Origin of the sequence: Mycolicibacterium wolinskyi str. Jessa 2025 (genome assembly GCF_049241375.1) — a bacterium.
Taxonomy (GTDB): Bacteria; Actinomycetota; Actinomycetes; order Mycobacteriales; family Mycobacteriaceae; genus Mycobacterium; species Mycobacterium wolinskyi.
Genome location: NZ_CP185960.1, coordinates 6,565,082 through 6,680,424, shown reverse-complemented (window position 1 = coordinate 6,680,424; position 115,343 = coordinate 6,565,082). Strand labels below are relative to the sequence as shown.

The following is a 115,343-nucleotide window of genomic DNA, read 5'->3' as shown; positions in this document are numbered from 1 at the left end:
TCGTGAGCAGTACCTCACCGCCTTCGAGGAAAGGCGCGGGATCGGGGAGTTCGCTCGTGGCCACCCACCGGATGTCGGCATCGGTGCGGCAGACGTGGACGCCGCGCAATCCGAGCGCCTTCGCGGCCAGGATGTTGCCGACGGTCACCATGGTGACAGTTTTGCACATTTTATATCTACGCGATTGTGCGTATGTGCACTGCAGTGACGGCGCCGAACTCCTTAACGTGAGCGGCAACACAGCACATCAGTAGGAGGACAGGTGACCACCACCGAACTTGCCGGTCAGGCGCTCACGCAGGAACGCCGGCTGGTGACAGCGATTCCGGGGCCGCTCTCACAGGAGCTGCAGGCCCGCAAGGAGTCCGCTGTCGCTCGCGGCGTGGGCACCACACTGCCGGTCTACGTGGTCGCCGCAGGCGGCGGCGTGCTGGCCGATGTCGACGGCAACCAGCTCATCGACTTCGGTTCCGGTATCGCGGTGACGACCGTCGGCAACAGCGCACCCGCCGTCGTCGACGCGGTCACGCAGCAGGTTGCGGCGTTCACCCACACCTGTTTCATGGTGACGCCCTACGAGGGGTACCTGCGGGTGGCCGAGCAGCTCAATCGCCTGACGCCGGGTGACCATGACAAGCGCACGGTGCTGTTCAACTCCGGTGCCGAGGCCGTCGAGAACGCGGTCAAGATCGCCCGCGCCCACACCCGCAGGCAGGCCGTCGTGGTGTTCGACCACGCCTACCACGGACGCACCAACCTCACCATGGCGATGACGGCCAAGAACCAGCCCTACAAGCACGGGTTCGGCCCGTTCGCGGGCGAGGTGTACCGGGTTCCGGCGTCCTACCCGCTGCGTGACGGCGATGTCGACGGCGCCGCCGCGGCAGCCCGGGCCATCGACCTCATCGACAAGCAGGTCGGCGCCGACAACGTCGCCGCGGTGGTGATCGAACCGATCCACGGCGAGGGCGGGTTCATCGTTCCCGCACCGGGATTCCTTCGGGCCCTGCAGAACTGGTGCACCGAGAGCGGCGCGGTGTTCGTCGCCGACGAGGTGCAGACCGGATTCGCCCGTACCGGAGCGATGTTCGCGTGCGAGCACGACGGTGTCGTACCCGATCTCATCGTCACCGCCAAGGGCATCGCGGGCGGCCTGCCGCTGTCGGCCGTCACCGGCCGCACCGAGATCATGGACGCCCCACATGCCGGCGGGCTCGGCGGCACCTACGGCGGCAACCCGCTGGCGTGCGCGGCCGCACTTGCCGTCATCGACACCATCGAACGCGACGGCCTGGTGGCCCGCGCCGCCCAGATCGGCGACACCATGTTGGGCCGGCTCAACACACTGGCCGCCGCCGACCCACGGATCGGCGACGTCCGGGGCCGCGGCGCCATGATCGCCGTCGAGTTGGTCAAGCCGGGCACCACCGAACCCGACGCCGATCTGACCAAGCGCATCGCGGCCGCCGCGCACGCGCAGGGACTGGTCGTGCTCACCTGCGGTACGTACGGCAACGTGCTGCGGTTCCTGCCGCCGCTGAGCATGCCCGATCACCTGCTCGCCGAAGGCCTCGACATTCTCGACGCCGTCTTCCGGGAGATCGCATGACCCTCGCCGTGGAATCCGCGGTCGAGCTCAGCCCGCTCGACGATGCGCGGGCGCAGTTGCGTGAGGCGACGACGATCCTCGGCTACGACGAGGGCGTGTATGAAGTCCTGTCGACCCCGCGTCGTGAGGTGACCGTCAGCGTCCCGCTGCGACGGGACAACGGCGATATCGAGCTCCTCATCGGACATCGGGTGCAGCACAACGTCTCCCGAGGTCCGGCCAAGGGCGGTCTGCGCTACTCGCCGGACGTCACGCTCGACGAGGTGCGGGCACTCGCGATGTGGATGACGTGGAAGTGCGCACTGCTCGACGTGCCGTACGGCGGGGCGAAGGGCGGCGTGCGCATCGACCCGCGGCAGTACAGCACCGCCGAGCTGGAACGGGTGACCCGCCGCTATACCAGTGAGATCAGCCCGTTGATCGGGCCGGCCCATGACATCCCGGCTCCCGATGTCGGTACCGACGAGAACACCATGGCCTGGCTCATGGACACCTACTCGGTGCAGAAGGGGCACACCGTTCTCGGAGTCACCACGGGCAAGCCCGTGAGCCTCGGCGGCTCGCTCGGCCGTGCGACTGCGACATCGCGTGGCGTGGTGCATGTGGCGCTGGCCGCGCTGCGCTCGCGCGGGATCACCGTCGACGGTGCGACCGCCGCGGTCCAGGGCTTCGGCAAGGTCGGCCGGCATGCCGCCCGCTTCCTGCAGGACGAGGGCGTGCGGGTGGTCGCGGTGTCCGATCAGTACGGCGCGGTGGCCGAGGCATCCGGTTTGGACGTCGTCGCGCTCGAGAAGCACGTCGACGCGACCGGCTCGGTGGTCGGATTCGCCGGGGGCGTCGCGGTGTCGAATGCCGACCTGCTGGAAAGCGACGTCGATCTGCTGGTGCCCGCCGCCGTCGAAGGCGTCATCAACGCAGGCAACGCGCATCGCATCCGGGCGCGGATCGTGGTCGAGGGTGCGAACGGCCCGACGACACCCGAGGCCGACCGGGTGCTCAACGACGCCGGAAAGCTGGTGGTGCCCGACATCCTGGCCAACGCCGGCGGGGTGATCGTGTCGTATTTCGAATGGGTGCAAGCGAATCAGGCCTACTGGTGGCGCGCCGACGAGGTCGAGTCGCGGCTGGCCGAGCGCATGCTCACCGCGTGGGACGAAGTCTCGGCACACGCGGCGAAGCTCAAGCTGCCGCTGCGCACCGCGGCCACCTGCCTTGCCGTCGGACGTGTCGCCCAGGCCGCGCAGCGTCGTGGCCTCTACCCCTAGGAACGATGTGAACACTCAGAACGCGATTGCCGAACTCGACACGAAGCACGGCATACTCATCGACGGCAGCGCGCATGGCGCGTCGCGAACCTTCGAGGTCCACGACCCCGCGACCGGGCTCGTGATCGCCGAGGTGGCCGACGGGACCGTGGCCGACGCGGAGTCTGCCGTCGACGCGGCGCACCGCGCCTTCGGTGCCTGGGCCGCCAGCAGCCCGCGCCAACGCAGCGAAATCCTGCGTCGCGTCTACGAACTGATGCTCGCCGACACCGACCGGCTGGTCGCGCTCATCTGCGCCGAGAACGGCAAATCGCAGGCCGACGCGCGGGCCGAGGTCGGTTACGCCGCCGAGTTCTTCCGCTGGTTCAGCGAGGAGGCCGTGCGGACCGACGGTGTGTACGGCATCAGTCCGGCCGGTGGTACCCGGACGTTGGTGACGCACAAGCCCGTCGGTGTCGCGGCGCTTGTGACGCCGTGGAACTTCCCGGCAGCCATGGCCACCCGCAAGATCGCGCCCGCGCTGGCCGCGGGTTGCACGGTGGTGCTCAAGCCGGCCGCCGAGACCCCGTTGACGGCGTTGGCGATCGCCGCGATCCTGTCCGCGGCCGGCGTGCCCGACGGTGTGGTCAACGTGGTGCCGACCACCGACGCCGCTGCCGTCGTGTCGGCCTGGCTCGCCGACGACCGCGTCCGCAAGGTGTCGTTCACCGGTTCCACCGGCGTCGGACGGGTGCTGCTCAAACAGGCCGCCGATCGAATCGTCAACGCCAGCATGGAACTCGGCGGTAATGCGCCGTTCGTGGTGACCGCCGACGCCGATGTCGCCGCCGCCGTGCAAGGCGCGATGGTGGCCAAGTACCGCGGTGGCGGCCAGGCCTGTACCGCGGCCAACCGCTTCTACGTCCACGCCGCGGTCGTCGACGAATTCGTCGCGAGATTCTCGGCCGAGGTCTCGGCCCTGCGCGTGGGCCCGGCCGCCGACCCGGCCTCTCAGATCGGACCGTTGGTCAGTGCCCGTGCCGCAGAGCGGGTCGCCGCCGCGATCGAATCGGCAGTGGCCGATGGAGCGGTGATCGCGGCCGCGGCCGAAACTCCGGACGACGGTTGGTTCGTCGCACCGACGGTGTTGACCGGTGTGGCCCCCGACGCGGCGATCGTCGCCGATGAGATCTTCGGACCGGTCGCACCGGTGGTGGTGTGGGAGAACGAGGACGATCTGCTGCGCTGGGTCAACGACACCGAATATGGTTTGGCCGCATACATTTATGCCGGTCGGCTGCAGGACGCGCTGCGGCTCGCGGAATCGTTCGACGCCGGCATGGTCGGCATCAACCGCGGGATCGTGTCGGATCCGTCGGCCCCGTTCGGCGGGATGAAGCAGAGCGGGCTCGGCCGCGAAGGGGCCCGGGACGGACTGCACGAGTTCCAGGAGACGCAGTACTTCAGCGTGGAGTTCTGACACCGGCCGACTGCGTGTTCAGAACGGTGCGTCGTGCAGCATCAGGCTGAACAACAGCACAGCCATGCACAGCAGCGAACCGAGCGCCAAGAAAAACACACCTGTGACGATGATCCACTGGGTGTAATGCCGCTTGGCATGTGCTCTGCGCGCCAGCCGCTTGTCGTGCGCGAGCTCGCACGCGACGCCGGCGAATTCGACGTCCGTAAGCTCGCCGTCGGCCGCAGGCGCGCCCGCGGCGATCTGACGGAGGCGCGCCGCGGAAATGGTCACGCCGACGCCGGCAAAGCGTCGACTCATTCTCCGCGCCTGTCGCCGGCTGAGCCGGTGATCGCGGAGATACGTGGCGTGCGGCCGATGTCCCCATCCGCCGCGATGCGCGTTCGACGGGGTCGTCATAACCTGTTCAGTTTAGCTCGCCCCGGCGTCGATGACGAGCTAAAGGGCAAGTGCCACTGGAAGTTTCGACGAGTATTGTAGGCGCACACAACAACAGGGCGACGCCGCGGCAGCCGCCACGGAGTTTCGCGGAGTGTCGGTCAGCGGATGACCCGGTGCACGTCGGCTTCGATGTCTCCGCCTTCCTGAGCGATCCACGGCCCGTCGATCGACGGGTCGATGATGCCGTCCTCCAGCCACGTGTACTGACCGGCGAGCACTCCCCGGGTCAGGGCCCGGTCGGAGTCGTCGCTGTTGTCCCAGAGCTGAGTGAACAACCGGTCGGCCCGCACCCGGGCCTGGCGGCAGAACGCGTCGGCGAGATCCGTTGCGGTGTCGGGCTCCCCGTCACGCCGGGCGCGGACACACGCCGCCGTCATCGCGAAGAGCTCGGCACCGATATCGACGATCCGGCCCAGGAACCGCTGCTTGTGCTCAAGCCTGCCCTGCCACCGTGACATCGCGTAGAACGTACTGCGCGCCAGCTTGCGGCTGGCCCGTTCGACGTAGCGCAGGTGTTCGGCCAGTGGCCCGAACTCGGTGAACGATGTCGGCAGCTGGCCTTTCCCGGTCACCAGGGTCGGCAGCCAGCGCGCGTAGAACTTGCCGGCCTTACCGGCGGCCTTCGCCTTGTGCCGCAGGTCGGCCTCGGGGTCGATGATGTCGCCGGCGACCGACAGGTGCGCGTCGACCGCCTCGCGGGCGAGCATGAGATGCATGATCTCCGTTGAGCCTTCGAAGATCCGGTTGATGCGCATATCGCGCAGGATCTGCTCGGCCGGCACCCCGCGTTCACCACGCGCAGCCAGGGACTCGGCGGTCTCGAAGCCACGCCCGCCGCGGATCTGCACAAGCTCGTCGGCGATCAGCCACGTCATCTCCGAGCCGTACAGCTTGGCGAGCGCGGCCTCGATCCGAATGTCGGTGCGACGAGCGTCGGCCAGCTCACTGGCGAGCTCGACCATCGCCTCGATCCCGTATGCGGTGGCCGCGATGAACGCCACCTTGCCTGCCACGGCGTCGTGCTCACCGACCGGCCGTCCCCACTGCACCCGTTCCTTCGACCATTCCCGCGCGATCTTCACACACCACTTCGCGGTACCGGTACACACGGCGGGCAGCGACAGCCGTCCCACGTTGAGGGTGGACAGCGCGATCTTGAGTCCTTCGCCTTCACAGCCGATCCGGTTGGCGGCGGGCACCCGCACATCGGTCAGTTTGGTGAGACCGTTCTCGATGCCGCGCAATCCCATGAACGTGTTGCGGTTCGCCACGACGATGCCGGGGGCGTCGGCTTCGACCACGAACGCGGTGATGCCGCCGCGGCGCCCATCGCTCTTGGGTACTTGAGCCATCACCACCAACAGGTCGGCGATGACACCGTTGGTCGTCCACAGCTTGACGCCGTTGAGCACGTAGTCGTCACCATCCGGGGTCGCGGTGGCGTGCAATCGAGCCGGATCGCTTCCGACATCCGGCTCGGTGAGCAGGAACGCGCTGATCTCGCGGGTACACCGGGGGAGCCACGTGCGTTTCTGTTCGTCGGTGCCGAACATCGACACCGGCTGCGGCACGCCGATCGACTGATGCGCGGACAGCAACGCGCCCAGCGCGGGATGCACCGAGCCGACCAATGCGAGCGCCTTGTTGTAGTAGACCTGCGACAGTCCGAGCCCGTCGTACTCGGTGCCGATCTTCATGCCGAACGCGCCCAGTTCCTTCAAGCCCTGGATCACCGCGTCCGGTATCTGCGCGTCGCGTTCGATCACCGCGGCGTCGATCTGCGACTCGCAGAACTTCCGCAGCCGGGCGAGGAATGCCTCACCACGTTCGGTGGCCTCAGTCGGCCCGCGAGGATGCGGATGGACCAGATCCAACCGCAGTCTGCCGAGGAACAACTCCTTGCCGAAGCTCGGCTGGCGCCACTGTGCCTCACGTGCCTGCTCGGCAACCTGCCTGGCCTGGCGCTCGTTGACTTCTCCGGTGACGGTCATCGCCGACCTCCAACCCAACGGTCCTACTCGACGGTAACCCCGTCGGGTGGTGGCATACCCGCAAACGGGCGAACCACGCGAGATCGGATCGAGCGACTCGCCACTACGTCGGCGTGGCGAGCGTTCGGCGGATCACGTAGGGCAGCGTGCCACCGTGCCGGAGGTAGTCGATCTCGTTGCCGGTGTCCAACCGCAGCCGCAGTGTCATGCAGTCCGAACGGCCGTCGGTCCGGATGATCTCCAGCCGCACCGGCACGGTTCCCGTCGTCAACACGTCCAACCCGCGAAGGCGGAGTGTCTCGGTCCCGTCGAGTGCCGGCGCGCGCTCGCCGGGGGCGAACTGTAACGGGAATATGCCCATGCCGATCAGATTCGACCGGTGGATCCGCTCGAAGCTCTCGGCGATGATCGCCCGAACACCCAGCAGGGCAGGGGCTTTGGCGGCCCAGTCGCGGCTCGAGCCGGCCCCGTAGTTCGCGCCCGCGACGATGACCAGCGGCGCGTCACCGTAGGTGGCCGCGGCTTCGTAGACCGGTAGGACCGCGCTTCGGTCCCTCGTATACGCCCACGCACCCTCGCCGCCGACGTCGTCGGGCAGCAGGCGGTTGTGTACGGAACGGTTGGTGAATGCCCCGCGCAGCATGACCTCGTAATTGCTTCGGCGCGTCGAGTACTGATTGAAATCCCGCGGAGCCACGCCGGCATCGCGCAGATACGTCGCAGCCGCACTGTCGCGGGGAATAGCACCGGCAGGGGAGATGTGGTCGGTCGTCACATTGTCGCCGAGCAGCAGCAGGACGCGGGCGTCCAAGACGGCGGGAGTCGGCGCCGGTGCAGGTGCGATGTGATCGAGGTAGCTGGGCCTGCGGATGTACGTGCTGGCCGCGTCCCAGCCGAACCGAATATCGGATTGTCCTTGGAGCTCACGCCAGGCTGCGGTCCCGGTCCTGATGGCGGCGGTGTTGCGTTCGAACATGTCGGGCCGTACGGCGTGCGCGACAGTGGCGGCGACGTCGGTGTCGGCGGGCCAGATGTCGCGCAGGAAGACCGGGCTGCCGTCGGGGCGGGTCCCCAGCGGCTGGGCCTCGAAGTCGTGCAGGACGCTACCGGCCAGTGCGTAGGCGACGACCAGCGGCGGCGAGGCCAGGTAGCCGAACTGCAGGCGCGGATGCACGCGGCCGGGAAAGTTGCGGTTACCCGACAACACCGCCGCCGGGACAACGCCATCCGCGACGAGTTCTTCCATGCGCGGATGCAGTGGACCCGAGTTTCCGATGCACGTCATGCAGCCGTAGCCGACGGTGGTGAAACCCAACCGGCCCAGGTCGGCGAGCAGACCCGCCTCCGTGAGGTACTCGGTGACCACGCGAGAGCCGGGGGACAGCGTTGTCTTCACCCAGGGTTTGACGGCGAGCCCGGCGCGAACGGCGTTGCGGGCCAACAGGCCCGCGTGCACCATGAGCGCGGGATTGGCGGTGTTGGTGCAACTGGTGATGGCGGCAACGGCGACCGGCCCGGCCGGCACCGGCTCGCCGAACACCGCGTCGGGTTCGACCGAGGTTCGCGCCGGCTCCGGCAGCGCTTGACGGAACGACGCGGGCACGTCGGACAGCGCAACCCGTTCGTGCGGCAGGCGCGGGCCGGCCAGCGTCGTCTGCACGGACTCCAATGCGAGCGTGAGTGTTTCGTCATAGACCGGCGTGGCGGCTTCGTCGGTACACAGGAGATGGTTGGCGCTCAGGTACGCGCGGACCAGCCGGCAGTGTTCTTCTGCCCTGCCCGTCAAGGCCAGGAACCGCAAGGTTTCCTCGTCGGACGGGAACAGCGCCACGGTGGCGCCGTACTCGGGGGCCATGTTGGAGACCGCGGCGCGGTCGGCCCACGCGAGATTCCGCGCGCCGTCGCCGTGGAACTCGACGAACTTGTCGACGACACCGTGGGCGCGCAGCATTGCCGTGACGGTCAGCGCCAGATCGGTTCCGGTGACGCCGGGGCGCAACCGCCCGGTCAGGTGCACGCCGACCACCTTGGGGTACGCGATCGCGACGGGTTCGCCGAGCATCGCCGCCTGCCCCTGCAGCCCACCCACGCCCCAGCCGAGTACGCCGATCGCGTTGACCATCGGCGTGTGACTGTCGGTGGCCACCAACGTATCCGGATGCACCGTCGCCGGCTCAGTGGCGACGTCTACCCATACGCACGTGGCCAGAGACTCCATGTTGACCTGATGGATGATGCCGGTGCCGGGCGGGACGACGCCGAAGTGGTCGAGCGTGTTCTGTGCCCATTTGATGAAGCGATAGCGCTCGTCGTTGCGGCGGAAGTCGATGGCCAGGTTGGCCTCTACCGCGTCGGCCCTGCCGTAGTGTTCGGCGATCACCGAGTGGTCGACCGTGAGATCGACCGGGATGGCCGGCTGCAAGGCTGACGGGTCGCCGCCGAGTTCGGCCACACAGTCGCGCATCCCGGCGAAGTCGGCGAGTGCGGGCAGACATGTCGTGTCGTGCAACATGATCCGATTCGGATGCAGCGGCACTTCGCAGCCAGTCGCCTTGCCACGCAGGCGGTCCAGCACGGCGGGCAGTGCTTCGGGAGCCCGGCGGGCAACGTTTTCGATGAGAATGCGGACCGCGTACGGCGTCGCTGCGATCTCGGCAGGGGTCAGGATGTCGGACAGCGCCACATACCGGTAGGCCCGTCCGTCGATGACGAGGTGGGCCACGTCGGTCGTGGGCGCGGTACTCATGCGACAAGTTTGTACTAATCGGCGAAAAAGTACAACAAACCGCGTTGTCTAGTGAGACTTGATCCCCGTCTTGAGTTCTCGCACCACGTCGAGGTGGGTGTACATGAACTCGGCGGCTTTCTCGTTGTCGCCGCCCTCCAGGAGGTCGAGCAGGTGCAGATGCTCGCGGGCCTGCGTGACGAGACGGCTGCGGTCGGCTTGGTGGTTGTACTCGATCATTCGGCGCATCCGGTTGACCCGGCGGACCGCATCGGCGAGATAGGCATTGCCCGAACATTCGGCGAGCATCTCGTGGAAAGTCGAGTTGTAGCGGAAAAGCTCACTGCGCGAAAGCAATACGATGTTGCCGTGTAGCAGCGATTCCTGCTGGCGGCGATGTAGTGCAAACGCCTCGGGGTCAATGGCGAACCCGGGTTCGCGCAGGCCCGCGGGTTCGATGATCAGGCGGAAACGGTAGCTCTGGTCGTGCGCCTCCTTCGTGGACAGGGCGCGGACGAACTCCCAACCCCGCCCGGCGCGGCGCCGGATCAGATCCTCGGACTCCATCCGGGCGAGCACCAGGTTGGCCTGACGGGTGGTGAGGCCGTAGCGCTGGCACAGCTCGGTGGTGGTGAAGTCGTCGGTGAAGCGACCGCCCAGATGATCGTCGATGATCCGGAAGTAGAGCTGCTCGTCTTCGTCGCCGTCGGCGCTCATCGCGACCCGGCCCAGTTCGGAGGCGGGCATGGTGAGGTGGAAGCCCTTGCGTGGCGTGCGCTCGACGAGGCCGATGTCGGCCAGATAGGTCAGCGCGCGGCGCGCCGGCGTGCGCGAGATGTCGAGCGCGTCGGCCACCCACTGCTCCGTCAGGTGGGCACCCGCCTCCAGCTCGTGGTGGCGGATCAGGTCGATGACGCGCATCGCCATCGAGTTGGGCGACACCCGCGTGGACAGCAGCCCGCCCGCTCCGCCGCTGCCGGCGGCAAGGCCATTACCGACGATCACGCTGCGCCCCTTTGACCTCGATGTTCTATCTGTCGCGATCGTACAAGCCGGCCGACGCCAGGTGCCGTTTCGTGCTCGGTGTCCAAGAAGGACTCTTGACCGCAGGCTGTGACCTGAGCCATATTGTACTAATCGAAAAATCAGTACATATCTCGTGAAGGACTCCGCTCATTGGTCAACCGGTTGACAGGGCGACCAATTTTGGAGCACACTTCACCGCATGCGTGACCCGCACCACAGTGCGGCGCTGAGCGAGGAGGCTCACCGGACCGTGTCCACTCAACAGACGACGTCCCTTCACCACACCAAACGCAGATCGCCAATGCGGCGTGCGGCCGTGCTGTTCGCAGCACTTGCGACGGCCGCCGGGTTGTCGTCCTGCGGTGTCGCGCAGGATTACTCGGCGACCCAGCCGGAACTGCCGGACTACTACCCGGCTGATTACCCGGCGTTGATCGAGGCGTCGAAGCGCGAGGGCGGAACGCTGACGATCTACTCCAATACCGATCAGCAGAGCTGGGCGCCGATCATCGATGCGTTCCAGGACAAGTTCCCCTGGGTCGGGAGCGTCAACGCCACCAACTTGGACTCCGATGAGGTGTTCCAGCGCGTGTTGTCCGAACAGGCCATCGGCCAGGACTCGGCCGACATCGTGGTAAGCAATGCCGCCGATGCTTGGGCGGATTTCGCTGAACGTCCGGGCACCCTCGTGGAATACACGTCTCCCGAGCTGGAACATCTGCCGGACTTCGCGCAGCCGATGCCCAACGTCTACACGCTGTCGGTGGATCCGATCTCACTGGTGTACAACACCGCGCTGCTACCGGATGACGAGAAACCGACGAGCATCGCCGACCTCGCCGCGAAGGTCACCGAAGACCCGGAGGAGTTCAACGGCCGCATAGCCGTCCGAAACCCCAAGGGTGCGTTCGGATTCACCGTCACGCGCGCGTTCGTCGACAACAATCCCGATGCGGCGTGGGCAGAGCTCGCGAAGATCCTGCCGTTCTCGCAGAACGAAACCTCCACGGGCGGCATGGTGGAGAAGGTCACGTCCGGTGAGTACACGGTCGGATTCTTCATGGGCTCACCGGCTCTCACCGCAGAACAGCGCACCGGCGGTCTGATCAAGGCGGTGTTCCCGACGGACGGCACCCCACTGTTGCGGCGGGGCATCGGAATCGCCAACGGCGCACCGCACGAGGCGACCGCAAAACTGTTTCTCGACTTCGTGATGTCGGAGACCGGTCAGAGCGCGGTCTCCGAAGGCGGCCTGACCGCCTACCGCGACGGCGTCGAACGCGCCGAGGACGGTGTCGCGACATACCGCGAGGTAGTCGAGTCCGTCGGTGCCGACAACCTGATCTTCGTTCCCTACATCAAGGCCAGTGACGAGGAGATCGACGCGTTCTCCGAACGTTGGCAGTCCCTGCAAGCCGGCTGAGCCGAGATAGTGACGAGACATCATGACCCTCACCACGCCTGAAACCACTCCGTTCGTCCGGCCCACACCGGGAGAATTCGGCAGCCCGCGCTACCGCAGGTTCCGAAACATGGGACGCGACACCCTGATCCAGTACGCCGTGTTGGCGATACTCGCGGTGTTCGTTCTGGCGCCCGTGCTGCCGACGATCTACCAGTCGGTGATGGACCGCCCGCTGTACGAGGTCGGCGGCCTGTTCACCCTCGGCAATTACGCGAGGCTGTTCACCGAGGCCGGCTTCGGTGACGTCATCGTCAACACCGTCCTGTTCGCCGGGCTGACCGTCATCCTGGCTCAGCTGTTCGCGGTACCGATGGCCATCGTCATCACCAGGACGAAGCTGCCGCTCGGCCGGTTGGTCGGCGGGTCGATGCGGTGGCCCTTCTACATCTCGTCGTTGCTGTTGGGGTTCGGCTGGATCATCCTTTACGGGCCAGGCGGATTCGTCAGTGTGCAGGCCCGTGAATTTCTCGGGTTCGTGCCGTGGAACCTCTACTCGATCCCGGGCATGGCATTGACCGAGGCCGTCGCGCTGGCGCCCATCGCCTTCACGTTCTGCGTCGGCGCACTCAACCAGTCCGACAACTCGCTGGAGTCCGCCGCCCAGGTGTGCGGCGCAGGCCCGGTGCGCATCCTCTGGTCGGTCGTGGTGCCGATGCTGCGCCCGCCGATCGTCTACAGCTCGGTCCTGATCATCTCGATGTCGATCGAAACCCTTTCCGTGCCACTGCTGTACGGCATGCCCGCGGACATCTCCGTGTTCTCGACCTTCCTCTACACCAACGGCCTGCAGTCCATCGACCCCGATTACGGCGTGCTCGGTGCGGCGTCGGTGCTGATACTTCTGGTGACCGTCGGGCTGGTCGCCATGCAGGCGAAGCTGCTGAAGAACTCGCAGCGGTTCGTCTCCGTGCGGGGCAAGGCCACCCGTCCCCGGGTCTTCGACCTCGGCTGGATCAAGTGGATCTCGGTGGTCTTCATCGGCATCTACCTGATCGTCGGCGCGCTGCTCCCGTTGGCGGCGTTGGTCTTCCGCTCCTTCACGCTCGTGCTGACACCACTGAAGTCGCCGTTCTCGACGCTGACCTTCGAGAACTACCGGCCCATCTTCAGCTACACGTCGTATTACATGTCGATCGTCAACAGCATCGTCATCGCGTTCGTCGGTGCCGTGGTGATCAGCGTGCTGGCCATCCTCGCCGTACTCGTGGCGCGGCGGTCGACGATGCGGTTCAACAAGGTGGTCGAGTACCTGGCGCTCGCGCCACAGGCGATGCCCGGCCTGATCGTCGGGATCGGCTTCTTCTGGGCCCTGGCGTACTCACCGGGCTGGATCTCGGGTCTGCTGTCGGGGACGATCTGGATCCTCGTCATCGCCTTCGGTCTGCGGGCGCTGCCCACCGCGTACGGGAACATCTCTCCGCTGCTCATGCAGATCGGCGAAGAACTCGACAATGCTGCCCGCGTCACGGGCGCGGACTGGTTCCGCACCTTCACACGTGTGCTGGGCAAGCTGATCCTGCCCGCGTTCACCGGCGCCTTCATCCTCGTGTTCGTCACGATGATCAAGGAGTACTCACCGGCGGTGTTCCTCGCCAACTCGCAGACGAACGTCATCGGGACTACCGCACTGCAGCTCTGGGCGGAGGGCAATGCCGGATCGGTCGCCGCGTTGGCCACCGTTCAGATCCTCATCACCATCGTCTTCGTCTCGATCGCCACTCGCCTCCTGAAAGGTCACACCTCCAATGCCTGATCTGCGCGTCCGCAACGTCAACAAGACGTTCAACGGCTCACAAGTCCTGCACGACATCAACTTCGAGGTCCGCGACGGCGAGTTCTTCACGCTGCTCGGCCCGAGCGGTTGCGGCAAGTCCACCACCCTGGCCTGCATCGCCGGCCTGGAGTCCCCCGACGAAGGCACGATCGAACTCGACGACTCGGTCTTCTTCAGCAGCGCCACCGGCACGTTCGTCGCACCTGAAAGCCGCAACCTCGGCATGGTGTTTCAGTCCTACGCACTCTGGCCGCACATGACCATCGCCGACAACCTGGCGCTGCCGCTCAAACTGCGCAAGGTCGCCAAGGCGCGGCGCAACGAGCTCATCGACGATGCGCTCGCGAAAGTCGATCTGCTGCATCTGCGTAACCGCTACCCGCACGAGATGTCCGGCGGCCAGCAACAGCGCGTCGCGCTGGCCCGCGCGCTGGTGTACTCGCCCCGGCTGCTGCTGCTCGACGAACCGCTGTCCAACCTCGACGCCAAGCTCCGCGAGCAGGCTAGGGCCTGGCTCAAGGCGCTGCAGTCAGAGGTCGGTATCACCACGATCTACGTGACGCACGACCAGGAGGAAGCCCTGGCGATGAGTGACCGCATCGCGGTGATGAGCAAGGGCAACATGATTCAGGTCGCCACGCCTACCGAGATCTACGAGCAGCCTGCCGCGCGCGAGGTCGCCGGGTTCGTCGGGAACTGCAATTTCCTCGACGGCAAGGTGGTCGAAGCCACCGGCAGCGAGGCCAAGGTGCAGTTGGAGGCCACCGGCCAACTCGTCCACGCGACCGGGCGGATGGACGTGCATTCCGGCGATGCGGTGACCGTAGCGGTACGGCCCGAACGCGTCACGATCACCGGTGCCGGGTATGCCGCCGCAGAAGGGCAGAACGTCGTGCGGGCCAGCGTCAGCAGTGTGCAGTACGTCGGCTCGAAGTACGAATACCTGTTGTCCGTCGGCAATTCCACGATCGCCGCCGACTGCCTCAAGGCCGGCCATCACGGCGAGGTCGACTTGCTGATCGACGCCGAGAACATCTTCCTGTACCCGCAGAAGCAGGTGGTGCCGGCGTGAGCCAGCCAATTGTCACGGTCAACCCGGCGACCGGAGCCGAACTGGCGACGTATTCCGCGATGACCGACAGCGAGATCGGCGCGGCGCTCGACACCGCAGCCACCGCGCAGGTCGCGTGGGCTGCCGAAGACATCAAGGTCCGCGGCGAGATCGTGCGCACGGCCGCCGGGGTCTTGCGTGAGCGTGCCGACGAACTCGCGCTGCTCATCACCCGAGAAATGGGCAAACCGCTCGCCGAATCCCGTGCCGAGGTGCACAAGTGCGCCACCGGCCTGGAGTACTACGCCGACAACGCGGCCACCTACCTCGCCGACGAGGTCTACGACACGTCCGCCGACCGCGCGTGGGTGTCATACGAACCCGTCGGTGTGGTGCTGGCCGTGATGCCGTGGAATTTCCCGCTCTGGCAGGTGTTCAGGTTTGCCGCGCCTGCGTTGATGGCGGGAAATGCGGCCCTGCTCAAGCACTCTCCGAACACCACCGGGTCGGCGCTGGCCTGCCAGGAGATCCTGACCGCTGCGGGGTTGCCCGCTGGATTGTTCACCACGCTGCTCATCGCCGAACCGGACGTACCTGCCGTGACCGAGCGGTTGATCGCGGACCCACGAGTCGGTGCGGTCACCATCACCGGCAGTGAGCGGGCGGGCAGTGCCGTCGGCTCGATCGCCGGCCGCGAGATCAAGAAGTCGGTGCTCGAGCTCGGCGGTTCGGACCCGTTCATCGTGCTCGCCGACGCCGACCTGCCGCGCGTCGCGACCCTCGCGGTACGGGGCCGTTTCCTCAACGCCGGCCAGAGCTGCATCTCACCGAAGCGTTTCATCGTCGAGGAGACTGTCGCGGCGGAGTTCACCCGATTGGTGGTCGAGCAGACCCGGGCCTTGACCGTCGGTGATCCGGAAGCGGCCGACACCGAGGTGGGGCCGATGGCGCGGCGTGACCTGCGCGATGGCGTCGCCGCCCAGGTCGACGCCGCAGTCGAGGCCGGAGCGACGTTGCTGTGTGGGGGAGCGGCCATCGACTCCGACGGGTTCTTCTATGCACCAACGGTTCTCGGGGATGTCGCCCCAGGTATGTCGGTCTACGCCGAGGAGGTGTTCGGACCCGTCGCGAGCATCATCACCGTGGCCGACGCCGACGAAGCTGTCAAGGTGGCCAACGACACCCCGTTCGGCTTGGGTGCCAGCGTATGGAGCGCCGACGTCGGCACCGCCGTCGCGGTCGGGCGCCGGATCACCTCCGGGGCCTGCTTCATCAACGCGATCGTCGCGTCCGATGCCAGGATGCCGTTCGGCGGCACCAAACGCAGCGGGTACGGCCGGGAGCTGGCCGCTCCTGGTATCCGCGAATTCGTCAATGTCCGGACCTGGTGGGCGATGAACGAACCCCCTTCCGTCGCACCTGTTTCCGAGTAACGAGGAGTTTCATCGATGAGCAACACCACCACTCAGGTGCGGGACGGCCGCGCCGCGGCGATCCTGCGGCCGTCGGAGATCACCCCGCGGCAACGCGGGGGCGGAGCCCGCACGATTCCCATGGTCAGTCAGCAGGTGGGCGCCAAGGACTTCCTCAACGGCATCACCATGTTCGGCCCCGGCGCCGCGATTCCCGAGCACTTCCACAACTGTGACGAGTCGGTGTTGATCCTGCGGGGCTCAGCGGTCGCCCACATCGACGGGCAGACCTACCCCGTGGCGATGGGCGACACGTCCTTCATCCCGGCCGGAATCCCGCACTTCTTCCAGAACGCCTCAGACACCGAGGAACTGCACATCTTCTGGACATACGCGTCCGTCGACGCCAACCGCACCATCGTGGCCACCGGCGTCACCACCCGCATCGACGAGGAACACGGCACCAGCGTCAGCTGACCGTCACAGACAAGGAGACAAGACATCATGAGCAACACACTGCGGCTCGGCCTGTTGGAAGGCGACGGGATCGGACCCGAAATCGTCCCGGCTTCGGTTGCGGCGGTGGACGCCGCACTGGCCGCGGCAGGCGCGCCGGAAGCCGACTGGGTCACGCTGCCGCTGGGCCGCACCGCCATCGACACCCACGGCAGCCACACGCCGCCCGAGACGCTCGAAGCGCTCGCCGAAATGGACGCCTGGCTGCTGGGACCTCATGACAGCGCCGCCTATCCGGAGCCGTTCAAATCGCAACTCAACCCGAGCGGCACCATCCGCAAGCACTTCGGGCTGTTCGCGAACATCCGGCCCGCCAAGTCATTCGAGGGTGCGAAAGCCGTGGTGCCCGGCACCGATCTGGTGATCGTGCGCGAGAACACTCAGGGCTTCTACGCCGACCGCAACACGTACGCCGGCACCGGCGAGTACATGCCCGACGAGAACACCGCCATCGCAATGGGCATCATCACGCGCGCGGCCGTCGAGCGCATCGCCAAGGTCGCCGTCGACCTCGCCCGGGCGCGCCGCGGCAAGCTGACGATCGTGCACAAGGCCAACGTGCTGCGCCTGACCACCGGCCTGTTCCGGGATGTGTGCCGCGAGGTCGCCGCCGACTATCCGGAGGTCGAGGTCGACGACTACCACATCGACGCCATGACAGTGCATCTCGTGCGCAACGCCGACAAGTTCGACGTCATCGTCACCGAGAACATGTTCGGCGACATCTTGTCCGACCTGGCGGGCGAACTCGCAGGCTCTTTGGGCATCGCACCGTCGATCAACGCGTCGCTGGACCGCGCGATGGCCCAGGCTGCCCACGGCTCGGCACCCGACATCGCCGGACGCAACATCGCGAACCCGATCGCGATGATCCTGTCGGCAGGGATGCTGCTGCAGTGGCTGGGCGCCCGCCGCGATGACGCGACATTGACGAAGGCCGCGGAACTGGTCGAAGCCGGGGTCCAGGCCACGGTGAAGGCCGGAACCGTCACGCCCGACATGGGCGGCGCGTCCGGCACCAAGGAATTCGGCGCCGCTGTCGCAGCGACCATCAAGGGACTCGCGTGAGTCCACTGATCGCGGTCGTGCACTCCACGCCGGCTTCGATCACGCCCATCGCCGCAGCGTTCGAGGCGGAGTTTCCCGATGCGCGGCTGTGGAACCTGATCGACGACCGGTTGGGGCCCGACGCTGACGCGGCGGGCACCCTGACCCCCGGCTTGCGGGATCGGATGTTGAATCTGATCCGCCACGGCATCTCCGGCGGCGCCGATGCCGTGGTGATGGCGTGCTCGATGTACGGAGAGGTCCGGGACCTCGCCGAAAAACTGCTCGTCACACCGGTCTTCAGTTCGGACGCGGACATGATGGACGAGATCGCCAGGATGGCGCCGCGACGGGTCGCGGTGTTGGCGTCTTTGCCCACCGCGACAGCCGACACCTCGGCGAGGCTGGGTGATCGGTTACAGCGGTCGGGAGTTGATACCGAGGTCGTCGGCGTGTACTGCGAAGGTGCCGCCGCGGCCGCCGCTGCCGGCGATTTGACGCGACTGGTCGATACGCTGACCGCCGCCGCGGATACCGGCACATTCGACCTGTTGTGTCTGGCCCAGTACTCCCTGAGCCCGGCGTCCGCCGATCTGGCCGCCAAAACCGGTGTGCCGGTGGTCAGCCCGACGCATCTGGCGGCGCGTGCGGTAGCGACGCGGCTCGCACGATCATGACCGGCCCCGTGCTCGGTTGCATCGCCGACGACTACACGGGCGGCACCGACGTCGCCGCAGCGCTGCGCCGGCGCGGGCTGCGCGTGGTCTTGCTGTTCGGCCCGCCCAGCGATGACGTCGACATCCGTGATTGCGACGCCGTCGTGGTAGCGCTGAAGTCGCGCGCCCTCGATGCCGAAGCGGCAGTCAAGATGTCGTTGGCCGCCCAGCAGTGGCTTGTGGACGACGCGCACGTCAAAACCGTTTATTTCAAGTACTGTTCGACATTCGACTCGACCCCGGCCGGCAACATCGGACCCGTCGCCGACGCTCTGCTCGACGCCATGGGGTGCGATGTGACGGTCATCTGCCCGGCGAGCCCCGAGCACGGCCGCACCGTTTACCAGGGGCACCTGTTCGTCGGTGACCGCCTGCTGTCCGAGTCGTCGATGCGCCATCATCCGCTGACCCCCATGACTGACTCCGACGTGGTGCGTCTGATGGCAGCACAGACCACGCATACCGTCGATGGCCTTTCCTGGCAGCGTGTCCGGCGCGGCCCGCAGGTGATCGCCGGGGCGCTGAGCAACACGTGTGCGCGGTATGTGGTCGTCGACGCCCTGCATGACGGTGACCTCGACGCGATCGCGCACGCGGTCGACGGCATGCGGGTTGTCACCGGTGGGGCAGGGTTGGCCGGCGCGCTCGGTGGTGTGGTCCGTGAGCACGACAACCGTTCCCCGGACGTCACGACGGTGCGGGCACCGGCGGGGCCGGCGGTGGTGTTCGCGGGCAGCTGCTCACGAGCCACGCTCGAGCAAGTCGGCTACGCGCGAGAGCATTTCGTGTCATACCGGCTCGATCCCCGCACGGTCGGCACCCCGGCCGAGCTACTGGCACCCGCGCGCGCATGGCTGGCCGACCATCTCGGCAGCCAACCGGTGATGATCTACTCGTCGGCGCCGGCCGGCGAGCGTGGCCCAGCAGATCCCGCTGTTGCCGACCAACTTGAGGCGACGATCGGTGCGCTGGCCAAAGACGCGGTGGACGCCGGGGCGCAACGCATCGTCGTGGCGGGCGGGGAGACCTCGGGCGCGGTGGTCGATGCGCTCGGTATCCGTTCGGTGGTGGTCGACGCCGAAGCCGACCGCGGTGTGCCCTGGTGCAGCACCGCCGACCACGGTGTGTCACTTCTGTTGAAATCCGGCAACTTCGGTGCGGCCGATCTGCTGGTACGCGCCGCGACGGCGGAGGTGCTGGCATGAGCGTTTCCGAGGACATCGTCGAGCTCGGTGCGTCGTTCTTCCGGCGCGGGCTGACGTTCGGCCGGACCGGCAACATCAGTGCCGTCGACACCGACGGCACTGTGCTGTGCACTCCGACGGGTGTCAGCCTGGACTCTCTGCGGCCGGAGACGTTGTCACGCATCACGGTGAACGGCACGCATCTGGACGGTCCACAGCCGACGAAGGAAGCGTTTCTGCACGTGGCCCTCTATCGGGCACGCCGGGACGCGCGAGCGGTCGTGCACACCCACAGCACGCATTCGGTGGCGGTGTCGTGCTTGCGTGATGTCGACCGCCGCAATGCATTACCGCTGCTGACCGCGTATTACGCGATGCGGGTCGGCGCACTTCCGCTGCTGCCGTACCACGCACCGGGCGATGAGCGGCTCGGTTCGGTCGCCGAGCTGGCCGCCGCGAAGCATCACGCGTTGCTGCTGTCCAACCACGGCCCGATCGTGGCGGGCGCGGACCTCGCCGGTGCGGCCGACGCGCTGGAGGAGATCGAGGAGACCGCCAAGTTGTACCTGCTGCTCCGTGGCCACGCGGTGAACCCGGTGACCCGCGACGAGGCCCGCCGACTAGAGGAGATGTACCGGTGACCACCGTCAATCTGGAGGCTGACGCCGTAACTGGTTGTGGGACCGAGGTTCTGAAGGCGCACGGTGTGCCGGACGCGGACGCGCGCCTGGTCGCCGAGTCACTCGTGACCGCCGACCTGTGGGGCCATCCGTCACACGGTATGTTGCGTCTGCCCTGGTATGTCGCACGCCTGCGGTCCGGTGTCATGAATCCGGTCAGCGAACCGGAAGTGGTGAGCTCGTTCGGCGCGGTCACGGTGCTCGACGGCCGCGACGGCGTCGGACAGATCGTGACGGCCCGTGCCGTGGACGCCGCTGCCGCCGGTGCCGCCCAGCACGGCGTCGCGGTGGTCGCGGTGCGCAACAGCAACCACTTCGGCACGGCGGCGTACTGGACCAGGGTGCTGGCCGAGCGCGGCTGTGTCGGCATTCTGACCACGAACGGCAGCCCGGCCATGGCGCCGTGGGGCGGGTTGCGCAAGATGGTCGGCGCCAACCCATGGTCGATCGCGGTGCCCAGCGGGTCCCACGGAGCGGTTGTGCTCGACATCGCCAATACCGGCGTCGCACGCGGAAAGATCTACGCCGCAAAGGAACGCGGACAACAGATCCCGCAAGGCTGGGCCATCGACGCGGCCGGCTTGCCGACCACAGACCCGCAAACGGCCCTCGATGGCCTGATCCTGCCGATGGCCGGCCACAAAGGCTATGCGATCTCGTTCATGATGGACGTGCTGTCCGGCGTCCTGACCGGAAGCTCCTACGGCACCGATGTTGTCGGGCCCTATGTGCCCGACCAACGCAGCGGTTGCGGACATCTCGTGCTGGCGATCGACATCGGCGCGATCCTTCCGCCTGACGAGTTCGGCCGGCGCATGGACCACTACATCGACACCATCAAGTCCTGCCCGGCCGCGGGCGACAGCGACGTCCTGGTACCCGGCGAGCTCGAGAACCGGGCCATCGAGCGGGCCGCAGGCACGGTCACGCTGCCCGCGGCCACTCTCGCCGAAGTCAACGCCCTCGCCGACGCTGCCGGCGTCGCGCCTCTCGCATCGGAGTAGCCATGTACACGTTGTTCGTCACCCTCGACATCAGGCCGGACCGGATCGACGAGTTCATCGAAGCGATCACCGTCAACGCCACGGCATCCCTGCGCGACGAGCCGGGATGCCTGGCCTTCGACGTGCACCGCGACGAGAACAACCCCACGCGGTTCTATCTCTACGAGATCTACGTCGACGAGGACGCCTTCCGCACCGCGCACCGGGGTGCCCCGCACTACGCCCGTTGGCAGCAAGCGGCGAAACGGTGTGTGGTCGACGGTGGCCACACGAACACCTTCGCGCGCCCCGTCCATCTGGGCAGCATCGTCGCCACTGGGTGACCGACAGCTACAGTGGTTGGGTGGGCGACCAATTTGCGCGGATCGAACAGGCTCCGCGGGAACCGCTGTCCGCCGAGGTGGCCAAGGCGCTTCTGGAGGCGGTCTTCTCGGGGCAGATCCTGCCCGGCACCCGCATGCCGTCGGAGCGTCAACTCGCCGAATCGTTCGGGGTCGGTCGCTTCGTGGTTCGCGAGGCACTCAAGTCACTGGGCTTGCTCGGCCTCTTGGAGGTTCGCCAGGGCGACGGCACGTATGTACGCCCACCCGATTCGAGCCTGCTGCCCCGCGTCGTCGAATGGGGCCTGTTGGTAGGCGAACAGCGGACGAGCGACCTGGTCGAGACGCGCAAGCATCTGGAACCGGTGACCGCACGCCTCGCGGCGGAGCGTCGTAGCGAGGCCGACCTCGTCGCCATCCGCTCGCACCTGGATGGCATGCGCGACGCCGGGGACACGGAGTCGTTCGTCGACGCCGACGTCGCGTTTCATCTCGGCATCGCCGCGGCGACCGACAACATCGTGCTGTCGAACATGCTCACCAGCATCGCCTCGCTGCTCAAGGTGTGGATCCGCAACGTCGTCGACGCGGCCGAGTCCCGGGAACCGTCCTACCTCGAACACGTGCCGATCTTCGAGGCGATCAAGGTGCGCGACGGCGACGCCGCCGCAGCAGCGATGGCGGCGCACATGGAAGGCGCGACGTGCCGGCTCAACGCCGCACTCGCCGAGCACGGCAGAAGCCTGCGGCACGACTGACGGATCCAACGTCTCGCTACACTTACCGTAAGTACAACGGTGAGGGGTTGCGTTGATCAAGGTCATGCAGGGTGTGCGGGTGCTCGAGGTCGCGCAGTTCACGTTCGTCCCCGCGGCGGGAGCGATCCTCGCCGACTGGGGTGCCGACGTCATCAAGGTCGAGCATCCGGTGCGCGGTGACACTCAGCGCGGTTTCATCAACATGGGCGGCTTCGAGCTCGACCCCAACCGCCACCCGCTCATCGAGCATCCCAACCGGGGTAAACGCAGTGTCGGGATCGACATCTCAACGCCGGGCGGGCAGGAGGTGCTCTATGAGATCGCCAAGACCGCCGACGTGTTCCTCACCAACCACATGCCGCAGGCCCGGCAGAAGAACAAGTTCGACGTCGAACACATCCGCGCGGTCAACCCCGACATCATCTACGCCCGCGGCAGCGCATACGGCGACAAGGGGCCGGAGCGCATGGTCGGCGGATTCGACGGCACCGCCTTCTGGACGCGCAGCGGCGTGGGGCACGCCCTGACTCCCGAGGAACTGGGAGGTGCGCTGTCGCAAGGCATCCCGGCATTCGGGGATTCGATCGGTGGCATGAACATCGCAGGCGGCATCTCGGCGGCGTTGTTCCACCGCGAACGCACGGGCGAAGCGCTCGAGATCGACGTCTCACTGCTGTCGACCGCATGGTGGGCCGCCGGTGCGAGCGTCACCCAGGGTATGGAGACCGGTGAGACGATGCGCTCGCTCATGCCGGATTCCATCGGGCCCACGGTCAATCCGTTCCTCGGTAACTATCTGACCTCGGACGGCGGCACCATCAACCTGTGCATCGTGAGCCCCACCGGCTACATCCGCGACGCGTTCGAGCACCTGGGCCTTCCCGAGCTGGCCGACGATCCACGCTTCTCCGACGTGCTTCCACTGATCGAAAACGCCGAGGCGGCAGCTGAACTGATCGCCAAGTCGATCCGCAGCAAGCCCTTCGAATACTGGCGCCGGCACCTCAAGACGATGAAGGGTCAATGGGCGCCGTTCCAGAGCTTGGTCGACCTCAGCACTGACGAGCAGGCCATCGCCAACGACATGATCGTCGAAGTGGAATCGGCCGACGGCGGCAAGCCGTTCCGGGTGGTGCGCGGGCCCGTGCAGTTCAACCACGAGCCGCTCGAAACCACGCGTGCGCCACAAGCTTCCGAGCACACCGAGCTGGTGCTCATGGAGCTGGGAATGGACTGGGACCGCATCGCCGAACTCAAGGACGCCGGCGCGATCGCCTAGGTTCTGCCAATGCCCGCGCCCGCGATTGTCACGCTTACGCCCACGCTTGTCACGCTGGAGTGGCTGTCGAAGCCGAGCGCCACTCTAGCGTGACAAGCGTGGGCGGTCTGGTTTTGAGGGCCAGAACCTCGCGGCTGCAAACAACTCTGGAGCCGTCGACTGTTGTCGACGACTCCAGAGTGAAAGTTGCCGGTGGCCCGGCGTTGTGAGGGTTCAGTGAGCGGGGTGCACCGCCCGGCGGCGCCGGTGCAGCAGGGCGGTGAGCCAGCGAACGTCGATCAGCATGTCGGATGGGCCTTTCTCTCAGGCGCTCTTGGTAAGCAGGGGCAGCAACCGGCGGCGAGCCAGGTTGCCTTCGGCGAAGTGATGCAGTGCCTCGGGCACCGATGCGGTCAGCGGAACGCCCGCATCTTCTTGGCGCAGCTCAGCCGCAACGGCCGGGCTCGCGATGACGGCCCAGTCGACGCCTTCGGCGGCGCAGCGGTCATCGATGTCGTAGAACATCGAAACCGCTTCTGGGGCAAAGTTGTTCACACCGCTCAGATCAAGGGCGAACGGCTTCTCCGCGAGGACGAACCGGCCGACGTACGCGGCGATTCGCTCGAGATTGCCATTGTCGATGTCTCCCTTGACCGTCACCACGGTTGCCAGCTGACGGCAATATGCGCGCATCGAGGCGCCGTCGCAGACGACTGCCGGATTGCCGTATCGAAAATGGTGATCCGAAGCCGGGGTGTTGCTCGTGATAGTCATGATCAGCCTCCCGTCGGTTTCTAAAGCTGGCGGTTGGGCTTCGTCGCTTCAACCTGTCCACAACGCTAAGCGGGCAATCTAAGGCGGCTGGGAGCTGCCGATAATGCTTTGCTAAGAACATCGGCCGTACTGGTCGGTAGCTCTTTCCAGATTTCTTCGCGCAGGTCGCAGTCTTGACGCCGGCGCAGACGCTGGTCTAGCGTGACCGCCATCACGAATTGAAACGTTTCAATCTTGAAGGCGGCTTAATGACTGTCCCAACCGCACCGAAGACGCAGCGAGTGTGCTTCCTCCTTCAGCTCCGGCCGGACAGGATGGACGAGTACCTCACCATCCATGAGAAGGTGTGGCCCGAGATGCTGGATGCGCTGACCGCGGCGGGGTGGCGCAGTTACTCGCTCTTCGTGCGGGAGAGCGACGGCCTGGTCGTCGGCTACCTCGAAACCGACGACTTCGCGCTCGCACAGAAGCGGATGGCCGAGACAGACGTCAACGCCCGCTGGCAGGCCGAGATGGCCGAGTACTTCGTGAGCGGCGACAAGCCGGACGAGCAGATGCGGCCGCTGTTCGAGTACTTCCACCTCGACTGACGCCCCGAACCACCTCCATACCCTTCCAACCCAAGGAAACCCATGAAGCTCGGAGCGCGCTCCACCACCGGCTGGCGGGCCACCATCGCGGTGGCCATGTCCAACTACATCGAAGCCGGCTCGATCATCGCCATCGCGACCAGCCTGGGTTTCTGGCAGGCCGAGTTCGGCATCAGCAATTTCGCCGTCGGCCTTCTCGCCGCGCTGAGCGCCAACGCGTTCGGTGCCGCCATCGGCGCGATCCTCGGCGGACCGCTCTGCGACCGCTTCGGCCGTAAGGCGATCTACACCTATGACCTGCTGGTGTACATGGCCGGCGTGCTACTCGCCGCATTCGCGGTCAACTACGTGATGCTGCTGGCGGCATTCGTCATCACCGGCATCGCGGTCGGCGCCGGTGTACCGGCGTCCTGGACATATATCGCCGAACAGGCGCCGTCGACGGATCGCGCCAAGCACGTAGGCACCGCACAACTGGCCTGGTCGACGGGTCCGCTGATCGGTTTCGCACTGGCCGCCGCGCTCGCGCCACTCGGTCTGCTCGGTTCCCGGTTGATCTTCATCCACCTGTTCGTCGTGGCCGCCGTGGTGTGGTGGGTGCGCCAAGGCCTCGTCGAATCGCAGATCTGGACCGACGAGGCCAAGGTCGAACCACGCGAGGTGGCCTCGGCGGTGGGCCTGCGCGGACTGCGTGGACTGTTCTCGAAGCGGGTCAACATCACGGCACTGTTGTTCTTGGGCGGTATCTATCTGTTCTGGAACACCGTGGCGGGGCAGGCCGGCATCTTCATGCCGCGTGTCTATGACACCGCCGGTCTGCACAGCCCGGTCGCCCAGAACCTGCTGCAGGTGCTGGTCTGGGGTTGCACCGTGGTGGCCACGTATTTCGGCTTCATGCGCTACGCCGATCGGATGTCGCAGCGCCTGCTCTATGTGATCGGCGCGGCGCTCGGCATCGTCGCCTGGATCGTGCTGGTGGCATTCACCGACAACGGCGTTCCGACGATGTTGGTGTTCGCGGTGCTGTGGGGCATCTCGTCGGGCATCGGCGCGCAAGCCTTCTACAGCCTGTGGGCCAGCGAACTGTTCGCGACGCCCTACCGGGCCAGCGCCCAGGGCGTGATGTTCTTCGTCGTCCGCACCATGACCGGCGTGCTGAGCTACTTCTTCCCGACGTTGCTGGCCGCGACCGGTCTGACCGCAGTCGGTGTCCTGCTGGTCGCGCTGCTCACCGTCGCCCTGCTGATCGGCGCGGTCTGGGCGCCGGCCACCCGCGGGAGGACACTGCAGGAAATCGAGGTCGAACGCTACGGCGCGCCCGTGAGCGATTCGAAGGAAAGGACCCCGGCATGAGTGCCATCAGCCTGCATCCGGCGCTGGACAACCTCGCGATCGAACTGCCGTCCTGGGCGTTCGGCAACTCGGGTACCCGGTTCAAGGTCTTCGGCACCCCCGGAACGCCGCGCACCATACAGGAGAAGATCGCCGACGCCTCGACCGTGCACCGCCTGACCGGATTGGCGCCGAGCGTCGCGCTCCACATTCCGTGGGACACGGTCGACGACTACGCGGCGCTGGCCTCCTATGCCGCCGAGCAGGGCGTCGTGCTGGGCACGATCAACTCCAACACCTTCCAGGACGACGACTACAAGTTCGGCAGCCTCACCCACACCGACAAGGCGGTCCGGCAGAAGGCCATCGACCATCACCTGGCGTGCATCGAGATCATGAACCACACCGGGTCGCGTGATCTGAAGATCTGGCTGGCCGACGGCACGAACTACCCGGGCCAGGGCGACATCCGGGGCCGCCAGGATCGATTGGCCGAGTCGCTCGCGTCGATCTATCAGCACATCGGGCCCGATCAGCGAATGGTGCTGGAATACAAGTTCTTCGAGCCGGCCATGTACATGACCGACGTGCCGGACTGGGGCACGTCGTACGCGCACGTGAGTGCGCTCGGCGAGCGGGCCATGGTATGCCTGGACACCGGACACCACGCGCCGGGCACCAACATCGAGTTCATCGTCGCGCAGTTGCTGCGGCTCGGAAAGCTCGGATCGTTCGACTTCAACTCGCGCTTCTACGCCGACGACGATCTCATCGTCGGTGCGGCCGACCCGTTCCAGCTGTTCCGCATCATGTTCGAGGTGATCCGCGGCGGCGGGCTGGATGCGGGCTCGGGCGTCGCCCTGATGCTCGACCAGTGCCACAACGTCGAAGCCAAGATCCCCGGCCAGATCCGGTCGGTGCTCAACGTGCAGGAGATGACGGCCCGCGCGCTTCTGGTCGACACCGAAGCGCTGGCCGCCGCGCAGGAGGCCGGAGATGTGCTGGGCGCCAACGGAATCTTCATGGACGCCTTCTACACCGATGTCCGTCCGGCGCTCGCGCAGTGGCGCACCGATCGGGGCCTGCCTGGCGATCCGATGGCGGCGTTCGCCGCATCGGGTTACCAGAACACCATCAACGCCGAGCGCGTCGGCGGAACGCAATCCTCCTGGGGAGCATGAACATGACCAATGAGACCGTCACCGAACTGATCGGCCGCTCCAACCGGCTCGGATCCGATCCCAAGAACACCAACTACGCCGGCGGCAACACGTCGGCCAAGGGCACCGACATCGACCCCGTCACCGGCCAGCCGGTAGAGCTGTTGTGGGTCAAGGGATCCGGCGGGGACCTCGGCACACTCACCGAGAAAGGGCTCGCGGTGCTGCGGCTGGACCGCATGCGAGCGCTCGTCGACGTGTATCCCGGTGTCGAGCGCGAGGACGAGATGGTCGCGGCGTTCGACTACTGCCTGCACGGCCGCGGCGGCGCCGCACCGTCGATCGACACCGCGATGCACGGCCTCGTCGACGCCGATCACGTCGACCATCTGCATCCCGACTCGGGTATCGCCCTGGCGACGGCCGCCGATGGTGAGGCTTTGACCAAGCAGATCTTCGGGGATCGTGTGGTGTGGGTGCCGTGGCGGCGACCCGGTTTTCAGCTCGGCCTCGACATCGCCGAGATCAAGCGTCGTAACCCGCAGGCGATCGGCACCATCCTGGGCGGGCACGGCATCACCGCGTGGGGCTCGACTTCCGCCGAGGCCGAGGCGCATTCGCTGGAGATCATCGAAACCGCCGAGCGCTACATCGAGCAGAACGGGCGTCCGGAGCCGTTCGGCGCTCCGCTGCCCGGGTACGGCCCGCTGCCCGAAGACCAGCGCCGCACCAAGGCCGCGGAACTCGCGCCGTTCATCCGCGGGTTGGCCTCGACCGACAAGCCGCAGGTGGGCCACTACACCGATGATCCGCGCGTCCTCGAATTCCTTTCGGCGGCCGAACATCCCCGGTTGGCCGCGCTGGGCACCAGCTGCCCCGACCACTTCCTGCGCACCAAGGTCAAGCCGCTCGTGCTCGACCTGCCCGCCGATGCGCCGATCGACGAATGCAAGGCCCGCCTCGCCGAGCTGCACGAGGCGTACCGCGTCGACTATCAGGCGTACTACGACCGGCACGCCGCTGCCGACAGTCCCGCCATCCGCGGTGCCGACCCGGCGATCGTCCTGATCCCCGGGATCGGCATGTTCAGCTACGGCAAGGACAAGCAGACCGCCCGGGTGGCAGGCGAGTTCTACCTCAACGCCATCAACGTCATGCGCGGCGCCGAGGCCATCTCGACCTACGCGCCCATCGACGAGTCGGAGAAGTTCCGCATCGAGTACTGGGCGCTCGAGGAAGCCAAGCTCGCACGGATGCCCAAGCCCAAGCCGCTGGCCACGCGCATCGCGCTCGTCACGGGTGCGGCCTCGGGTATCGGCAAGGCCATCGCGACTCGGCTGGCCGCCGAGGGGGCCTGCGTCGTGATCGCCGACCTGAACGGTGAGAAGGCCGCTCAGGCCGCTTCAGAAATCGGGAACAGCGATGTGGCCATCGGGATCGCCGCCGATGTCACCGACGAGTGCGCGGTGCAGGCCGCCGTCGACGCGACGGTGCTCGCCTTCGGCGGTATCGACATCGTGGTCAACAATGCCGGTCTGTCGCTGTCGAAGTCGCTGCTGGACACCACCGCCGAGGACTGGGATCTGCAGCACAACGTGATGGGGCGTGGGTCGTTCCTGGTGTCGAAGGCCGCCGCGCGTGCGCTCATCGACCAGAAGCTCGGCGGCGACATCATCTACATCTCGTCGAAGAACTCGGTATTCGCCGGGCCCAACAACATCGCCTACTCGGCGACGAAAGCCGATCAGGCGCACCAGGTTCGGCTCCTTGCAGCCGAGCTCGGCGAGCACGGCGTGAAGGTCAACGGCATCAATCCCGACGGCGTGGTGCGCGGTTCGGGCATCTTCGCCGGCGGCTGGGGAGCCAAGCGTGCCGCGGTGTACGGCGTCGCCGAAGAAGACCTCGGCAAGTACTACGCGCAGCGGACCCTGCTGAAGCGTGAGGTGCTGCCCGAGCACGTCGCCAACGCCGCGTTCGCGCTGTGCACGTCGGACTTCTCTCACACCACCGGCTTGCACGTGCCGGTCGATGCGGGTGTCGCCGCGGCCTTCTTGCGATGAGCACGCAGGTAGCTGCCGTCGACCTCGGCGCCACGAGCGGCCGAGTCATGGTCGCCGACATCGACGGCGACCGGTTGGACATGCGCACCCTCGCGCGGTTCTCGAATGATCCGGTGCGCCTGTGGGACGGCACGCGAAATGCGTTGCACTGGGACATCCCCGGCCTGTACGGGCACGTGGTGGACGGGCTGACGCGCGCCGGCCGCGAATGTGACCACCTCGTCGGAATCGGCGTCGATTCGTGGGCCGTCGATTACGGCCTGTTGCGGGACGGCCGCCTGCTGTCGCAGCCGACGCACTATCGCGACGCACGGACCGAGCGGGGTGTCGAGCTGGTGCACGACGTTGTCGGTATGCCAGAGCTCTACCAGCGCAACGGCATTCAATTCTTACCGTTCAACACCGTCTACCAGCTCGCGGTCGAGCGTGCAGAGGGCATGCTCGACCTGGCCGACACCGTGCTGTTGGTGCCCGATCTGCTGACATATTGGTTGACGGGGAAGCGGGTCGCCGAACGGACCAACGCCTCGACCACCGCACTGCTGGGATTGGACGGTGCCTGGGACCGCGAGCTGATGACTCGGCTCGGGTTGCCGCACGCGTTGTTCCCCGATGTCGTCGACGCAGGCAGCAGCAGAGGTCCGCTACTGCCTGAGGTTTCCGCACAACTTGGTCTGCAAACCGAGGTCGTGTCGGTAGCGTCGCACGACACCGCGTCGGCCGTCGCCGCGATCCCCATGGACGCCGAGCAGGCGGCCTACATCTCATGCGGCACATGGGGTCTCGTCGGTGTCGAGCTGAGCAGCCCGGTCGCCACCGAGGCCAGCCGCACCGCCAACTTCACCAACGAAGTCGGCGCTGACGGCCGCATCCGCTTTCTGCACAACGTCATGGGCATGTGGCTGCTCAGTGAAACCCTCCGGCAGTACGAGCGTGACGGCCATGACGTCGAACTCACCGATCTGCTCGAACGCGCCGCGCACGTGCCGGCACCGCAGGAGGTGTTCGACACCAACGATCCACGGTTCCTGCCGCCCGGCGACATGCCAGCACGCATCGTCGACTGGTACACCGAACGCGGTCTTCAAGCGCCTGCCGATCCCACGCGCATGGTGCGCGCGATCCTCGAAAGCCTCGCTGCGGCATTCGCCTCGGCGGTGTGCACCGCCGCCGAGCTTTCCGGGGTGACCGTCCGCACGGTGCACATGGTCGGCGGCGGCTCACAAAACGAGTTGTTGTGCCAGCTCACCGCGGACCGGTTGGGCATGCCGCTGCTGGCCGGGCCGGTCGAGGCGACTGCGCTGGGCAACGTGCTGCTCACCGCCCGCGCGCAGGGCATCGTCAGCGGCGGCTTGACGGAGCTGCGCGAGCTCGCCTCCCGGTGGTTCCCGCCGCGGCGGTACGTGCCGCGGACCAGTCGGGCCGCCGCCATGGTGTGATGGTGCACGTGGTGAGCATGCGCGAGGTCGCGGCGGCGGCATCGGTGTCGGTGGGCACGGTCTCGAACGTGCTCAACGCCCCGGACAAGGTCGCGCCGGCCACCGTCGCGCGAGTGCAGGCCGCCATCGACCGCCTGGGTTTCGTGCGCAACGACGCCGCGCGTCAGCTCAAGGCGGGACGGTCGCGAAGTGTCGGACTGGTCGTGCTCGACATCGGCAACCCGTTCTTCACCGACATCGCGCGGGCCGCCGAACGCCGCGCCGGTGAACACGATCTGACCGTGCTCCTCGGCACGTCTGACGACGACACCGACCGCGAACGCGCCTATATCGACGCCTTTGACGAGCAACGGGTCTTCGGCCTGCTGGTGTCTCCAGTCGGGGAAGACTTGCAGCGGTTGACCGCACTGCGCGAGCGTGGAACCCCGGTCGTCCTGGTGGACCGTGACGGCAGCGGCACGCCGTTCGACTCCGTCGCCGTCGATGACGTAGCCGGGGCACGGCTGGCAGTCGAGCATCTGTGCGCCACCGGCCGACGCAGGATTGCGTTCGTCGGCGGCCCTGGCACATTGCGTCAGATCCGCGACCGCCGCCGTGGAGCAGCCGAGGCCATCGCCGAAATACCCGGCGCGGAACTGGAAATCATCGACACCACTGCGCCGAGCGTCCAGGCAGGCAGCGCGGTGGGGGAGCAGTTGCGCCAACGGGCTCCGCGAGACCGGCCGGACGGGGTGTTCTGCGCCAATGACCTGCTGGCGATCGGCGTGCTGCAGGCGCTCAGTCTCATCGGTGGGTTGCGGGTGCCCGACGACATGGCACTTGTGGGCTACGACGACATCGACTTCGCACGTTCGGCGGTCGTCCCGCTGACCTCTGTCCGGCAGCCCACTCGCGCGATCGGCTCCACGGCCGTAGACCTGCTGATCGCCGCATCGGAAGATTCCGTGCGTCGCCGGCCGAAACATGTGGTGTTTCAACCGGAATTGATTGTGCGAGGGTCGACAGGTAGTTGAGCGCGGCGGCTGGCTCGGCGCTATCGCCGTGCCCGGCTATTAGCGACAATGTCGCTGAAATCGACTCAACAGAAACATGTGTCACGCCAGTCGCGTTCGCCGAGCGGTATTGGTTCACTTGCGTCTCTTCGGCCACACCGATCTCACGTTTTGGCGTGCCCGCCTTGTAGCGACATTGTCGCTGGCCAGGTGGACAACGGATGACAGTGGTCATCAACGGCATTCGATGTCGCAACTACGCCGAGGGCTACTGCCACATACTGACTGGGATCCTCGGCCTAGTGGCAGATCGCTGCGCCAGTAACGCTGTGGCGGCCGCAGGCCCGAATCTCCGTCGTAGCGTTACTCGCGTGAACTTCTCGAATACTCAGCGACATTGTCGCTGTAAGGCGGGCACGCCAAATCTTGAGGCTGCCGTGACTGCAGAAGCTCAAGGGACAGGTGTGAATCGAAGCCTGTGTTGCGCGTGATAAGTGTTGCAGCTGAGGCTGTTTCAGCGACATTGTCGCTCATAGTCGGGCGGAACGGCACATCCTCAACGCCCGGAAGGGTTGTCGCAAGCTTCAGCAAAGACGCGTCACACGATCAGCACGTCAAGCGTTCGCGGGCCGTGCACACCTTCCACCCGCTCCAGCTCGATGTCACTGGTGGCGCTCGGACCGGAGATGAATGTCAGCGGACGGTCGGTGTTCAAGGCCGCGAATCCCTGCGGCACGGTGTCGACGATCTGGTCGGCACGCACGACGCAGATGTGGTGGTCCGGCACCAGCGTGATCGCGCGGCGGCCCTGCGTCGCACCCGCGTCGAGCACGATCGTGCCCGTCGCGGCGATTCCGACCGCGCATCCGGTCAAGACGGCGTCGGCGCTGTCGAGTTCATCGATGCTGAGCGCGGGTTCATCGACCACCGTCCGTACGTCGCGCACCCAGTCCGCCGGCAGATCCGCCGGAATCACCACGGCCGCGTCGGGTCCCACGAGTTTGCGTACGGTGGCAGCGATTTCGTCCGCCGCGATCCGGTAGACGTTGGCGCGGTACTCGGCGACCGTCTCCGAGAAGCGCTCGATGTCACCGGGCCCGGTGAGCGGTGCCCGGTCGTAATCGCGGGGTACCACCACCAGTGCAGGCGGTGCGGCGGCCTGTGCATCACGGATGCGGCCCAGCACCGCCGTCCTGGCGTCGGTCATCGCTGATCCTCCCCGTGCGTGCGCACCCACCACTGCCGGAACGTTTCCTTCGGAGGCTCGGGGATGTCGCGGCTGGCCGTCCATTTCGACGCGGGCCACGGCAGTGCGGAGATGCGGTGGTCCTTGCCTGCGATCAGGCGTCCGGCCGCGAGTGACTTCTCCGCCAACGAGAACCGGCCCGCGCCTGCCATCGCCCAACCTGCGGCCTTCATCGCGAGGTCCTGGCCACCGGGCAGGCCGCCCCGCTCGGAATCGACCTGCTTTGCCCGCAGATGCACGAGGATCGACGGGATGTCGATGCGCACCGGGCACGCTTCGAAACATGCCCCGCACAGCGACGACGCATACGGCAGGCTGGCATTGGGATCGCCGTGGCCGGTGGTGCCGGTGAGCTGGGGGCTCAGGATCGCCCCGATCGGACCGGGATAGACAGAACCGTAGGCGTGCCCGCCGGTGCGTTCGTAGACCGGACACACATTCAGGCAGGCACTGCACCGAATGCAATGCAGCGCAGCGCGTCCCACCTCGTCGGCCAGCACCTGGGTACGGCCGTTGTCGAGCAGCACCAGGTGGAACGCCTGCGGCCCGTCACCGGGATGCACACCCGTCCACATCGAGGTGTAGGGATTCATCCGCTCGGCCGTGGACGATCGCGGCAGCAGTTGCATGAACACTTCGAGGTCGGAGAACGTCGGCACGATCTTCTCGATGCCCATGACGGTGATCAGCGTCTCGGGCAGTGTCAGGCACATCCGCCCGTTGCCCTCGGATTCCACCACCGCGAGCGTGCCCGTCTCGGCCACACCGAAATTCGCACCGCTCACCGCAACTTTGGCGGTCAAGAATTTCCGGCGCAGATGCGCGCGGGCCGCCATCGCCAGCACTCGCGGTTCGTCGGTGAGCGTGCCGGCGTCAGGCATCTCGCGTTCGAAGATCTCGCGAATCTCGGCACGGTTGCGGTGGATCGCGGGCACCAGGATATGGCTGGGCTTGTCGTGGCCGAGTTGCACGATCAGTTCGGCGAGGTCGGTCTCGAACGCCGCGATGCCTTCGGCTTCCAGGTGTTCGTTGAGGCCGATCTCCTGGGTCGCCATGGACTTGACCTTGACGACCTCGTCGGAGCCGGTGGCGCGGATCAGATCGGTGACGATCCGGTTCGCTTCGTCGGCGTCGCGGGCCCAGTGCACGACGCCGCCGCGTTCGGTGACGTTGCGCTCGAGCTGTTCGAGGAGCTCGGGTAGCCGGGCCATCACGTCTTGCTTGATGGCGCTGCCCGCAGCCCGAAGCTCTTCCCAGTCAGCGCATTCCGCGACTGCTCTCAGACGCTTGGCGCGGATGGTATGCGTGGCGTGGCCGATGTTGCGGCGCAGTTGCGAATTGGCGAGTGCGGTGCGCGCCGCGCTGGGAAACGACTCGTCACCGCGCAGGTTGCCCAGTCCCGGATTGCCGAGAAACGTCGCCGTCATGCCGACGCCGCCAGGATCTCGGCCAGGTGCACGGTGCGCACCCCGGACCGCAGCCGGCTCAGCCCGCCGCCGATGTGCATCAGGCACGAGGAGTCGCCTGCGCTGCACACCTCGGCACCGGTGTCGAGGATGTGGCCCATCTTGTCGGCGAGCATGGCAGTGGAGGTGTCGGAGTTCTTGATCGCGAATGTGCCGCCGAATCCGCAGCAGGAATCCGCAGCGGGCAGTTCGACCAGGGTGAGCCCTCGGACGTTGCGCAGCAGACGCAGCGGTTTGTCGCCCACTCCGAGCATCCGCAGCGAGTGACAGGTCGGATGGTAGGTGACGCGGTGCGGATAGTAGGCGCCGACATCGTCCACGCCGAGCACGTCGATCAGGAACTCCGACAGCTCGTAGGTGCGGGCCGCGATGTTCTCGGCGCGCGTGGCCAGCGCCTCGTCTCCGGCCCGGCGGGCCACCATGGCGTGCTGGTGGCGGACCGAGCCCACACACGATCCGGACGGGGCGACGACCGCGTCGCACCCCGCGCTCTCGAACGATTCGACATGGTTGCGGACCACACCGACGGCCTCCTTGAGGTAACCGGTGTTGATATGCATTTGACCGCAACACGTTTGGCTCGACGGGAAGACCACCTGGTGGCCCAGCCGCTCGAGCAGTTGGACCGTGGCGATCGCGGCGGGTGGGAAGAGCGCATCCGCCAGGCAGGTCGCGAACAGGGCGATTCGCATGAACACTCCTAGGCTGTGGTCTGACCACAATAACCCGTGTGGTCAGACCACACCAGCGAAAGGCGCTATTCTCGTCGGCATGCGCGCACACGAGCTGGTGCTGGAGCGGATCGAGCGAGATCTCGTCGCGGGCACACTGGCCGTCGGCGACCGACTGCCCGCCGAGCGCGCGTTGGCCGAGAGCCTGTCGGTCAGCAGGGCCTCGGTGCGCGAGGCGATCCGCGTGCTGGAGGCCATGGGCGTGGTCCGGACTGCGGCCGGCTCCGGCCCGGACGCGGGCGCGATTATCACGGCCGATGCCGCCACCTCGATCGGATCGGCGCTTCGACTGCACACCGCGACGCGGGCGTTGCCCATCGAAGATCTGGTGCGGACCCGAATTCTCTTGGAGACCTCGGCATTACGCGATGCGGCTGCGCTCAGTCCGCGCCCTGACCTCACCGAGATCAGGGCCATGCTCGACGCCATGGACGATCCGGCGCTGGAGCCCGAACAGTTCCACCGGCTCGACGCCGACTTCCACCTGGCGTTGACCGCGCTCGCCGGCAACGTGGTGGTGGAGGCGATGATGGCCGCGCTGCGTGGCCCGATCCAGGGCTACATCCTGGCGGGTGTGCCGTTGCTCGACGATTGGGCGGGCGTCGCGTCGAACCTGCGCTGCGAGCACCGCGGTATCGTCACCGCCCTGTCCCGCGGGCAGGGCAATAAGGCTGCCGAACTGGCCCGGGCCCACATCCAGGGATATGTAGATCTGATCGGCGGGTGACCGCTGGGCTACGGTTTGTTCATGCTCGTCAGTCGGTATGCCAGGTGGGCGGTGATCGCCATGGCGGGGTTGACGGCCGCCTGTACCGACGGCGCGAACACGGCCGCAGCGTCACCCGAGCATGCCGTGCACCGGCACATCGCCGCCGCGAAGACCGGCGACGTCGCGACCCTGCGATCCGGGGCATGTGGAGCGCTGGCCACCGCGATGGAGCCCCGCACCGACGACGAGGTTCGCGCCCATTTCCTCGAGGCGTACTCGGCGGGGCCGGATCTGCTGTCGGTCGAACCCGATGGCGCGGGAAACCGGCGCATCGTCACCGGCTACTACAGCGACGTCACCGATCTGGACATCGCGTTCACCGTGGAGAACCTCGACGGCTGGAAGGTATGTGAAATACGCCGGGGCAACGGGAGATTCGGTCCGTTGCCGGGACCGTTCGAGCGGTGACGGTCAACGGCGCCACTGCGCGCCGTTGTAGTGCTCCCATGGGCTGTAGTCGGCGATCAGTTCTTCCTGCGGCGGGCGTTCGGTTTCCGGGACGTGCTGCAGGTTGATGCGGATGCGGTACCAGATCGAGCTGGGACCACGCATGCCGTCGACCAGAATGTCCACGGGCTCAAGCTTTTCGGCGATATCCGGGTACCGCCCTTTCCACAGGTCGAGTGCGGCCATCGCCTCGTCTTTGGTTTTCGTGCGGGCGATCTCGATCAGTGGCATGGTCGATTGCCTGCGCCCGTCGCGCGACGCGCCCTTCGGCGCTTTCTCGGCGGGCCCGAGCTCTTCGGCAAGGGCCAGTAACGCATCCAGCTCGCCGACGGTGGTGTCCATGCCTTCCCACGGATCCCCCAGTTCGGCGAACCGGTCCGGCACCGTGGTGACCGTGAACGCCTCGGGGCGGCACTCGGCCACCTCGTCCCAGCGCAACGGGGTCGACACCCGCGCGTCCGGCGTCGCACGCACCGAATAGGCCGAGGCTACGGTCCGGTCGAACGCGTTCTGGTTGAAGTCGACGAACACGCCTTCGCGTTCCTCTTTCCACCAGCGGGCCGTCGCCAGGTCGGGGGCGCGGCGCTCCACTTCGCGGGCGACGGTCTGGGCCGCGAGCCGGACCTGCTTGAACGGCCAGCGGCGCTCGATCCGGGCATAGATGTGAAAGCCGCGTGAGCCGGACGTCTTGGGCCAGGCCGTCAGCCCGTAATCCTCGAGAACCTCGCGGGCCACGAGGGCGACGTCGACGATCTGACCCCACTCGACACCGGGCATCGGGTCCAGATCGACCCGCAACTCGTCGGGATGTTCGAGATCGTCGGACCGCACGGGGTGCGGGTTGAGGTCGACACAACCGAGGTTCACCGCCCACGCCAGCCCGGCGGCGTTGCGGATCACGGCCTCCTTGGCCGACGTGCCGGAGCGGTATTTGAGTTCGGCCACGTCGATGTAATCGGGCCGCTTCTCCGGAGCCCGTTTCTGGAAGACCGCCTCGACGGTGATGCCTTTGACGAAGCGTTTGAGGATCATCGGACGGTCGTAAACCCCGCGCAAGGCACCGTCGGCGACCGCTTGGTAATAGCGGATCAGATCCAGTTTGGTGACACCCGGACGGCCGTCGAACCCAGGGAAAACCACCTTGTCCGGGTTGGTGACCGACACCTGCAGGCCGTCCAACTCCAGCGACAGTGCACCGGCCATCACCTCATCGTAGTGAGTTACCCCGGGTGCGATAGCTGTCACATATTGTGTCGGCATGCCAAGTCTGTCTGACCTGCCGGCGCAAGTGACCGCGAAGGCAAAGCAATACCTCGACCGTGGCGCTGCCGAGCTGCATTACGCCCGCAAGATGTTCGAGGCGGGGGCACTCAAACTGGAGTCGCCGCAGAACATGGCCGCAATGCTCGTCGACATCCGCAACTGGGGCGAGATCGGCATGATCGCGTCGCTGAACGCGCGTCGGCACCCGAACCGCGTCGCGGTCATCGACGACGACGGCGAGATGACGTTCGGCGAACTGAACTCCGCCGCACACGCCCTCGCCAACGAACTGGTCACGATGGGCGTTCGAGCCGGTGATGGCGTGGCGATCCTGGCCCGCAACCACCGGTGGTTTCTGGTGTCGGTCTACGGCGCGGCCCGCGCCGGGGCGCGCATCATCCTGCTCAACAGTGAATTCTCTGGCCCGCAGATCAAGGAGGTCGCCGCGCGCGAGGGCGCCAAGGTGATCATCTACGACGACGAGTACACCGCTGCCGTCGCGCAGGCCGAACCCGAGCTCGGGAAGCTGCGCGCGCTGGGCACCAATCCCGACAAGGAAGAACCGTCCGGGAGCACCGACGAAACCCTTGCCGACGTCATCGCGCGCAGCAACGGCAGGCCGGCGGCCAAGGTAAGCAAGCATTCGTCGATCATCATCCTGACCAGCGGCACCACCGGCACCCCCAAGGGCGCGAACCGCGGCGCGCCACCGTCGCTGGCCCCTATCGGCGGTGTGCTCTCCCACGTGCCGTTCAAGGCCGGCGAAGTGACGTCGCTGCCGGCGCCGATGTTCCATGCGCTCGGCTTCCTGCACAGCACCATCGCGATGATGCTGGGTTCGACGCTCGTGTTGCGCCGACGCTTCAAGCCGGCCACGGTGCTCGCCGACATCGAGAAGCACAAGGTGACTGCCGTGGTGGTGGTCCCGGTGATGCTCTCGCGCATGCTCGACCATCTCGAGCAGACCCAGCCCAAGCCCAACCTGTCGTCGCTGCGCATCGTGTTCGTGTCCGGCTCTCAGCTCGGCGCGGAACTGGCCACGCGGGCGCTCAAGGATCTCGGCCCGGTCATCTACAACCTGTACGGCTCAACCGAGATCGCGTTCGCGAGCATCGCGCGCCCCAAGGATCTGTCGCTCAACCCCGCAACCGTCGGCCCGGTGGTCAAGGGCATCACGGTGAAGATCCTCGACGACAACGGCAACGAGCTGCCGCAGGGTGAGGTCGGGCGCATCTTCGTACGCAACACCTTCCCGTTCGAGGGCTATACGGGTGGCGGCGGCAAGCAGATCATCGACGGCATGATGTCGTCGGGCGATGTCGGCTACTTCGACGAGCACGGTCTGCTCTACGTCAGCGGCCGTGACGACGAGATGATCGTGTCCGGCGGTGAGAACGTGTTCCCCGCCGAGGTCGAAGACCTGATCAGCGGTCACCCCGAGGTCGTCGAAGCCACCGCGCTCGGGGTCGAGGACAAGGAGTGGGGACACCGGCTGCGTGCGTTCGTGGTCAAGGCCGAAGGGGCCAGCGTGGACGAGGACGCCATCAAGCTGTACGTCAAAGAACACCTGGCCCGCTACAAGGTGCCGCGCGAGGTGATTTTCCTCGATGAGTTGCCGCGTAACCCGACCGGCAAGATCCTCAAGCGTGAGCTCCGCAATATCGAAGTCGGCGCCCCTGGCGAGACGAGTGCGGGAGACTGACTTCCCCCGGCGAACAGACACGTAGGTACCCCGTTTCGCGGCGATTAAGGGACCTACGTGTCTGTTCGCGGCGAAAACGGGGGAATAGTTCGTCGCTCCCGGTGGTAGTACTGCGTCGTGAACATCGACCTCACCGGAAAGACCGCGCTAGTCACGGGCTCGACGCAGGGCATCGGCCTGGCCATCGCCGAGGCGCTCGCCCGCAGCGGGGCACGCGTCGCGATCAACGGGCGCACGGCGTCGCGTGTCGATGAAGCCGTCGCCAAGTTGGGCGATCACGACGTCATCGGCGTCGCGGCCGACGTCGCCACCGAGGACGGGACGGCGGATCTCCTGCGTCAGTTGCCCGCCGTCGACATCTTGGTCAACAACCTCGGCATCTTCGGGGCGGTGCCTGCCCGTGAGATCACCGACGAGCAGTGGCGCTCCTACTTCGACGTGAATGTCCTTGCGGCCGTGCGGCTTCTCCGCAGCTACCTGCCTGGTATGACGGAAAAGGGCTGGGGCCGGGCGATTCAGATCGCAAGCGATTCGGCCATCGTCATCCCCGAAGAGATGATCCATTACGGGGTGTCGAAGACAGCGTTGCTCGCGGTGTCGCGCGGTTTCGCGAAGGACGCCGCAGGCACCGGCGTGACCGTGAACTCGGTGATTGCCGGTCCTACCCACACCGCGGGAGTCGAGGATTTCGTCTACCAGCTGGTCGACAAATCATTGCCATGGGACGAAGCGCAGCGCGAGTTCATGCGCAAGCATCGGCCGCAATCGCTTCTGCAGCGGCTGATCGAGCCTGAAGAGATTGCCAACATGGTCGCCTACCTCGCGTCTCCGTTGGCCTCGGCGACCACCGGTGGCGCATTGCGGGTCGACGGTGGTTACGTCGATTCGATTCTGCCGTAAGGGCATCAGGACATCATCGCGGAGCCTGGCACCGCGAGACACACCAGCGACAGCGCGAGCAGGAACCAACCGGCGCCTTGCCAGATCGGCCAGGTGCCCTCGGCCCGCCAGATCTGATACGTCCGGATGAATGCGCCGACGCCGCCCACGAACGTGATGGTGGGCACCAGCACCGCCGAAAGCATGGAACGGTCAAAAGCATAGAACGCCAACGCGATTCCGGCGATTGCCGCGACGATCACGACATACGTGACCGCCGACCGGAACATCCCGGGATCGTGCCAGCGTTTCTCGACGTCATTTGTCATGTTCATGGCCCATTGACGTACCACCCCAGGCAACCCGGCCGGTCTCGGCACGCGATGATGGCGCCGGCATCGGGTGCGGCGCCTCGCACCTTGGGTGTCGTCCTCGGTGGCAGATTGCAGTTCACGATGTAGGGGTTCCACGGGATGACCCCGTTTACACATGGCCGGGCGTCCGCGGTGGGTGTGCTTTGGCTCCCCACCACCGAAGGACCGGCGAGCAGTGCGAACGCTGCCGCTGTTGCACCGGTCAAGCGCAGGACGCGATGTTTAGAAGTACTCATCATTAGTGCCAACCGTCGTCGATAGCCACCTATTTCGACGGTACGCCTACGTATGCTCGCGCCACTCCCGAGAATGCACTGAGGGTCGTTACCGCGACGCGGCAACGACCCTCAGTGCAGTTTCGCGGTGAGAAGTTACGGATCGCGGGGCAGGCCCAGCAGACGCTCGGCGATGATGTTGAGCTGCACCTCGGTGGTGCCGCCGTAGATCGTGGTGGCGCGGCTGGCCAGGAGGTAATCGGCCCAGCGGCCGGGCTCCTGCTCGGCGTCGCCGATCGCTCCGTCGGTGCCGAACGACGCCACCGCGAACTCCGCATACCCCTGGCCGGTCTTCATCGACAGCAACTTCGAGATGGCCGCGGCGGGCATCGGGTCGCCGCCAGCCAGCGTCAACAGCGTGGACCGCAGGTTGAGGACCTTGGCGGCGTGGCCTTCGGCGATGAGCCGGCCCGCGTGGTTCTGCTCGATCTGATCGAACTGGCCGTCGCGCAGGAACGCCACGAACTGGTCGAGGTTGGCCAGGAAGGGCGGCTCGCTGCTGCCGATCGACACGCGCTCATTGGTGAGCGTGTTGCGGCTGACCTCCCAACCGCGGTTCACCTCGCCGAGCACCATGTCGTCGGGCACGAACACGTCGTCGATGAACACGGTGTTGAACATCGCGTTGCCGGTCAGCTCACGCAGCGGCTTGACCTCCACGCCGGGCGCTTTCATGTCGAGCAGGAAGTACGTGATGCCCTGGTGTTTCGGAGCGTTCGGATCGGTGCGGGCCAACAGCGCGCCCCAGGCCGAGTATTGAGCGCCCGTGGTCCAGATCTTCTGGCCGGTGATCTTCCAGCCGCCGTCGACCTTGGTGGCCTTGGTGGTCAGGCTCGCCAGGTCAGAGCCGGCGCCGGGCTCGGAAAAGAGCTGGCACCAGATCATTTCGCCGCGGAACGTGGGCGGTAGGAAGCGCTGCTTCTGCTCGTCGGTGCCGAACGCCACGATCGACGGGATGATCCATGACGCGATGCCCATCTGGGGACGCTTCACGCGGCCCGACGAGAACTCCTGGGCGATGATGATCTGCTCGATCGGCTCGGCGGCCCGGCCCCACGGCTTGGGCAGATGCGGCTGCACCCAACCGCCTTCGGCGATGGCGGTGTTGCGCTCGGGCCCGCTCGGAAGTGCTTTCAGCGCAGCCACTTCGGCGCGGATCTCGTCACGCAGCTTCTCGGTCTCGGGGTCGAGGTCGATGTCGACCGGCCGCATGCCGGTGCTGGTGGCGGTGTCGACCACCTGCTGCGGGTAATCGGCGGACCGTCCGAAGCACGCCGCCAGCAGCAGTGCGCGGCGGTAATAGACGTTGGTGTCGTGTTCCCAGGTGAACCCGATTCCGCCGTGCACCTGGATGCAGTCCTGGGCGCAGTGCTGGGCTGCGGCCGGCGCCAACGTGGCAGCCACCGCGGCGGCGAACTCGAAATGCGCCTCCGCGGAAGCACTCTCGTCGAGCGCCCGGGCCGCATCCCACACGGCCGCGGTGGCGCGCTCCGTCTCCGCGACCATACCCGCGCACTTGTGCTTGATGGCCTGGAACTGGCCGATGGGCCTGCCGAACTGCTCGCGGATCTTGGCGTACTCGGCAGCGGTGTCGGTGGCCCAGCGGGCGACGCCGATGGCCTCGGCAGACAGCAGCGTCGACATCAGTGCCCGGGCGAGCGGCCGGCTGAGATTGGCGAGCACGCGATCATCGGTGATCTCGACCGCGTTGGCCCGCACATGGGCGAGCGGACGCAGCGGGTCGACACTCTTGACCGGTTCGATCTCGAGCTGGTCGGCGTCGAGGATCACCCATTCCTCGCCGGAGTCGATGGCGACCGGCAACACCAGGATCGACGCCTGCGCGGCGGCAGGCACGGCACGCACCTCGCCGCGGATCACGAGTTCGGTGCCGTGGCGGGTCGCGGTCAAGCCGGAGTCGATGGCGTAGGCGGCGATGGCGTCACCGGAAGCCAGTTCGCTGAGCACCTTGGCGTCCGGGTCGTTGGCGGAGATGAGGGCGCTCGCGATCGCCGACGGGACGAACGGGCCGGGCACCGCGCCGTATCCGAACTCGGCCAGCACGATGGCCAGCTCGAGGATTCCGAAACCCTGGCCGCCGACCGACTCGGACAGATGCAGGCCTTGCAGACCCTGGTCTGCGGCAGCCTTCCAATAGGAGGGCGGGTTGGCGATGGGGGTTTCCAGCGCCTCGTGCAGAACCTCGGACGGGGCCACCCGCTCGACGAACGACCGGACCGAATCGGCCAGGTCAGTGTGCTCGGACAGGATTGCGATGGGCATGCATAACCTCCATGCGGGGCAGTTCCCTAATAACCGGTCGGTTGGTTTCGAGGGTACCGTGACGTGACCGGCGCCACTTGTACAGCCTATGTAACTTTGTTGACCACGTTCGCGGGCGGCTCCCCGTCGTGGATGCGCCGGCAATTCTCGACCCCCGCCGTCAGATACCGGCGCATCGTGTCGGCGGTGTACCACGCCACATGCGGGGTATAGACAGCATTGGACAGCTCAAGGAGCGGGCTGTCATGGGGTAGCGGCTCGGTCTCGAACACGTCGAGACCGGCCGCGCCCAGCCGTCCCGACTTGAGCGCGTCGATGAGCGCGGGCTCGTCGATGATCGGTCCGCGCGCGGTGTTGACCACCACTGCGCCGGGTTTCATCGCGGCCAGTTGGTCGGGTCCGATCAGGCCGCGGGTGGCGTCGGTCAGTGGCAGGTGCAGCGAGACGACGTCGCTGGCCGCCAGCAGGTCGGACAGGCTGCGCCAGCGTGGATGGCCGGTGTCACGGGTGCTGGTGTGGATGACCTCGGCTCCCATGGCCTGCGCGATCCGCTCGACCTGCTTGGCGACGTTGCCGTATCCGATGAGACCCACTGTGCAGCTGCCGAGATCGCGGACCGTCTCACCCAGCGTGGGATCGGACGGCCAGCCGCGACCGGCGCGCGTGGTGCGATCGAGTTCGGGCAGCCGCCGCAGCGCCGCCAGCATCAGCAGGATGGTGCCCTCGGCGACCGAGGGTGCATTGGCGCCAGGCATGTTCGCCACCAGGATGCCGAGTTGCGTCGCGGTGTCCACGTCGATCGTGTTCACGCCCGCGCCCAGCTTGTGTACGAGGCGCAGCCGCAGCGCGCGGTGCAGATCGTCGCCCGAGATCGGGCGCAGCACGTGCCAGAGGACTTCGGCCTCGGGCAACTCTCGGTAGAAGGTTTCGTCGTCGTCCTCGGCGCAGAACCGCACATCGAGCCAGTCCTGATGCGGGGCAAGGAAATCCAGCACCTTGTCGCCGGGAACGAAGTGTGCGAGGACCCGGATCGGGCCGGGATTCACCGCCACCGCTTCGCGATCCATCGCGCGATCGTGTCGGCCTGCTCGCTGCGGGCACCCGGCGTGGTGAAGTAGTGATCGGTGTCGATCGAGCACTGGCTCTTGTCGGTGCCGCCAAGCGCGTCGTAGATCCGCTGTGCGTCGGACGGATACACGCCGGTGTCCTGGTCGGCATTGATCACCAGTGCCGGGCAGGTGATGCGGGCGAGATGGGGTTCGGCTCTCGTCTGCGCATGGCGCAGGCTCCACATGCCGATCCAGTTACGCAGGGTGGTGGCCGCGGCGATACCCCGCGCCGACCGGTTGGCCTTCACCGGAACTCCCGCGTAGCACAGGTTGGGCTGGCGCCGCGTCGGTTCGATCGCCGGGTCGACCATCCTGGGATCGGCCCAGGTCCGCAGCACCGTGAACGGCCGATCCGAATAGCCCGCGGCCTGAACGCGTTTGAGTTCGTGCTCGGCCCAGTCCGTGATGGCCTCGTTGCGGGCCACCTGCGCAGCGCGATACCGGGACACGAAGTCCGCCGAGTACGGCGGCCCGTTGCGCTCGTCGAACAGATCGAGTTCGGGATCGGCGGCGACCGCGTCGTTCTCGTCGACCACCGACGCGTCCATCCAGGCGGTCAGCACATCGGGCCGCCCGGGATGCGCCGCACTGGCCACGTAGCCGTCGGCGGGCGGTAGGTCGGTGAGGCCCGCTGCTGGTCGCATGCCCTCCAGCGGCGTGACATGGTGGTCGTTGGCCTGTGCCTGGTAGGCGGCCATCAACGAACCGCCACCGGAGTTGCCGAGCAGCACAACGGTTTCGATGTTCGCCACTTCGCGGAGCCAGCGCACGCCGACGCCGATGTCGACCAGCGCGTGGTCCAACAGAAAACTGCTCTCGAACCCGCGGAAACGGGTGTTCCAGCCCAGGAAGCCGATGCCTCTGGTGGCGAGATAGTCGGCGATGTAGTGCTCGGAGAAGTCGATCTGGTAGTGGGTTGCGATCACCGCGATCTTCGGCTTGCGGCCCACGCCGCGGTAGTAGATACCCTGGCACGGGTGACCACCTGCGCCGGCGCGGCGTGCGGTCGGTGATTCCACTCCGATGAACTCGCGGATGACGCCTGCGGCGGGAGACGCCCCGGATGTTCTGCTCATGCGCGCGCGGTCCCCTCGTGATAGATGGTCCGGTAGAACACGTTGGCCAGAGCCATGATGCAGGCTTCGTCGTCGACATCGTCGGCATTACCGCCCGATAGTTTCACGAAACAGAACTGATTGAGCATCGACACGAGCGCTTCGGCGGTCAGCCGGGGGACGTCGCCGGGGCAGAAGCCTTGGCGCTGCGCGTGTTCGACCATCCCGGTGATCAAAGAGATGGGAAGCTCGCAGATCTCGGCCCAGTAGTGCGCGAAATCGTCGTTGACCATGGCCAGCTGGGACACGCTGATGATCTCGGCGAGCCGGTGCCGGTAGGTCGTCCAATGCGCGGATACGGCTTGATAGGACCGTTCCCAGTTCGTCAGACCGGGTTGGCCGACCGCGCGGGCACGGTCGCGGGCCTCGTCGCGAAAGCGCAGCGCCCATTCGCGCACCATCGCTTCCTTGGAGTCGTAGTAGTTGTAGAACGACGCCGTGGAACGCTCCGCCTCGGCGGCGATGTCCGCGATCGTGGCGGCCAGTATGCCTTTGCGTGCGATGACTGCCCGGGCGGCCGCGTCGATGGCGGCCTGGGTCTGCCTGCCGCGTGCGGTCGGCAGCTGTTCGCGGGGGCTGACGGTCACCGGGCTCCTCGAATCATTGATCGAATCTGAATCTGATGTTAGATTCAGTTTCGGAGCGGCGCCAGCTTTGGGCGCGTTCGCATCGGAGGAGTCACGACGTGATCAAGCCCAACAATCCCAACTTCCGAATTCGAGTTCGGCGGAATCAACCATGTGGCACTGGTGTGCTCGGACATGGAACGCACCGTCGACTTCTACAGCAACGTGCTCGGCATGCCGCTGATCAAATCGCTCGACCTGCCCGGCGGCATCGGCCAGCACTTCTTCTTCGACGCAGGCAACGGCGACTGCATCGCCTTCTTCTGGTTCCGCGACGCCCCCGACGGAGTTCCCGGTATCTCCGCGCCGGCCGCGATCCCTGGCATCGGCGAAATCGTCAGCGCCACCGGATCACTGAATCACCTTGCGCTGCATGTACCCGCCGAGAAGTTCGACGAGTATCGGCAGAAGCTCAAGGCCAAAGGGGTGCGGGTCGGGCCGGTGCTCAATCACGACAACAGTGAGATGCAGGTGTCGCCGACCGTGCATCCCGGCGTATACGTGCGGTCCTTCTACTTCTTCGACCCGGATGGGATCACGCTGGAATTCGCCTGCTGGACCAAGGAATTCACCGAAGACGACGTGCACGTCGCGCCGAAGACGTCGGCCGACCGCACGCCTCCGGCCGATCAGCCGGGCTTGGTGGCCTCGACGAAGTAACCGCGTGGCACACCGGGGACATCGAGCGGTACTGCCGGTGCGAACCAGCGGTTCCATGCGTTGCCCGGCTCGGCGATGTCGGTGACGACGGCCGACCAGCCCAGCCGCCCGCTCAGCTCGCCAGGCTGATCCGTCCCGAACAACCAGGGAGCGCCGCTGGCGGCCATCGACTCTCGCACCGCGGCGAGCATGGCCGCATCCAACAGGGTCTTGCCCACGACGTCGTACAGCAGCACCGAGCCCGCCGCCGACATCGCGTCCACACGGTCGAACAGCGTGTGCACGGCGGCCTCGTCGAGGTACTGCAGCAGGCCCTCGATCAGCCACACCGCCGGCTTGTCCGCGTCAAAACCGTTGTCGTGCAGAGATGCGGTCCAGTCCTCGGTGAGATCGACGCCGAGTGCGACGCGACGGCATCGCGGTCGGTCCTCGGCCAGCAGTTCGTTCTTGGTGGCGATGACCGCGGGCTGGTCGAGTTCGAAGACCACGGCGCCGTCCGGCCATGGCAAGCGGTAGGCCCGTGCGTCCATACCGGCGGCGAGGATCACGGCCTGATCGACGGTTCGCGTGGCGCGCAACAGCGCCTCGTCCCAGAAGCGGGTGCGGACGATGATCTGCAGCGTGGTCTTCTCACCCGTCGCGGCGAGCGCGTCGGCCAGTAGCCGCCGGCCCGATTCTCCGGCCAGCTTCTCGGCGAACGGGTCGCTGAACAGCCCGTCGGCCCTGCGGGTTTCCTCGGCTCGGATCGCGGCGACCAGCAGGCCCGTGTCCGCTACCGGACGTCCTGGGGTTTGTCCCGGTTTCTGCATGGCGACATCATGCGTGGCCGGCCATGGAGTCGGCTTGGATATTTTTGCCACCGACGGATCGGGCCAGTAGTTGCATCGTGTCCGCCGAAGCCGACCCGGCGGCGGTGGTCACCACGCACAGCGACTGCTCGGGATTGCGGGCCACCCTCAAATTCTGTTGCGTGACCGTGAGCGATCCGACCAGCGGATGACGCAGGTCATAGGTGTCGGCCTCGCACGGCTTGACCCGGTGATCAGCCCACAGCGAGACGAATTCCTGGCTCTGCATGGACAGTTCGCCGATCAAACCGGCCAACAACGCATCCTCGGGATGCCTACCGGCGACCAGGCGCAGGTTGCCGACCACCGCGCGGGCCTTGCGCGGCCAGTCGACGTACAGGTCGCGGGTGTGCGGATCGAGGAACAGCAGCCGGGCGAGGTTGGGCCGGTCCGCCGGCCGGTCGACCAGCGTCGGGTCGACGTGCCCGGCGAACAGCGCGTGTCCGAGCGGATTCCACGCCAGGATGTCGGTGCGGCGACCGACCACGAGCGCGGGCACGTTGTCGAGTGAGCGCAGCAGGTCCCGGGTCAACGAGCTGACCCGCTCGACCGGCGGGCGCCTGGTCGGTTGCGGCCGTTGGGCGGCGAGTTCGCGCAGATGCCTGCGTTCGTGGTTGTCGAGCTTCAATGCGTCGGCCAGCGCGTCGAGGATGGCCTCCGACGCGTTCACCGACTGTCCCTGCTCCAAACGGGTGTAGTAGGACACGCTCACCCCGGCCAGCTGGGCGAGCTCCTCGCGTCGCAGGCCGCTCACGCGTCGGCGCTCGCCGAACCGGGACAGGCCGACGTCCTCGGGTCGCAGCCGGCTGCGCCGTGCCCGCAGGAACTCGCCCAGTTGTCCGGTGGTCATCACACCACTATGCGCCCCGATGGCATCGGCTGCCTGCCCCTCCCAGTGGTAGGCAAACGCGGGTCTGGCTCGGTTGCCCGGAGATCCGCAGGCTGGTTGCCATGAACCAGATTGTGTTGGGCGATGTGACGGTCACCCGGGTCATGGAGTACTACGGTTCGGTCGAGATGTCACCGCGGACGTTCTTCCCGGAGAGTCCCGACGGCGCCTGGCAGCGTCATGAGCATTGGCTGGCACCGGATTTCTACGATCCCGCGGCCGATATCTGCATATCGGCGATACAGACCTGGCTGCTGCGCAGCGAGGGCAAGAACATCCTCGTCGACACGGGCGTCGGCAATCACAAGAGCCGGCCGCACTCGCCGGTGTGGCACGACCTCGACACCGAGTTCCTCGGCAACCTCGCGGCGGCCGGGGTCGCGCCCGAGGACGTCGACCTGGTGATCAACACGCACCTGCACGTCGACCATGTGGGTTGGAACACCTATCTCGACGATGGCAGCTGGATCCCGACGTTCCCCAACGCGACCTATCTGATGCCCAGGCCTGACTTCGAGTTCTGGAATCCCGACAACGCGCGCCACGCCAACGCGGGCCAGCGCGACGTATTCGCCGACAGCGTCGCCCCCGTACATGCCGCCGGGCAGACGTTGTTGTGGGAGAACGAGTTTCAGATCGACGGCAATCTGGCGCTGACACCCGCACCCGGGCACACGCCGGGTTCATCGGTGGTGACGTTGCAGTCGGGTACCGACCGCGCCGTGTTCGTCGGCGACATGTTGCACACCGCACTGCAATTCGTCGAACCCGACACCAACAGCTGCTTCTGCGAGGATCCCGAACTCGCGCGGGTCACGCGGCACAACGTGCTCGGCAGGGCGGCCGACACGAACACGCTCGTGTTCCCCGCTCATCTCGGCGGGCACGGCGGTGATGAGGTGGTGCGCGACGGAGACCGGTTCGCCATCAAGGCATGGGCGCCGTTCGAACGGCTGGCCTACCATGCCTGAGCCGACCGTCGACACCGCTACCGGCCCCGTACGGGGTCGCCGGATCGGGGATGCGCACGTCTTCTACGGCATTCCCTACGCCGCACCGCCGGTCGGTGCCGGCCGCTTCGCCGCACCGCAGCCCCACGAGCCATGGCGAGACGTCCGCGACGCGACCGTGCCCGGACCCACCGCCCCGCAAGCACGGCGTGACGGCTTCGGGCGGCTGGACATGTCGCCGTTCTTCGGCCCCGGCTGGGTCCCCGAAACCGACTACCTCACCGTCAACGTGTGGGCACCGCCCGCAGCACACCGCGCACCGGTCATGGTGTTCGTGCACGGGGGAGGTTTCGTCTCGGGTTCGACGCGCTCACCCCTCTACGACGGCACCGCGTTCGCGCGTGACGGCGTGGTTCTGGTGACGGTCACCTATCGATTGGGCATCGTCGGATTCCTCGATCTGCCCGGCGCCCCGGCCAACCGCGGGCTGCTCGATGTGCTGGCCGCGCTGCGGTGGGTCCAGGCCAACATCGCGGCATTCGGCGGGGATCCGGACAACGTCACGCTGTTCGGCCAGTCCGCGGGCGCGACGCTCACCGCGGGTGTGCTCGCGACCGCCGCGGCCGGGAGTCTGGTGCGGCGGGTGATCATGCAGAGCGGCAACGGTTTCGGCGCGTTCACGCCGGAGCAGGCCGGCCGGGTCACAGCGGCGGCGGCCCGAGCGCTGGGTGTCGAGCCCACCGTCGCGGGCTTCGGCCCGCTCTCCGATCGGCAGCTCGTGGACGTGGTCGGTGACCTGGCCGGGCTGGATCTGCGAACCGCCGACCGGTTCGACCCGTTGGTCGGCCTCAGCCCCTTCAGCTTGGTGCTGGACCGGCAGCCAGGCCAATCGGTGAATCCCGACATCGGTCTGCTCATCGGGACGAACAGTGCGGAAGGCAACCTCTACCTCGTGCCGCAGGGCCAACTCGACACCTCGACCCGCGACGACGTCGATGCGCTGGCGGCGCGCGTGTGCGCCGATCCGACTGCGCTGGTGCGGGATTACCGGGCCCGCTACCCGGATGCGGGATGGGGTGAACTGCGCTCGGCGATCCTGGGCGACGCGTTGTTTCGGACCGGCAGTGATCGGTTGGCCGATGCGCATGCGCAGTTGGGCGGCGAACCGACGTACCGGTACGAATTCACCTGGCAGTCAGCGGCATTGGACGGTCAGCTCGGAGCCTGCCACGCGATGGAACTGCCGTTCGTGTTCGACGTCATCGACCTCGAGACGTTGCGTGGCCGCGGCGCGCTGCTCGGTCCCGGCCGGCCCCCGGCCGCGCTGGCGGCGCAGATGCACAGTGCGTGGGTGCGGTACGCCCGCACGGGTGATCCGGGTTGGCCGCAGGCCGTGACGCAGCGGTTCACCGGTTGATGCCCACGTGGCTGGGCAGCCACATGCGGCGTCGCACGTACTCGGTGGGCGTCATGGCGGTGAACGACCGGAACTCCCTGACGAAGTGCGCCTGATCGAAGTAGCCGAGATCGGCCGCGATCGCGGCACCACCCTCGGCGCCGGCGTCGAGCCGCCGCATGGCGGCCTGGAACCGCCGAACACGCAGATAGCTCTTGGGAGTCACGCCCACCTCCGAGCGAAACAACGCGATGAGGCGCTTCGGCGACAAGCCGATCTGCGCGCCGGCATCAGCCACCCGCATCGACGGGTTGCGCTCGACAGCTTCGAGCACCGCCGTCAATGCGGGATGGCGTAACCGCATGCGGGCCAACAGAAACCCTTCGAGAAGCGTGATCCGGTGCCGGACCGACGTCGCCTCGATCAACCGGGCGTGCAGGGCGACACCGTCGCGGCCCCAGATCTCGGCCAGCCCGACGCACGCGTTCTCGAGGTCACCGAGCGGGCCATCCATGAACGGCACCGCACCACCGGGGCGGAAATGAACCGTCAGGACGGTCTGGGCCGAATCGATCTGTGTGACATAGGAAATGCTGCCCGCGCCGGCCACGAAAGCCGTCCCGACGTCGAGACGGGTCGCGCCGTCCCCGGCATAGAAGTCGACCCGCTGACGTGGGCTGACGTCGATGATGACAGTCGCCGCACCGCGCGGAAGTGCTCGGCTGCGGTGAGTTTCGCCGTCGTCGTCACGCTGCCAGTAACCGAAGAAGTCGATGTAGGGAGCCAATGCCCGGCACGGCCGGTGCAGCGCGGGTCCGGTCACGGCCGGTTCCGGTACGGCCGGCCGGCGAGCGCGTCGAGCATCGAGCGCAACCGGTCGACGAGTTGTTCTGGGGTGAACGCGATCTCACCCGACAACCAGGCGCTGATCGTGTGGGTCACTCCACCGACCGCGAAATAGCCCATGGCCCTGAGCTGATCGTTCTCCTGCACGCGCAGCGTGTCACCGGCGTGCTGTCCGAACAGCGCCGCGAAGAACCCGATGCCCTCGACCCGCTTGCGGGCCAGCACCTCGTTGGACAACTTCGTGCTGAACAGCAGCCGGCCGATCCTGGGGTCGTCGGCAATGATGCGAACGATGTTGGCCATGCCGGCGGTCGTCTGTTCCGGCACGGGGACCGCCGCGACGGCCGCTTGCGTGGAGGTGGCGATGTCGGCGATCACCCAGTCGTAGACCGCCGCGATGAAGTCGTTCTTGTCGTTGAAGCTCTCGTAGAAGTAGCGCGCAGCGAGCCCGGCCCGTTGGCATACCGCTCGAACCGTGAGTTCGGCGCCGTCGGCGCCCAATACGTCCAGCCCGGCCTCCAGCAGCTGACCTCGGCGCTGCGCGAGGCGGTCGGCTGCTTCGATACCGCGGTACGGGCGGACCGGTGTCACTCGAACATCTTGACACCTGTCAGTGCGGCAGGCCAGTATCAGGAAACATAGGTTCTCACTTTCCGAAGGGGTGGCCATGACGGTCAGCGAACCGGTTCCGCATGTCGAGCGCGCGATGGGGGAGTCGGTGAGTTCGCCGGCCGCCGAGAAGCGCCGTCGGCGCGGCGCCAGCATCGATGACGGGCTGATGGGCGTGGCGTTGTTGGCGGGCCCGGCGAACGTCATCATGCAGCTCGCACGTCCCGGCGTCGGCTACGGCGTGTTGGAGAGCCGCGTCGACAGCGGGCGGGTCGACCTGCATCCGATCAAGCGAGCCCGCACGACGTTCACGTACCTCGCGGTGGCCACCCGCGGATCCGACCAGCAGAAGGCCGCCTTCCGGCGGGCCGTCAACAAGGCCCACGCCCAGGTCTACTCGACCGAGGACAGCCCGGTGAAGTACAACGCGTTCGACAAGGACCTGCAGATGTGGGTCGCCGCCTGCCTCTACAAAGGCGGCGTGGACGTGTACCGGATGTTCATCGGCGAGATGGACGACGAGACCGCCGATCGCCACTATCAAGAAGGCATGGCACTGGGCACCACGCTGCAGGTGCCACCGGAGATGTGGCCGGCCGACCGGGCCGCGTTCGACAAGTACTGGCAGGAAAATCTGGACAACGTGCACATCGACGACACCGTGCGCGAGTACCTCTACCCGATCGCGGTCGGCCGGTTGCGCGGCATGGCCCTGCCCGGCCCGCTGCAACGCTGGTCGGAGAACCTGACCGGCTTGATCACCACGGGCTTTCTGCCGCAGCGGTTCCGCGACGAGATGCGGCTGCCCTGGGATCCCCAGCGCCAGCAGCGGTTCAACCGGATCATCGCGGTGCTGCGTACCGTCAACAATCTGCTGCCGTCGGTCCTGCGGCAGTTCCCGTTCAATCTCCTGCTCAGAGATTTGGACTGGCGCGTGCGCACCGGGCGTCCGCTGGTCTAGCGGCCAGTCTCCCGCCAGATTCGCGGCGTACCCTCGCGCAGGTGCGTAGTGACAATGACACCTGGGACATCACCACGAGCGTCGGGCAGACAGCGTTATTCGTCGCTGCTTCAAGGGCTTTGGAAGCTCGAAAACCCGATCCGCTGGCCGTCGACCCCTATGCCGAAGTGTTCTGCCGCGCCGCGGGTGGGGACTGGGCGGCCGCGGTGGACGGCACGGACCCCGACCATCCGCTTCGGACGGAGTTCGGCGCGCACTTCGTGAACTTCCAAGGCGCGCGGACCAAGTACTTCGACGACTACTTCCGTCGCGCCATCGAGGCCGGGGTGCGCCAGGTCGTGCTCTTGGCGGCCGGGCTGGATTCCCGCGCATATCGGTTGCCATGGGCCGATGGCACTGTTGTCTACGAGTTGGACCAGCCCCGGGTGCTCGAGTTCAAACGTCGGACCGTCGAAGAACGCGGCGAAAAGGCAACCGCCGAGCGTCGTGAGGTTGCGGTGGACTTGCGTGAGGACTGGCCGCAGGCACTCACGGCAAAGGGATTCGACGCGAGCAAGCCGTCGGCATGGATTGCCGAGGGCTTACTGATCTATTTGCCGGCTCCAGCACAGGATCGCCTGTTTGCCGGGATTGACGGGCTGGCCGCCCCGGGAAGCTTCGTGGCGGTGGAAGAGGCCGTCCCGATGCCGCGCGAGGCGTTCGAGGCCAAGCGCGCGGAAGCGGAAGCCTCCGGTGAGGAGAACGCTTTTTTCACGCTCGTCTACAACGAACAGCATGCCCCGGCTGAGCAGTGGTTTTCGTCGAGGGGCTGGACCGCGGCGACGACGCCGCTGCCGGACTATCTACGTCAGCTCGGTCGGCCGGTGCCCACAGCAGACAGTGAAGCGGGCCTGATGACGGGCACGATCAGCCTGGTCACCGCCACCAAAACGTGAGCCGATTCACGTTTTGTGGCCAGTACGTGCATCTCGACACTTAGCTTATGCGATGCTAACTTCAGCAAATGTTAGCTTAGCCATACATAAGGGAGAGAGACGGGGGCCGTGTGGCTCCCGTGCACGCATATGGGTAGTGACACGCTCGCCGCTCCGTCTCATGGAGCGCCCCGGCTCGACCGCGATGTGGTCAGCCGCTTTGCCACATGTTGTCGTGCGCTTGGCCTGACGGTCAACGACCGGCAACGTCCGGCCGATCTGTCAGCCGCTCGATCGGGCTTTGCTGGATTGGCACGCATCGCGCACGATCACTGTGACGCGTGGATCGGCCTGGCCGCCGCGGGGGATACGTCGGCGCCCGTCATCGACGCCGTCTGGCGGACGGTGGGTACGGCCGGCGTGCTGCAGCGCGAGATCGACCTGGCCGCGGGCGAGCTCGGCTTCCTCTATGACACGGGGCTGTACCTGCAGTTCCGCGCCACAGAGCCCGATGACTTCCAACTTGCTTATGCGGCAAGGCTTTACGAGGCCGGTGAGCTTGCCAAGGCCAACGAACTGGTCGCGGACGTGTTGGCACGCCGGCCGGGCTTCCTCAGCGCCAAGTGGCTGCGTGTCGCGATCAACTACCGCGCCGAGCGCTGGTCGGACGTCGTCAGGCTGCTGACGCCTATCGTCATCGACGAGTCGCTCGATCAGATGACGTCGCACGCCGCCCGGGTCACGCTCGGTATCGCGTTGGCCCGGCTCGGAATGTTCGCACCGGCCCTGTCCTACCTGGAGGATCCGTCCGGGCCCATCGTGGTGGCTGCCGTCGACGGCGCACTGGCCAAGGCGCTCACGCTGCGTGGTCAGGGCGAGGACGACGACGCCAACGAGGTCCTGCAGGAACTCTTCGCCGCACATCCCGACAACGCACAGGTCGAAGAGGCGCTGTCGGACCCGACATTCGGGCTCGTCGTCACCACGGCCGCGCGCATCGAGGCCAGGACCGACCCGTGGGATCCGGAGACCGAGCCGTCGGAATCCGAGTTCGTCGACCCCGGAGCCAAGGAACGCAAGGCACATCTGCTCATCGAAGCCGAGGCCGAACTCGCCGAGTTCATCGGCCTGGAAGAAGTGAAGTTCCAGGTGGCCCGCCTCAAGAGCTCGGTCGCCATGTCGATCCGCAGACAGGAACGCGGGCTCACCGTCGCGCAGCGCACCAACCACCTCGTGTTCGCCGGACCTCCAGGAACCGGTAAGACCACGATCGCCCGCGTCGTCGCCAAGATCTATTGCGGCTTGGGACTTCTCAAGAAGGAAACCGTTCGCGAGGTGCACCGCGCCGACCTCATCGGCCAGCACATCGGCGAGACCGAAGCCAAGACCAACGCGATCATCGACAGTGCGCTCGACGGCGTGCTGTTCCTCGACGAGGCGTACGCCCTGGTGTCCACGGGCGCCAAGAACGACTTCGGCCTGGTCGCGATCGACACACTGCTGGCCCGCATGGAGAACGACCGCGATCGCCTGGTCGTGATCGTCGCCGGGTACCGCAAGGACCTCGACATGTTCCTCGATACCAACGAGGGTCTGCGTTCGCGTTTCACGCGCAGCATCGACTTCCCGTCCTACTCGTCGTCCGAACTCGTCGAGATCGCCGAGCGGATGGCCGAGAAGCGCGACAGCGTGTTCGAGAAGGCCGCCCACGAAGACATGGAGAAGCTGTTCGGCCATCTCGCCGAGGCGACGATGCCCGACGCCAACGGGGTTTCGCGCCGCTGCCTCGACATCGCGGGTAACGGCCGGTTCGTCCGAAACCTGGTGGAACGCTCCGAGGAGGAGCGCGAGTACCGCCTCGACCATTCCGATGCCGAGGACTTCACCGACGAGGAGATGATGACGATCACCGCCGGTGACGTGCGCAATTCGGCTGCCCCGCTGCTGCGTGGCCTTGGCCTGACGGTGCCGGCATGACCGGCCCCACCCACGAGGACCGGCGCTCATTCGCCTCCCGTACGCCCACCAATGAGAACCCCGACCAGGTGCAGTACCGGCGCGGCTTCGTCACGCGCCACCAGGTGTCGGGCTGGCGATTCGTCATGCGCCGCATCGCGTCTGGTGTCGCGCTGCACGACACCCGGATGTTGGTCGACCCGCTTCGTACGCAGAGCCGTGCGGTGCTGACCGGTGCGCTGATCCTGATCACCGGCCTGATCGGCTGCTTCGTGTTCTCGCTGATCCGTCCGGGTGGCGCCGCAGGCAACGACGTGATCCTCGCCGACCGGTCGACCGCCGCGCTCTACGTCCGCGTGGGCGAGCAGTTGCATCCGGTGCTCAACTTGACCTCCGCACGCCTGATCGCGGGTCAGCCCGACAACCCGACCACGGTGAAGACCAGCGAGATCGACAAGTACCCGCGCGGCAACCTGCTGGGCATCCCCGGTGCGCCGGAGCGCATGGTGCAAAGCGCGGCGACCGACGCCGATTGGACTGTGTGCGAAAGCGTTTCGGGCACCAACGCCGGTGTCACCGTCATCGCCGGAACGCCCGCGAACGGCGGCGAACGGGCATTGCCGCTCGCCCCCGGCCAGGCCGTCCTCGTCCACAACAGCGCCGGGCCGACCCCGGGCGACTGGCTGCTGTGGGACGGCAAGCGCAGCCCGATCGATCTGGCCAACCGCGCCGTCACCGATGCGCTCGGATTCGGTGCGCAGATCCCGGGACCGCGTCCCATCGCGGCAGGCCTGTTCAACGCCATACCGCAGGCACCCGCACTGATCGCCCCTGCGATCCCCGAAGCCGGTGCGCCACCGCGATTCCCGCTGTCGACGCCGGTGCCGGTCGGTGCGGTCGTCACGGCATACGATGCCGACAACACCATCCGCCACTACGCCGTGCTGGCCGACGGTCTGCAGCCGATCTCCCCGGTGCTGGCCGCGATCTTGCGCAACACCAACTCTTTCGGGCTCGAACAGCCGCCGCAGCTCGGCGCCGACGAAGTGGCCAGGACCCCGGCCGCCAACGGCATCGACACCGCCGCCTACCCGGCCGAACCGCTCACGCTCATCGAGCCGTCGGCTTCCCCGATCACCTGTGCGCAGTGGATCAAGCCTGCCGGCGCCACCGAGAGCCGGCTGACGCTGCTGTCGGGCGCGGTCCTGCCGCTGCCCGATGGACTACGCACGGTCGACCTGGTCGGCGCCGGCAGCAACGGCACCGCCAATCGGGTCGCATTGACTCCCGGCACCGGATACTTCGTGCAGACCGTCGGGTCGGAGCCCGGATCGCCGACCGCCGGATCACTGTTCTGGGTGAGCGACACCGGTGTCCGCTATGGCATCGACACCAGCGGCGACGACAAAGCCGTTGCGGCCCTTGGTCTCACCTCACCGGCGCTGCCCATCCCGTGGTCGATCCTGACGCAGTTCGCGGCCGGCCCGACCCTGTCCCGTGGCGACGCACTGGTTGCGCACGACGCCCTGTCGCCCGATACGAATTCTGCGCGGCTGGAGGCCACGACCCGATGAGCAGGCTGATCTTCGAGCACCAGCGCCGGCTGGCTCCGCCGACCACCCGCAAGGGCACCATCACGATCGAACCGCCGCCGCAGCTGCCGCGGTTGGTGCCGCCCTCCTTGTTGCGCCGGGTGCTGCCGTACCTGATCGTCATCCTGATCGTGGGCATGATCGTCGCCCTGGTGGCCACCGGGATGCGGCTCATCTCACCGACCACGCTGTTCTTCCCGTTCGTGCTGCTGCTGGCCGCCACCGCGCTGTATCGCGGATCGGACAACAAGATGCGCACCGAGGAGGTCGATGCCGAGCGCGCCGACTACCTGCGGTACCTGTCCGTCGTCCGCGACAACGTCCGCGCCCATGCCGCCGAGCAGCGGCAGGCGCTGGAATGGTCGCACCCCGCACCGGAGGTGCTCGCCACCATCCCGGGCACCCGCAGGCAGTGGGAGCGCGACCCGCGCGATCGCGACTTCCTGGTGCTGCGGGCCGGTCTGCACGACGTGCCGTTGGATGCGGCGCTCAAGGTCAAGGACACCGCCGACGAAATCGACCTGGAACCCGTGTCGCACAGCACGTTGCGCGGTCTGCTCGATGTGCAGCGCACGGTTCGCGACGCGCCCACCGGCATCGATGTCGCAAAACTGGCCCGTATCACCGTGATCGGTGAAGCCGACGAGGTCCGCGCGGCGATCCGGGCGTGGATCGCGCAGGCCGTCACCTGGCACGACCCCACGATGGTCGGGGTGGCCCTGGCCGCGCCCGGCGTCGACTCCGACGACTGGTCCTGGCTGAAATGGCTTCCGCACGTGGACGTTCCCGGCGAAGCCGACGGTGTCGGCCCGGCCAGGTATCTGACGACGAGCGTCGCCGAACTGCGGGAGCGGCTCGCGCCCGCGTTGGCCGACCGCCCGCCGTTCCCGTCCGAGCCGGATCAGGCCACCAAACATCTACTGGTGGTGCTCGACGATCCCGATGCCGATCCCGACGACATCGCCCGCCGTCCGGGGCTGACCGGCGTGACCGTGATCCACCGCTCGGACAAGCTGCCCAACCGCGAGCAGTACCCGGATCCCGAGCGCCCGATCCTGCGGGTGGCCGACGGGCGCATCGAACGCTGGCAGAGCAGCGGATGGCAGCCCTACATCGACACGGCCGACGCGATGTCGGCGGCCGAGGCCGGGCACATCGCACGGCGGCTGTCGCGCTGGGATTCCAATCCCGGCTACATCCGGTCGAGTTCGACCGGCGGGGCGACCTTCACCACGCTGCTGGGCATTCCCGACGCGTCGGCGCTCGACGTCGCGAGCCTGTGGGCGCCCCGTACCCGCGACGACGAACTGCGGGTGCCGATCGGCGTCACCGCGACCGGCGAGCCGCTCTACTTCGACCTCAAGGACGAAGCCGAGGGCGGTATGGGTCCGCACGGCCTCATGATCGGTATGACGGGCTCTGGCAAGTCCCAGACCTTGATGTCGATCCTGTTGTCGCTGTTGACAACCCATTCGGCCGAGCGGCTGATCGTGATCTACGCCGACTTCAAGGGCGAGGCCGGCGCCGACATCTTCCGCAACTTTCCGCAGGTCGTCGCCGTCATCTCGAACATGGCCGAGAAGCGGTCGCTCGCCGACCGGTTCGCCGACACCCTGCGCGGTGAGGTGGCCCGTCGCGAGCAGTTGCTCAAGGAGGCCGGCCGCCGCGTACAGGGAAGTGCCTTCAACTCGGTCACCGAGTACGAGGCCGCGATCGCTGCCGGACACGATCTGCCGCCCATGCCGACGCTGTTCGTCGTCGCCGACGAGTTCACGCTGATGCTGGCCGATCATCCCGAGTACGCGGACCTGTTCGATTACGTTGCCCGCAAGGGCCGCTCGTTCCGCATCCACATCCTGTTCGCGTCACAGACGCTGGACGTGGGCCGGATCAAGGACATCGACAAGAACACCTCCTACCGGATCGGTCTGAAGGTGGCCAGCCCGAGCATCTCGCGTCAGATCATCGGGGTCGAGGACGCCTATCACATCGAATCCGGCCGCGAGCACAAGGGCGAAGGCTTCCTGGTGCCCGCGCCGGGTGCGGTGCCGATCAAGTTCCGCAGCACCTACGTCGACGGCATCTACGATCCGCCGCGCGCCGAGAAATCCATTGTGGTGCGCGCACTTCCGCAGCCGCAGGTGTTCACGGCGTCGCGCGTCGAGCCCGAGCCCGACACCGTCATCGCCACCAACGGTGCCGAGGTCGAAGTATTGCCGCCGCGCAAGCTGATCGCCACGATCGGCGACCAGCTGGCCACCTACGGCCCGAAGGCGCCGACGCTGTGGCTGCCGCCGCTCGACGAGGCCATCGCCCTGGCCGACGTGCTCGCCGGAACCGAGGTGGAGCCCGGGCAGCTGCGCTGGCCGCTCGGCGAGATCGACAAGCCGTTCGAGATGCGCCGCGACGCGCTGGTGTTCGACGCCAACTCGTCAGCCGCCAACGTGCTCATCCACGGCGGCCCGCGGTCAGGCAAATCGACTGCGCTGCAGACGTTCATCCTGTCGGCGGCCGCTCTGCACTCGCCGCGCGAGGTGACGTTCTACTGCCTGGACTACGGCGGCGGCAAGCTGGCCGGCCTGGGCGATCTCGCCCATGTCGGCAGCGTCGCGACGCCGCTGGAACCGGAGCGGATCCGGCGAACGTTCGGCGAGCTCGAGCAACTGCTGCGGGCGCGCCAGCGGCAGGGCGCGGTGAACCGCCAGAGCGGCGGCTACACCGACGGCTATGGCGAGGTGTTCCTCGTGATCGACAACCTCTACGCCTTCAGCCGCGACAACACCGACACGTTCAACACCCGTAACCCGTTGCTGGCCAAGGTCACCGAGCTCGCCAACAGCGGTATGGCCTACGGCATCCACGTCGTCATCACCACGCCGAACTGGCTTGAGGTGCCGCTGGCGATGCGCGACGGCCTGGGGCTGCGGCTGGAACTCAAGCTGCACGACAGCCACGACAGCATCGTGCGCGTGGTCGGCGCGCTGCGCAGGCCTGCCGACGCAGTGCCGGCCGACCAGCCGGGCCGCGGCCTGACGATGGCGGCCGAGCACTTCCTGTTCGCCGAGCCGGCGCTGAGCGACATCGCCGTCATCAACGCGCGCTACCCGGGCGTCAGTGCACCACCGGTGCGGCTGCTGCCGAGCGACCTCGCGCCTTCGGCGCTCGCGCCGCTGTACCCGGCGCCCGAGACGGTCGTCATCGGGCAGCGGGAGGAAGATCTGGCGCCGGTCGCGATCGACTTCGCGAGCAACCCGTTGCTCACGGTGTTCGGCGATTCGAAGTCGGGCAAGACGACGCTGCTGCGCCACATCATCCGGACGATCCGCGAGAACTCGCAGCCCGATCAGGTCGCGTTCACGGTGATCGACCGGCGGCTGCACCTCGTGGACGAACCGTTGTTCCCGGACAACGAGTACACCGCGAACATCGACCGGGTGCTGCCCGCGATGCTGGGTCTGTCGGCGCTCATCGAGAAGCGGCGCCCGCCGGCCGATCTGTTCCCCGAGGAACTCAAGAAGTGGACGTACTCGGGCCACACCCACTACCTGATCATCGATGACGTCGACCAGATTCCCGACGGTCCGGCAGTCAGTGGGCCCTTCGTCGGGCAGCGACCGTGGACCAACATCGTCGCGCTGCTGGCCGAAGCATCCGACCTAGGCCTGCGCGTCATCGTGACCGCCCGCGCCACCGGTTCGGCACACGCGGTGATGACCGCGCCGCTGTTGCGTCGCCTCAACGATCTGCAGGCGACAACCCTGATGCTGTCGGGCAATCCGGCCGACAGCGGCAAGATCCGCGGCCACCGGTTCGCCCGATTCCCGGCCGGGCGCGGCATGCTCCTCGGCGACGGCGATTCGCCGGAGTACATCCAACTCGTCAATCCGCTCGGCGCCGATGCGGCGCTGTCGGTGAACAACGGGACCCGCAACATAGGAAAGGAATACCGATGACTCTTCGTGTAGTCCCCGAAGGCCTGACCGCGGCCAGCGCGGCGGTGGAGGCGTTGACGGCACGGTTGGCGGCCGCGCATGCGGCGGCGGCGCCGGTGGTGTCGACGGTGGTTCCGCCTGCCGCTGACGCGGTTTCGTTGCAGACGGCCACAGGGTTCAGTGCGCACGGTGCGCAGCATTCGGCGCTGGCCGCCCATGGTGTGGAGGAGCTGGGCCGGTCCGGTGTCGGCGTCGGTGAGTCGGGCGCGAGCTATGCGACCGGTGATGCGATGGCGGCGTCGTCGTACCTGATCGCGCGCGGGGTCTGACGTGACTGCTCCCGTGTGGATGGCCTTGCCCCCGGAGGTGCATTCGGCGCTGTTGTCCAGCGGGCCGGGTCCGGGGTCGTTGTTGGCCGCCGCGGGGGCTTGGCAGTCGCTGAGCGCTGAATATGCTTCGGCGGCAGCCGAACTGACCACTGTGTTGGGTGGGGTGCAGGCCGGTGCGTGGGAGGGGCCGAGTTCCGAGCAGTACGTGGCGGCCCACGGGCCCTACCTGACCTGGCTGGCGCAGCAGAGCGCGAACAGTGCGGCGGTGGCGGTTCAGCACGAAACAGCGGCGGCAGCGTATTCGACGGCGTTGGCGGCCATGCCGACGCTGCCGGAACTGGCACTCAACCATGTGGTGCACGGCGTGCTCGTGGCGACGAACTTCTTCGGTATCAACACGATTCCGATCGCGCTCAACGAGGCCGACTATGTGCGGATGTGGATTCAGGCCGCGACGACGATGAGTACGTATCAGGCGGTGTCGGGCGCGGCGGTCGCCGCGACGCCGACGAGCTTGCCGGCCCCCTTCCTGTTGAAACCCGGTGTGGGCGAGGCGGGAACGGCGTCGGCGAGCGCCCAGCAGATGGCCGCGCAAGGGCAGGCCGCGCAGAGCGGCAGCGCCCTCACCTACGCGGACGCCAGCAGCACCGAACAGCTTGCCGAGGAGAATCCCTACCCCAATCTGCCGCAGTGGCTGGTGGATTACCTCAGCAACCCCTCGATGATCGGCGGCAAAGAGCTGCTGCAGTTCCTCAACGATCCGCTGGGCACCATCCAGGTGATGCTCGAAACCCTGCTGACGAACCCGTCCGCCTTCTTGACGACCTGGGGGCCGTTCCTGGCCGGCGTGCTCTACCAATTGATATTCCAGCCGGTGGGCTGGGGAACCTGGATCGGTATCGCGATCTCGCCGTTCCTGGTTCCGCTGCTCGGCATCGGACTTGCGGCACTCGGCTTCCTCGGCCTCATCCCGACCGATGCGCCACCCGCCGACGTCCCTGCTGACGAGAACACACCGGTCCCGGTTCGCGGCGATCAGAATCTGCCGATGGCAGGCATCTCCCCGGCCGGGGTTCCCGGACCGTCGGCCGGTGCGCCCGCCCCGAGCCCGGCGTCCGGATCGGTTTCGGTGGCCGCCCCGGCCCCGGCCGCGGCGGCCGCCTTCGCGCCTTACGTGGTCAGCGGTAGCGATCCGGGTGAGGGGTTCACGCCGACGTTGCGGGACAAGTCGAGTGTGCAGGCTCCGGCGTCGGGGGTTCCGGCGGCGGCTTCTGGGGTGGCGGCGTCGTTGGCGGCGCGGCGTAGGCGGCGGCGTAAGCGTGGGGCTGAGGTCGAGGAGCACGCGTATGCCGATGCCTATATGGACTATGAGGGTCCGGGGGCTGATCCGGCGTCGGAGCCGCGGACGGGGGTGCGGGCTTCGGAGCGGGGTGCGGGGGCGATGGGGTTCAGTGGTACGGCGGCGCGGTCGGATGCGGCTGCGGCGGGGTTGACGACGTTGTCGGGCGATAGTTTCGACGATCGGCCGGTCAGTCCGATGCTGCCGGGCACCTGGGACCCCGACGCGCCCAACGTGATTCCGCCCGATCCGGGAGGGGGTTCGCGCAACTGACCGGACCGCTTCTGCACTTTCGCATACACCACATACCGCTATCGATTCGAAAGGAACATCCATGAGCATGTTGGACGCTCACATTCCCCAGCTGGTTGCCTCTGAGGCGGCGTTCGGGGCCAAGGCTGCGTTGATGCGCAGCACGATTGCGCAGGCTGAGCAGGCGGCGATGTCGTCGCAGGCGTTTCACATGGGTGAGGCGTCGGCGGCGTTTCAGGCTGCTCATGCGCGGTTTGTGGAGGTGTCGGCCAAGGTCAATGCGTTGCTGGATATCGCTCAGCTGAACTTGGGTGATGCGGCCGGTACGTATGTGGCCCAGGATGCCGCCGCGGCCAGCACTTACACCGTTATCTGACCGGGTCTCGAACGGATATAGGAGTTTTCATGTCTCAGATCATGTACAACTACCCGGCGATGCTGGCGCATGCTGCCGAGATGAACACCTATTCGGGTGCGTTGCATGCGGTGGGTGCCGATATCGCTGCCGAGCAGGCGGCGTTGGGCAGTGCTTGGCAGGGTGACACGGGTATGACTTATCAGGCGTGGCAGGCGCAGTGGAACCAGGCCATGGAGGAGTTGGTGCGGGCCTACCGGTCGATGGCGGCCACCCATGAGACCAACACCATCTCGATGAACGCCCGCGACCAGGCCGAGGGAGCCAAGTGGGGCTGATGTTCGGTCTTTCAGATAGGACATAGTGGGAGCCAACGCAGTCGAGCTGACCACCGAGCAGGCCTGGTACATCGCAGATGTGCTCGGGGCCGGGGCGTTTCCGTGGGTGCTGGCGATCACGCCGCCCTACAGCGAACCGGCTCAGCGGTCCGGCTTTGTCGCCGAACAGACCGCCGAACTGACTCGGATGGGTGTGCTCAATTCCGGTGGCGAGGTCAATCCTCTTGTCGCCCAGTGGGTCAGGCTGACCTGCCGGGCGGCGCAGTGGCTTGACCTGCGCTTCGTCTCGGGGCCTGGTGATCTGTTGCGCGGCATTGTGGGGCGCCGCGACGGTCGTACCGTCGTCGCGTTGCGCAACGCGCAGCTGGTCACGTTCACCGAGATGGACATCAGCCATCCGCACGCCCTGGTACCGGTGCTCACGGCGGGTCTGTCGCAGCGCCGGCCGGCGCGGTTCGAGGAGTTCGCGCTCCCGGCCGCCGCAGGCGCTCGCGCCGACGAGCAGATCCGCAACGGCACCCCGCTGGCTGAAGTGCTGGGATTCCTCGGAGTCCCGGCATCGGCCCGCCCCGTGGTGGAATCGGTGTTCGAAGGCCGGCGCACCTACGTCGAGATCGTTGCCGGAGAGCACCGTGACGGTCACCGTGTCACTACCCAAGTGGGCGTCAGCGTGGTTGACACCCCACAGGGCCGGATCCTGGTCTCACCGTCGAAAGCCTTTGACGGGGAATGGATCTCGACCTTTACGGCGGGCAGTGCCGATGCGATCGCCACGGCGATCGAGCGGCTGACCGCATCCCTGCCCAGCGGCTCGTGGTTCCCCGACCATCCGCTCACCCGCGACTTCGACGAAGCCGCGGCACCTCACCGAGAAATACCCCAGAAAGCATAGGAATGTCCGAGAACACTGTGATGCCGATCGTCCGGGTGGCCGTGCTGGCCGCTGGAGACGACGGTGGCCGGCTGACCGAGATGGCATTGCCGTCCGAGTTGCCGCTGCGCGAAATCCTGCCCGCGGTCCAGCGCATCGTGCTGCCCGCAGGCGGCGATGACGGGGCGAGCGCCCCGGACCCGGTGCGGCTCAGCCTGGCCCCGGTCGGCGGAGCACCGTTCAGCCTGGACGCCACGCTTGACACGGTCGGTGTCGTGGACGGCGATCTGCTTGCCCTGCAGGCGGTTCCGGCCGGCCCGCCGGCACCGCGCATCGTCGAAGACATCGCCGACGCCGCCGTCATCTTCTCGGCCGCCCGGCAGCATCCCTGGGGTGCCCCGCACATCGCGCGGGCAGCCGCGCTTGCCTTGATCGGGCTGATCCTCGTCGGCACGGGCCTCGCGGTCGCCCACCGGGTGATCACCGATGAGATGCTCGGGCTGTTTGTCGTGAGCGGGATCGCCGTCGCCGCCGTGCTCGGTGCGCTGTCGGTGCGCGGCCGGTTCCCGGTGTTCGGCACGGCCCTCGCGGTCACCGCGCTGGTGCCCGTCGCGGCGGCCTTCGCCCTCGGCGTGCCAGGCGAATTCGGTGCGCCCAATGTGCTGCTCGCCGCCGCCGGGATGGCCGCGTGGTCGCTGATCAGCATGGCGAGCTCCGGCGACGACCGCGGCATCGCGGTGTTCACCGCCACTGCGGTGGCCGGTATCGGCGTGCTGCTGGTGGCCGGTGCCGCCGCGCTGTGGGAACTCTCGTCGACCATTCTCGGCTGCGCACTGGTGCTGCTCGGGCTGCTCGTCACCGTCCAGGCCGCGCAACTGTCGGCGATGTGGGCGCGCTTCCCGCTCCCGGTCATCCCGGCGCCGGGCGATCCGACGCCGGCCGCCCAGCCGCTGTCGGTCCTGGCCGACCTTCCGCGTCGGGTTCGGGTGAGCCAGTCGCACCAGACCGGTGTGATCGCGGCCGGTGTGCTGTTGGCCGTGACCGGGTCGCTAGCGTTGGTCGGTTCGGCCACGGCCTCGCCGTGGGCCTGGTACATCGTCGTGGCCGCCGCCGCGGGTGCCGCCCTGCGGGCCCGGGTATGGGATTCCGCGGCGTGCAAGGCGTGGCTGCTGGGGCATTCGTACCTGCTGACCGTCGTCCTGCTGGTCGCCTTCGCGATCGACGGACGCTACGAGGCGGCATGGTGGGCGCTGGCCGTGCTCGCCGCGCTGGTTCTCGTGTGGGTCGTCGCGGCGCTCAATCCGGCCATCGCCAATCCCGAGACGTACTCGCTGCCGATGCGTCGGCTCGTCGGTTTCCTGGCTTCCGGTATCGACGCTTCACTGATTCCGGTGATGGCCTTCCTCGTCGGGCTGTTCAGCCTGGTTCTCGACAGGTGATGAATCGGTGATCCAGAAAAGCCTGGGCGTCCTCGCGACGGCCGGTCTCGTACTGCTGATGGGCTGCCCGTCCGCGGGCGCCATCAGCCCGCCGGAGGTCGACCCACAAGTCGGCCCGCCGCCGGGCACCGCTGGACCGGTGCAACCGATGATGCAACGCGGTGAATGCACGATCACCACGACCATGCCCGGCACCGATCCCGGTGCCGTCAGCCCGAACCAGTTGGCGCTCAACCTGTCCGGTGCCTGGCAACAGAGTCGTGGGGAAGGGCAGACGGTCGCGGTCATCGACACCGGGGTGCAGCCCGGGCCGCGGCTTCCCAACGTCGAAGGCGGCGGTGACTTTATCGAGTCGACCGACGGCCTGACCGACTGTGACGGGCACGGTACATCGGTCGCCGGCCTGATCGCCGGACAACCAGGGCCCGACGGATTCTCCGGTGTGGCACCGGCCGCCCGCTTGATCTCGATCCGGCAGAACTCGCCGCGGTTCGCGCCCCGCACACCGGGGGCCGACGCGGTCGAGGCCCGCGCGGCGGGCGACGTCGTCAGTCTGGCGCGGGCCGTCGTACGCGCAGCCGATCTGGGCGCCCGGGTCATCAACATCTCCGTCGTGACGTGCCTGCCCGCCGACAAGACCGTCGACCAAACGGAACTCGGCGCAGCGCTGCGCTACGCCGCGGTCGAAAAGGACGCCGTGATCGTCGCGGCCGCCGGAAACAACCGCGGTGGCGTCGCCACCGGATCGGCCTGCGAATCCAATCCGCTCGGCAACGCGGGCAACGCCGGTGATCCGCGCAACTGGGGTGGCGTCACATCGGTTTCGATACCGTCGTGGTGGCAGCCCTATGTACTGTCCGTCGGATCGCTGAACGCGACGGGGCAGCCGTCCGGATTCACCATGGCCGGCCCCTGGGTCGGGATCGCCGCTCCCGGCGAGAACATCACGTCGGTGAGCAATGCCCCCGACGGTGGCCTGTCCAACGCTGTTGCGTCCGAACAGGATCGGCTGATCCCGCTGAGCGGCACCAGCTACGCCACGGCCTACGTGTCGGGTGTCGCGGCATTGGTGCGCAGCAAGTACCCCGATCTCAACGCGCGCCAGGTGGTGCATCGCCTGACGACGACGGCGCAGGGCGCGGCACGGTCGCCGTCGAACGTCATCGGTGCCGGTGGGGTCGACCCGGTCGCGGCACTGACCTGGAATGTCGCCGACATCCCGCTGGACGGGCCGACGGCTCCCGAAGGCAAACCCATTGCGGCACCGCCAGAACCCGCGCCGCGTGACAACACTCCGCGAATCATCGCGTTCGCCGGTACCGGAGCACTTGCGTTGGTGGCTGTCGCCGCCCTTGTCGCATACCGTCGGAAGGACAAGACCACATGACCGCCCGTATCGCGCTGGCGTCCCTGTTCATCGTCGCGGCGGTGCTGGCCCGGCCATGGCAGACCACCACCGAACGCTGGGTGCTCGGGGTCTCCGTCGGCGTCGTGATCGTGCTGTTCGCATGGTGGGGCGGCATGTTCTTCACGACGATGATCGGCCGCCGAATCGCGATGTGGCGGCGCAATCTCACGAAGAAGGACACCAGGGAACGCGAGGATGCCGCGACGGTCGTGCTGCGCATCGATCCGGCCACCCCCGCACAATTGCCGATCGTCGTCGGCTATCTGGACCGGTACGGCATCCGGTGCGACAAGGTCCGGGTCAGCCACCGCGACGCCAACGGTGCCCGGCGCAGCTGGATCAGCCTGACCGTCGTCGCCACGGACAACCTCGACGCGTTGCGGGCCAGGTCATCGCGAATCCCGTTGCAGGACACCACCGAAGTGGTGGGTCGCCGACTGGCCGACCATCTGCGCGAGCACGGCTGGACCGTCACGATCGTCGACGGTGTCGACACTCCGCTGCCGGTGCCCGGCAAGGAGACCTGGCGGGGGGTGCGCGACGAGACGGGTTACGTCGCGGCTTACCGCGTCGCGGTGAACGACAATCTCGATCAGACGCTCGCCGCGATCAGCGCGCTGCCATCCGAGGAGACCTGGACGGCACTGGAATTCACCGGATCCCCGACGCATCCGCTGCTGACGGTCGGATGCGCGATCCGCACCGCCGACCGGCCCGCGGCCAAGGCGCCACTGACCGGCCTCACCGCGGCCCGAGGCACCCACCGTCCGGCTCTGGCGGCGCTCAACCCGTTGTCGACGCACCGGCTCGAAGGTAACCCGACGGCGCTGCCGAAGGCGCTGCTGTCGCGGCCGTCAGTCGAACATGAAATCCCGCAGGAAGCGGGTCATCCGGCGTAGGTAGTCCGGCTGGCTCACGTGCAGCAGGTGGTTGCCGGGGAACCAGTGGAACGCACAGCGATCCCAGTGTTCCCACAGCAACTCAGCCTGCTGCGGCGGCGCCAGCCGGTCACCGAGGCCGGTGATGATGAGCCTGCGCTCCTTGGCGACGAGCGGCCGGTAATTCAGCGGCGAGGCGTAGCGGGTCGCCGCCTCCGACAGCGCCGGATCGGTGCGCGCGACGAAACGCTCAAGTGCGACGAGCTTGTTGGCCGGGAACCACTCGTCGACCGTGCGGTCGGGCGTCACGACGGGCACGTTCGGAATCACGGCTTGGATGCGATCGTCCACGCTGGCCAGCAAGGCCGACGTGAAACCGCCGAGCGAGATGCCCGTGAGCGCGATCCGATCGACACCGGTGAACTCCAGATAGTCGATGATCGACCGGAAATCGTGCACTGCCTGGGCCATGCCCTCGGCGAATCCGCCGAAGCCGTGCGCGAAGAAGCCATGACCGCTGAAAGGCGAGAACTTCTCGGCGCGCCGGCCGTGAAACGGCAAGGTGTACAACAACACGTCGTAGCCCGAGCGGTAGAACCACGGCAACGACAGAAACAGTCCATTCGCCAGATACGGCGATCCCATGAACCCGTGGATCACGCATAGCGTGGGATGCGGGCCGTCGTCGTGGCGCCAATGTTGGGCCCGGACAACGTTGTTACGGGCGAAGCCCGCGCACTGGTCGCGAAGCGCGGGGTTGACGGCGGTGAAGCTGCTGGCGAACCGGATGTTCTCGACACGACCGTGCGCAATCCATTCCGCGATCGGATTGGCCGGCCGTGACGAGACACGCGGCGGTTCGGTGGGGGCCGGGAACGAAACCGCGGGGTCTTGCGCGGCGGCCAGATCGGCGTAGAACCGCATGTGCTCGTGTTCGGTTCGCGAACCCGACGGCCGCGCGATCGACGCCAGCGTGCGCGGCACCATGGACGCCGCGACGACCGACGCCACCCCGGTGCGCAGTACGAGATCGGCGGCGGCGGACGCGTCGACGATCGCGCGTTGGCGCACGGTCAGATCGACCCGTCGGGGCAGGCCACGCGAGCTCGCATCCGCCCCTGGCACATCGGGAATCGGGATGGGAGGTTCAACCGGATCGACTCGGTCAGCATGGGACGACTCCACGCTGCCGATGCTAACGGTCAGATCAGCCGGTAGACGGTAGATGAGCCCATCGGGACGGGCGTGAAATGAGCAGCGACCCAGTCGGCGATCTCGCGGGTGTGGGCATTGGTGCGGTTGGGTGCACGGATGACCTCACCGTGCAGCCGCCGCCCGGCCTCGACGTAGTAGGTGATCCGGCCGGCGTGCACGTCACCGATGAACTGCTCCAACGTGGGCACCGGATCACCGCTCCACCCGCCGACCGCCATCACGGCAGTGCCGGACGCGATCTCCAGTGCGGCCGCCGGTTGTGAGCCGTTGGTCGCCGCCGACCAGGTGGTGCGGGTCGCGGCCAGCATCTCCGCGAGTTCCCGGTTGGCCGCGAGATCACCCAGCCAGCCCGCCGACTGGTTCACCGTGACCGGTTGTGTGCCATGGTGCGGCGTCGCCGCAGTCGCCACCGCGAAACCGGTGACCGGAATCAAGCCGGCCACCCCCGCGAGTATCAGGCCCGCAACCGCCACTCGATGCCCCACCACCAACGCGGTCACCGCGAGCACCACGACGGCTGCGATCACCCACACCGACCACGTCGGCCCGAACTCGTTGCGGTGCAGCAGGTTCACCCCGGAGAGTGCGGCGGTCGCGGACAGCACCGCCAGGGCGATCCGGGCATCGAGGTGGGCCCGCAGCCGCCATGCCCACGCCACGCCACAGCCCAGCAGTGCTGCGATCGCCGGTGCGAGTGCGACCGTGTAGTACGGGTGCAGCATGCCGTTCATGTAGCCGAGCACGACTGCCGTGGTCACCAGCCAACATGTCCACATCACAAGCGCGGCCAACTCCGTACGCCGAAGACGGTGCCGGGCAGCCAGATACAGCCCGAAACCGGCGGCGACCACCGCGGCGGGCAATAACCAGCCGATCTCGTTGCCGACCTCTGCGTTGAGCAACCGCGCGAGGCCGTGGCCGTATCTGGCACCGGCATGGTGTTCACCACCGACGATCCGGCTGATCCCGTTGTAGCCGAACGCGAGATCGAGCTCGGTGTCGTCGGTCGATCCGCCGATGTAGGGGCGGTTGCCCGGTGACACCAACTGAACCGTCAGCACCCACCAGCCCGCCGCGACCAATACCGCGCCTGCGGCGGCCAGCAGGTGACACAGCCGTCGGCGCCATGATGTGGGTGCCAACAGCAGATACGTCAGCGCGAACGCCGGCAGCACGAGAAAGCCCTGCAGCATCTTCGTCAGGAAGGCCGTGCCCACCACCGCGCCTGCCGCGATCAGCCAGCGCCAGGATGCCGTCTCCACCGCGCGGGTCAGGCAGTAAGCCGCCGCGACCAACAGCAGCACCAGCAGGGCGTCGGGATTGTTGAACCGGAACATGAGTGCGGCGGCCGGGGTGACGGCCAGAACGGCGCCCGCAAGCAGTCCGGCATATGTGGCGTACGGCTGCGTGGACATCGACCGGCGCACGGTCGCATAGAGCACGGCGACCGCCGCAACGCCCATCAACGCCTCGGGCACGAGCACCGACCACGGGTTCATCCCGAACAGCCGCACCGACAGGCCGGTGATCCACAGCGCCGCAGGCGGTTTGTCGACCGTGATGAAGTTGTGGGCGTCGAGCGCGCCGTAGAACCAAGCCGACCAACTTTGCGCGCCTGCCTGCGCCGCCGCGGCGTAGAAGTCGTTGCCGTATCCGTTGATCGACAGATGCCACAGATACAGCGCCGCGGTGGCCGTGAGCAACGCGAGCAGGCCGGCGTGCTGCCACCGCGATGTCGTCATGCGCAACACCGTGCCTGACCTGGCTGTAAACCGCCTGTGAAAGCTAGTTCAGGTCGAACAGCCGCGCGGCGTTGTCGTGCAGCACGTTGCGCAGCCACTTGTCGTCGACGCCGGGCAGATCGATGAGCGTCTGCACGGCCTCGGCGTAGCCGTACGGAATGTTGGGGAAATCGCTGCCGAACAGGATGCGCTCGCCCAGGGCATGCAGGCGGCCCGTATCGGCGACAGGAAATGGCATGGTTGACTCAACGAATGGCGTGAACGCCATGGTCGTGTCGAGCCGCACCTGGTCGAATTGCTCAGCGAGATCAAGGAATTCCGAGTATTCCGGCATGCCCATGTGCGCGACGATCAGCACCAGCCGGGGGTAGCGGCGCAACAGTCGAGCGATCCGGACCGGGCCGGTGAAGTCGCCGGGCACCGGGCCCGAACCGCAGTGAATCACGACGGGAACCGCCGCGTCCTCGATGGATCCCCACACGTCGTCGAGCAATGGGTCGTTGGGGTCGTAGCGGCCGACCTGAATGTGCGCCTTGAACACCTGGGTACCCGCCGCGACGGCTTCGGCGACATAGCGCGCCGCACCCGCCTCGGGATAGAACGTGGCCGTGGCCAGGCAATCGGGGGTGGCCTGCGCGAAGCCGAACGCCCACTGGTTCAGCCAGGCAGCCATGTCCGGTTTGTGTGGATACACCAGCGATGTGAACCGTCGCACGCCGAAGGAGCGCAGCGTGGCGACCCGCTGCTCCTCGTCGGCGCGGTACGTGATCGGCCATTCGCGGCCGATCAGCGGGCCCTGGCTGTCGAAGTACTGCCACACCTTGTCCATGACGTTCTTGGGCATGAAGTGGGTGTGGACGTCGACGATGCCCGGCAGGCCCAGTGACGTCCAGATGTTCTTCACTGATTGCGACTCGTCCATCGTCAGCGATGATGTCACCCCGCACGCGAGGAGGAAGATAGGGGCTGTGTGGAACCCTGACACCTATCTGGCCTTCGCTGATCACCGTGGTCGTCCGTTCTACGACCTACTGTCGCGCGTGGCGGCGGTCGATCCCCAGCGGATCGTCGACCTGGGATGCGGGCCTGGCAACCTGACGGAGACCCTGCGGCAACGCTGGCCCGATGCGGCCCTCGAGGCGTGGGACAACTCGCCGGAGATGGTGGCTGCGGCCCAGGCACGCGGCGTCGATGCCCACACCGGTGCGATCGAGGACTGGGTGCCACGACCCGACACCGATGTGGTGCTGTCCAACGCCGCACTCCAATGGGTGCCGACGCACCGCGAGATCGTGGTGCGGTGGGCGCGTGAGCTACCTGCGGGCGCCTGGATCGCGTTTCAGGTGCCCGGCAACTTCGATTCGCCATCACATGAGGCCGTGCGACAGGTGGCGCGCAGCGCGCCGTTCGCCGAAGCCCTGCGGGACATGCCGTGGCGCGACGCCGGCCAGGTGGACACGCCGGTCGAGTACGCGGGGCTGCTCACCGATGCGGGCTGTGTCGTCGATGCCTGGGAAACCACCTATGTGCACCAATTGACCGGCGAGACACCGGTTTTGGACTGGATCACGGGGACGGCACTCACCCAGGTCAAGAGCCGGCTCACCGAGGAGGCGTGGCAGGACTATCGCCAGGCCATCATTCCGCTGCTGGCCGCCGCTTATCCGGCCCGGCCCGACGGCACGACGTTCTTTCCGTTCCGTCGCGTGTTCGTGGTCGCCCGAGTCGAGTGATTTGTGCACCGCCACCGGCGCTGACCGCCGTGTGGTGTCTCGGGACATCGCTGACACTTATGTCTCGGGACATCGCTGACAGTCATGGTGCCGGTTTGGGTTCACGTGTGCGATAGGTGCGGGTGGCTTTGTCGCCGCGTTGGTGTCTGCGGGTGGGGTCGGCGGTGAGTTCGCGGACGAGTCGGTTGCCGCTAAAGATCGTGATGTGGTTGCCGTCGCGGATGCTGACGCATTCGTGGCCGGCCCATCGGAGTCCGACGTTGACGCGGTAGGGCGGCACGTAGAGGTTTCCGCTCACCTCGTCGACGGTGTGGCGGGATATGAACACCGGGGCTGGCAGTGGACGGTCGGCTGGGCGGGCCCTAACGGTGGCGTGGAATGCCTCAGCGGGGGTGGCTCCGCGTAGCGCTCGGTGGGGTCGGTGCTGGTTGTAGAAATTGCGGAACTGCTCGAGGAGGTCGTTGAGTTCGGCGATGGTGGAGACCGGGTCGCGGGCGGCCAGCCACTTCTTCAGCGTCTGCCAGAACCGCTCGATCTTGCCGCAGGTCTGCGGATGAAAGGGCGCCGAGTTGATGGTGTGCACACCGAGCGCGCGTAGGTTGATCTCGAACGCCGATTCATGTGCGTGGAATCTGCCTGTGTAGACGATCCCGTTGTCCGACAACGACATCGATGGTATTCCGCACTCGTCGACACCGGCCAGTATCACCGACCAGACCAGCTCACCGTCGGCATCGCCGGCCGCCGCACGCAAGCTGACTGCATAGCGGGAGTGGTCATCGAGGCTGCCCGCGATGGCCACCGGCGTCCCGTCGGCCAGCGACCATCCAGTCCAATCCGACTGCCAGCACTCGTTGGGCCGATCGAATACGAAACGCTTCGTCGCTGACTTCGGGCGTTTCTGTGGTTGCGGCGTGATCGCTCCGCGGCGGGTCAGAATCTGCCACACCGTCGACGGTGAGGGCACGGCCTGCAGGCCGTCGTGTTGCAACGACCACACAATCGATTGGGCGCCGTGATCGAGCCCCTTCTCGATCAACTGCTTGCGCCGGCGCACCACGATGTCCTCGACGTAGGCCGAGGTCTGCCCCGGCGAGGTCAGCGGGCGGCGGGAACGATCCTGCAGCCCGGCGATCCCCTCGTCCCGGAAGCGCTGGCGAAACTTGTAGAACGTCTGCCGACTGATCTGCTCACGACGGCAGAACTCCGCCACGTTGTTCACCTGCCCGGCCAACGCCGCAGCCATGCGAATGTCCATCGCCGTCACCTTCTGGGCCATGAACCATGCTGGTCTAAGCCCTACTCAGGTGTCAGCGATGTCCCGAGACATCCATGTGTCAGCGATGTCCCCAAACAGCACACGGCGCTGACCGCCGCTGACAGTGCACAAATCACAGGTCAGCGGCGGGTGTTGAGCAAGGCGATCACCTGATCGACGAGGTCGTCGATGTCGGCGCCGGTGGTGTCGAGCACGAGATCGGGATTCTCGGGCGCCTCGTAGGGTGCGTCGACGCCCGTCAGGCCTTTGAGCTCGCCGGCTTTGGCGCGCGCGTAGAGGCCCTTGGGATCGCGGCGCGCGCATTCCTCGACCGGGGTCGCGACGTGCACCTCGATGAACGGCAGCTTGGCCGCGTCGTTGAGCGCTCGTGCGGTCTCGCGGTCGGAGCGCAGCGGGGACACGAGCGAGGCCAGTGCCACCACGCCCGCATCGGCCAGCAGGCGCGTGAGATGTCCGACGCGGCGGATGTTCTCGGTCCGGTCGCCCGCGGAGAATCCCAGATCGTCGGACAGCCCGTGCCGGAGGTTGTCGCCGTCGAGCAGGTAGGCGACCTGGCCGGATTCGACCAGCGCGCGTTCGACGGCCACCGCCACGGTCGACTTGCCGGAGGCGGGCAGGCCGGTGAACCAGATGGTCGCGCCGCGCTGCCCGGTCTTGTTCCAGCGGTAGTCCCGGTCCAGCGATGACGGATGCCATTTGATGTCGGACCGGTTGTGGCCGCTCGGCTTGACCTCGCGGGCGTCGAGGATGATGCCGGCGCCGACGGTGTCGTTGGAGACCTCGTCGATCAGGATGAACGCGCCGTTGTCGCGGTTGTCGGCATCGGGATCGGCGATGACGACCGAGCTGGTCCGCAGGGTCACCGAACCGATGTCGTTGAGCGCCAACTCGACTGGGCCGTCGACCTCGTCGAGGGTTTCCGGGTCGAGTTTGGTGTGCAACTCCTGGACGGTGGCCCGCACGGTGCGGGTGCCCTGCTTGAGCGCGAGCCGGTCGCCGGCCCGCAGCGGGTTGTCGAAGAACCAGCACACCGTGGCATCGAGTTCGCGGGCGAGTACCGGCAACACGGCATCGTCGGAGCCGCTCACGAACACATCGCCGCGACCGACATCGATGTCGTCGGCCAATTCGATCGAAACCGACAGTGGCGCAACACCTACCGTGCGGTCGTCGTCGAGTGTGTCGACCGCGGTCACCGTCGACCGGGTGCCGGCCGGCAGGCTCACCACGGGATCGCCGACCCGCAGCGTGCCCGCGGACAATCGTCCGGTGTAGCGGCGGCGCTGCTCGGCGGTGGGCCGGGACACCCACTGCACCGGCAACCGCAGGCTCGTGGGCTCCGGATGCGGCGCGGACAGTTCGACGGCCTCCAGGTACTCCAACAGCGTGGGGCCGTCGTACCACGGCGTGTTGTCCGAGCGGTGCACGACGTTGTCGCCGAGTTTGGCCGCGATCGGGATGACCGTGAGCTCGGCCTCGGACGCGGCGAGGCCGAGCCGGTCGGCGACCTGCTGCAGTTCCCGCTCGACCTCGGCGAATCGTTCCTTGTCGAAATCGACCAGGTCTATCTTGTTGACGGTTGCGACGAAGTGCTTGATCCCCAACAGTTTTGCGATGCGCGCATGGCGGCGGGTCTGGCGCAGCACACCGGCGCGGGCGTCGACCAGCAGGATCGCGACGTGGGCGTTGGACGCGCCGGTGAACATGTTGCGGGTGTAGCGCTCGTGTCCCGGCGTGTCGGCAAGGATGTAGCTGCGGGTGTCGGTCGAGAAGAACCGGTAGGCGACATCGATCGTGATGCCCTGTTCGCGTTCGGCGCGAAGCCCGTCGGACAGCGCGGCCAGATCGGCCACGCCCTCGGCATCCGTGACCGCTTCGAGGTGGTCGATGGGCAGGCTGTCGGTATCGTGCAGCAGCCTGCCGATCAGTGTGCTCTTGCCGTCGTCTACCGATCCGGCGGTGGTGATGCGCAGCAGTTGACGAGTGCTCATCAGAATCCTCTGTTCTTCGCGCAAGCGCTCATCAGAAATAGCCTTCCCGCTTGCGGTCTTCCATCGCGGCCGCGGAAGTCCGGTCGTCGGCGCGGGTTTCGCCGCGTTCGGACACGGTCGCGGCGGAGATCTCGGTGATCACCCGCTCGATGTCGGTGGCCTGTGACCGTACGGCTCCGGTGATGGTGAGGTCGCCGACCGTGCGGTAGCGCACCCATTCGACCGTCGCGGCCTCGGAGCCCTGGGGCTGCGCGTAGTCCGACACCGCGAGCAGGATGCCGTCGCGCTCGAACACTTCCCGTTCATGGGCGAAGTAGATCGACGGCAGCTCAAGGTTTTCCAGCTGGATGTAGCGCCAGATGTCCAGCTCGGTCCAGTTCGACAGCGGGAAGACGCGGACCTGTTCACCCTTGCGGATCCGCCCGTTGTACAGCGACCACGGCTCGGGGCGCTGCGCGCGCGGGTCCCATTGGCCGAACTCGTCGCGGAAGCTCAGGATGCGTTCCTTGGCGCGGGCGCGTTCCTCGTCGCGGCGAGCGCCGCCGAACGCGGCGTCGAATCCGCCGGCTTCCAACGCATCCAGCAGGGTGCGGGTCTGTTGACGGTTGCGCGACGCCCCCGGGCCCGGATCGGCGACGCGGCCGCTGTCGATGGTCTCCTGGACCGAGGCCACGATCAGTTTGTGGCCCGCACCGGTGACGCGGCGGTCCCGGAACTCGATGACCTCGGGGAAGTTGTGCCCGGTGTCGACGTGCATCACGGGAAACGGCAGCGGCGACGGACGAAAAGCCTTCTCCGCCAACCGAAGCAGCACGATCGAGTCTTTGCCTGCCGAGAACAGCAGCACCGGCCGCTGCAGTTCGGCCACCACCTCACGGATGATGTGCACCGCTTCGGCTTCCAGCAACCGAAGCTCGTCGACGTGTACGAGGTCTGTCACGGTCACAGCGGCAGGCCTTCCTTCTCGGCGTCGGACCGGTAGCGGTCCACCCATTCGTCGGAACGCTGGTCGGCCTGGCGTTCGAGCACCGGCGCGGGAGCCAGTCGCGGATCCTGGCCGAGCGCCTCCAGAACCGTCGCGACGACCTGCGTGAGGTTGCGCCACAGGTACGGGTAGGAGATGTCGAGAGGCTTGACGTCCTCCTCGGCGAACCACGCCCGCCAGCCCTCCTCCTGAGCCCGCAGCATCGTGACGACATGGGCGATCGCGCCGGCGTGGTACTCGGCGCGGGCATCGCGCGCGGGATCCGGCCTGCCCCGCCACACCCGCGTCTGCACGGCGCGCCAGAACGACACCGCCTGCGACACCACGTCGGGGCGGTACACGTGGATGAGCACCGGATCGCTGCCGACGACGTCGCGGATCGCCGACAGCAGGCCCGTGCCCGACCGGTCCGGCAGTCCCTGCGCCCGGTCCAGCAACAGCGGCGTCTGATTCCACATCAGCTTGCCGCCCCACACCCCGTTGGGCGTGCGGCCCACGGTCTGGATGTAGTCGCGCCAGATGTGCGCGGGAGCGAGGTCCGGCTTTCCCTCGTCCAGCGGATCGAGCAGCCGCAGAATCGACTCGTCCTCGACCCCCTCGAACCACTGCCGCGGCTGCGGGGATTGACTGGTGCTCGGCAGGTACTGGAAGAACTCCTGTGGTTCGCCGGCTACGCCGGTGGCACGCAAGGACTCCACCAGCAAGGTGCTGCCGCTGCGCTGGGACGCGAGCACCAGATAGGCGGTCGGATGGTCGGACATGGCCGTGACTCTAACTGCCATTGATTTGCGGTACCTATTCCAGAAGCCGTCAAGGTTTTGTGTTCGCCGTGATCGAAACTATTGGTCGGCTTGCACGGCGTCGTCGATACCGCGATCCGCCGCTATCGCCGACCTACTGGTGGCGGGACGGCCGTGGATATGCAGATATGTCTCGGTGAAACGTTCGGAAATGCGCGTGCCTGCGAAATCGGACGGTATGACGTCGTTTGTCTTCTCGCGCCAGTCGTTGAGCAGTAAGGCGAGATCCTTGGCGACCGCCTCTGCCTTATCCGTCGCACCCGGTCCGAGCAGGTTGTTGGCCTCGGAAGGATCGTCGATCAGGTCGTAGAGTTCCCGCGCGGGCCTCGGCTCGAGCGCGTCAGCTGCGACAATCCGGCCGGGCGGGCTGTCGGCGATATCCCACGGCAGATCCAACAATGGCCGCGCCGCGTAATTCTCGATGTAGCTGTATTCCTTTGTCCGAATTGCCCGAATTGGGTCGAATGAATCGTGATAGGTCTTTGTGGTGTAGACCGCGGTGCGTATTTCCGGGACATCTTCGGTGGCGCCCGTCAGGTTGCTGGCATGTGACAAACCGTCCACCTCGTCGGGAATCTCGACGCCGAGCAGGTCGAGCAGCGTGGGCAGCAGGTCGACACCGCTGAACAGTTCGTCGTAGCGGCGGGGCGCGACGCCGGACCCGCGTGGCGGCCGGACGATCAGCGCGATGCCGGTACCCGCGTCGTACAGCGTCGACTTGGCGCGGGGAAGCGCCGGGCCGTGGTCGGTCACGAACACCACCCACGTGCTGTCGTCGAGCCCGGCCGCGGCCAGCGCGTCGAGCAGTTCGCCCACCTTCGCGTCGGCAACGGCGATCGAGCCGTAGAACTCCGCGAGGTCGGCCCGCACCTCGGCGGTGTCGGGCAGGTAATCGGGGACGGTCACGGTCTCGGCTTCTGCGGGCTCATAACGGTCCCGCGGGTACGGACGATGCGTCTCGAAGAAACCCGTGGTGAGCAGGAACGGCTCGGACGGTGCGTCGGCCAGCCAGCGAGTGGCCTGTTCGACGACGTACTCGCAGTACGAGTTCGACACGTCGAACTCGTCGAAACCCAGCCTCGACGGATACGACGTTTCGTGCTGCATGCCGAACAACGCGGTGTGCCAGCCGGCCCGGGACAGGATGTGGGGAAGTGTGCGCACCCCGCTGCGGTACTCCCAGCCGTGGTGGGCCAAGCCCATCAGGCCGTTGCTCTGCGGATAGCGGCCGGTGAACAGCGAGCCACGCGACGGCGAGCACAGCGGCGCGGTCGCGTGCGCGCGGGTGAACAGGATGCCTTCGGCGGCGAGCTGATCGAGCCGCGGGCTGCTCACATCCGAATGGCCGTAGGCGCCGAGGTGGCGCCCGAGGTCATGCCAGTGCACGATCAGCAGGTTCTGCCGTTGCGGCTCGGTCACGTCACATCCTTTCCTGTCACCCACCGACCGAACCGGCTGCAGCGCAGTCGAGCAAGCGTTTGGCTCATCGAGAACAACTATCCCGCGGCGCCCTCACGGGTGGTACGGCACGCCGATCGCGCGGAACACGTACTCGGGCGGCACATCGAACGCCAGTGACCGAAGGGGCACCCGCATCAGGACATCCTCGGGTATCTCGGTTTTGTAGTGCATCGACAGCTGCCCCTGGCAGCGCGGATCGACCTCGGCGAGGTCGGTCTCCAGCGTCAGCCCCGACGTGCTGAGCTCGGCCTTGACCGCACCTGACTGCGGCGCCGCCCAGGGTTGGTCGATGCTGCGGCCGGCCAGTTTGGGAATGGTGGACATGGTCGCGAGCACGCGGTGGTTGGTCAGTACCAGTGAGCCGGCGTAACTGGCGATGCTGCCGGCGGATCGTTTGCCCGGGATGGAGCCGGTGAAACGTCTGGTGACCGGGACGTATTCGGCGATGAAGAGGATGCCTTCGGATTCGGCTTCCGCACGCAGGTCGCCCGGTAGGCCGCCGATGCGCAGCAGCTTTCGCAGGAACAGTGCCATCTCTGCACCGTAGCTCGCCGGAGTTGGAGATCTATTGGACCTGGTAGAGATGGTCGAGTGGGGACACGTACCGGATTGCTGATCACGACGGCGGCCGCGGCCGCGGCGGTGTACGCGCTGATGTGGGTCGGCTACGGCGCGTCCTGGGGCTGGGTGGTCCGGATGGACGACGCCGGCCTGGACTGGCCGTTTCGGTATGGCTCCACTCATCCGGGCTGGGTGATGGCGTGGGATGTGTTCTGCACAGTGTTCGGGCCCATGGCGTTTCGGTTGGTGGGCGCCGTCATCATCGTGGTGGCCCTGGTGCGCCGCCACTTCCGGGTGGCGCTGTTTCTGCTGCTGACCGTCGAACTCAACGGCATCGTGATCCAGCTGGCCAAGATCATCGCCGATCGTCCGCGTCCGTCCTCCGCGCTCGTCTACGCGTCGTGGTCGTCGTTCCCGTCCGGGCATGCCCTGGGCGTGCTGGTCAGCGTGCTGGGGCTGCTCGTGGTGGCGTGGCCGGCGCTGCGCCCCACCCTGCGGCGCTGGTTGCCGATTGCCGGTGCGGTGTTGGTCATCGCGATCGGCGTCGGCCGCGTGGTGCTCAACGTCCACCATCCGTCCGACGTGCTGGCGGGCTGGGCGTTGGGCTATGCGTACTTCGTCGTGTGTCTGGTGCTGGCGCCGCCGTATCCGGCGGTCAGCGCAACGGACGAAACACCGGTAGCGCTCGGTAGCGAACGCTGAAGCTGGCTTGAGTGCACGTCTCGCCGACCTCGCCGTCGTGGGCGAGCACCGTGGGACCGTCGACCGTGGTGAACCGGAACTCCGGCACCTGCATCTCGTGGTAGAGCGGGCTGCGGACGAGGCGGCCGAGTGCGACGGCCGTCGCGATGCGCAGACGGCTGAACTTCCTGCCGGTCTCCAGGATTCGCACGTCGATCAGACCGTCGTCCATGCGCGGGCGCAGCGCGGGTGCGAAGCCCGACGGAAAGTACGTCGAGTTTCCCAGGAAGAACAGCGACGTCTGAATCGTCTTGTCGTCGTAGGTGATGCGCACCGGCTCGTCGCGGCGCAGGGTCAGATACAGCGCGTATACACCGGCCAGCCGCTTGCCCATCCGGTGTTCGAGTTTCTCGCGCATCCGCACGTACTTGGGGTAGGCGCCGATGCTCGCGGTGTTGATCACGAGCTGCTTCTCGTTGAGGCACACCAGATCGACATAGGCTGCGCTGCCGCGGCGGATGGTGTCGACCGTGCGGGCGACCGAATCGCAGCCGATGTCCTTGGCGAAGTGGTTGAACGTCCCGCCCGGGAACACCGCGAGCGGCACGCCGGCCTCGACGGCCACCCCGGCCGCGCACGCGACTGTGCCGTCGCCACCGCCCACCGCGAGCACCTCGCAACGTTCGGCGGCTTCGCGCAGCACCTTCTCGATGTCGTCGTCTTCGGCGATCTCGACGATCTCGGTGCGGGGCAATGAGTTTCGGACCTCGTCGACGACGCGGGCGCCGGTACCGCCACCGGAAGCGGGGTTGATCACCAGCACGACACCGGCCCCGTCCGGCCGGGGCTCGGTCTTGTACCGCAGCGGATCGGACGTCGGCAGGCTTGCGGTCGGAAGCGTGGGCACCACCCTGGCGCCGAGGATCGCGATGCCCGCGCCGATGCCGAAGCCGGCGAACACGTCGCCGGGATAGTGCGCGCCGGTGGCCACGCGGGACAGCCCGACGAGCCCCGCGAGCAGCGCCATCGCCAGACCGGCCGGCGGGCTTTCCAGCCCGACGCCGACGGCGAACGCGGCGGCGCTCGCCGAGTGACCGGACGGCAGCGACGTGGAGGTCGGGATGCGGCGCGTGCGGCGGGCCGCCGGGATCAGCGTGCGGTCCGGCCGGGGCCTGCGCCATATCCGCTTGGCGACCTGGTTGGTCACCAGGCTCGTGACGGCCAGGCTGAGGACGCCGCGCGCGGCACCGCGCCGCACCGACGTGCCGCCCACCGCGCCGAGCCCGGCCGCGATCGCGAACCACAGCTTCGAATGGTCGGCGGCCCTGGTGAGCCGGGGCATGACGGTGTCGAGCAGCGGGCTCGGTGATTCGGCGACTGCCTCGAAGACCTCGCGGTCCAGCGTGCCGAGCCCTCTGCCGATTTTGCGCACGTCCATGCAGTCAACCTATCCGGATGCTTTGACAAATAAACTTGTCAAGGCACACGATGCACATGTGCTGGAACTCGAGGTCATCGACGATCCGTCGGCGGCTGTCATCGCGCTCGACCCGATCCGCAGCCGTCTGCTGGCCGAACTCACCGAGCCGGCCTCGGCGGCTGCGCTGGCCGCGCGGGTCGGGATCACGCGTCAGAAGGTCAACTACCACCTGCGTGCGCTCGAACAGCACGACCTGGTCACCGTCGCGAGCGAACGGCGGTGGGGCGGGCTGACCGAACGCCTGCTCGTGGCGACCGCGTCGTCCTACGTCGTGTCACCCGGGGCGCTCGGACCGGCGGCCGCCGACCCGGGCCGCACCGGCGATCGGCTCTCGGCGAGCTATCTGATCGCCCTGTCGGCGCGCGCGGTGCGCGAGGTCGGCGAGATGTGGCGAGCCGCGCGGACGAAGAACAAGCGACTGGCCACGTTGTCGATCGACACCGTGATCCGGTTCCGCACGCCTGCCGACCGTGCGGAGTTCACCCGCGAATTGTCCGATGCGGTCCTGTCTTTGGCGGCCCGCTATCACGACGACACCGCCGCCGACGGGCGCGAGCACCGACTGGTCGTCGCGGCCTATCCGAAACCGAAAACCGAGGAGCCGAAATGCCGTTGAAGAAAGACGATTCCGGACGTCGTTGGGTCGAGATGGAATTCCTCGTCCCGGGAACTCCCGAGCAGGTGTGGCAGGCCATCGCGACCGGACCCGGGATGAGCGCCTGGTTCACCCCCACGACCGTCGAGGAACACGTCGGTGGCGCAATCACATTCGACTTCGGTGACGCCGACTGCGGCGACCCGTCACCACCCGGAGTCGTCACGGGTTGGGAGCCGCCCGTCCGCTTCGCCTATGAGGAGCCGGGATGGAACGGTGACGCCCCGCCGGTGGCCACCGAAGTGGTGGTCACGAGCCGCTCCGGGGACAGCTGCGTCGTACGGATGGTGCACAGCCTGTTCACCGAAAAAGACGACTGGGACGACGAATTGGAGAGCTTCGAGGGCGGTTGGCCCGGCTTCTTCGAGGTGCTGCGGATCTACCTCAAGCACTACGCGGGGCAACCCGCCGCGACGGCACACGCCATGGCCGGGCACCCCGCTGACATGCCCACCCTGTGGAGCCGACTCACCACCGCGCTCAACGCGAAGGGCGCCATCGTGGGCGATCGCATCGAAACCGCTGCGGGTTCTCCTCGGCTGTCCGGTGTCGTCGAACGCGTGAAGCAGGACGCTCAAACCTGCGAGATGATGCTGCGGCTGGACGAACCCGGCGCGGGCGTCGCGGTTCTCGGCAGCTGTCCGGTCGGCGCGGAGACGCGAGCCATGGTGACCCTATTCCTCTACGGACCCGACGCCGCCGCGACGGCGGACACCGAACGGCCCAGGTGGATAGGCTGGCTCAGCGAACTCGTGGCGGAGGACAAAGCCGCGACCTGATCGTGTCCGAACCTTGACGCCCGCGATAGCCGCGGCGTCGACGATGGATGAGTGCGTCGACTGCTGGTACTGCTGTGCGCGGCCGTGCTGGCGTTGATGTGTGCGCCTGCCGCCGTCGCGGTCAACGCGCCGTGGTTCGCCCGCGCGGTCGGATCGGCCACACAGGTGATCTCCGTTGTCGGTGTGGGCGGGTCCAAGGCGAAAATGGATGTGTGGCAACGCGGCTCGGCCGGTTGGCAACCCATCGGCGTCGGTATCCCCGCCAACATCGGGGCCAACGGCATGGCCGCCAAGACCCACGACGGCAACATGGCGACGCCGATGGGGATCTTCACCCTCGACTTCGCGTTTGGTACCGCACCCAACCCCGGCGGTGGACTGCAGTACGTCCAGGTGGGCCCCGACCACTGGTGGGACGGCGACATGAAGAGCCCGACCTACAACACCATGCAAGTGTGCAAGAAGGCGCAGTGCCCGTTCGACACCGATCCCGCCAGCGGCACCGAGAACCTGCAGATTCCGCAATACAAACACGCCGTCGTGATGGGCGTGAACAAGGCCAGGGTGCCCGGCAACGGTGGTGCGTTCTTCGTGCACACCACCGACGGCGGGCCGACCGCGGGCTGCGTGGCCATCGAGGACGCGACGCTGGTGCAGATCATGCGCTGGCTGCGCCCTGGTGCGCTGATCGCGGTTGCGAAATAGCGTCAGATGTTGAGCGCCGCGCCGGGTTTCAGCTTGAAGTTCAGGTTCTCCAGCGACATCGTGGCGTCGTAGGTACGGTCGTAACCCGTCGCGCTGATCTTCCAGCCGTCGCTGGTGCGGCGGTAGGAGTCGTGGTAGAACGCCGCGCCGATCAACATGAAGTTGAAGTCCGGCGCGATCACCCGGTCCTGCAGGTACCACGTTCCGGTGGCTTCGTCGCCATTGACGGTGATCTCCGGATGCGCGACCCGGTGCTCGGTGATGATCTCCGGCCCGAGCGACCGCTTCATGAAATCGACCAGCGCCGTGCGGTCGGTGAAGTGCAGCGCCTCGCCCAGAGACTGCCCGTAATCGCCTGCGACGTCCTCGGTGAGGGTGTCGGCGAACTCGTCCCAGTGCTTGGTGTCGAGGGCACGCAGGTACCGGTACTTGACTTGCTTGATGTCGTCGATGTCACCCATGCCCGACATTGCAGCACACCTGCCGTCGCGGCCACAGCGTTATCGGGCGGCAGTGAGATTCCGGGTCGCCGGGCCCTCCAACAGCGTGCCGTCCGGCGCGAACCGCGACCCGTGCAGCGGGCACTCCCAGGACTCGTCGGCGTCGTTCCAGTTGACGATGCCGCCCAGGTGCGGGCACACCGGCGAGACCCGGTGCTCGACACCGTCGATCACGCTGCAGGCCTCCATGTGCCACGGCGGCCCGCTGACCACGCCACCGTCGTCGGGCACGTGGCTGCCGATGCGGGTGACGGGCGTGATCCAGCCTTTCGCGAGGTTGAGCCCCACCTCGAGGTTCACTTTCATGGCGGCCGGGATGCCCGATAGCTCATGCGGGCTCCAGCTCGCGAACGCAGTTGCCCAGTCCATGCGGCCGCCGAGAATCTGACTCGACAGCGCCAACGCCGCCGCCGTCCCGTTGGTCATGCCCCACTTGTCGAATCCCGTTGCCACAAAGATCTTCTCGTGGCCGGGCAGGATCGGGCCGACATAGGGCAACTCGTCGACGGGGGAGTAGTCCTGCGCCGACCAATAGTGCGTCTGCATGGCCCCGGGCCAGTGCACCTTTGCCCATGAGGCGAGCTCCTGCACCGATTGGGCGGCGTTCGCGCGCCGGCCGACCAGATGGCCCGCACCGCCGACGATCAACCGGTCGCCGTCGGGGGTGGGTGCGTACCGCACCGACCGGGTCGGCGAATCGGCCGAGATGTACATGCCGCGCGTGAGATTTCCCGGCACCCGGAACGCCATGCAGTACGACCGGTTCGGGCTGAGTCGGGCGAAGAACCCACCGCGGTCGAGTATCGGAATCCCGGTGGCCAATACGCACCGGCTCGCGAGCACGTCGAACTCGGCCCCGGCATTCGTCCGTACATGGAGTTTCAGCCCACCGCCGTCGTCGGAGACCCGCTGCACCCGCACGCCTTGCGCGAGTCGGCCGCCGCGCTCGTCGAGTTCGACGATCAGGCTGTCCAACAAGGGCATCGGGTTGAACTGCGCCTGATCGGCCAGCCGGACCCCGCCGTGAAACGGGAACGGCACTTCGGCGTCGTCGCTGTCGACCCAATCGACATCGAGCCCCGCCGTGCGGCACGCCTCCAATTCATTGCGGGCGAGCCGGACGCCGTCCTCGGATTGCGCATAGGTGTAGGCGGCTTCGCGTTGAACAGACAGACCGTGCGCCTTGCAGTGCCCCACGAGCCACTGCTGGCCTTCGAGATTGCCCTCTACGTACTGCTTGGCGATCTTGGGGCCGTGCTTCTTGAGGATGCTCGACATCTTCGTGCCCTGCAGCAGGCTGATCTTGGCCGTCGTGTTGCCGGTGGTACCAGCACCGGCGGAGTGGGCCTCGAGCACCAGCACATCCTTGCCGGCGCGCGCGAGCAGCACCGCGGTGATCAGGCCCGTGATGCCGGCGCCCACCACCACGACATCGGCGGATCGGTTGGTTTCATCGAGGGGTTCCGGCGGAAGCGGCCGTTCAGTGCGGTCGGCCAGCCACAGAGACGTCATGGCCATCCCTGTACCCGCGCACGGCCGATCGAAACGACGCGCTCGGGGAAGCGTTGCCCTGGCCCGTTGGAGTTATCCAACGCAATTAATTGCTCAAGACCTTTGTAGTGGTCCGCCAGCTTCCTGAGTCGGGTGCTACTAGTCGTCCTGCGTAGCCTTCCATGAAACCGACGTGATCGTCTTCGGTCGTTGTCGAGGCCGGCGAGCGTTACCATCCAAGCAACGCGAGGCGCTCCGAGTCTGTGAAGCTCGCAGCGGCTGCGTACGAGGCTGGCGGGGGCAGGATGACAGATGAGTACCTCGCTCGGTTGGCCGTGGCATGTGAGGAACTCAGCAGCGATGGGCACAACGCTGCTCACCGCCTGGCGGTAATGCTCGGTGGTACTGAGCCAATGCCGTTGCCGACGATCCGAACCACATCAAGCGAGCGCGTGATGCGGGCCAGCCCTCTGCGACCACACGCGGAAAAGAGGGCGGCGAAGCTACCGACAAAGCAAGGGACTGATAGTCGGAATGGTTGAGCCTTGACAACGTACGGCATTGGGAGCGTGAGGAATTGACGGTGAAAGCTTGGCTGGAAGGCGACGATGCCGACCTCGAATTATTGGCGCGCTTCTTTGGGAATGGAGACGTTCGGGTAGTTGAAGACAGCGGCGGTTACTTTCTCACCGCGGCGGACATCGACGATCCGCCTGCTGGCGCTCGCTACTACGAAGTTGCACAGCTCCGTTTGTCTAAGGTCAACGGCCTAGCCCGTCTTATCGATCCGGGGTTCGTTGCAGTCCGATTGAGCGGTAAGTACCAAGACGGCGATGTCACGCACCAAGTAATTTCGCCAATGCCCGCAATCGCACGTGCCCGCTTCGGAATACCGACGGTCACAGTCACCAACCCAGACGGCGCAGTTTATTCTGGCCCGCCCTCACCCTGGCCGGCCAGGGTGAGGCTTGCCGATTCCAACACCGACGTAGCGGAAGTACTCGCCATCATGGGAAGTCCGGAACCACTTGGTTGGGTGGAGCTTTACAAGGTCCACGAAATCATCCGCGAATCAATCAAGCCGGGAAAGGTCCCTGACCTCGGGTGGGCGGACAAGACGGCGGATTCGGCGTTTACCGGGTCCGCCAACCTTCCTGTGGTGAGCGGTTCGGACGCAAGGCACGCCCGAATGGAAGGCGCGCCAAAACATACGATGACCATCGAGCAGGGCCGTGCGTACATCAGCGATCTGGTCACGAAGTGGCTTGACCACCTGGCATCACCGTAGTCAGCGCTAAACGTAGCCACGGTTTTGCGCAACAAGGCGCAAGGTCGCCGGGATCCTAGTCTAGGCAGTCGACAATCGGCCTGGCAGCGGGTCCGGAAAGTGAAGCTTTATTCAATGGGTCTAGGTTTCCAACTAATAGCGGGGCACGATCGTTGGTCGGCTAGTTGCGGGGCACTCATGGCATACGTTCCCCGCATGATTACTGGAAATGCTGTTCAAATCGCGCTGTTGGCTATGTTGTCCCCGTTGTTGGTGCGGTTGCTTTGGCTCCCGTTCTGCACCGTGGTCGCTCTCGTGCTTCCGCCTAAATACGTAGCGGGCGTCATCGAGGTCGCGGGAAGGTTCCACCCGAAGGCATTCAGCTGGCCACGCAGAATGGACAGGAAGTGAGGTACGTCCCAGGGCATGAACTTCGAAGTGGTGTATCCCAAGGCTCTGGAGGGGTGTCGGTCAGCCACTTGCCAAGTGATGCGCGTTTGAATAGGTCTACAGCTCCGGACGTGTCCAGATCTTCCGAGATCGACACAACCGTGGCACTCTGGTGGCCTTGTACCCACCACTGGATACGTTCCCGTTGCCGAACGGGGGAGGTTGATTCGTCTGTCAGTTTGGACAAACGCGCAGCTCCAAGACTCGAAGGTTGCTTCTAGACATGGTTGAGCACTCGAGCCCGTTGGGGTTGTCGATCGGGACCACCAACTTGGTTGCGGCGCGAGTCGGCAATCAACCTGTCAGCCGGCGATCGGTGTTGACCCTGTCGACAGACCGTACGCCGCAGGTCGGTGTGCCCGATTCGACGACAGGTGTCACGCTGGCCGGCTTCGTCGAACGCGTCGGGGATCCGGTGCCGCTCGTGGCGCCCGACGGCGCGTCTTATCCCGCTGACACGCTGCTGGTCGAGGCGCTCGATGCGATGGTGGAGGCGGCAGGCGGGCCATCGCCACAGCTGGCGATCGCGGTGCCCGCCCACTGGGGCGCGCCGACCCTGCGGGCCTTGCGCAACGCGCTGCGGACGAATCCCAGCCTGTCCCGTGACGGTATGCCCGCCCGATTGGTTCCCGACGCGGTCGCCTCGCTGACCGCGTTGCGCGCCAATCCCGGCTTACCGCAGGGCGGCGTCGTCGCGCTGATGGATTTCGGTGGCGGCGGCACGAGCATCACGCTCGCCGACGCGGCCTCGGCGTTCGAACCGATCGACGAGACCGTCCGATTCCCGGATTTCTCCGGCGACCAGATCGACCAGGCGCTGTTGACGCATGTGCTCGACGGCGTGGCCCAGGCCGGCGGGCTCGATCCGGCCGGTACCGCGGCTGTCGGATCGCTGGCCCGGCTGCGGGAGGAATGCCGGCAGGCCAAGGAACGGCTGTCGTCGGTGACGGCCACCGACCTGGTGGTCGAGCTGCCCGGTTACTCGGCCACCGTCCGCGTCACCCGCAGCGAACTCGAATCGCTCATGCGGCAACCGCTCGCCGGCGCGCTCGAAGCGCTCGAAAATGCGTTGGAACGCAACAGGATCAGCTGGTCGGCGATCTCGGCGGTGGTGACCATCGGCGGCGGGGCGAGCATTCCGCTTATCACTCAACAACTTTCGGAGCATTCCCGGGCCGTGGTGGTGACGACACCGCAGCCGGCGCTCGACGCCGCGATCGGCGCCGCGCTGTCGGCGGCTTACGTCGCCGATGCCGACGCCATGACCGGTGCGGCTCCCACGCTCGGGGTTGCGGCGGCCCCGGCGACCCAAACCGCGCCTACTGTGGTGCCCGAACAGCCGGGATCGTCGACGTTCCGGGCGCTGGCCTGGTCGCAGGACGATTCCGGTGACGACGTCGTGCCCTACAGCGGGCCCGATGTGGTCGACACCTACGGCAGCGAGACCTCGGCACGGCCTGCGGTGCAATACGTTCCGCCGACGGGGCCAATCGAGCAACCGCGTTCGGCGTGGCAGCGGTTACCGCTCGCGGTGTTCGGTGTGGCCAGCGTGTGTGTACTGCTTGCTCTGGGTGGCGTGACGTATGCGCTGACCAGTTCCGAGGGCAGCGCCCCCACATCGGAAGTCAAGACCGCTGAGCCGAAACCGCTCACGCCCGAGCCGCAACCCAGCGCCGTCGCGCCGCCGCCACCGCCGCCCACCGTGACCGAGGCACCGCCGCCTCCGCCGGTGACCGTGACCCAGGCGCCGCCGCCACCTCCGCCGCCCGTCACCCACACCGAGGTCGTCACGCAGACCACGACTCCACCGACCACGACGACAACCACCACAACAACGACAACGACCACCACGACCACAACAACGACGACCACGACGACACCGACAACCACCACGACGACGCCGACCACGACGACGACCACGACCAACCCGATGACGACGACCTACGTCACCGTGCCGTTCGTGCCGGTGCCCATCCCGATCCAGGTGCCCAACCAGCAGCCGCAGAATCCGTACCCGCAACAACCACGGAATCCGTTCCAGCCCTATCCCTGATTACGCGGATGATGACAGGCCGCCGCATGCCCGGGGGTGAGATCGAGCAGGGCAGGCGTATCGACGTTGCACACCTCGGTGCACCACGGACACCGCGTGTGGAAACTGCAGCCCGCAGGCGGATCGATCGGGCTGGGCACATCCCCTTCGAGCACAAGACGCTCCCTGGCGGCGTTGCGCCGCGGATCCGGGATGGGCACCGCCGACAGCAACGCACCCGAGTACGGGTGAAACGGCCTGCGGTAGAGGCTGTCCGCATCGGCGGTTTCGACGATCTTGCCGAGGTACATCACCGCCACCCGATCGGATACGTGGCGCACCACGCCGAGATCGTGCGCTACGAACAGGTACGACAACCCGAACTCCTGCTGCAGGTCCTTGAGCAGGTTGATGATCTGTGCCTGCACCGAGACGTCGAGCGCCGAAACCGGCTCATCGGCGATGATGAGTTTCGGTTGCAGGGCAAGGGCTCTGGCGATTCCGATGCGCTGCCGCTGGCCGCCGGAGAACTCGTGCGGGTATCGGTTGTAATGCTCGGCCTGCAGGCCGACACGATCGAGCAGTTCGCGCACCCGGCGCCTGGCCTCCGCCCCGCTGGCCAGGCCGTGCAATTCGATCGGATCGCCGATGATCTGCCCGACGCGTTTGCGTGGATTCAGCGACGCGAACGGGTCCTGAAAGATCATCTGCATCTGCCTGCGCATCGGACGCAGGTCACGTTGCGAACGTCCGACGAGTTCCTGGCCGTCGAACCGCACCGAACCGGACGTGGGCTGGGTCAACTGCAGGATGAGACGGCACAGCGTGGACTTTCCGCAGCCCGACTCGCCGACGAGACCCAGGGTTTCGCCTTCGTTGAGCGACAGGCTCACCCCGTCGACCGCGCGCACCCGCGCGACCTCCCGATCGATGACAACCCCGGACTTGATGGGGAAGTGCTTGACCAGATCAGTGACCTCCAGCAGCGCTGTCATCGAAGCGCTCTCTTCTCGGCGGGCTGAAGCCAGCACCGGTCCAGATGGCTTCCGCCGTCTCGGCTTTCCAGCGGCGGCGGCTGTGAACACTGATCGAATACGTGCGGGCACCGCGGCGCGAAGCGGCAACCGGAGGGCGGATTCAGCAGTGACGGCGGCTGCCCCGGAATCTGGGGCAACCGATCCGGATGTGAATCTTCCACGCGCGGAAGCGAGCCCAGCAGGCCCCAGGTGTATGGATGCTGCGGGTCGTAGAAGATCTCCTCCAGCGAGCCGTCCTCGACGATCTGGCCGGCATACATCACCACCACGCGGTCGGCGACCTCGGCGACAACCCCGAGATCATGCGTGATGAGCACGACCGCGAGTTCGCGGTCACGATTGAGCTGGTCGACCAGCCGCAGAATCTGGGCCTGCACCGTCACGTCGAGCGCGGTGGTCGGTTCGTCGGCGATCAGCACTTCCGGTCCCAGCGCCAATGCCATGGCGATCATGACGCGTTGACGCATACCGCCGGAGAATTCGTGCGGGTAGTCGAAGACCCGCCGCTCCGGATGCGGGATGCCGACTGCGCGAAGCAGTTCCACCGCCTGCTCGCGGGCCTGTGTCTTGGAGACGTCCCGATGCGCCCGAATCATCTCGATGATCTGGTCTCCGACCCGATACACCGGGTTCAGTGACGTCATCGGGTCTTGAAAGACCATCGCGATGTGTTCGCCGCGCACGTCCCGCAACTCATCGTCGTCGAGGCCGTTGATCTCTCGCCCGCCGAAATCGATCGAGCCTTCGATCGCGGCGTTCGATGAGCGGGTAAGGCCGATCAACGTCTGTGCGGTTACGCTCTTGCCCGAGCCGGATTCTCCGACCACGGCCAGTATTTCGCCAGGTTTCAAGCTGAACGAGACACCGTCGACGGCGCGGACCACGCCCTCGTCGGTGGCGAACCGGACGTACAGATCCGTGACCTGTAAGAGGGTGCCCCGCTCGACGATTCGCTCGGGAGCTTCGCTCATGCGGGGGCCGCCTCTCCGAGTCGGATCCGTGGGTCGAGGTAGGCGTAGGCCAGATCGACGATCGTGTTGAACAGCACGATGAAGAACGCGCCGTACATCGTCACCCCGATCAGCGGCGGCAGGTCGAGTGTGCGGATGGCTTCACCTGCGTACAGGCCTACACCGTTGATGTTGAAGACGGTCTCGGTGAGGATCGCACCGCCGCCGACGACGGCGCCGAAGTCGAGTCCGAACAGCGTGACGATCGGGATCAGCGAATTGCGCAGGATGTGGCGCATGCGCACCTGGCGCTCGCTGATGCCCTTCGCCCGCGCGGTGCGCACATAGTCTTCGTTCGCAACGTCGAGCATGTTGGTCCTCAGCACTCTGCTGTAGAAGCCCACATAGAGCACCGCGAGCGTGAGCCACGGCAGGATCAGGTGATACGCCCACTGCAGCGGATTCTCCGCCAGCGGTACGTAACTGCTCGCGGGGAACAGTTCCAACTTGTAGCTGAGGTAGTACAGCAGGATCGCGGCGAGCCAGAACACCGGCATCGAGATGCCGGCCAGCGAGAGCACCGTCAGGGCGCGGTCGGTGAACCTGCCTGCGTGCACGGCGCTGAGGTAGCCGAACCAGATGGCCAGCGTCATCCACAGCACCGCCGCACCGATGCACAACGACATCGTGGCCGGCAAGCCTTCCCAAATCTGTTCGGCCACATTGCGATTGCTCGCGTAGGAGGTGAGCTGGCCGGTGACGATCTGCTTCATCATGGTCAGGTACTGCACCGGCAACGGCTGATCGAGGCCGAGATCCTGACTCACCCTCGCGATCAGGGCCGGGTTCGCGTTCTTCCCGGCGATCCGCGCGGCCGGATCGGAGTTCGGGATCACGTTGAAGATGACGAACACCAACAGTGAGATCGCGAACAACACCGCGATCATCCCGAGCACGCGCCTGACGATGAACCTGGCCATGGTCTAGTGCTCCAACCGGATCTTGGCCTTGGGATCGAGCGCGTCGCGCAGCCCGTCCCCGAACACGTTGAGCGACAACACGGTTATCACGATCATCAGGCCGGGCACGATCGTCAGATGCGGTGCGGTGTAGATCGTCTGGTATCCGTCGGCGATCATCGTGCCCCACGATGCGTTGGGCGGCCGTACTCCGGCACCCAGAAACGACAGCGCCGACTCGAGCAGCATGTTGTTGGCGATGTTGAGGGTGAAGAACACGATGACCGTCGAGACGATGTTGGGCAGCAACTCGGAGACCATGATCCGCAATGGGCCCTTGCCCATCGCGACGGCCGCCTCGATGAACTCCTTCTGCCGCAAGGCCAGTACCTCGCCGCGGATGGGCCGCGCCATGTAGGGCACGTAGACGCACCCGATGATGAGGATCGGAATCCACAGCGAGTCCCCGGCCACCTGGATCGGGCCCACCTTCAACCCGCCGAGGGCCAAAGCCGTGCCCAGTGCGATACCCAGCAGCAGCACCGGAAATGCCCACACCACGTCCATGACCCGCGACAGCAGTGCGTCGATCCACCCCCGGTAATAGCCCGCGAGCAGGCCGATGATCACGGCAAGCACAGTCGTGGTCAGCGCGGCGGCCAGACCGATGTATATCGAGGTACGGCCCCCGTACATCAACCGCACCATCACGTCGCGACCGTTCTGGTCGGCGCCGAGAAGGTAGCGGCCGTGCAGGCCCGGGCCAAGCGGTGTGCCGTCGGGGGACACGACGTATGTCTCTTCGCCGTCGATCAGCACCTTGTCGGTGATGTGGTTCTCGTTCGGCGACGTGTGTGCCACATGGTCCGCCCACAGCGGGGCGGCCAGGCAGAACAGCACGATCGCGACGAACAGCGCGCCACATGCCAGCGCAACCTTGTTGCGCCGCAGCCGGATCCAGGCCAGATACCAGGGACTGTGCCCGGTGACCGCGACCCCCATTACTTCAGCGCGAAGGAGGTGTAGTCCTGGTTGAACAGCAGATGGTGATAACTCGTGTCGAAGTCCATGCGATCCGACAGGAACGTGGTGAACTGCTCGTTGCCGTACGGCGCCCAGATGGCCTGCTCCATGAACGCGCGGTCCAGGTCGGCGTAACCCTTCTCGACGTCATCGGACAGTTGCTTGGTGAGTAGTTCATCCATCTTGGCGTCCAGTCCCGGGATGTTGACCCGAGAGTAGTTGTTGCCGTTGGTCGGCAGGATGCTCTTGCCGTTGATAAGCGGCCGGAAGAAGTCGTCGGGATGCGGGAAGTCCTGGAACCAGTCGGCGAACCCGGTGTCGAGATCGGGTGTGGTCTGGTTGCCGATCGTCGTCCAGTACACGTCGCCCGCGATGACCTTGAGTGTCGCGTTGAACCCGAGCTGGGTGAGCACGTCGTGGTAGTACTCGCCGATGCGCTTGCGGTCCGGCTCGTCATCGGTCCACACGGTGATGTTGCGGTCGGCCGGATTCGCTTCGGCGATGAGCTGTTTGGCCTTGTTGATGTCCGGCCCGGGGTAGAGCTTGTACTCCTCGTAGCCCGGCATCCCCGGCGGCAGGATCTGCTGGGTGGGGTGCAACCGGCCACCGAAGATGCGGTTGAGCGCCTCGGGGTCGATGGCGTAGTTGATCGCCTGGCGCACCCGCAGGTCATTGAACGGTGCCTGCTGGGTGTTCATCCAGAAGTAGTAGGTGTTGATCGAGTCCTCGAGCCGGAAGCGGTCGCTGTAACGCGCCTTCACCTCCGGCAGCCGGTCGGCGTCGGGCGGATCGACCATGAAGTCGATGGTGTTCTGCTGTACGCCGGTGACCTGGGCGCTGTTGCTCTTGTTCTGGGTGATGATGATCTTGTCGACGTGCGCATCTGCCACCTCGTCGGCACCGGCGTCCTTGACGGTCTGGAACTGTGGATTGCGTTCCATCGTGAGTGTGTGCGGCGCATCGACTTTGGTGATGGTGAACGGTCCGCTGCTCGGCGGCGGGTTGTTGGTCGCGTCCTTGTCGAGCGGGGTACTCGGTGGGACCGGCGCCGCGAACGGTAGCGCGAGGATGTGGTCGAACGTGCCGTTCGGCCCGGTCAGCGTGATGGTGATGTCGCCGGACGCGTCGTCGGTCTTGATTCCACTGATCTTGTCGGCCTTGCCTTCCGCGTAGTCGTCGGCGCCCGCGATGACGCCGTAGAACACCGAACCGCCGGAGTCGGCCTTGAACAGGCGCTGGATGGCATAGGTGAAATCCGATGCCTTGATGGGGGTTCCGTCCGAGTACTTCATGTTCGGTCGCAACGTGAGTTTGTATGTCTTGCCGTCAGGGGAGACCTCTGGCAGCGATTTGGCCAGCCCGGGCACCACCTCGGTGCCCTCCTCGCCCTTGGCGTGCTTATAGGTGAGCAGCGGGGTGTAGGTGTTGTAGAGCACCTCCCAGCCCTCGAGCGTGTAGGACAGCTGCGGGTCGATGTAATCGGGGAACGACGTCATGCTGACGTTGATCTCACCGCCCTCTTTCGCGGTCGAGCTTTCGCCCCCACCGCAGGCGGCCACCCCGAACACCGCGAGCGCGGCGACGCTGGCAATGGTCAAAACTCTGCGCGTCGACTTCATCTGTTCCCCTTGATTTCCAACCCGGACGATTGCCCGATACAGCTGTACGCCATTTGTTGGTCCGTTGAGCATCTTTCGGGAAAATTCACGGTCTGCAACTCAAACGACCGAAGTTTCTACTGTGTAACGCGAATCTGTGTGTTGAGACGTGCGGTTTTCGCCGGGCAGTCCGTCGCACGCTGGGACTATGACGAGTCTGTGACATCCGGCCCCGGCCGACGCCGGCGTCGTCGTCACCCGCGACTTTCGGACGGCACCCTCTGAACGCGCGGCGAAGCGTCTGCCGCCGCTGCGTAGCTGCGCTTTTGCGTCTCTGACTGCCATGTCTGCGGCGACGCCGCACCCGTTCACCGCACCGAAATACGCCGTATCCTTTGGCGTCCATCTATTGTGTGGCTGTGCCTGAAATGGATCGTCGCCGCGTGATGTTCATGATGGGTCTGGGGGTGGCGGCCGCAGCATTGCCCGCCGGAACCGCCAGCGCAGAGCCGAACATCGGCGACAACCCGCCCGGGCCCGGCCCGGCTGCTGCCGACACCGCGCCGAACTTTCTGTTCCAGGACGAGTTCAACGGCCCGGCGGGCTCACCGCCGGATCCGGCATGGTGGCACCTCGTGCCTGCCCGCGAGACGATCAAGAACCCCGTGGAGTGGGACAAGCCGTTCAACATGGGCCGGTATGTGACCGACCAGGAGCATGCGTTCCAGGACGGCAAGGGCAACCTCGTCATCCGCGCGACGCGTGGGCCGGGCACCACGATCCAGGAGAAGTACGCGAGCGCCAAGGTCGTCGGACTGTGGCGTGGTGGCATCGGCACCACGTGGGAGGCGCGCGTCAAGCTGAACTGCCTCACCGACGGGGCCTGGCCGGCGTTCTGGGTTCTGAACGACGATCCGGTCCGCGGCGGCGAGGTCGACCTCGTGGAGTGGTACGGCAACCGCGACTGGCCCTCGGGCACCACGGTGCACGCCCGGCTGGACGGCACGTCGTTCGCCACCAACCCGCATCCGGTCGACAGCGACTGGCACACCTGGCGTATGTCGTGGACGCCTGCGGGCATGTACTTCTGGAAGGACTACGCCCCCGGCATGGAGCCGTTCTTCGAGGTTCCCGCGAATTCGTTGCAGGACTGGCCGTTCAACGATCCTGGCTACACGATGGTGCCCGTGTTCAACATCGCCGTCGGCGGATCGGGTGGTCGCGAACCTGCGGGCGGTAACTATCCGGCCGAGATGCTGGTCGACTGGATCCGGGTGTTCCAGGGCTGAACCCCGGGGGACGTAGCCCCCATTTACAGCAACTTCTCAGCTAACGTTTGCGTTGTCAATCGTCCAAGGCAGCGCAGGAGTTTTAAACGTTATGGCGGACAAGGGTTTTCGGCGATCGCTCACGGCAGGGGTGGCGCTGGCGGGTGCTGGTGTCATTTCTTTGGGGTCGATCGCGGCGCTGCCCGACACCGACGTTGAAATCGCTGCGCTCGCGCCGCGCGTGGTGTCGACCGAGGTTCAGCACGTCAACTTCGCCGAGTACGCACAGATTCTGGCTGCGGGCGCGACCGAGGCGCTCGAGCTGAGCGGCGATGCGCTCTTCCGCAAGGTGCCCGAGTTGTGGCAGACCGTGCAGGCGACCTGGCCCGATGCCGACCTGACGCACTGGAACTACGCGTTGGTGGCCGACATGGTGTTCGCGCCCATCGCACCGCTCGTGATCGGTCCGTTCAACGACGCGGTCGCAGAGGTTCTCGCCCGCCAGTTCCCGGCGCTGGAGACCGAGATCCGGCAGCTGCCGGAGCTGGTCGAGTACACCGCCGTGCGGCTTGTCGGCCCCTTGCTGAGTGCGATCGGCGGAGCCGGCATGGCCCACTCCGAGATCTTCTACTCCATGACCACCGGCGAGCTTCAGCCGTTCTTCGAAGCCGTTGTCCGCGCGCCTTTCCACGTGGTGGACGGCCTGCTCAACGGGGGTTACGGCGACCTCGGTCCGCTGCTGCCCGGCCGCGAAGGCGATTACATTCCCGCGCCCGGCATCCTCACGCCGTGGGGTGAGGAGCCCGCTCCTCGCGACATCAAGACGCCCGAGGATCTTGAGACCGCTGAGGTGAGCACCGCGGTCGAAGAAGTCGAAGACGTTGTCGAGGCGGACGAGACCGAGGACGCGACCGTCAGCCCGCTGCGGGCCGTCGTGGAGAAGCTCACGAAGCCGGCGGTCGAGGAAGTCACCGTTTCGACTGAAACAGAGACCGAAACCGAGGCCCAGGAGAACGCGTCGGCGACGGACACGGCCGACACGGCGGACACGAAGACGGAGTCCGAGGTCGCGAAGCCGTCGCGCAAAGGTGTGCAGAAGGCCGAGGACCGAAGCGGAATCCGCCAGAGCGTCAAGGACTTCCGGTCCAACGTGCGTGACAGCGTCAAGAAGCTCACCGGGAACACGAAGTCGACGACGCGTACCGACGACGACAAGAAGTCGTCGTCTTCATCGGCTGCCGGCTCCAGCGACAGCGGTGACAACAGCGGCAGCGATAGCAGCGAATAAACCTGGTTCGCAGCCGTCACCAGGCCAGGGAGGTTCGGCCTTTCCGTTGTGGCGCACTGTGACGAACGTGCAGGCTTTTGTGCCGTGACGTCGAGATCGCCTCAACAAGTTGCACGTTCGTCACAGTATCGGCGAACGGGTCAGGGCCGAGGGGCCACTGCCGTCCGTAACTTCCCGACCGGTGGCGCGCAGAACGCCGACGCGATGTCGTCGAGCGGGACGGGCGCCCCCACCAGCGAGTGCCACGGATAGCGGTCTCTGGTCCGGTCGAGGAACTCGACGGCCCGGTGCAGGTGGCGGGGCTCGTAGTTGTGCACACCCGTGATGGTGAGCCATTGCCTGACAACGGCTTCCGGGTCGACGGCCAACGGCGCGCCAGGCATCACGGACCCGGCGAGCACGAGCACGCCTCCGATGTCGAGTCGGCCCAGTGCCTGCGCGACGGCATCGGTGGAGCCGGTGTAGTCGATCGCGACATCGACCGGCCCACCGTCAGCGGCGCGGCCGCCGAATTCCGTTGCCAGTTCCAGGCGTCCGGGATCGATGTCGACGACCTGCACTTCGGCGCCGGCTTCGGCGCAGGCCGCCACCGCGGTGAGGCCCAGCATGCCGGCCCCGCCGATCAATACACGGCGGCCGGCGAGCTCGCCTGCCGCCTCAAGCGTCGCCATCACCGTCGCCGTCGCACATGCCGCGGGGGCCGCCACGGTATCGGGCAGAGTCGGGGGCACCACGGCGATCGTCGTGCCCTTGGGCAGCACCGCGTGCTCGGCATACGAGCCTGACAACGGCCAGTCACCGTCGAACGGCTCATGGCCGACCTTGCGCACCGATGTGCACTTCGCGGTCAAACCTGAACGGCAGCGCGCACATTCACCGCAGGTGACCGTCACCGACCACACCACTCGTTGCCCCACCTGGACCGGTGCACGCGGACCGGCGGCGACGACGTCGCCGACGGCTTCATGGCCGAGGATCGACGGGCACGCGGCGGAACGGCGGCCCGTCACGGTGTGCAGGTCACTGCCGCACACCGTGGCCAACCGAACCTGCACCAGGACATCTCCATCGCCGAGCTCTGGGATCTCGACCTTCTGCAGCTCGACCTCAGAGCCGCCGGTCCAGACCGCGGCCAGCGTCACACGAGGCGTGAGCGTATCCACCCGGACAACCTTTCGATGGCGTAGACGATGACGAAGATGACGATCACGATGGCGCCGGCCACATCGAAGTTCAGCGTGCGGATCGACTCGAACAGCAGATAACCGATGCCGCCCGCCCCGACGATGCCGAGGATGGTCGAAGTGCGCACGTTGACGTCGAACAGGTAAAGGCTCGAGCCCACCATCGCAGGCATCGACTGCGGAATCACCGCGGCGAACAATGTCTTCCACCAACCGCCGCCCACCGATTTGACGGCTTCCATGGGACCGGGGTCGATCTCTTCGACCGCGTCGGCGACCAACTTGGCCAGGAAGCCGACCGATCCGATGGCCAGCGCACAGGTGCCTGCGATGGGCCCGAGACCCAAAGCCGCGACGAAGACCACGGCCAGGATGAGCTCGGGCACGGCCCGTACCAACAGGATCCAGCCGCGGGCGAACCAGTACACCGCAGCGTTCGGTGTGACGTTGCGGGCCGCGAGGATGCCGACGGGTATCGACAGCACCACGCCGATCGCCGTCGAAACCACGCCGATCGCGACGGTTTGTGCTGCGGCGACGAACAATTCGCTGCCGAGCGCGTCGAAGTTGGGCGGGATCATGCGGGTGAAGACCTCGATCGAGGGAAGCACCCAGGTGAACAGCGACACCGGATTGATCTTCAACACCACGAAGGATGCGAGGACCGTGCCGATCAGGAGACCCGAGAAGGCGAACCGGGTGGCGCGATCACGTGCCGGACTGGTCTGCTCGGGGGTCAGCAGCATCCTGCGGATGAGGATCGCGAGCAGTTCCATGGCCACGATGATCGCCAGGATCACGCAGACGATGCCGAGAGCACGAGGATAGATCAAGCCCCGCAACGCATCCTGCAGTGCGAAGCCGATACCACCCGCGCCGACGAAGCCGAGCACGACCGACATGCGCAGGTTGATGTCGATCCGGTAGATGAAGGTGCCGATCCAGGCCGGCATCACCTGGGGGACGACGGCGTTGAGCATTTCGCGGAAGTATCCGGCGCCGGTGCTGCGCACGGCCTCGCGCGGACCCGGATCGGTCTGCTCGATCGCGTCGGCGAACAGTTTGCCCAGCATGCCGATGGAATGCAGGGCGAGCGCGAGAATGCCTGGCAGCACGCCGATTCCGAGTGCGCGGACGAACAGCACCGCGAACAGCAGATCCGGCATGGCCCGGCAGAACGTGATGATCGCGCGTGCCACCGCGTACACGGCTGGGTGCGGTGTGGTGTTGCGGGCGGCCATGAACGCCAGCGGTACCGACGCGATGGCGGCGAGAACCGTGCCGAGCACGGCCATCAACAACGTCTCGACGGCGAGTCCGGCGATCCGGCCCGGGTCGTCCAGCCGCGGCGGAACCATGCGTTCGAGTAGTGCGACGACCTCGTCGAATCCGTCGATCAGCGCGGTGGGGGCGAAATCGATCGACCACGCCGAGACGATCGTGGCGAGGACCGCGGCGATCGCGACGAGCTGAAGCAGGCCGGGCAAGGGCGGCTTGCGATTTGGCGCCGACGGCCCGGAGGCCGCCGGCCGCTCGGTGACTTCGATGGTCATGACGGACGGGTGGTCGAGGTGACTGTGGGGTCGACGCGCTGATAGATCGCCATGACGTCGTCGCGGGTCATGCCCACGGCGGGTCGGTCGAGAACCTTCTGCCCGTTGCGCAGGCCGACGAGGCGGTGCGCCCAGCCGAGCGCGAGGTCGACCTGGTGCAGCGTGCACACCACCGTCAGCTTCTCCTCGATGCACACGCGGAACAGCAGATCCATGACGACGCCGGCGTTTTCGGGGTCGAGTGAGGCCACCGGCTCATCGGCCAGCAGGAGCGCCGGCCGCTGCATCAGCGTGCGTGCGATCGCGACGCGCTGCTGTTGGCCGCCCGACAGCGTGTCGGCGCGACGCTCCGCGAAATCGGCGAGCCCGACCCGGTCCAGGTGCGCCAGCGCCGCGACGCGCATGCTCTTGGGGTAGGTGAGCGCGCCATAGCGCGGGAAACGCAGCTGGCCGAGGCCGCCGATGAGGACGTTTTCCAGGCAGCTGAGCCGGCCGACGAGGTTGAAGTGCTGGAAGACGAACCCGACCCGCCTGCGCAGGGCGCGCAGCTGCGCGCTCGAGGCCTGGTCCACCCGGGTGCCGCCGACGTCGACGGCACCCGACGTGACGGGATGCAACCCGTTGAGGCAGCGCAGCAGCGTGGATTTGCCCGACCCGGACAGGCCGAGCAGCACGAGCAGCTCGCTGCGGTGCACGTCGAGGGACACGTCGTCCAGTGCGAGGGTGTCACCGAATTTCTTGGTGACGTTGCGGGCGACGACGACCAGGTCGTCGCCCGCAACGGGATGGTCCGGTCCGACGGTGCTCATGTCAGCCCTTGCACTTCTCGGAACCGGTCACGTCGCAGACGTGGCGGACGCCGTCGTAATCGGAGTCGTTGACCGGCACGACGCCCCACGCGCGCTCGTCGGTGATCCGGCACGCGTCACCCTCGCAAAAGCCTTCTGCCTCAAAGTTGGTCACGTTGGCCTTGTCGGCGAACACCTTCTTGAGCTTGTCGATGGCCTCGGTGCCGAGTGAGTCGTTGGCGGCGAACACCGAGCCGGCGATCATCTCCGACTTCCATACCGTCTTGAGCTGGCCGGGCTTGAGGTCGCCCTTCTCGATCATCGTCTTGTCGACCATGGTGTCGAACGCGAATCCGGCGTCGCAGTCGCCGTTGGCGATCGCGAGGGCTGACGAGTCATGGCCACCGGCATAGATCGGCGACATCGCGGCCGAGATGTCGGCCTCCGAACCGGACTTGATGACACCGGCCTCGATCAGCCCCGCGCTCGGGTACAGGAAGCCCGACGTCGAACCCGGGTCGACGAAGCACACCTTCTTGCCCGCGAAGTCCTTGAGGCCGTTGATGTTTGCCTCTTCGGAGCGGGCCAGGCCGTACGACTGGTAGCCCGGCTGGGTGCCCTCGTCCTTGATGACGGCGCCGATCGGGGTGATCTTGGCCCCGTTGATGCCGGCCACGACATAGGCGAACGGCCCGAAGAAGGCGAGGTCGACGTTGTCGGCGATCATGCCCTCGACGACGCCGGCGTAGTCCGAGGCCTGGACGAATTCGACCTTGGATCCGGTTTCCTTCTCCAGCAGCTTGATGAGCGGGTCGTAGCTGGCCTTGAGATCGCTGGAGTTCTCGGCGGGGATGGCGGCGAGGGTGATGGTCTCTGGGAAGCCCTGTTCGGTGGTGGTCTCGGAGCTGTCGGAGCCCGAACAACCGGACATGACCAGGGCGATGCTGGCAGCTGCTGCGGCGGCCGCGATCGGCCGGCGGGTACGAATCTTCATGGGCGCGGAAACCTTTCGAGGGGGCGGGGTTGATCCGCCACACACCCTGTGCGTTGGTCTATACCAACAGGTTCAGCTAAGGCGAACGGAAGGTTAACAACTCGAAACTTCTTGGTCTATACCATGGTCTATACCAGGAATTGGTACGGTGGTCTCGTGACTGCGAGTGCAGAGCATCGAGTTCTCAAGCACCAGGTGGTTCGCGCACAACTGGATCGGATGCTCGACGACATGGAGGTCGGCGACCCTTTTCCGGCCGAACGCGAGATTGCCGAACAGTTCGACGTCGCACGCGAGACCGTCCGGCAGGCGCTACGTGAGCTGCTGCTCGACGGTCGTGTCGAACGTCGCGGCCGGACGACGGTTGTTGCCAAGCCGAAGGTTCAGCTTCCGCTCGCGATGGGTTCCTACACCGAGGCTGCCAAGGACAAGGGCTTGAGCGCTGGGCGCATCCTGGTCGGCTGGACCGACCTGACCGCCGACGAGACGCTTGCCGGCCAACTCGCCATCGAGCCGGGCGCGCCGATCATCCAGTTGGAGCGGGTGCTGACCACCGACGGTGTGCGGGTCGGTCTCGAGACGACGAAGTTGCCCGCCGCCCGCTATCCCGGGCTGCGCGAGACGTTCGATTACCGGGTCTCGCTGTACGCCGAGATCCGGAGCCGGGGGATCAAGTTCGAGCGGACGGTGGACACCATCGACACCGCGCTGCCCGACGCGCGGGAATCCGCGTTACTGACCGTCGACAGCCGCACGCCCATGTTTCTGCTCAACCGGGTGTCCTATGACCAGAACGGTGTTCCGATCGAGCAGCGGCGGTCGTTGTATCGTGGCGATCGGATGACTTTTACCGCTGTGATGCATGCCTCATAACGCAATCGTTTCGTGACTATTTTGTGACCTTTGACCTGCGAAAACGCCGTGTTGGGGGCGCTGACGGAATTTTAAGGGAACTCTCAGAGACCGCGCTCGGTTGCTGCAATCGCTCTGACCTGCCCGTATGGTGCCCGTGTGGGCCGACATGCATTAGCCAGCCCCGGCCGACGGAAGAAGTCGGCTGTCGCGGCTGCGATCATCGCCCCGGCCGCTGTGTTGTTCGCGGTCGGCAGTGATGTCCAGAAGTTACCCGCCAAACCCGTGGCCAAACCCGTCGCCGAGGAAGCGCCACCCTGCTGCATGGAGATCGTCTCGGCGCCTGCCGCGTCGTCGGCGCCTCCCGTCGTCCAGCCGGAAGGCGTGAATTTCGTGTCCGCGGCCACGGCGTCGCGCTGGCGCGTCATCGACATCCCCGAGGCTCTGCCGGTCGGGGACGCCCCGGAGAGCGGTTTGCAGGTCAAGACGATCCTGGCCTCGCGCAGCATCAGCGCGGACTTCCCCGAGATCCAACAGATCGGCGGTGTCCGGCCGGATGCGCTGCGCTGGCATCCCGACGGGCTCGCCCTCGACGTCATGATCCCGAACCCCAGCAGCGCCGCGGGTATCGCGCTCGGCAACGAGATCGTGGCGTACGCACTCAAGAACGCCGAGCGGTTCGGATTGCAGGACTGCATCTGGCGCGGCACGTACTACACGCCGGGCGGTTCCCGCAGCGGCGGGTACGGCCACTACGACCACGTCCACATCACGACGACCGGAGGCGGTTATCCCTCCAAGGGGCAGGTCTACCTCCGCTAAAGCGTGTCGCGACCGGTGGACGGACGCTGACCTCTAGATTCGCGATGTGGCGCTGTCTTTTCGCCGGGCCCGATCGGTGATGAGTGCCGAGGTCGCCGCGATCCGCAGCCGCGATCCCGACCTCGACGCGAGCGACATCGCCGGCTTCACCCTTCCGATTCTTGTGCGCGTAGCAGGCGTCATCGCCATCGGCGTGGTTCCGCTGCTCGTGGTGCGCAACGGGGAGAGCGAGAACTCGCAGCTCGTCGCGATCATCGGGTCTTTCGCGCTCGTGGTGATCTGTGCGGCCGTCGTGGCCTGGCTGACCTCGATCGTCATCTCCGGGCTCGTTGTGATGATCCTGTACCGGACGCGTCCGGCGGCGTCGTCCCGCCTTGTGGTGCGGATCCTCACCGACTCCTTCATGCGCATCGACGACTCGACGTCGGCACTGGCCCTGCTCGCGCTGCTGGCCGGCCTGTTGTCGCTCGCGTTCGGCCTGCCGACGCGAACGGCCGACGAACTGGCCAACTCGGTGCTCGATGACCTGCTCGCGGCTCAGGTCGGAGTCCTGTTGGTGGCGTTGGCATTCGCGTTCATCGCCGAGTCGATCCGCTCGGCCGCCGACATCGTCGACGACCAGTCGCTCATGCTGGCGTGGCCGTGGGCGCTGATCATCGCGTCGCTGAGCTGGGTGCTGGCCACCATCGCCGGACCGTTCGAGGCCACCCGCATGTTGACGATCCTGTTGCATGAATGGCTACCCGCAGTCGTCGACGGCGTGCCGAGCACCGAGGTGATCGCCGAACTCGTCCCACCCGGGGCGCGGTGGTTGGTCGCGTTCGGGCCCGTGCCGATCATTGCCGCGATCTGGGCATACCAGGCGGCGAAGCACGGCGGGTTCGCCGCGATACGGGAGTTCTTCGAGGACGACGCACCCGCGCCGTGAGCGGACTAGCGCTCAATCCTCGGGGGCATCTGGTGCGTCGGGTGCGTTGCGCCGTCTCGCGAGGATCATCACGATGTCGCGCATGGGCAACTCCCGCAGACCTCCCCATTGCGGCCCGACCGCGAAGTCTGCATCGGTCGCGACGAACCGGTACCCCGGCAGGTCCCGTTGCGGATTGAGCGGAAACTTCATGTGCCACAAGCGCTGTGCGACAGCGATCGCCGCGTCGATGGGCATCGGACGGTCGATGCCGAGCGGAACGCAGATGTCCTGGGTGTGCACCAGGATGTCCATCAACGGGTCGACTTCCTTGGTCATGGGCGGACGCCTGCGCGAGCCGACCATGGCGCGCAGTCGCGCGGTGATGTCGTGTGGAGACGCTTTGTCTGCCAGGGCCATTCGCCGGATCATGGTGTCGAACCGGAAGCCGGACTTGAGTGCCGCCAGTGCGGCGTCCTTGCTGCTTACCTGCGAATGCGTCAGGTGGACGGCGACGTCGCGCACTGTCCATGCCGTACACAGCGACGGTGTCGACCACTGGTGCGGTTCAAAGGTGTCGAGCAGATCGGCGAGTTGTCCACGCTGCTCATCGACCGTGCGCCAGATCGCGTCGGATTCCATGTCCGCTCCTATAGTCAGGATCCCTGACTAAAAATTAGTCAGGAATACGTACTAAAGTCAAGGTGTGGATGAGGCGCCGAACTCTGCGGTGATGATGTTCATCGCCTACCGGGCTGCCGAGAACCGGATCCTGGATGTCGTGCACCAGGCCGGTTTCACCGATCTGACCCTGGCGCAGTGCCGGATCGCGCAGCGGTTGAGCCCGCAGGGTATCCGGCTCACCGATCTGGCGGAGCAAGCGCAGGTAACCAAACAGACCGCGGGCGCCCTGGTCGACGAGCTCGAGCGGGCCGGGTACGTCGTGCGCCAACCCGACCCCACCGACGCGCGTGCCCGCTTGGTGATGCTGGCCGAGCGCGGCGCGGCAGTGTGTCGGGTGGCCGCCGACGAAGTCGAGGCGATCGAGGCCGAATGGCGGGAACACCTGGGCGCGAAGGCGTATCGCGAATTGCGCCGCGCGCTGGTCGCGCTGCGTGAGATCACCGACCCTTGGACATGAGAATGGCGGGTACGAATCCGACTGTTGTGCAGTCGGATCCGTACCCGCCTTAACGCTCGACGCTGCTTAGCGTCTTAGGTGCTGCTACCGGAGGGCCCGTCGCTGCCGTCGTTGCCCTGGTTGCCGTTGCCGCCACCGCCCTGGCCGCCGGCGCCGCCGTTACCGCCGGTGCCGGTCTTGCCTGCGCCAGGAGTGGCGTTGCCGCCGCTGCCGCCGTTACCGCCGACACCGGTGCTGGTGCCGTCGTTCGTCGGGACGGAGCTGCCGCCCTTGCCGCCGGTGCCGCCGTTGCCACCGCGGGCGTTGCCACCCGTCGCGGCGCCGCCGTTCATGCCCGCACCGCCGTTGCCACCGATGGCACCGCCGTTGCCGCCGTTGCCGCCGCGACCGCCGGTGGTGTTGCCGCCCTCGGTCGAGGTCGCGCTACCACCGCGCCCGCCCCGGCCGCCGAGGCCCGAAACGATGCTGGTGCCACCGGAACCGGCCGCACCGCCAGTGGCGTTGCCGCCCTCGGTGTTGGCGGATCCGCCGCTGCCGCCGTTGGCCGAGCGCGAGATGACGCGGCTGCCGCCGTCGCCGCCCGCACCGCCGACCGCGTTGCCGCTCTGGTGGCCGGTGGCGTTTCCGCCGCGACCGCCGTTGCCGGTCAGGTCAGGCGTGTTGCCGCCCGATACGAGGCCGAAGCCGCCGTCGCCACCCCGACCGCCCGTGGCGGTCTGGCCGGAGGTTCCGCCGGTTCCGTCGGCGTTGCCGACCGTGGCCGAGCCGCCGGTGCCACCGGCACCCGGTCCGTAGTTCTCGTCGGGAACCTCGTTGGGCAACGGCAATCCGAAGTTCGTGCCGCCGCCCTGGCCGCCGGCACCGCCCAAGGCGTTGCCGAACAGCGACGAGGCGTTGCCGCCGGCGCCGCCGTTACCGCCCCGGCCCGGGGCATAGCTCGCGCCGTAGCCGCCATCGCCGCCCTTGCCGCCGGTGGCGTTCGCGCCGTCACCGGCCGCGCTCGAGTTGTAGTCGTTGCCGCCCGCGCCGCCGTCACCGCCGTCACCGGAGAAGAACCCTGCGTTGCCGCCGATGCCGCCATCCGTGGCAGCCGAGACGAGGTTGCCGTTCGCGTCGTACACGGCGTCGCGACCGGCGCCGCCCTGGCCGCCGTTGCCACCGAACAGGCCCGCGTGCCCGCCGTTGCCACCGTTGGCGCCGGCGCCACCGTTGCCGTACAGCAAGCCGCCCGCGCCGCCGTTGCAGGCATCGCCGGTGCAGTCGGCAGCGGCGTCGAGGCCGTTGCCGATCAGCCAGCCGCCATCACCGACGATCGGCCGAATTGCCGCGGTGCTCATCGCATTCGGGCTCAGCGCGGCCGCGCTGATGAGCTGGTTGTCATTGCCGCCCGGGGTTCCGAACAGCAGCAGCGAGTCTTCGCTGTTGACCAGTTTCACCTGGGCCTTGTGGGCGGTGCTCGTCGACGGCTCCTCGGCGATGGCGGCCGCGGCCGTCAGCACACCGAGGCCGACCAACGCCGCACCCGCGACTCCCGTCGCCGCGTACTTGGGTGCGGATCGCGCTACCGCGCGATGCCGTCCGGGTTTCACGTACATGCAGGTCCCTTCATGTAAGCGCCAGCTAAAACTGATCGTTGGCTTAACGTTTGCTGTGAGAAAGCAAGCCGAATTCTCAGGTTCTCTTACCGGGGCGTCAATGCCTACGTTTCGGGTTCTCGTCGGTCAATGCCATCGGCTCGGTGTTCTCGCGCGTCGCGTGTGTGTAGTTCTGGCGCACTGCGGCTACTCAGGCTGATCAGGTCAAATGTGCTGGGTAGCAAAGAATCTCAGATGGTTGCCGAGTGCGACGCGGCTGCTTGAAAGTCCGCCGAAAAAAGATTTGCCGGAACGCGTTGCGGCGGAACGATTCTCAGCTTCCGGGGATCAAGATCAAAAATCGAGCTAGACATTATGGTGTGCGGCGGCACGTTTGTGTGGCCCACCTATCGGGCGGCGCCGCCGATACGATCCACGCCGTGGCAGAGCAAACCATCGAGCAATCTCTCGACGACCAGAGCGACGAACGCCCTTCGTCGGAGAAAGCACAGAGCCCGGGGTCCAGCCGCATTGCCCCCGTGGCGTTGGTGGTTGCGCTCGCAGCGGTCGGCCTAGCCGTGTTCGCATTGCTGCGGCCCGCGGGCGGCCCGGCCGACGCCGCGCCGGCAGCGGTCGATGCCTCGGCCGAGCACGGTTCCAAGGCTGACGTTTGCAGCGCGTTCCAGACCGTCAGGTCGGCCGTGTCGATCCAGACCCACGCCACCAGCGAAGGGCCCGCCGGTGCGCAAGCCGTCGCGGCCAATGCGCGGCTGTCCATGCTCGGCGGCGGCGCCTATCTGCTTGAACGAACCGGCCCGGCGACGCCACCGGAACTTGCCGATGCGATCCAGAAATTCGCCGGTGGTCTCCAAGACATCGCAATGCACTCACTCACCGGAATCGGCAACGACGATCCCCAGCAAGCCGAACGGCTCCGCAATGCCGATGCGGCGAACAAGTCGATCGCTGACATCTGCGCTGCGCCGTAACCACGTCGGCACAACCTGTTTGGCTCACGGAAGGTCTCGGTGCGCGACAGCTTCGAGCAGTCCGATCAAGTGTTTGAGGTCATGCCACGGCACGAGTTCGTCATCGGGCCGCGACGCCATGGCGGTCAACTCGGCGACGTCGTCTGAGAGTTGCCCGGCGTTGGGCACCGGCACGCTCTCACGGCTGAACATGTCGGCCGTCTCCAGAAGCCAGTAGAAATCGGCATCGAACTCAACGGTCGAGCCATGGCGCTCCTCGACCAGCGACAGGACGCGGTCCAGTTGACGTCGTAAGAGAGATAGGTCGAGCGTCGTCGTCACCTGTTCATGGTGACGTTTTCATGGAGCCGATGACGGGAATCGAACCCGCGTATTCAGCCTACGCCCACCTCATCAACACCGACGACCACGCGGGCAGCATGGCCGCCCTCGGAGCCTTGGCGGCACCGGCGTACGGCGGCAACGTGATCCAGCTGCACGGTTAGCCAGGATGTGTCGGAGGCAAGCACTATTGTGTCCGCATGGTGGGACAGCGTTTATCGCAGCGCCGGGGTAGGGCCACGCCCGACGGGCCGTATGAGGGTGTGCCGGAACACCTCCCGAACGGACTGACGAATTGGATCAACAAGACTCTGCGGCCATACCAGGATGGTCAGATCAACGAACAAAAGGTGCTCGAGTTGGCCGGATTCATGCGCGCACCGGTAGAACCGGACTGGACGGCGGGGACGGTGCTGCAATTCCTCCTGGGTGATGCTCGCGCGGATGAGGATTACTTTCTTGATCTCATCGACGGCACGCTCCAGTTCGTGGGTGACAAGCACAACGGCGCGCGACTGGCTGCGCTGCTCGACGCTGGCGGCTCGGTCTGGACGGTCTCAGATGACTTCAAGTCATTGACAGGTGTCGTTGTGCAAGAAGTCCAAGCCGCTTACGAGTCAGCGACCTAGGTTGAGGATGAAGCCACACCAGAGTTGCGGGAGGCGTGGGCGAATGCATTCGGTCGTAACGGTGACCCGTCCGATGCCTGGGATCACGCCATCAAGGCGCTTGAGGACATCCTGATCCCAGTCGTCGTACCGAACCAAACGAAGCCGAACCTCGGCCACGTCCTAGGCCACCTGCGGAGTCAGGGCGCAGTATGGGAGATGACCTTGCCGCGGGCCGACCAGTCGAACGACGTTGGACCGCTCGTTACGATGCTTGAGCTGATCTGGCCGAACCACGACCGGCACGGCGGGACCGGGCCCAGGCGAACGCCATCCGAGCCGGAGGCCCGCGCCGTCGTGACGCTCGCGGCCATGATTGTGCAGTGGCACCGCGACGGCTGGGTCGTCCGAAAGCGATAGCGCGGCAATGTGATACCGGGGGCTCGGCTAGGGGTTCGGCGTCGGCCCCGCCTTCCACGCCAGCCACTTCGAGACCAGGTTGCGGATCCAAGTCTCGCCTTCGGCAAGCGTCATCGTCCTCCTTGGAGGCGTTGTGTTCGGCGACACTGCATGCCGAGCGTCGTCACCGCTGACGTCGGGCCGATTCGCGGAGCTTCTGAAAGCAGACTGCTGGTTCTCCGTAGCCCAGCCCATCCCGGCGATTGAGGATGGCTTCGCTGGGTCGTCGCGGACCAGCTCGTAGACCTTGAAGAGGTTGAACCAATCCAAGTCACCTGCCATGCGCGCCAACACCCTATCGACAGTCACGTCAGACGCGGCTAGGGCTAGGTGGGTCGGTGCTGGCGGCGGTGATGTCGGCAGAGGTTCTCCGTCCGGCCCCCTTACGACTGCCGAGGCCGAGATGCCTACGCGAAGCGTCAGCTGGAAAGCAGCCGGTTGGATGACTTCGCCGTCGTCGGTGGTGTACCTCCTGGCATACCTGACGGGTCGGAAGTCTGACGTCAGCGTGCGGGCTGAGCCATTGATCCGGTTGAGCAAAGCTTCGACAGTGACGTAGACGCGGTCAGCTTCATGCGCGCTGTTGAGTTCCATCGCGGTGAGGTAGTAGGTGCCACTCGCTTCGTCGCGCAAAACCCGCACGTCTCCGTCTGCGAAAAGTACGGCAAGCCGCTGGAGGTCGGGTTGCTCGCCATCGAGCCAGGCCTTGATGGGCATGCCCAGATGGTAAATCGGTATACGGGACCGTTACGGGACCGCCGCCCCGACCGGGCGGCTCCATCGGGGTAAAACCCGAGGTAGATGTGGAGCCGATGACGGGAATCGAACCCGCGTATTCAGCTTGGGAAGCTGATGTTCTGCCATTGAACTACATCGGCATGGTTGCCGACGAAGGATAGCAAGTCGGCGGACGGTGAGGGAACGCGGTGTGGCCTTCGAGCGTCGTGATTCTAAGAATTTGCCGGATAGTGCCATTGACCGATGGCATTGTAGCTGGCGAACACCATACCTGCCAGCGGGGGCCGGTTGGGATGGGCCGTCTTGGTGCGACGTTTACCGCCGCGAAACCTCGGGCAGCGGAACGTGATTGGCGGGCCCCGACGGGCACCTGTGAACTCTGAGAGTTCCGTAAAGCGGCACCCAATGGCTCTCAAAGACAGCCGTTAGCGTTTGACCGAGTTCTTCTCCATCCGGCGCGGGGTGGAGGCCGGGGGGATTCATCAGGCCTTACCAGTCGAGGGAGTTCAACTATGGACGTTGTGCTTGGCGTTGCCATGACATCGGTCGACGCCCGACTCGTTCTGGTGGAGGGCAGCCGCGGTGACGGAGCGATGCTCGACCACGATTCGTTCGACGCCTACGCCGGCGTGGGCGTCGGCGTGCCCGGGTTCAGCGAGCACGTCGTGAGCGCGATCCTCGGCACGTACGCCACCGTCGCGGCGTGCGGCCACACCGTCCGTCGGGTGGTGCTGACCTGGACCGATGTCGTCGCCACCGAGGCCGAGTTGGTCCTCGATGCACTCGACCAGCGCGGCATCACCGACATCGCCACGGTCACCGCGCCCGACGCCGTCGAGGCGGCCGCCGAGCATCTGGTGCGCTACGGCGGCGAGCGTTCGGTCGCGCTGTGCATCGTCGAACCCGACGCGACGATGCTGACCGTGCTGCATGGCGACGCGACGGGGATTCGCCAGATGCGCAGCCGCTGCCTCGGCGTGATCGACCAGCAGGCGGCCGTCCACGCGCTACGCCGGGCCTGTGACACCTTCTCCGAGCCGATTCAATCGGTCGTCCTCGGGGGCGCCGCCGCGGACCTGGGAAGCCTTGCCGCCGAGGTGAATTCGGAGACCTCGCTGCCCGTCACACTGTCCGACAACGCGGCGCTGGTGCTGGTGCGCGGAGCGTTGCTGTGTAGTGCGGACACCGCACTGCGCGAGCTCACCGAGGGCACGGCGGTGGTGGACGACACCGCCGAAGCAGACGTCGAGGAAGCCGAGACGCCGACGCTGTCGGTGTTCGTGCCCCGCTCCGCCAAGGTGGCGGCCGTGCCAGGCGTGGTCGACGAGGCAGAGGACGAAAACTCCTCGCCCAAAAGTGCTTTGCTGGTCCGCACATTGAGCGTCGTGCTCGTCGCGGGCGTGCTGGCCCTGACCGCCTCGGTGTTCTTCGCGATCAGGCAACACTTCTCGTCGGATGACGTCGAGCCGTCGGTGTCGACGCGTGCCGAGCCGGCCGACCCCCTGCCGCCCGCCCCGCCGGCTGACCAGAAACCGCCGGAGCTGATGGCACTCCCGGCACCTGCCCCGAATGCCATGCCAGCCGGCTTCCCACCGCCGCCGATGGCGCCTGCGCCACAGTTGCCTCAGCTGGCGCAGCTCGTGGCGGCCGCCGCTGCCCAGGTGCCGCAGTCCCCGGTGGTCGCGCAGTTGTCGCCCGACGCAATTGTCAAGGCGCTCAACGATCCGAAGGTGAGTGCGGCTGCCCTGCAAGTCGCGCAGCGAGTGCTGCCGCCGGCCTTGGAGGCTTATCAGCGGCCGATCACGGTGCCCAACACCGGCATCAACGCGCCTGCGCCGGCCGACCTCATCGCGCCGTATCGCGAGGGTTACGGCCACACCGGACCACATATCCCGGTGCCCGACTCGCCGCAGTACATCCCGCCGGGGCCGCCCCCGATACCGCCGCCGGGCTCGCCGCCGCCGGTCTTGCCGATTCCGCCGGGAATCTTGGCACCGCCGCCGCCCGGGGCTCCGCCGCCACCGCCGGTCCCCGGATTGCCGCCTTTACCGACGCCACCCCCGCCGGCAGTCTGATCGACGGGCGGGGGGCGGATAGTCTCGTCGGGTGCTGCTCTCCGATCGCGATATCCGGGCTGAGATCGCCGCGAAGCGCCTTGCCCTCGAGCCGTTCGACGACGCCATGGTGCAGCCGTCGAGCATCGACGTCCGACTCGACAGCCTGTTTCGGGTGTTCAACAACACCCGGTACACGCATATCGACCCGTCGATCCAGCAAGACGAGCTGACGAGCCTGGTCGAACCCGCCGAGGGCGAGCCCTTCGTACTGCATCCGGGCGAGTTCGTGCTGGGCTCGACACTGGAGCTGTGCACGCTGCCCGACGATCTCGCGGGCCGGCTCGAGGGAAAGTCGTCGCTGGGCCGTCTGGGTCTGTTGACGCATTCCACGGCCGGGTTCATCGATCCGGGGTTCTCCGGCCACATCACGCTGGAGTTGTCGAACGTCGCCAACCTGCCCATCACGCTGTGGCCGGGCATGAAGATCGGTCAGCTGTGCCTGCTGCGCCTCACGAGCCCGGCCGAGCACCCGTACGGCAGCGACAAGGTCGGCTCGAAATACCAGGGCCAGCGGGGGCCGACGCCGTCGCGCTCACATCTGAACTTCCTCAAGTCCTAGGTGGCGGGCCCGAGCGTGGGCCTTATGGACGGATTTCCGCGGATATGGGTGCGCAGGGCCCACGGTCGGCGGGTGTGAACTTTCGGTAATCCGCACGCAACACGAAACAATTCGGAAACACCTTTGCCGCGCGGTTGAAACGCGAGACCGACATTCTCGCCGAATGCAAGAGATCGATCCGGCCGCCACCGCCTGGCTGCTCGCGAGCACCGCGCTGGTTTTGCTGATGACCCCCGGCCTCGCCATCTTCTACGGCGGCATGGTCCGCACCACCGGCGTGCTCAACATGATCATGATGAGCTTCATCTCGATCCCGCTCGTCACGGTGGCGTGGCTGCTCGTCGGCTACACGCTCGCGTTCTCCGAGGACGCCGGTCGCGGCCTGATCGGCGGCCTCCACCACTTCGGGATGCTCGGCATCGATCCGACGACCGCGCGCGGCTCGGTCCCCGAACTGCTGTTCGCGACGTTCCAGTTGTCGTTCGCGATCATCACCGCCGCGCTGATCAGCGGAGCGATCGCCGACCGCGCGAGGTTTGCCGCGTGGATGGTGTTCGTCCCGGTGTGGGCGGTCGCGGTGTACGCCGTCGTCGCGCACTGGGTGTGGGGCCCCGGCGGCTGGCTGTTCGAGCTCGGCGTGCTCGATTACGCGGGCGGCCTGGTCGTCGAGATCGTGTCCGGCGCGTCCGCGCTCGCGCTGGCGCTGGTGCTC

General features: G+C 66.7%; 104 protein-coding genes, 1 tRNA gene and 1 pseudogene (2 of these 106 running past the window's edge). 61 read left to right on the top strand and 45 right to left on the bottom strand.

The features are described 5' to 3' along the window. On the bottom strand, positions 1-151 hold the start of the coding sequence (locus ACOI2T_RS33125) for a PucR family transcriptional regulator (RefSeq protein WP_409505124.1). 1,319 nt of this gene lie to the left of the window's left edge; 151 of the gene's 1,470 nt are visible here — the first part of the coding sequence; the start codon lies at positions 149-151; the stop codon falls past the left edge of the window. 111 nt (positions 152-262) lie between these two features. On the opposite strand from ACOI2T_RS33125, the gene gabT reads away from it, so the two are divergent. Genes gabT through ACOI2T_RS33110 form a run of 3 tightly spaced genes read left to right on the top strand, consistent with a single transcriptional unit; the run spans position 263 to position 4,333 of the window. Beyond that, entirely contained in the window at positions 263-1,609 is a 1,347-nt protein-coding gene (gene gabT / locus ACOI2T_RS33120; RefSeq protein WP_409505123.1) for a 4-aminobutyrate--2-oxoglutarate transaminase, read from the top strand. After that, positions 1,606-2,874, top strand: a complete 1,269-nt coding sequence (locus tag ACOI2T_RS33115) for a Glu/Leu/Phe/Val family dehydrogenase (RefSeq protein WP_409505122.1) — start codon at positions 1,606-1,608, stop codon at positions 2,872-2,874. The genes gabT and ACOI2T_RS33115 overlap by 4 nt, the downstream gene beginning before the upstream one ends. A gap of 7 nt (positions 2,875-2,881) precedes the next feature. Beyond that, positions 2,882-4,333 carry an NAD-dependent succinate-semialdehyde dehydrogenase gene (locus ACOI2T_RS33110; RefSeq protein WP_409505121.1) on the top strand — a complete coding sequence of 484 codons (1,452 nt, stop codon included), beginning with the start codon at positions 2,882-2,884 and terminating at the stop codon, positions 4,331-4,333. A gap of 18 nt (positions 4,334-4,351) precedes the next feature. On the opposite strand, the gene ACOI2T_RS33105 is transcribed toward ACOI2T_RS33110, so the two are convergent. The 4 genes from ACOI2T_RS33105 to ACOI2T_RS33090 form a co-directional block, all read right to left on the bottom strand. Further along, the gene (locus tag ACOI2T_RS33105; RefSeq protein ID WP_234791040.1) at positions 4,352-4,633 is read right to left on the bottom strand and encodes a hypothetical protein; all 282 of its coding nucleotides are present in this window, start codon (positions 4,631-4,633) and stop codon (positions 4,352-4,354) included. A 239-nt stretch (positions 4,634-4,872) separates the two neighbouring features. Beyond that, positions 4,873-6,765, bottom strand: coding sequence for an acyl-CoA dehydrogenase family protein (locus ACOI2T_RS33100; RefSeq protein ID WP_409505120.1), 1,893 nt, complete (start codon positions 6,763-6,765; stop codon positions 4,873-4,875). Positions 6,766-6,868: 103 nt separating this feature from the next. Continuing rightward, complete coding sequence (gene acnA / locus ACOI2T_RS33095) at positions 6,869-9,511, bottom strand: aconitate hydratase AcnA (protein WP_409505119.1); 2,643 nt, start codon at positions 9,509-9,511, stop codon at positions 6,869-6,871. Between the two features lie 48 nt (positions 9,512-9,559). Continuing rightward, entirely contained in the window at positions 9,560-10,495 is a 936-nt protein-coding gene (locus tag ACOI2T_RS33090) for a GntR family transcriptional regulator (RefSeq protein ID WP_409505118.1), read from the bottom strand. Positions 10,496-10,715: 220 nt separating this feature from the next. On the opposite strand from ACOI2T_RS33090, the gene ACOI2T_RS33085 reads away from it, so the two are divergent. The 13 genes from ACOI2T_RS33085 (at position 10,716) to ACOI2T_RS33025 (ending at position 23,722) form a co-directional block, all read left to right on the top strand. Beyond that, positions 10,716-11,939 carry an ABC transporter substrate-binding protein gene (locus tag ACOI2T_RS33085; protein WP_409505117.1) on the top strand — a complete coding sequence of 408 codons (1,224 nt, stop codon included), beginning with the start codon at positions 10,716-10,718 and terminating at the stop codon, positions 11,937-11,939. Positions 11,940-11,961: 22 nt separating this feature from the next. After that, entirely contained in the window at positions 11,962-13,734 is a 1,773-nt protein-coding gene (locus tag ACOI2T_RS33080) for an ABC transporter permease (RefSeq protein ID WP_409505116.1), read from the top strand. Further along, positions 13,727-14,827 carry an ABC transporter ATP-binding protein gene (locus ACOI2T_RS33075; protein ID WP_085146298.1) on the top strand — a complete coding sequence of 367 codons (1,101 nt, stop codon included), beginning with the start codon at positions 13,727-13,729 and terminating at the stop codon, positions 14,825-14,827. The genes ACOI2T_RS33080 and ACOI2T_RS33075 overlap by 8 nt, the downstream gene beginning before the upstream one ends. Before the next feature lie 59 nt (positions 14,828-14,886). Next, positions 14,887-16,239, top strand: a complete 1,353-nt coding sequence (locus tag ACOI2T_RS33070) for an NAD-dependent succinate-semialdehyde dehydrogenase (RefSeq protein WP_421877462.1) — start codon at positions 14,887-14,889, stop codon at positions 16,237-16,239. Between the two features lie 15 nt (positions 16,240-16,254). Then, on the top strand, positions 16,255-16,695 hold the full coding sequence (locus tag ACOI2T_RS33065; protein ID WP_409505114.1) for a cupin domain-containing protein: 441 nt from the start codon (positions 16,255-16,257) through the stop codon (positions 16,693-16,695). A gap of 27 nt (positions 16,696-16,722) precedes the next feature. After that, the gene (locus ACOI2T_RS33060) at positions 16,723-17,802 is read left to right on the top strand and encodes an isocitrate/isopropylmalate dehydrogenase family protein (protein WP_409505113.1); all 1,080 of its coding nucleotides are present in this window, start codon (positions 16,723-16,725) and stop codon (positions 17,800-17,802) included. After that, positions 17,799-18,458, top strand: a complete 660-nt coding sequence (locus tag ACOI2T_RS33055; RefSeq protein WP_409505112.1) for an aspartate/glutamate racemase family protein — start codon at positions 17,799-17,801, stop codon at positions 18,456-18,458. The genes ACOI2T_RS33060 and ACOI2T_RS33055 overlap by 4 nt, the downstream gene beginning before the upstream one ends. Next, positions 18,455-19,702, top strand: coding sequence for a 3-oxo-tetronate kinase (gene otnK, locus ACOI2T_RS33050; protein ID WP_409505111.1), 1,248 nt, complete (start codon positions 18,455-18,457; stop codon positions 19,700-19,702). Before ACOI2T_RS33055 ends, otnK begins: the two co-directional genes overlap by 4 nt. Continuing rightward, complete coding sequence (gene otnC, locus ACOI2T_RS33045) at positions 19,699-20,322, top strand: 3-oxo-tetronate 4-phosphate decarboxylase (protein WP_409505110.1); 624 nt, start codon at positions 19,699-19,701, stop codon at positions 20,320-20,322. Before otnK ends, otnC begins: the two co-directional genes overlap by 4 nt. After that, complete coding sequence (locus ACOI2T_RS33040) at positions 20,319-21,365, top strand: Ldh family oxidoreductase (protein ID WP_409505109.1); 1,047 nt, start codon at positions 20,319-20,321, stop codon at positions 21,363-21,365. Before otnC ends, ACOI2T_RS33040 begins: the two co-directional genes overlap by 4 nt. Before the next feature lie 2 nt (positions 21,366-21,367). Next, positions 21,368-21,688, top strand: coding sequence for a putative quinol monooxygenase (locus ACOI2T_RS33035; protein WP_409505108.1), 321 nt, complete (start codon positions 21,368-21,370; stop codon positions 21,686-21,688). A gap of 20 nt (positions 21,689-21,708) precedes the next feature. Further along, entirely contained in the window at positions 21,709-22,443 is a 735-nt protein-coding gene (locus ACOI2T_RS33030) for a FadR/GntR family transcriptional regulator (protein ID WP_409505107.1), read from the top strand. A gap of 64 nt (positions 22,444-22,507) precedes the next feature. Then, complete coding sequence (locus ACOI2T_RS33025) at positions 22,508-23,722, top strand: CaiB/BaiF CoA transferase family protein (RefSeq protein ID WP_409505263.1); 1,215 nt, start codon at positions 22,508-22,510, stop codon at positions 23,720-23,722. Positions 23,723-24,025: 303 nt separating this feature from the next. On the opposite strand, the gene ACOI2T_RS33020 is transcribed toward ACOI2T_RS33025, so the two are convergent. Beyond that, complete coding sequence (locus tag ACOI2T_RS33020) at positions 24,026-24,475, bottom strand: STAS domain-containing protein (RefSeq protein WP_409505106.1); 450 nt, start codon at positions 24,473-24,475, stop codon at positions 24,026-24,028. A gap of 248 nt (positions 24,476-24,723) precedes the next feature. Between ACOI2T_RS33020 and ACOI2T_RS33015 the strand changes: the two genes are divergently transcribed. From ACOI2T_RS33015 to ACOI2T_RS32990, 6 genes are read left to right on the top strand one after another with little or no spacing between them, the layout of a single operon-like run. After that, on the top strand, positions 24,724-25,065 hold the full coding sequence (locus ACOI2T_RS33015; protein ID WP_409505105.1) for an L-rhamnose mutarotase: 342 nt from the start codon (positions 24,724-24,726) through the stop codon (positions 25,063-25,065). A 42-nt stretch (positions 25,066-25,107) separates the two neighbouring features. Beyond that, complete coding sequence (locus ACOI2T_RS33010) at positions 25,108-26,418, top strand: MFS transporter (protein WP_409505104.1); 1,311 nt, start codon at positions 25,108-25,110, stop codon at positions 26,416-26,418. Beyond that, complete coding sequence (rhaI, locus tag ACOI2T_RS33005; RefSeq protein WP_409505103.1) at positions 26,415-27,578, top strand: L-rhamnose isomerase; 1,164 nt, start codon at positions 26,415-26,417, stop codon at positions 27,576-27,578. Before ACOI2T_RS33010 ends, rhaI begins: the two co-directional genes overlap by 4 nt. Before the next feature lie 2 nt (positions 27,579-27,580). Beyond that, positions 27,581-29,617, top strand: coding sequence for a bifunctional aldolase/short-chain dehydrogenase (locus ACOI2T_RS33000; RefSeq protein WP_409505102.1), 2,037 nt, complete (start codon positions 27,581-27,583; stop codon positions 29,615-29,617). Further along, the gene (locus ACOI2T_RS32995) at positions 29,614-31,056 is read left to right on the top strand and encodes a rhamnulokinase (protein WP_409505101.1); all 1,443 of its coding nucleotides are present in this window, start codon (positions 29,614-29,616) and stop codon (positions 31,054-31,056) included. The genes ACOI2T_RS33000 and ACOI2T_RS32995 overlap by 4 nt, the downstream gene beginning before the upstream one ends. Positions 31,057-31,073: 17 nt before the next feature. Continuing rightward, the gene (locus ACOI2T_RS32990; protein ID WP_409505262.1) at positions 31,074-32,069 is read left to right on the top strand and encodes a LacI family DNA-binding transcriptional regulator; all 996 of its coding nucleotides are present in this window, start codon (positions 31,074-31,076) and stop codon (positions 32,067-32,069) included. Positions 32,070-32,646: 577 nt separating this feature from the next. Here ACOI2T_RS32990 and ACOI2T_RS32985 read toward each other — a convergent pair. From ACOI2T_RS32985 to ACOI2T_RS32975, 3 genes are read right to left on the bottom strand one after another with little or no spacing between them, the layout of a single operon-like run. Further along, a complete protein-coding gene (locus ACOI2T_RS32985; protein ID WP_409505100.1) occupies positions 32,647-33,255 on the bottom strand; it encodes a LutC/YkgG family protein in 609 nt (202 codons plus the stop codon). Continuing rightward, positions 33,252-34,721, bottom strand: coding sequence for a LutB/LldF family L-lactate oxidation iron-sulfur protein (locus ACOI2T_RS32980; protein ID WP_409505099.1), 1,470 nt, complete (start codon positions 34,719-34,721; stop codon positions 33,252-33,254). Before ACOI2T_RS32980 ends, ACOI2T_RS32985 begins: the two co-directional genes overlap by 4 nt. Then, positions 34,718-35,452, bottom strand: coding sequence for a (Fe-S)-binding protein (locus ACOI2T_RS32975; protein WP_409505098.1), 735 nt, complete (start codon positions 35,450-35,452; stop codon positions 34,718-34,720). Before ACOI2T_RS32975 ends, ACOI2T_RS32980 begins: the two co-directional genes overlap by 4 nt. A gap of 79 nt (positions 35,453-35,531) precedes the next feature. On the opposite strand from ACOI2T_RS32975, the gene ACOI2T_RS32970 reads away from it, so the two are divergent. Both ACOI2T_RS32970 and ACOI2T_RS32965 read left to right on the top strand, forming a co-directional pair. Next, a complete protein-coding gene (locus ACOI2T_RS32970) occupies positions 35,532-36,218 on the top strand; it encodes a FadR/GntR family transcriptional regulator (RefSeq protein ID WP_067858355.1) in 687 nt (228 codons plus the stop codon). Between the two features lie 21 nt (positions 36,219-36,239). Continuing rightward, complete coding sequence (locus tag ACOI2T_RS32965) at positions 36,240-36,668, top strand: hypothetical protein (RefSeq protein WP_234791041.1); 429 nt, start codon at positions 36,240-36,242, stop codon at positions 36,666-36,668. Between the two features lie 3 nt (positions 36,669-36,671). Here ACOI2T_RS32965 and ACOI2T_RS32960 read toward each other — a convergent pair whose 3' ends face one another. Then, entirely contained in the window at positions 36,672-37,910 is a 1,239-nt protein-coding gene (locus ACOI2T_RS32960; RefSeq protein ID WP_409505097.1) for a DNA polymerase domain-containing protein, read from the bottom strand. Between the two features lie 55 nt (positions 37,911-37,965). On the opposite strand from ACOI2T_RS32960, the gene fadD2 reads away from it, so the two are divergent. Together fadD2 and ACOI2T_RS32950 are read left to right on the top strand one after the other, a co-directional pair. Continuing rightward, the gene (fadD2, locus tag ACOI2T_RS32955) at positions 37,966-39,672 is read left to right on the top strand and encodes a long-chain-fatty-acid--CoA ligase FadD2 (RefSeq protein WP_067858361.1); all 1,707 of its coding nucleotides are present in this window, start codon (positions 37,966-37,968) and stop codon (positions 39,670-39,672) included. A 117-nt stretch (positions 39,673-39,789) separates the two neighbouring features. Beyond that, positions 39,790-40,572 carry an SDR family NAD(P)-dependent oxidoreductase gene (locus ACOI2T_RS32950; RefSeq protein WP_409505096.1) on the top strand — a complete coding sequence of 261 codons (783 nt, stop codon included), beginning with the start codon at positions 39,790-39,792 and terminating at the stop codon, positions 40,570-40,572. 5 nt (positions 40,573-40,577) lie between these two features. Here the strand turns inward: ACOI2T_RS32950 and ACOI2T_RS32945 are convergent, their stop codons facing one another. The 5 genes from ACOI2T_RS32945 to ACOI2T_RS32925 form a co-directional block, all read right to left on the bottom strand. Next, positions 40,578-40,886 carry a hypothetical protein gene (locus tag ACOI2T_RS32945; RefSeq protein ID WP_409505095.1) on the bottom strand — a complete coding sequence of 103 codons (309 nt, stop codon included), beginning with the start codon at positions 40,884-40,886 and terminating at the stop codon, positions 40,578-40,580. A gap of 410 nt (positions 40,887-41,296) precedes the next feature. Further along, on the bottom strand, positions 41,297-43,483 hold the full coding sequence (locus tag ACOI2T_RS32940) for an acyl-CoA dehydrogenase family protein (RefSeq protein WP_409505094.1): 2,187 nt from the start codon (positions 43,481-43,483) through the stop codon (positions 41,297-41,299). An 86-nt stretch (positions 43,484-43,569) separates the two neighbouring features. Beyond that, positions 43,570-44,550 carry a 2-hydroxyacid dehydrogenase gene (locus ACOI2T_RS32935; RefSeq protein ID WP_409505093.1) on the bottom strand — a complete coding sequence of 327 codons (981 nt, stop codon included), beginning with the start codon at positions 44,548-44,550 and terminating at the stop codon, positions 43,570-43,572. After that, positions 44,526-45,668: an alpha/beta hydrolase gene (locus ACOI2T_RS32930; protein WP_409505092.1), complete on the bottom strand. Its 1,143-nt coding sequence runs from the start codon at positions 45,666-45,668 to the stop codon at positions 44,526-44,528. The genes ACOI2T_RS32935 and ACOI2T_RS32930 overlap by 25 nt, the downstream gene beginning before the upstream one ends. Next, positions 45,665-46,294, bottom strand: coding sequence for a TetR/AcrR family transcriptional regulator (locus ACOI2T_RS32925; protein ID WP_409505091.1), 630 nt, complete (start codon positions 46,292-46,294; stop codon positions 45,665-45,667). Before ACOI2T_RS32925 ends, ACOI2T_RS32930 begins: the two co-directional genes overlap by 4 nt. A gap of 98 nt (positions 46,295-46,392) precedes the next feature. Between ACOI2T_RS32925 and ACOI2T_RS32920 the strand changes: the two are divergent. Continuing rightward, positions 46,393-46,993: pseudogene (locus ACOI2T_RS32920) on the top strand (VOC family protein). On the opposite strand, the gene ACOI2T_RS32915 reads toward ACOI2T_RS32920, so the two are convergent. Beyond that, entirely contained in the window at positions 46,963-47,802 is an 840-nt protein-coding gene (locus tag ACOI2T_RS32915) for an SAM-dependent methyltransferase (protein ID WP_409505090.1), read from the bottom strand. The pseudogene ACOI2T_RS32920 and the gene ACOI2T_RS32915 overlap by 31 nt on opposite strands. Positions 47,803-47,809: 7 nt before the next feature. Further along, the gene (locus tag ACOI2T_RS32910; protein WP_409505089.1) at positions 47,810-48,691 is read right to left on the bottom strand and encodes a helix-turn-helix transcriptional regulator; all 882 of its coding nucleotides are present in this window, start codon (positions 48,689-48,691) and stop codon (positions 47,810-47,812) included. Positions 48,692-48,792: 101 nt separating this feature from the next. Here ACOI2T_RS32910 and ACOI2T_RS32905 point away from each other — a divergent pair, with 101 nt between their 5' ends. Both ACOI2T_RS32905 and ACOI2T_RS32900 read left to right on the top strand, forming a co-directional pair. Then, complete coding sequence (locus ACOI2T_RS32905; protein WP_409505088.1) at positions 48,793-49,701, top strand: MBL fold metallo-hydrolase; 909 nt, start codon at positions 48,793-48,795, stop codon at positions 49,699-49,701. Next, positions 49,694-51,097: a carboxylesterase/lipase family protein gene (locus ACOI2T_RS32900; RefSeq protein WP_409505087.1), complete on the top strand. Its 1,404-nt coding sequence runs from the start codon at positions 49,694-49,696 to the stop codon at positions 51,095-51,097. Before ACOI2T_RS32905 ends, ACOI2T_RS32900 begins: the two co-directional genes overlap by 8 nt. Here ACOI2T_RS32900 and ACOI2T_RS32895 read toward each other — a convergent pair. After that, the gene (locus tag ACOI2T_RS32895) at positions 51,087-51,899 is read right to left on the bottom strand and encodes a helix-turn-helix domain-containing protein (protein WP_409505086.1); all 813 of its coding nucleotides are present in this window, start codon (positions 51,897-51,899) and stop codon (positions 51,087-51,089) included. The genes ACOI2T_RS32900 and ACOI2T_RS32895 overlap by 11 nt on opposite strands. Next, on the bottom strand, positions 51,896-52,513 hold the full coding sequence (locus tag ACOI2T_RS32890) for a TetR/AcrR family transcriptional regulator (protein WP_067858400.1): 618 nt from the start codon (positions 52,511-52,513) through the stop codon (positions 51,896-51,898). The genes ACOI2T_RS32895 and ACOI2T_RS32890 overlap by 4 nt, the downstream gene beginning before the upstream one ends. A 76-nt stretch (positions 52,514-52,589) precedes the next feature. Between ACOI2T_RS32890 and ACOI2T_RS32885 the strand changes: the two genes are divergently transcribed. From ACOI2T_RS32885 to eccE, 13 genes are all read left to right on the top strand, one after another. After that, positions 52,590-53,492, top strand: a complete 903-nt coding sequence (locus ACOI2T_RS32885) for an oxygenase MpaB family protein (RefSeq protein WP_067858456.1) — start codon at positions 52,590-52,592, stop codon at positions 53,490-53,492. Positions 53,493-53,533: 41 nt separating this feature from the next. Then, positions 53,534-54,427 carry a class I SAM-dependent methyltransferase gene (locus ACOI2T_RS32880; protein WP_409505085.1) on the top strand — a complete coding sequence of 298 codons (894 nt, stop codon included), beginning with the start codon at positions 53,534-53,536 and terminating at the stop codon, positions 54,425-54,427. Between the two features lie 186 nt (positions 54,428-54,613). Further along, complete coding sequence (eccA, locus tag ACOI2T_RS32875; RefSeq protein ID WP_409505261.1) at positions 54,614-56,383, top strand: type VII secretion AAA-ATPase EccA; 1,770 nt, start codon at positions 54,614-54,616, stop codon at positions 56,381-56,383. After that, positions 56,380-57,936, top strand: coding sequence for a type VII secretion protein EccB (eccB, locus tag ACOI2T_RS32870; protein WP_409505084.1), 1,557 nt, complete (start codon positions 56,380-56,382; stop codon positions 57,934-57,936). Before eccA ends, eccB begins: the two co-directional genes overlap by 4 nt. Then, a complete protein-coding gene (gene eccCa, locus ACOI2T_RS32865; protein WP_409505083.1) occupies positions 57,933-61,907 on the top strand; it encodes a type VII secretion protein EccCa in 3,975 nt (1,324 codons plus the stop codon). The genes eccB and eccCa overlap by 4 nt, the downstream gene beginning before the upstream one ends. Beyond that, positions 61,904-62,215: a PE family protein gene (locus ACOI2T_RS32860; protein WP_085146332.1), complete on the top strand. Its 312-nt coding sequence runs from the start codon at positions 61,904-61,906 to the stop codon at positions 62,213-62,215. The genes eccCa and ACOI2T_RS32860 overlap by 4 nt, the downstream gene beginning before the upstream one ends. 1 nt (position 62,216) lies before the next feature. Beyond that, positions 62,217-63,827, top strand: coding sequence for a PPE family protein (locus tag ACOI2T_RS32855; protein WP_409505082.1), 1,611 nt, complete (start codon positions 62,217-62,219; stop codon positions 63,825-63,827). Between the two features lie 61 nt (positions 63,828-63,888). Further along, a complete protein-coding gene (gene esxG / locus ACOI2T_RS32850; RefSeq protein WP_085145357.1) occupies positions 63,889-64,182 on the top strand; it encodes a type VII secretion system protein EsxG in 294 nt (97 codons plus the stop codon). 29 nt (positions 64,183-64,211) lie between these two features. Next, a complete protein-coding gene (locus ACOI2T_RS32845) occupies positions 64,212-64,499 on the top strand; it encodes a WXG100 family type VII secretion target (protein ID WP_067852580.1) in 288 nt (95 codons plus the stop codon). 25 nt (positions 64,500-64,524) lie between these two features. After that, a complete protein-coding gene (locus tag ACOI2T_RS32840) occupies positions 64,525-65,391 on the top strand; it encodes an ESX secretion-associated protein EspG (protein WP_409505081.1) in 867 nt (288 codons plus the stop codon). A 2-nt stretch (positions 65,392-65,393) separates the two neighbouring features. Continuing rightward, complete coding sequence (eccD, locus tag ACOI2T_RS32835) at positions 65,394-66,809, top strand: type VII secretion integral membrane protein EccD (protein ID WP_409505080.1); 1,416 nt, start codon at positions 65,394-65,396, stop codon at positions 66,807-66,809. A gap of 7 nt (positions 66,810-66,816) precedes the next feature. Then, positions 66,817-68,196, top strand: a complete 1,380-nt coding sequence (gene mycP, locus ACOI2T_RS32830; RefSeq protein ID WP_409505079.1) for a type VII secretion-associated serine protease mycosin — start codon at positions 66,817-66,819, stop codon at positions 68,194-68,196. Then, complete coding sequence (eccE, locus tag ACOI2T_RS32825) at positions 68,193-69,116, top strand: type VII secretion protein EccE (RefSeq protein WP_409505078.1); 924 nt, start codon at positions 68,193-68,195, stop codon at positions 69,114-69,116. Before mycP ends, eccE begins: the two co-directional genes overlap by 4 nt. Here eccE and ACOI2T_RS32820 read toward each other — a convergent pair. The 3 genes from ACOI2T_RS32820 to ACOI2T_RS32810 are packed head-to-tail and all read right to left on the bottom strand — an operon-like array spanning position 69,072 to position 72,974. Continuing rightward, the gene (locus tag ACOI2T_RS32820) at positions 69,072-70,280 is read right to left on the bottom strand and encodes an alpha/beta hydrolase family protein (RefSeq protein WP_409505077.1); all 1,209 of its coding nucleotides are present in this window, start codon (positions 70,278-70,280) and stop codon (positions 69,072-69,074) included. The genes eccE and ACOI2T_RS32820 overlap by 45 nt on opposite strands. Before the next feature lie 17 nt (positions 70,281-70,297). Next, entirely contained in the window at positions 70,298-72,052 is a 1,755-nt protein-coding gene (locus ACOI2T_RS32815; RefSeq protein ID WP_409505076.1) for a glycosyltransferase family 39 protein, read from the bottom strand. Positions 72,053-72,095: 43 nt separating this feature from the next. Further along, positions 72,096-72,974, bottom strand: coding sequence for an amidohydrolase family protein (locus ACOI2T_RS32810; RefSeq protein ID WP_409505075.1), 879 nt, complete (start codon positions 72,972-72,974; stop codon positions 72,096-72,098). Positions 72,975-73,020: 46 nt separating this feature from the next. Between ACOI2T_RS32810 and ACOI2T_RS32805 the strand changes: the two genes are divergently transcribed. Further along, positions 73,021-73,785, top strand: a complete 765-nt coding sequence (locus ACOI2T_RS32805) for a trans-aconitate 2-methyltransferase (RefSeq protein ID WP_409505074.1) — start codon at positions 73,021-73,023, stop codon at positions 73,783-73,785. Positions 73,786-73,867: 82 nt separating this feature from the next. Here ACOI2T_RS32805 and ACOI2T_RS32800 read toward each other — a convergent pair whose 3' ends face one another. From ACOI2T_RS32800 to ACOI2T_RS32775, 6 genes are all read right to left on the bottom strand, one after another. Further along, on the bottom strand, positions 73,868-75,064 hold the full coding sequence (locus ACOI2T_RS32800) for an integrase core domain-containing protein (RefSeq protein ID WP_409506544.1): 1,197 nt from the start codon (positions 75,062-75,064) through the stop codon (positions 73,868-73,870). A 119-nt stretch (positions 75,065-75,183) separates the two neighbouring features. Continuing rightward, positions 75,184-77,055, bottom strand: a complete 1,872-nt coding sequence (gene cysC, locus ACOI2T_RS32795) for a sulfate adenylyltransferase subunit CysN (protein WP_409504235.1) — start codon at positions 77,053-77,055, stop codon at positions 75,184-75,186. Positions 77,056-77,086: 31 nt separating this feature from the next. Then, a complete protein-coding gene (cysD, locus tag ACOI2T_RS32790) occupies positions 77,087-78,049 on the bottom strand; it encodes a sulfate adenylyltransferase subunit CysD (protein ID WP_085145367.1) in 963 nt (320 codons plus the stop codon). Further along, positions 77,998-78,801 (bottom strand): trehalose 2-sulfotransferase, encoded by an 804-nt coding sequence (gene stf0 / locus ACOI2T_RS32785; RefSeq protein WP_067853016.1) that lies wholly within the window; start codon positions 78,799-78,801, stop codon positions 77,998-78,000. The genes cysD and stf0 overlap by 52 nt, the downstream gene beginning before the upstream one ends. 78 nt (positions 78,802-78,879) lie before the next feature. Continuing rightward, a complete protein-coding gene (locus ACOI2T_RS32780) occupies positions 78,880-80,259 on the bottom strand; it encodes a sulfatase family protein (protein WP_409504236.1) in 1,380 nt (459 codons plus the stop codon). 93 nt (positions 80,260-80,352) lie between these two features. Next, positions 80,353-80,835 carry a hypothetical protein gene (locus ACOI2T_RS32775; RefSeq protein ID WP_067853023.1) on the bottom strand — a complete coding sequence of 161 codons (483 nt, stop codon included), beginning with the start codon at positions 80,833-80,835 and terminating at the stop codon, positions 80,353-80,355. Between the two features lie 57 nt (positions 80,836-80,892). Here ACOI2T_RS32775 and ACOI2T_RS32770 point away from each other — a divergent pair, with 57 nt between their 5' ends. Next, the gene (locus tag ACOI2T_RS32770) at positions 80,893-81,564 is read left to right on the top strand and encodes a phosphatase PAP2 family protein (RefSeq protein ID WP_409504237.1); all 672 of its coding nucleotides are present in this window, start codon (positions 80,893-80,895) and stop codon (positions 81,562-81,564) included. On the opposite strand, the gene ACOI2T_RS32765 is transcribed toward ACOI2T_RS32770, so the two are convergent. Beyond that, entirely contained in the window at positions 81,518-82,981 is a 1,464-nt protein-coding gene (locus tag ACOI2T_RS32765; protein WP_409504238.1) for a bifunctional phosphatase PAP2/diacylglycerol kinase family protein, read from the bottom strand. The genes ACOI2T_RS32770 and ACOI2T_RS32765 overlap by 47 nt on opposite strands. A 58-nt stretch (positions 82,982-83,039) precedes the next feature. Here ACOI2T_RS32765 and ACOI2T_RS32760 point away from each other — a divergent pair, with 58 nt between their 5' ends. From ACOI2T_RS32760 to ACOI2T_RS32750, 3 genes are read left to right on the top strand one after another with little or no spacing between them, the layout of a single operon-like run. Next, complete coding sequence (locus ACOI2T_RS32760) at positions 83,040-83,639, top strand: winged helix-turn-helix domain-containing protein (RefSeq protein WP_067853386.1); 600 nt, start codon at positions 83,040-83,042, stop codon at positions 83,637-83,639. Next, entirely contained in the window at positions 83,630-84,457 is an 828-nt protein-coding gene (locus ACOI2T_RS32755; RefSeq protein WP_409504239.1) for an SRPBCC family protein, read from the top strand. The genes ACOI2T_RS32760 and ACOI2T_RS32755 overlap by 10 nt, the downstream gene beginning before the upstream one ends. A gap of 51 nt (positions 84,458-84,508) precedes the next feature. Next, positions 84,509-85,162 carry a L,D-transpeptidase family protein gene (locus tag ACOI2T_RS32750; protein ID WP_085145370.1) on the top strand — a complete coding sequence of 218 codons (654 nt, stop codon included), beginning with the start codon at positions 84,509-84,511 and terminating at the stop codon, positions 85,160-85,162. Between the two features lie 2 nt (positions 85,163-85,164). Here ACOI2T_RS32750 and ACOI2T_RS32745 read toward each other — a convergent pair whose 3' ends face one another. Both ACOI2T_RS32745 and ACOI2T_RS32740 read right to left on the bottom strand, forming a co-directional pair. Continuing rightward, positions 85,165-85,623 carry a nuclear transport factor 2 family protein gene (locus ACOI2T_RS32745; protein WP_409504240.1) on the bottom strand — a complete coding sequence of 153 codons (459 nt, stop codon included), beginning with the start codon at positions 85,621-85,623 and terminating at the stop codon, positions 85,165-85,167. Positions 85,624-85,662: 39 nt separating this feature from the next. After that, positions 85,663-87,174, bottom strand: a complete 1,512-nt coding sequence (locus ACOI2T_RS32740) for an FAD-dependent oxidoreductase (protein ID WP_409504241.1) — start codon at positions 87,172-87,174, stop codon at positions 85,663-85,665. Positions 87,175-87,736: 562 nt separating this feature from the next. On the opposite strand from ACOI2T_RS32740, the gene ACOI2T_RS32735 reads away from it, so the two are divergent. Together ACOI2T_RS32735 and ACOI2T_RS32730 are read left to right on the top strand one after the other, a co-directional pair. Continuing rightward, positions 87,737-88,441 carry a hypothetical protein gene (locus tag ACOI2T_RS32735; protein ID WP_409504242.1) on the top strand — a complete coding sequence of 235 codons (705 nt, stop codon included), beginning with the start codon at positions 87,737-87,739 and terminating at the stop codon, positions 88,439-88,441. A gap of 652 nt (positions 88,442-89,093) precedes the next feature. Next, entirely contained in the window at positions 89,094-90,923 is a 1,830-nt protein-coding gene (locus tag ACOI2T_RS32730; RefSeq protein ID WP_409504243.1) for an Hsp70 family protein, read from the top strand. On the opposite strand, the gene ACOI2T_RS32725 is transcribed toward ACOI2T_RS32730, so the two are convergent. The 5 genes from ACOI2T_RS32725 to ACOI2T_RS32705 are packed head-to-tail and all read right to left on the bottom strand — an operon-like array spanning position 90,914 to position 96,490. Continuing rightward, on the bottom strand, positions 90,914-91,897 hold the full coding sequence (locus ACOI2T_RS32725) for an ABC transporter ATP-binding protein (protein ID WP_409504244.1): 984 nt from the start codon (positions 91,895-91,897) through the stop codon (positions 90,914-90,916). The two genes, ACOI2T_RS32730 and ACOI2T_RS32725, sit on opposite strands and share 10 nt — an antisense overlap. Further along, positions 91,894-92,910 (bottom strand): ABC transporter ATP-binding protein, encoded by a 1,017-nt coding sequence (locus ACOI2T_RS32720; RefSeq protein WP_409504245.1) that lies wholly within the window; start codon positions 92,908-92,910, stop codon positions 91,894-91,896. Before ACOI2T_RS32720 ends, ACOI2T_RS32725 begins: the two co-directional genes overlap by 4 nt. After that, positions 92,907-93,869, bottom strand: a complete 963-nt coding sequence (locus ACOI2T_RS32715; protein WP_409504246.1) for an ABC transporter permease — start codon at positions 93,867-93,869, stop codon at positions 92,907-92,909. The genes ACOI2T_RS32720 and ACOI2T_RS32715 overlap by 4 nt, the downstream gene beginning before the upstream one ends. Before the next feature lie 3 nt (positions 93,870-93,872). Next, a complete protein-coding gene (locus ACOI2T_RS32710) occupies positions 93,873-94,850 on the bottom strand; it encodes an ABC transporter permease (protein WP_067853055.1) in 978 nt (325 codons plus the stop codon). Beyond that, on the bottom strand, positions 94,850-96,490 hold the full coding sequence (locus ACOI2T_RS32705) for an ABC transporter substrate-binding protein (RefSeq protein ID WP_409504247.1): 1,641 nt from the start codon (positions 96,488-96,490) through the stop codon (positions 94,850-94,852). The genes ACOI2T_RS32710 and ACOI2T_RS32705 overlap by 1 nt, the downstream gene beginning before the upstream one ends. 407 nt (positions 96,491-96,897) lie before the next feature. On the opposite strand from ACOI2T_RS32705, the gene ACOI2T_RS32700 reads away from it, so the two are divergent. After that, positions 96,898-97,758: a glycoside hydrolase family 16 protein gene (locus ACOI2T_RS32700; protein WP_067853062.1), complete on the top strand. Its 861-nt coding sequence runs from the start codon at positions 96,898-96,900 to the stop codon at positions 97,756-97,758. A gap of 91 nt (positions 97,759-97,849) precedes the next feature. Then, on the top strand, positions 97,850-99,025 hold the full coding sequence (locus ACOI2T_RS32695; RefSeq protein WP_409504248.1) for a hypothetical protein: 1,176 nt from the start codon (positions 97,850-97,852) through the stop codon (positions 99,023-99,025). 140 nt (positions 99,026-99,165) lie between these two features. Here ACOI2T_RS32695 and ACOI2T_RS32690 read toward each other — a convergent pair whose 3' ends face one another. Genes ACOI2T_RS32690 through ACOI2T_RS32675 form a run of 4 tightly spaced genes read right to left on the bottom strand, consistent with a single transcriptional unit; the run spans position 99,166 to position 103,544 of the window. Then, positions 99,166-100,188 (bottom strand): zinc-binding dehydrogenase, encoded by a 1,023-nt coding sequence (locus ACOI2T_RS32690; protein ID WP_409504249.1) that lies wholly within the window; start codon positions 100,186-100,188, stop codon positions 99,166-99,168. Further along, entirely contained in the window at positions 100,164-101,762 is a 1,599-nt protein-coding gene (phnE, locus tag ACOI2T_RS32685) for a phosphonate ABC transporter, permease protein PhnE (protein WP_409504250.1), read from the bottom strand. The genes ACOI2T_RS32690 and phnE overlap by 25 nt, the downstream gene beginning before the upstream one ends. Then, positions 101,759-102,571 carry a phosphonate ABC transporter ATP-binding protein gene (gene phnC / locus ACOI2T_RS32680; protein ID WP_409504251.1) on the bottom strand — a complete coding sequence of 271 codons (813 nt, stop codon included), beginning with the start codon at positions 102,569-102,571 and terminating at the stop codon, positions 101,759-101,761. Before phnC ends, phnE begins: the two co-directional genes overlap by 4 nt. 1 nt (position 102,572) lies before the next feature. After that, entirely contained in the window at positions 102,573-103,544 is a 972-nt protein-coding gene (locus ACOI2T_RS32675; protein WP_409504252.1) for a phosphate/phosphite/phosphonate ABC transporter substrate-binding protein, read from the bottom strand. A 156-nt stretch (positions 103,545-103,700) separates the two neighbouring features. Here ACOI2T_RS32675 and ACOI2T_RS32670 point away from each other — a divergent pair, with 156 nt between their 5' ends. From ACOI2T_RS32670 to ACOI2T_RS32660, 3 genes are all read left to right on the top strand, one after another. Next, positions 103,701-104,417, top strand: a complete 717-nt coding sequence (locus ACOI2T_RS32670; protein ID WP_409504253.1) for a GntR family transcriptional regulator — start codon at positions 103,701-103,703, stop codon at positions 104,415-104,417. A gap of 138 nt (positions 104,418-104,555) precedes the next feature. Beyond that, the gene (locus ACOI2T_RS32665; protein WP_067853089.1) at positions 104,556-105,218 is read left to right on the top strand and encodes a VldE C-terminal domain-containing protein; all 663 of its coding nucleotides are present in this window, start codon (positions 104,556-104,558) and stop codon (positions 105,216-105,218) included. A gap of 46 nt (positions 105,219-105,264) precedes the next feature. Beyond that, complete coding sequence (locus ACOI2T_RS32660) at positions 105,265-106,146, top strand: hypothetical protein (RefSeq protein ID WP_409504254.1); 882 nt, start codon at positions 105,265-105,267, stop codon at positions 106,144-106,146. Positions 106,147-106,158: 12 nt separating this feature from the next. On the opposite strand, the gene ACOI2T_RS32655 is transcribed toward ACOI2T_RS32660, so the two are convergent. Beyond that, positions 106,159-106,767 (bottom strand): maleylpyruvate isomerase family mycothiol-dependent enzyme, encoded by a 609-nt coding sequence (locus tag ACOI2T_RS32655; protein ID WP_409504255.1) that lies wholly within the window; start codon positions 106,765-106,767, stop codon positions 106,159-106,161. 64 nt (positions 106,768-106,831) lie between these two features. Here ACOI2T_RS32655 and ACOI2T_RS32650 point away from each other — a divergent pair, with 64 nt between their 5' ends. Further along, complete coding sequence (locus ACOI2T_RS32650; RefSeq protein WP_409504256.1) at positions 106,832-107,266, top strand: MarR family winged helix-turn-helix transcriptional regulator; 435 nt, start codon at positions 106,832-106,834, stop codon at positions 107,264-107,266. Positions 107,267-107,340: 74 nt separating this feature from the next. On the opposite strand, the gene ACOI2T_RS32645 is transcribed toward ACOI2T_RS32650, so the two are convergent. Next, positions 107,341-108,861 carry a hypothetical protein gene (locus tag ACOI2T_RS32645; protein ID WP_409504257.1) on the bottom strand — a complete coding sequence of 507 codons (1,521 nt, stop codon included), beginning with the start codon at positions 108,859-108,861 and terminating at the stop codon, positions 107,341-107,343. Between the two features lie 359 nt (positions 108,862-109,220). Between ACOI2T_RS32645 and ACOI2T_RS32640 the strand changes: the two genes are divergently transcribed. Continuing rightward, positions 109,221-109,829 carry a hypothetical protein gene (locus ACOI2T_RS32640; RefSeq protein ID WP_409504258.1) on the top strand — a complete coding sequence of 203 codons (609 nt, stop codon included), beginning with the start codon at positions 109,221-109,223 and terminating at the stop codon, positions 109,827-109,829. Positions 109,830-109,853: 24 nt separating this feature from the next. Here the strand turns inward: ACOI2T_RS32640 and ACOI2T_RS32635 are convergent, their stop codons facing one another. Beyond that, positions 109,854-110,150 (bottom strand): hypothetical protein, encoded by a 297-nt coding sequence (locus ACOI2T_RS32635; protein WP_409504259.1) that lies wholly within the window; start codon positions 110,148-110,150, stop codon positions 109,854-109,856. 29 nt (positions 110,151-110,179) lie between these two features. Here ACOI2T_RS32635 and ACOI2T_RS32630 point away from each other — a divergent pair, with 29 nt between their 5' ends. Then, positions 110,180-110,314 carry an integrase gene (locus ACOI2T_RS32630; RefSeq protein WP_409504260.1) on the top strand — a complete coding sequence of 45 codons (135 nt, stop codon included), beginning with the start codon at positions 110,180-110,182 and terminating at the stop codon, positions 110,312-110,314. A gap of 36 nt (positions 110,315-110,350) precedes the next feature. Next, the gene (locus ACOI2T_RS32625; protein WP_409504261.1) at positions 110,351-110,779 is read left to right on the top strand and encodes a hypothetical protein; all 429 of its coding nucleotides are present in this window, start codon (positions 110,351-110,353) and stop codon (positions 110,777-110,779) included. A 426-nt stretch (positions 110,780-111,205) separates the two neighbouring features. Here the strand turns inward: ACOI2T_RS32625 and ACOI2T_RS32620 are convergent, their stop codons facing one another. Next, a complete protein-coding gene (locus ACOI2T_RS32620; RefSeq protein WP_409504262.1) occupies positions 111,206-111,934 on the bottom strand; it encodes a hypothetical protein in 729 nt (242 codons plus the stop codon). Positions 111,935-112,021: 87 nt separating this feature from the next. Further along, a tRNA-Gly gene (locus ACOI2T_RS32615) sits at positions 112,022-112,095 on the bottom strand. 372 nt (positions 112,096-112,467) lie between these two features. Here ACOI2T_RS32615 and ACOI2T_RS32610 point away from each other — a divergent pair. From ACOI2T_RS32610 to ACOI2T_RS32600, 3 genes are all read left to right on the top strand, one after another. Beyond that, entirely contained in the window at positions 112,468-114,030 is a 1,563-nt protein-coding gene (locus tag ACOI2T_RS32610; RefSeq protein WP_409504274.1) for a DUF7159 family protein, read from the top strand. Between the two features lie 31 nt (positions 114,031-114,061). Continuing rightward, a complete protein-coding gene (dcd, locus tag ACOI2T_RS32605) occupies positions 114,062-114,631 on the top strand; it encodes a dCTP deaminase (RefSeq protein WP_067853131.1) in 570 nt (189 codons plus the stop codon). Positions 114,632-114,794: 163 nt separating this feature from the next. Then, positions 114,795-115,343, top strand: partial view of an ammonium transporter gene (locus ACOI2T_RS32600; protein ID WP_409504275.1) — the beginning only. The gene runs 768 nt beyond the window's last position; the window shows 549 of its 1,317 coding nt (coding positions 1-549); the start codon lies at positions 114,795-114,797; its stop codon lies beyond the right edge, outside the window.

Excerpts from the sequence above, each read along its gene's own strand:
- ACOI2T_RS33115 (WP_409505122.1), top strand. The coding sequence starts at position 1,606 with ATGACCCTCGCCGTGGAATCCGCGGTCGAGCTCAGCCCGCTCGACGAT.
- ACOI2T_RS33105 (WP_234791040.1), bottom strand. The coding sequence starts at position 4,633 with ATGAGTCGACGCTTTGCCGGCGTCGGCGTGACCATTTCCGCGGCGCGC.
- ACOI2T_RS33100 (WP_409505120.1), bottom strand. The coding sequence starts at position 6,765 with ATGACCGTCACCGGAGAAGTCAACGAGCGCCAGGCCAGGCAGGTTGCC.
- acnA (WP_409505119.1), bottom strand. The coding sequence starts at position 9,511 with ATGAGTACCGCGCCCACGACCGACGTGGCCCACCTCGTCATCGACGGA.
- ACOI2T_RS33085 (WP_409505117.1), top strand. The coding sequence starts at position 10,716 with ATGCGTGACCCGCACCACAGTGCGGCGCTGAGCGAGGAGGCTCACCGG.
- ACOI2T_RS33080 (WP_409505116.1), top strand. The coding sequence starts at position 11,962 with ATGACCCTCACCACGCCTGAAACCACTCCGTTCGTCCGGCCCACACCG.
- ACOI2T_RS33075 (WP_085146298.1), top strand. The coding sequence starts at position 13,727 with ATGCCTGATCTGCGCGTCCGCAACGTCAACAAGACGTTCAACGGCTCA.
- ACOI2T_RS33070 (WP_421877462.1), top strand. The coding sequence starts at position 14,887 with ATGACCGACAGCGAGATCGGCGCGGCGCTCGACACCGCAGCCACCGCG.
- ACOI2T_RS33065 (WP_409505114.1), top strand. The coding sequence starts at position 16,255 with ATGAGCAACACCACCACTCAGGTGCGGGACGGCCGCGCCGCGGCGATC.
- ACOI2T_RS33060 (WP_409505113.1), top strand. The coding sequence starts at position 16,723 with ATGAGCAACACACTGCGGCTCGGCCTGTTGGAAGGCGACGGGATCGGA.
- otnK (WP_409505111.1), top strand. The coding sequence starts at position 18,455 with ATGACCGGCCCCGTGCTCGGTTGCATCGCCGACGACTACACGGGCGGC.
- otnC (WP_409505110.1), top strand. The coding sequence starts at position 19,699 with ATGAGCGTTTCCGAGGACATCGTCGAGCTCGGTGCGTCGTTCTTCCGG.
- ACOI2T_RS33035 (WP_409505108.1), top strand. The coding sequence starts at position 21,368 with ATGTACACGTTGTTCGTCACCCTCGACATCAGGCCGGACCGGATCGAC.
- ACOI2T_RS33025 (WP_409505263.1), top strand. The coding sequence starts at position 22,508 with ATGCAGGGTGTGCGGGTGCTCGAGGTCGCGCAGTTCACGTTCGTCCCC.
- ACOI2T_RS33020 (WP_409505106.1), bottom strand. The coding sequence starts at position 24,475 with ATGACTATCACGAGCAACACCCCGGCTTCGGATCACCATTTTCGATAC.
- ACOI2T_RS33015 (WP_409505105.1), top strand. The coding sequence starts at position 24,724 with ATGACTGTCCCAACCGCACCGAAGACGCAGCGAGTGTGCTTCCTCCTT.
- ACOI2T_RS33010 (WP_409505104.1), top strand. The coding sequence starts at position 25,108 with ATGAAGCTCGGAGCGCGCTCCACCACCGGCTGGCGGGCCACCATCGCG.
- rhaI (WP_409505103.1), top strand. The coding sequence starts at position 26,415 with ATGAGTGCCATCAGCCTGCATCCGGCGCTGGACAACCTCGCGATCGAA.
- ACOI2T_RS33000 (WP_409505102.1), top strand. The coding sequence starts at position 27,581 with ATGACCAATGAGACCGTCACCGAACTGATCGGCCGCTCCAACCGGCTC.
- ACOI2T_RS32995 (WP_409505101.1), top strand. The coding sequence starts at position 29,614 with ATGAGCACGCAGGTAGCTGCCGTCGACCTCGGCGCCACGAGCGGCCGA.
- ACOI2T_RS32990 (WP_409505262.1), top strand. The coding sequence starts at position 31,074 with ATGCGCGAGGTCGCGGCGGCGGCATCGGTGTCGGTGGGCACGGTCTCG.
- ACOI2T_RS32985 (WP_409505100.1), bottom strand. The coding sequence starts at position 33,255 with ATGACCGACGCCAGGACGGCGGTGCTGGGCCGCATCCGTGATGCACAG.
- ACOI2T_RS32980 (WP_409505099.1), bottom strand. The coding sequence starts at position 34,721 with ATGACGGCGACGTTTCTCGGCAATCCGGGACTGGGCAACCTGCGCGGT.
- ACOI2T_RS32975 (WP_409505098.1), bottom strand. The coding sequence starts at position 35,452 with ATGCGAATCGCCCTGTTCGCGACCTGCCTGGCGGATGCGCTCTTCCCA.
- ACOI2T_RS32970 (WP_067858355.1), top strand. The coding sequence starts at position 35,532 with ATGCGCGCACACGAGCTGGTGCTGGAGCGGATCGAGCGAGATCTCGTC.
- ACOI2T_RS32965 (WP_234791041.1), top strand. The coding sequence starts at position 36,240 with ATGCTCGTCAGTCGGTATGCCAGGTGGGCGGTGATCGCCATGGCGGGG.
- ACOI2T_RS32960 (WP_409505097.1), bottom strand. The coding sequence starts at position 37,910 with ATGGCCGGTGCACTGTCGCTGGAGTTGGACGGCCTGCAGGTGTCGGTC.
- fadD2 (WP_067858361.1), top strand. The coding sequence starts at position 37,966 with ATGCCAAGTCTGTCTGACCTGCCGGCGCAAGTGACCGCGAAGGCAAAG.
- ACOI2T_RS32945 (WP_409505095.1), bottom strand. The coding sequence starts at position 40,886 with ATGAACATGACAAATGACGTCGAGAAACGCTGGCACGATCCCGGGATG.
- ACOI2T_RS32940 (WP_409505094.1), bottom strand. The coding sequence starts at position 43,483 with ATGCCCATCGCAATCCTGTCCGAGCACACTGACCTGGCCGATTCGGTC.
- ACOI2T_RS32935 (WP_409505093.1), bottom strand. The coding sequence starts at position 44,550 with ATGGATCGCGAAGCGGTGGCGGTGAATCCCGGCCCGATCCGGGTCCTC.
- ACOI2T_RS32930 (WP_409505092.1), bottom strand. The coding sequence starts at position 45,668 with ATGAGCAGAACATCCGGGGCGTCTCCCGCCGCAGGCGTCATCCGCGAG.
- ACOI2T_RS32915 (WP_409505090.1), bottom strand. The coding sequence starts at position 47,802 with ATGCAGAAACCGGGACAAACCCCAGGACGTCCGGTAGCGGACACGGGC.
- ACOI2T_RS32910 (WP_409505089.1), bottom strand. The coding sequence starts at position 48,691 with ATGACCACCGGACAACTGGGCGAGTTCCTGCGGGCACGGCGCAGCCGG.
- ACOI2T_RS32905 (WP_409505088.1), top strand. The coding sequence starts at position 48,793 with ATGAACCAGATTGTGTTGGGCGATGTGACGGTCACCCGGGTCATGGAG.
- ACOI2T_RS32900 (WP_409505087.1), top strand. The coding sequence starts at position 49,694 with ATGCCTGAGCCGACCGTCGACACCGCTACCGGCCCCGTACGGGGTCGC.
- ACOI2T_RS32885 (WP_067858456.1), top strand. The coding sequence starts at position 52,590 with ATGACGGTCAGCGAACCGGTTCCGCATGTCGAGCGCGCGATGGGGGAG.
- eccB (WP_409505084.1), top strand. The coding sequence starts at position 56,380 with ATGACCGGCCCCACCCACGAGGACCGGCGCTCATTCGCCTCCCGTACG.
- eccCa (WP_409505083.1), top strand. The coding sequence starts at position 57,933 with ATGAGCAGGCTGATCTTCGAGCACCAGCGCCGGCTGGCTCCGCCGACC.
- ACOI2T_RS32860 (WP_085146332.1), top strand. The coding sequence starts at position 61,904 with ATGACTCTTCGTGTAGTCCCCGAAGGCCTGACCGCGGCCAGCGCGGCG.
- esxG (WP_085145357.1), top strand. The coding sequence starts at position 63,889 with ATGAGCATGTTGGACGCTCACATTCCCCAGCTGGTTGCCTCTGAGGCG.
- ACOI2T_RS32845 (WP_067852580.1), top strand. The coding sequence starts at position 64,212 with ATGTCTCAGATCATGTACAACTACCCGGCGATGCTGGCGCATGCTGCC.
- eccD (WP_409505080.1), top strand. The coding sequence starts at position 65,394 with ATGTCCGAGAACACTGTGATGCCGATCGTCCGGGTGGCCGTGCTGGCC.
- eccE (WP_409505078.1), top strand. The coding sequence starts at position 68,193 with ATGACCGCCCGTATCGCGCTGGCGTCCCTGTTCATCGTCGCGGCGGTG.
- ACOI2T_RS32815 (WP_409505076.1), bottom strand. The coding sequence starts at position 72,052 with ATGACGACATCGCGGTGGCAGCACGCCGGCCTGCTCGCGTTGCTCACG.
- ACOI2T_RS32810 (WP_409505075.1), bottom strand. The coding sequence starts at position 72,974 with ATGGACGAGTCGCAATCAGTGAAGAACATCTGGACGTCACTGGGCCTG.
- ACOI2T_RS32800 (WP_409506544.1), bottom strand. The coding sequence starts at position 75,064 with ATGGCCCAGAAGGTGACGGCGATGGACATTCGCATGGCTGCGGCGTTG.
- cysC (WP_409504235.1), bottom strand. The coding sequence starts at position 77,055 with ATGAGCACTCGTCAACTGCTGCGCATCACCACCGCCGGATCGGTAGAC.
- cysD (WP_085145367.1), bottom strand. The coding sequence starts at position 78,049 with ATGGGTGGACCGCTACCGGTCCGACGCCGAGAAGGAAGGCCTGCCGCT.
- stf0 (WP_067853016.1), bottom strand. The coding sequence starts at position 78,801 with ATGTCCGACCATCCGACCGCCTATCTGGTGCTCGCGTCCCAGCGCAGC.
- ACOI2T_RS32775 (WP_067853023.1), bottom strand. The coding sequence starts at position 80,835 with ATGGCACTGTTCCTGCGAAAGCTGCTGCGCATCGGCGGCCTACCGGGC.
- ACOI2T_RS32765 (WP_409504238.1), bottom strand. The coding sequence starts at position 82,981 with ATGGACGTGCGCAAAATCGGCAGAGGGCTCGGCACGCTGGACCGCGAG.
- ACOI2T_RS32755 (WP_409504239.1), top strand. The coding sequence starts at position 83,630 with ATGCCGTTGAAGAAAGACGATTCCGGACGTCGTTGGGTCGAGATGGAA.
- ACOI2T_RS32745 (WP_409504240.1), bottom strand. The coding sequence starts at position 85,623 with ATGGGTGACATCGACGACATCAAGCAAGTCAAGTACCGGTACCTGCGT.
- ACOI2T_RS32740 (WP_409504241.1), bottom strand. The coding sequence starts at position 87,174 with ATGACGTCTCTGTGGCTGGCCGACCGCACTGAACGGCCGCTTCCGCCG.
- ACOI2T_RS32730 (WP_409504243.1), top strand. The coding sequence starts at position 89,094 with ATGGTTGAGCACTCGAGCCCGTTGGGGTTGTCGATCGGGACCACCAAC.
- ACOI2T_RS32725 (WP_409504244.1), bottom strand. The coding sequence starts at position 91,897 with ATGACAGCGCTGCTGGAGGTCACTGATCTGGTCAAGCACTTCCCCATC.
- ACOI2T_RS32720 (WP_409504245.1), bottom strand. The coding sequence starts at position 92,910 with ATGAGCGAAGCTCCCGAGCGAATCGTCGAGCGGGGCACCCTCTTACAG.
- ACOI2T_RS32715 (WP_409504246.1), bottom strand. The coding sequence starts at position 93,869 with ATGGCCAGGTTCATCGTCAGGCGCGTGCTCGGGATGATCGCGGTGTTG.
- ACOI2T_RS32710 (WP_067853055.1), bottom strand. The coding sequence starts at position 94,850 with ATGGGGGTCGCGGTCACCGGGCACAGTCCCTGGTATCTGGCCTGGATC.
- ACOI2T_RS32705 (WP_409504247.1), bottom strand. The coding sequence starts at position 96,490 with ATGAAGTCGACGCGCAGAGTTTTGACCATTGCCAGCGTCGCCGCGCTC.
- ACOI2T_RS32700 (WP_067853062.1), top strand. The coding sequence starts at position 96,898 with ATGGATCGTCGCCGCGTGATGTTCATGATGGGTCTGGGGGTGGCGGCC.
- ACOI2T_RS32695 (WP_409504248.1), top strand. The coding sequence starts at position 97,850 with ATGGCGGACAAGGGTTTTCGGCGATCGCTCACGGCAGGGGTGGCGCTG.
- phnE (WP_409504250.1), bottom strand. The coding sequence starts at position 101,762 with ATGACCATCGAAGTCACCGAGCGGCCGGCGGCCTCCGGGCCGTCGGCG.
- phnC (WP_409504251.1), bottom strand. The coding sequence starts at position 102,571 with ATGAGCACCGTCGGACCGGACCATCCCGTTGCGGGCGACGACCTGGTC.
- ACOI2T_RS32675 (WP_409504252.1), bottom strand. The coding sequence starts at position 103,544 with ATGAAGATTCGTACCCGCCGGCCGATCGCGGCCGCCGCAGCAGCTGCC.
- ACOI2T_RS32655 (WP_409504255.1), bottom strand. The coding sequence starts at position 106,767 with ATGGAATCCGACGCGATCTGGCGCACGGTCGATGAGCAGCGTGGACAA.
- ACOI2T_RS32645 (WP_409504257.1), bottom strand. The coding sequence starts at position 108,861 with ATGTACGTGAAACCCGGACGGCATCGCGCGGTAGCGCGATCCGCACCC.
- ACOI2T_RS32630 (WP_409504260.1), top strand. The coding sequence starts at position 110,180 with ATGACGGGAATCGAACCCGCGTATTCAGCCTACGCCCACCTCATCAAC.
- ACOI2T_RS32625 (WP_409504261.1), top strand. The coding sequence starts at position 110,351 with ATGGTGGGACAGCGTTTATCGCAGCGCCGGGGTAGGGCCACGCCCGAC.
- ACOI2T_RS32620 (WP_409504262.1), bottom strand. The coding sequence starts at position 111,934 with ATGCCCATCAAGGCCTGGCTCGATGGCGAGCAACCCGACCTCCAGCGG.
- ACOI2T_RS32610 (WP_409504274.1), top strand. The coding sequence starts at position 112,468 with ATGGACGTTGTGCTTGGCGTTGCCATGACATCGGTCGACGCCCGACTC.